The organism is Mycobacterium sp. SM1, from assembly GCF_018361265.1.
GTDB lineage: Bacteria > Actinomycetota > Actinomycetes > Mycobacteriales > Mycobacteriaceae > Mycobacterium.
Genome location: NZ_JAFLNH010000003.1, coordinates 461,374 through 576,716, shown reverse-complemented (window position 1 = coordinate 576,716; position 115,343 = coordinate 461,374). Strand labels below are relative to the sequence as shown.

The 115,343-nt window shown below is 66.8% G+C and carries 100 protein-coding genes, 1 tRNA gene, 3 rRNA genes and 3 pseudogenes (2 of these 107 only partly in view); 38 read left to right on the top strand and 69 right to left on the bottom strand.

Annotated elements, in window-relative coordinates; all coding sequences use genetic code 11:
• A protein-coding gene (gene eccB / locus MSM1_RS15720; protein ID WP_213444158.1) for a type VII secretion protein EccB crosses the window boundary here: on the bottom strand, positions 1–538 show its 5' portion. Its footprint begins 989 nt before the window's first position; only the first 538 of its 1,527 coding nucleotides appear in the window; the start codon lies at positions 536–538; its stop codon lies beyond the left edge, outside the window.
• A 232-nt stretch (positions 539–770) separates the two neighbouring features.
• On the opposite strand from eccB, the gene malQ reads away from it, so the two are divergent.
• The gene (malQ, locus tag MSM1_RS15715; RefSeq protein ID WP_213444156.1) at positions 771–2,936 is read left to right on the top strand and encodes a 4-alpha-glucanotransferase; all 2,166 of its coding nucleotides are present in this window, start codon (positions 771–773) and stop codon (positions 2,934–2,936) included.
• Positions 2,937–3,537: 601 nt separating this feature from the next.
• Here the strand turns inward: malQ and MSM1_RS15710 are convergent.
• Entirely contained in the window at positions 3,538–4,101 is a 564-nt protein-coding gene (locus tag MSM1_RS15710; RefSeq protein ID WP_213444533.1) for a hypothetical protein, read from the bottom strand.
• Between the two features lie 275 nt (positions 4,102–4,376).
• Here MSM1_RS15710 and MSM1_RS15705 point away from each other — a divergent pair, with 275 nt between their 5' ends.
• On the top strand, positions 4,377–6,143 hold the full coding sequence (locus tag MSM1_RS15705; protein ID WP_213444154.1) for a DUF4407 domain-containing protein: 1,767 nt from the start codon (positions 4,377–4,379) through the stop codon (positions 6,141–6,143).
• Between the two features lie 82 nt (positions 6,144–6,225).
• Here the strand turns inward: MSM1_RS15705 and MSM1_RS15700 are convergent, their stop codons facing one another.
• On the bottom strand, positions 6,226–6,882 hold the full coding sequence (locus MSM1_RS15700) for a glycoside hydrolase (protein WP_213444152.1): 657 nt from the start codon (positions 6,880–6,882) through the stop codon (positions 6,226–6,228).
• Between the two features lie 276 nt (positions 6,883–7,158).
• Here MSM1_RS15700 and MSM1_RS15695 point away from each other — a divergent pair, with 276 nt between their 5' ends.
• The 4 genes from MSM1_RS15695 to MSM1_RS15680 all read left to right on the top strand — a co-directional run bounded on the left by MSM1_RS15695 (position 7,159) and on the right by MSM1_RS15680 (position 8,766).
• Complete coding sequence (locus MSM1_RS15695; RefSeq protein WP_213444150.1) at positions 7,159–7,410, top strand: hypothetical protein; 252 nt, start codon at positions 7,159–7,161, stop codon at positions 7,408–7,410.
• A gap of 446 nt (positions 7,411–7,856) precedes the next feature.
• A complete protein-coding gene (locus tag MSM1_RS15690; RefSeq protein ID WP_213444148.1) occupies positions 7,857–8,027 on the top strand; it encodes a hypothetical protein in 171 nt (56 codons plus the stop codon).
• Between the two features lie 87 nt (positions 8,028–8,114).
• Positions 8,115–8,555, top strand: coding sequence for a DUF2637 domain-containing protein (locus MSM1_RS22760; protein ID WP_307857409.1), 441 nt, complete (start codon positions 8,115–8,117; stop codon positions 8,553–8,555).
• Positions 8,545–8,766, top strand: coding sequence for a hypothetical protein (locus MSM1_RS15680; protein WP_213444146.1), 222 nt, complete (start codon positions 8,545–8,547; stop codon positions 8,764–8,766). The genes MSM1_RS22760 and MSM1_RS15680 overlap by 11 nt, the downstream gene beginning before the upstream one ends.
• Before the next feature lie 324 nt (positions 8,767–9,090).
• Here the strand turns inward: MSM1_RS15680 and MSM1_RS15675 are convergent, their stop codons facing one another.
• Positions 9,091–9,234 carry a hypothetical protein gene (locus MSM1_RS15675; RefSeq protein ID WP_213444141.1) on the bottom strand — a complete coding sequence of 48 codons (144 nt, stop codon included), beginning with the start codon at positions 9,232–9,234 and terminating at the stop codon, positions 9,091–9,093.
• Positions 9,235–9,284: 50 nt separating this feature from the next.
• Between MSM1_RS15675 and MSM1_RS15670 the strand changes: the two genes are divergently transcribed.
• Positions 9,285–9,449, top strand: a complete 165-nt coding sequence (locus MSM1_RS15670; RefSeq protein ID WP_213444136.1) for a hypothetical protein — start codon at positions 9,285–9,287, stop codon at positions 9,447–9,449.
• Between the two features lie 275 nt (positions 9,450–9,724).
• Complete coding sequence (locus MSM1_RS21965; RefSeq protein ID WP_236056434.1) at positions 9,725–9,901, top strand: hypothetical protein; 177 nt, start codon at positions 9,725–9,727, stop codon at positions 9,899–9,901.
• A 236-nt stretch (positions 9,902–10,137) separates the two neighbouring features.
• Here MSM1_RS21965 and MSM1_RS22755 read toward each other — a convergent pair whose 3' ends face one another.
• Complete coding sequence (locus MSM1_RS22755; RefSeq protein ID WP_307857408.1) at positions 10,138–10,959, bottom strand: reverse transcriptase domain-containing protein; 822 nt, start codon at positions 10,957–10,959, stop codon at positions 10,138–10,140.
• A gap of 120 nt (positions 10,960–11,079) precedes the next feature.
• On the opposite strand from MSM1_RS22755, the gene MSM1_RS15655 reads away from it, so the two are divergent.
• Complete coding sequence (locus MSM1_RS15655) at positions 11,080–12,402, top strand: ISL3 family transposase (RefSeq protein ID WP_213444119.1); 1,323 nt, start codon at positions 11,080–11,082, stop codon at positions 12,400–12,402.
• Positions 12,403–12,626: 224 nt separating this feature from the next.
• Here MSM1_RS15655 and MSM1_RS22750 read toward each other — a convergent pair whose 3' ends face one another.
• The 6 genes from MSM1_RS22750 to MSM1_RS15625 form a co-directional block, all read right to left on the bottom strand.
• Positions 12,627–13,205 carry a reverse transcriptase domain-containing protein gene (locus MSM1_RS22750; RefSeq protein WP_213444131.1) on the bottom strand — a complete coding sequence of 193 codons (579 nt, stop codon included), beginning with the start codon at positions 13,203–13,205 and terminating at the stop codon, positions 12,627–12,629.
• 618 nt (positions 13,206–13,823) lie between these two features.
• Positions 13,824–14,510, bottom strand: coding sequence for a hypothetical protein (locus tag MSM1_RS15645; RefSeq protein ID WP_213444127.1), 687 nt, complete (start codon positions 14,508–14,510; stop codon positions 13,824–13,826).
• 203 nt (positions 14,511–14,713) lie between these two features.
• A complete protein-coding gene (locus MSM1_RS15640) occupies positions 14,714–14,899 on the bottom strand; it encodes a hypothetical protein (RefSeq protein WP_213444124.1) in 186 nt (61 codons plus the stop codon).
• 294 nt (positions 14,900–15,193) lie between these two features.
• Positions 15,194–16,516, bottom strand: coding sequence for an ISL3 family transposase (locus MSM1_RS15635; protein WP_213444119.1), 1,323 nt, complete (start codon positions 16,514–16,516; stop codon positions 15,194–15,196).
• Between the two features lie 133 nt (positions 16,517–16,649).
• Positions 16,650–17,231, bottom strand: coding sequence for a hypothetical protein (locus MSM1_RS15630; RefSeq protein ID WP_213444113.1), 582 nt, complete (start codon positions 17,229–17,231; stop codon positions 16,650–16,652).
• Complete coding sequence (locus MSM1_RS15625; protein ID WP_213444109.1) at positions 17,149–19,323, bottom strand: phage tail tape measure protein; 2,175 nt, start codon at positions 19,321–19,323, stop codon at positions 17,149–17,151. Before MSM1_RS15625 ends, MSM1_RS15630 begins: the two co-directional genes overlap by 83 nt.
• Before the next feature lie 600 nt (positions 19,324–19,923).
• Between MSM1_RS15625 and MSM1_RS15620 the strand changes: the two genes are divergently transcribed.
• From MSM1_RS15620 to MSM1_RS15610, 3 genes are all read left to right on the top strand, one after another.
• Entirely contained in the window at positions 19,924–20,184 is a 261-nt protein-coding gene (locus MSM1_RS15620) for a hypothetical protein (RefSeq protein WP_213444103.1), read from the top strand.
• A 544-nt stretch (positions 20,185–20,728) separates the two neighbouring features.
• Positions 20,729–20,878 carry a hypothetical protein gene (locus MSM1_RS15615; protein ID WP_213444098.1) on the top strand — a complete coding sequence of 50 codons (150 nt, stop codon included), beginning with the start codon at positions 20,729–20,731 and terminating at the stop codon, positions 20,876–20,878.
• A 76-nt stretch (positions 20,879–20,954) separates the two neighbouring features.
• Positions 20,955–21,503, top strand: a complete 549-nt coding sequence (locus MSM1_RS15610; RefSeq protein ID WP_213444092.1) for a hypothetical protein — start codon at positions 20,955–20,957, stop codon at positions 21,501–21,503.
• Between the two features lie 6 nt (positions 21,504–21,509).
• On the opposite strand, the gene MSM1_RS15605 is transcribed toward MSM1_RS15610, so the two are convergent.
• Together MSM1_RS15605 and MSM1_RS15600 are read right to left on the bottom strand one after the other, a co-directional pair.
• Positions 21,510–21,806, bottom strand: coding sequence for a HigA family addiction module antitoxin (locus MSM1_RS15605; protein ID WP_374101728.1), 297 nt, complete (start codon positions 21,804–21,806; stop codon positions 21,510–21,512).
• A gap of 13 nt (positions 21,807–21,819) precedes the next feature.
• On the bottom strand, positions 21,820–22,101 hold the full coding sequence (locus tag MSM1_RS15600; protein WP_213444080.1) for a type II toxin-antitoxin system RelE/ParE family toxin: 282 nt from the start codon (positions 22,099–22,101) through the stop codon (positions 21,820–21,822).
• 216 nt (positions 22,102–22,317) lie between these two features.
• Here MSM1_RS15600 and MSM1_RS15595 point away from each other — a divergent pair, with 216 nt between their 5' ends.
• The 3 genes from MSM1_RS15595 (at position 22,318) to MSM1_RS15585 (ending at position 24,954) form a co-directional block, all read left to right on the top strand.
• A complete protein-coding gene (locus tag MSM1_RS15595) occupies positions 22,318–23,664 on the top strand; it encodes an IS256 family transposase (RefSeq protein WP_213444066.1) in 1,347 nt (448 codons plus the stop codon).
• A 673-nt stretch (positions 23,665–24,337) separates the two neighbouring features.
• Positions 24,338–24,634: a hypothetical protein gene (locus MSM1_RS15590; protein WP_213444061.1), complete on the top strand. Its 297-nt coding sequence runs from the start codon at positions 24,338–24,340 to the stop codon at positions 24,632–24,634.
• A 17-nt stretch (positions 24,635–24,651) separates the two neighbouring features.
• Positions 24,652–24,954: a CopG family transcriptional regulator gene (locus MSM1_RS15585; RefSeq protein WP_213444057.1), complete on the top strand. Its 303-nt coding sequence runs from the start codon at positions 24,652–24,654 to the stop codon at positions 24,952–24,954.
• Between the two features lie 803 nt (positions 24,955–25,757).
• Here MSM1_RS15585 and MSM1_RS15580 read toward each other — a convergent pair.
• The gene (locus tag MSM1_RS15580; RefSeq protein ID WP_213444053.1) at positions 25,758–26,237 is read right to left on the bottom strand and encodes a hypothetical protein; all 480 of its coding nucleotides are present in this window, start codon (positions 26,235–26,237) and stop codon (positions 25,758–25,760) included.
• Positions 26,238–26,386: 149 nt separating this feature from the next.
• Positions 26,387–26,983, bottom strand: a complete 597-nt coding sequence (locus tag MSM1_RS15575) for a hypothetical protein (RefSeq protein WP_213444047.1) — start codon at positions 26,981–26,983, stop codon at positions 26,387–26,389.
• Here MSM1_RS15575 and MSM1_RS15570 point away from each other — a divergent pair.
• From MSM1_RS15570 to MSM1_RS15545, 7 genes and pseudogenes are all read left to right on the top strand, one after another.
• A pseudogene (locus tag MSM1_RS15570) lies at positions 26,919–27,452 on the top strand (helix-turn-helix domain-containing protein); the annotation flags it as partial. The gene MSM1_RS15575 and the pseudogene MSM1_RS15570 sit on opposite strands and share 65 nt — an antisense overlap.
• A 108-nt stretch (positions 27,453–27,560) precedes the next feature.
• Positions 27,561–28,622 (top strand): site-specific integrase, encoded by a 1,062-nt coding sequence (locus tag MSM1_RS15565; RefSeq protein ID WP_307857407.1) that lies wholly within the window; start codon positions 27,561–27,563, stop codon positions 28,620–28,622.
• Entirely contained in the window at positions 28,619–29,152 is a 534-nt protein-coding gene (locus tag MSM1_RS21955; protein WP_236056432.1) for a hypothetical protein, read from the top strand. Before MSM1_RS15565 ends, MSM1_RS21955 begins: the two co-directional genes overlap by 4 nt.
• A complete protein-coding gene (locus MSM1_RS15560; RefSeq protein ID WP_236056429.1) occupies positions 29,088–30,950 on the top strand; it encodes a site-specific integrase in 1,863 nt (620 codons plus the stop codon). Before MSM1_RS21955 ends, MSM1_RS15560 begins: the two co-directional genes overlap by 65 nt.
• A 69-nt stretch (positions 30,951–31,019) precedes the next feature.
• Positions 31,020–31,805: pseudogene (locus tag MSM1_RS15555) on the top strand (transposase); the annotation flags it as partial.
• Positions 31,806–32,307: 502 nt separating this feature from the next.
• The gene (locus tag MSM1_RS15550) at positions 32,308–33,495 is read left to right on the top strand and encodes a site-specific integrase (RefSeq protein WP_213444043.1); all 1,188 of its coding nucleotides are present in this window, start codon (positions 32,308–32,310) and stop codon (positions 33,493–33,495) included.
• A 17-nt stretch (positions 33,496–33,512) separates the two neighbouring features.
• Positions 33,513–34,013 (top strand): restriction endonuclease, encoded by a 501-nt coding sequence (locus tag MSM1_RS15545; RefSeq protein ID WP_213444039.1) that lies wholly within the window; start codon positions 33,513–33,515, stop codon positions 34,011–34,013.
• A gap of 104 nt (positions 34,014–34,117) precedes the next feature.
• Here MSM1_RS15545 and MSM1_RS15540 read toward each other — a convergent pair.
• Positions 34,118–34,194: transfer RNA gene (locus tag MSM1_RS15540), tRNA-Pro, on the bottom strand.
• 206 nt (positions 34,195–34,400) lie between these two features.
• On the opposite strand from MSM1_RS15540, the gene MSM1_RS15535 reads away from it, so the two are divergent.
• On the top strand, positions 34,401–35,807 hold the full coding sequence (locus MSM1_RS15535; protein WP_213444036.1) for an HNH endonuclease signature motif containing protein: 1,407 nt from the start codon (positions 34,401–34,403) through the stop codon (positions 35,805–35,807).
• A gap of 83 nt (positions 35,808–35,890) precedes the next feature.
• Here MSM1_RS15535 and MSM1_RS15530 read toward each other — a convergent pair whose 3' ends face one another.
• From MSM1_RS15530 to MSM1_RS15495, 8 genes are all read right to left on the bottom strand, one after another.
• Positions 35,891–37,549: an NRAMP family divalent metal transporter gene (locus MSM1_RS15530; protein WP_213444031.1), complete on the bottom strand. Its 1,659-nt coding sequence runs from the start codon at positions 37,547–37,549 to the stop codon at positions 35,891–35,893.
• Between the two features lie 2 nt (positions 37,550–37,551).
• A complete protein-coding gene (locus tag MSM1_RS15525) occupies positions 37,552–38,868 on the bottom strand; it encodes a magnesium transporter MgtE N-terminal domain-containing protein (RefSeq protein ID WP_236056700.1) in 1,317 nt (438 codons plus the stop codon).
• Positions 38,869–39,196: 328 nt separating this feature from the next.
• The gene (gene der / locus MSM1_RS15520) at positions 39,197–40,591 is read right to left on the bottom strand and encodes a ribosome biogenesis GTPase Der (protein ID WP_213444026.1); all 1,395 of its coding nucleotides are present in this window, start codon (positions 40,589–40,591) and stop codon (positions 39,197–39,199) included.
• The gene (gene cmk / locus MSM1_RS15515; protein ID WP_213444021.1) at positions 40,588–41,271 is read right to left on the bottom strand and encodes a (d)CMP kinase; all 684 of its coding nucleotides are present in this window, start codon (positions 41,269–41,271) and stop codon (positions 40,588–40,590) included. The genes der and cmk overlap by 4 nt, the downstream gene beginning before the upstream one ends.
• Positions 41,268–42,011 carry a pseudouridine synthase gene (locus tag MSM1_RS15510; RefSeq protein WP_213444019.1) on the bottom strand — a complete coding sequence of 248 codons (744 nt, stop codon included), beginning with the start codon at positions 42,009–42,011 and terminating at the stop codon, positions 41,268–41,270. Before MSM1_RS15510 ends, cmk begins: the two co-directional genes overlap by 4 nt.
• Positions 42,011–42,700, bottom strand: a complete 690-nt coding sequence (scpB, locus tag MSM1_RS15505) for an SMC-Scp complex subunit ScpB (RefSeq protein ID WP_213444014.1) — start codon at positions 42,698–42,700, stop codon at positions 42,011–42,013. Before scpB ends, MSM1_RS15510 begins: the two co-directional genes overlap by 1 nt.
• A 158-nt stretch (positions 42,701–42,858) precedes the next feature.
• Positions 42,859–43,773, bottom strand: a complete 915-nt coding sequence (locus MSM1_RS15500) for a segregation/condensation protein A (RefSeq protein ID WP_374101735.1) — start codon at positions 43,771–43,773, stop codon at positions 42,859–42,861.
• Positions 43,737–44,600, bottom strand: a complete 864-nt coding sequence (locus MSM1_RS15495) for a ParA family protein (RefSeq protein ID WP_213444008.1) — start codon at positions 44,598–44,600, stop codon at positions 43,737–43,739. The genes MSM1_RS15500 and MSM1_RS15495 overlap by 37 nt, the downstream gene beginning before the upstream one ends.
• Before the next feature lie 404 nt (positions 44,601–45,004).
• Here MSM1_RS15495 and MSM1_RS15490 point away from each other — a divergent pair, with 404 nt between their 5' ends.
• Positions 45,005–45,739, top strand: coding sequence for an O-methyltransferase (locus MSM1_RS15490; protein WP_236056693.1), 735 nt, complete (start codon positions 45,005–45,007; stop codon positions 45,737–45,739).
• Between the two features lie 128 nt (positions 45,740–45,867).
• Here MSM1_RS15490 and xerD read toward each other — a convergent pair whose 3' ends face one another.
• From xerD to MSM1_RS15410, 16 genes are all read right to left on the bottom strand, one after another.
• On the bottom strand, positions 45,868–46,794 hold the full coding sequence (xerD, locus tag MSM1_RS15485) for a site-specific tyrosine recombinase XerD (RefSeq protein WP_236056690.1): 927 nt from the start codon (positions 46,792–46,794) through the stop codon (positions 45,868–45,870).
• A 71-nt stretch (positions 46,795–46,865) separates the two neighbouring features.
• Positions 46,866–47,489 carry an NUDIX hydrolase gene (locus MSM1_RS15480; protein WP_213444000.1) on the bottom strand — a complete coding sequence of 208 codons (624 nt, stop codon included), beginning with the start codon at positions 47,487–47,489 and terminating at the stop codon, positions 46,866–46,868.
• Positions 47,482–49,233, bottom strand: a complete 1,752-nt coding sequence (locus tag MSM1_RS15475) for a CTP synthase (protein WP_213444522.1) — start codon at positions 49,231–49,233, stop codon at positions 47,482–47,484. The genes MSM1_RS15480 and MSM1_RS15475 overlap by 8 nt, the downstream gene beginning before the upstream one ends.
• Before the next feature lie 147 nt (positions 49,234–49,380).
• Entirely contained in the window at positions 49,381–50,322 is a 942-nt protein-coding gene (locus MSM1_RS15470; RefSeq protein WP_213443996.1) for a copper transporter, read from the bottom strand.
• 4 nt (positions 50,323–50,326) lie between these two features.
• Entirely contained in the window at positions 50,327–51,508 is a 1,182-nt protein-coding gene (gene steA, locus MSM1_RS15465) for a putative cytokinetic ring protein SteA (protein ID WP_213443989.1), read from the bottom strand.
• A gap of 125 nt (positions 51,509–51,633) precedes the next feature.
• The gene (recN, locus tag MSM1_RS15460; protein WP_213444521.1) at positions 51,634–53,403 is read right to left on the bottom strand and encodes a DNA repair protein RecN; all 1,770 of its coding nucleotides are present in this window, start codon (positions 53,401–53,403) and stop codon (positions 51,634–51,636) included.
• Position 53,404: 1 nt separating this feature from the next.
• The gene (locus tag MSM1_RS15455; protein ID WP_213443983.1) at positions 53,405–54,328 is read right to left on the bottom strand and encodes an NAD kinase; all 924 of its coding nucleotides are present in this window, start codon (positions 54,326–54,328) and stop codon (positions 53,405–53,407) included.
• Complete coding sequence (locus tag MSM1_RS15450) at positions 54,325–55,134, bottom strand: TlyA family RNA methyltransferase (RefSeq protein ID WP_213444520.1); 810 nt, start codon at positions 55,132–55,134, stop codon at positions 54,325–54,327. The genes MSM1_RS15455 and MSM1_RS15450 overlap by 4 nt, the downstream gene beginning before the upstream one ends.
• A 7-nt stretch (positions 55,135–55,141) precedes the next feature.
• Entirely contained in the window at positions 55,142–55,306 is a 165-nt protein-coding gene (locus MSM1_RS15445; protein WP_213443978.1) for a hypothetical protein, read from the bottom strand.
• A 13-nt stretch (positions 55,307–55,319) separates the two neighbouring features.
• Complete coding sequence (locus MSM1_RS15440; RefSeq protein ID WP_213443976.1) at positions 55,320–56,330, bottom strand: HAD hydrolase-like protein; 1,011 nt, start codon at positions 56,328–56,330, stop codon at positions 55,320–55,322.
• A 1-nt stretch (position 56,331) separates the two neighbouring features.
• Entirely contained in the window at positions 56,332–57,165 is an 834-nt protein-coding gene (locus tag MSM1_RS15435; RefSeq protein WP_213443973.1) for a tetratricopeptide repeat protein, read from the bottom strand.
• Positions 57,166–57,430: 265 nt separating this feature from the next.
• A 5S ribosomal RNA gene (rrf, locus tag MSM1_RS15430) occupies positions 57,431–57,545 on the bottom strand.
• A gap of 84 nt (positions 57,546–57,629) precedes the next feature.
• Positions 57,630–60,769 (bottom strand): 23S ribosomal RNA (locus tag MSM1_RS15425).
• Between the two features lie 262 nt (positions 60,770–61,031).
• A 16S ribosomal RNA gene (locus MSM1_RS15420) occupies positions 61,032–62,569 on the bottom strand.
• Together the 16S, 23S and 5S rRNA genes form the textbook arrangement of a ribosomal RNA operon.
• Before the next feature lie 352 nt (positions 62,570–62,921).
• Positions 62,922–64,196: a tyrosine--tRNA ligase gene (gene tyrS / locus MSM1_RS15415; RefSeq protein WP_213443969.1), complete on the bottom strand. Its 1,275-nt coding sequence runs from the start codon at positions 64,194–64,196 to the stop codon at positions 62,922–62,924.
• 66 nt (positions 64,197–64,262) lie between these two features.
• Positions 64,263–64,874: a DNA-3-methyladenine glycosylase gene (locus MSM1_RS15410; protein ID WP_213443964.1), complete on the bottom strand. Its 612-nt coding sequence runs from the start codon at positions 64,872–64,874 to the stop codon at positions 64,263–64,265.
• A gap of 58 nt (positions 64,875–64,932) precedes the next feature.
• Between MSM1_RS15410 and MSM1_RS15405 the strand changes: the two genes are divergently transcribed.
• The 3 genes from MSM1_RS15405 to MSM1_RS15395 are packed head-to-tail and all read left to right on the top strand — an operon-like array spanning position 64,933 to position 67,068.
• Positions 64,933–65,694: an ABC transporter ATP-binding protein gene (locus MSM1_RS15405; RefSeq protein WP_213444519.1), complete on the top strand. Its 762-nt coding sequence runs from the start codon at positions 64,933–64,935 to the stop codon at positions 65,692–65,694.
• Entirely contained in the window at positions 65,631–66,446 is an 816-nt protein-coding gene (locus MSM1_RS15400; protein WP_213443959.1) for an ABC transporter permease, read from the top strand. The genes MSM1_RS15405 and MSM1_RS15400 overlap by 64 nt, the downstream gene beginning before the upstream one ends.
• A gap of 1 nt (position 66,447) precedes the next feature.
• Entirely contained in the window at positions 66,448–67,068 is a 621-nt protein-coding gene (locus MSM1_RS15395; protein ID WP_213443953.1) for a TetR/AcrR family transcriptional regulator, read from the top strand.
• On the opposite strand, the gene MSM1_RS15390 is transcribed toward MSM1_RS15395, so the two are convergent.
• From MSM1_RS15390 to MSM1_RS15330, 13 genes are all read right to left on the bottom strand, one after another.
• Positions 67,034–67,246, bottom strand: coding sequence for a Trm112 family protein (locus MSM1_RS15390; protein WP_213443948.1), 213 nt, complete (start codon positions 67,244–67,246; stop codon positions 67,034–67,036). The genes MSM1_RS15395 and MSM1_RS15390 overlap by 35 nt on opposite strands.
• A gap of 20 nt (positions 67,247–67,266) precedes the next feature.
• On the bottom strand, positions 67,267–70,236 hold the full coding sequence (locus MSM1_RS15385) for an acyl-CoA synthetase (protein WP_213443942.1): 2,970 nt from the start codon (positions 70,234–70,236) through the stop codon (positions 67,267–67,269).
• A 135-nt stretch (positions 70,237–70,371) separates the two neighbouring features.
• Positions 70,372–71,784, bottom strand: a complete 1,413-nt coding sequence (argH, locus tag MSM1_RS15380) for an argininosuccinate lyase (protein ID WP_213443938.1) — start codon at positions 71,782–71,784, stop codon at positions 70,372–70,374.
• Entirely contained in the window at positions 71,781–73,001 is a 1,221-nt protein-coding gene (locus MSM1_RS15375; RefSeq protein ID WP_213443933.1) for an argininosuccinate synthase, read from the bottom strand. Before MSM1_RS15375 ends, argH begins: the two co-directional genes overlap by 4 nt.
• Before the next feature lie 17 nt (positions 73,002–73,018).
• Positions 73,019–73,513, bottom strand: coding sequence for an arginine repressor (locus MSM1_RS15370; RefSeq protein WP_213443928.1), 495 nt, complete (start codon positions 73,511–73,513; stop codon positions 73,019–73,021).
• The gene (gene argF, locus MSM1_RS15365; protein ID WP_213443922.1) at positions 73,510–74,436 is read right to left on the bottom strand and encodes an ornithine carbamoyltransferase; all 927 of its coding nucleotides are present in this window, start codon (positions 74,434–74,436) and stop codon (positions 73,510–73,512) included. The genes MSM1_RS15370 and argF overlap by 4 nt, the downstream gene beginning before the upstream one ends.
• On the bottom strand, positions 74,433–75,641 hold the full coding sequence (locus tag MSM1_RS15360; protein ID WP_307857406.1) for an acetylornithine transaminase: 1,209 nt from the start codon (positions 75,639–75,641) through the stop codon (positions 74,433–74,435). Before MSM1_RS15360 ends, argF begins: the two co-directional genes overlap by 4 nt.
• Positions 75,638–76,519 carry an acetylglutamate kinase gene (gene argB / locus MSM1_RS15355; RefSeq protein WP_213443916.1) on the bottom strand — a complete coding sequence of 294 codons (882 nt, stop codon included), beginning with the start codon at positions 76,517–76,519 and terminating at the stop codon, positions 75,638–75,640. Before argB ends, MSM1_RS15360 begins: the two co-directional genes overlap by 4 nt.
• Positions 76,520–76,571: 52 nt before the next feature.
• A complete protein-coding gene (argJ, locus tag MSM1_RS15350) occupies positions 76,572–77,786 on the bottom strand; it encodes a bifunctional glutamate N-acetyltransferase/amino-acid acetyltransferase ArgJ (RefSeq protein WP_213443910.1) in 1,215 nt (404 codons plus the stop codon).
• The gene (gene argC, locus MSM1_RS15345) at positions 77,783–78,841 is read right to left on the bottom strand and encodes an N-acetyl-gamma-glutamyl-phosphate reductase (protein WP_213443905.1); all 1,059 of its coding nucleotides are present in this window, start codon (positions 78,839–78,841) and stop codon (positions 77,783–77,785) included. The genes argJ and argC overlap by 4 nt, the downstream gene beginning before the upstream one ends.
• A gap of 81 nt (positions 78,842–78,922) precedes the next feature.
• Positions 78,923–81,421, bottom strand: a complete 2,499-nt coding sequence (pheT, locus tag MSM1_RS15340) for a phenylalanine--tRNA ligase subunit beta (RefSeq protein ID WP_213443900.1) — start codon at positions 81,419–81,421, stop codon at positions 78,923–78,925.
• Positions 81,421–82,473, bottom strand: coding sequence for a phenylalanine--tRNA ligase subunit alpha (gene pheS / locus MSM1_RS15335; protein ID WP_213443894.1), 1,053 nt, complete (start codon positions 82,471–82,473; stop codon positions 81,421–81,423). Before pheS ends, pheT begins: the two co-directional genes overlap by 1 nt.
• Positions 82,474–82,647: 174 nt before the next feature.
• Positions 82,648–83,451 (bottom strand): rhomboid-like protein, encoded by an 804-nt coding sequence (locus tag MSM1_RS15330; RefSeq protein WP_213443881.1) that lies wholly within the window; start codon positions 83,449–83,451, stop codon positions 82,648–82,650.
• 191 nt (positions 83,452–83,642) lie between these two features.
• Between MSM1_RS15330 and MSM1_RS15325 the strand changes: the two genes are divergently transcribed.
• The gene (locus tag MSM1_RS15325) at positions 83,643–84,716 is read left to right on the top strand and encodes an oxygenase MpaB family protein (protein ID WP_213443876.1); all 1,074 of its coding nucleotides are present in this window, start codon (positions 83,643–83,645) and stop codon (positions 84,714–84,716) included.
• Positions 84,717–84,736: 20 nt separating this feature from the next.
• On the opposite strand, the gene MSM1_RS15320 is transcribed toward MSM1_RS15325, so the two are convergent.
• The 4 genes from MSM1_RS15320 to infC all read right to left on the bottom strand — a co-directional run bounded on the left by MSM1_RS15320 (position 84,737) and on the right by infC (position 86,963).
• The gene (locus tag MSM1_RS15320; RefSeq protein WP_213443871.1) at positions 84,737–85,552 is read right to left on the bottom strand and encodes an RNA methyltransferase; all 816 of its coding nucleotides are present in this window, start codon (positions 85,550–85,552) and stop codon (positions 84,737–84,739) included.
• A gap of 89 nt (positions 85,553–85,641) precedes the next feature.
• On the bottom strand, positions 85,642–86,031 hold the full coding sequence (gene rplT, locus MSM1_RS15315) for a 50S ribosomal protein L20 (RefSeq protein WP_213443866.1): 390 nt from the start codon (positions 86,029–86,031) through the stop codon (positions 85,642–85,644).
• A gap of 118 nt (positions 86,032–86,149) precedes the next feature.
• On the bottom strand, positions 86,150–86,344 hold the full coding sequence (rpmI, locus tag MSM1_RS15310; RefSeq protein ID WP_213443861.1) for a 50S ribosomal protein L35: 195 nt from the start codon (positions 86,342–86,344) through the stop codon (positions 86,150–86,152).
• 16 nt (positions 86,345–86,360) lie between these two features.
• On the bottom strand, positions 86,361–86,963 hold the full coding sequence (gene infC / locus MSM1_RS15305; RefSeq protein WP_213444517.1) for a translation initiation factor IF-3: 603 nt from the start codon (positions 86,961–86,963) through the stop codon (positions 86,361–86,363).
• A 296-nt stretch (positions 86,964–87,259) separates the two neighbouring features.
• Here infC and lysX point away from each other — a divergent pair, with 296 nt between their 5' ends.
• Together lysX and MSM1_RS15295 are read left to right on the top strand one after the other, a co-directional pair.
• Entirely contained in the window at positions 87,260–90,661 is a 3,402-nt protein-coding gene (gene lysX / locus MSM1_RS15300) for a bifunctional lysylphosphatidylglycerol synthetase/lysine--tRNA ligase LysX (protein WP_213443856.1), read from the top strand.
• A gap of 112 nt (positions 90,662–90,773) precedes the next feature.
• Positions 90,774–92,432: a hypothetical protein gene (locus MSM1_RS15295; RefSeq protein ID WP_213443852.1), complete on the top strand. Its 1,659-nt coding sequence runs from the start codon at positions 90,774–90,776 to the stop codon at positions 92,430–92,432.
• A gap of 130 nt (positions 92,433–92,562) precedes the next feature.
• Here the strand turns inward: MSM1_RS15295 and uvrA are convergent, their stop codons facing one another.
• Entirely contained in the window at positions 92,563–95,481 is a 2,919-nt protein-coding gene (gene uvrA / locus MSM1_RS15290) for an excinuclease ABC subunit UvrA (RefSeq protein WP_213443847.1), read from the bottom strand.
• Positions 95,482–95,731: 250 nt separating this feature from the next.
• Between uvrA and MSM1_RS15285 the strand changes: the two genes are divergently transcribed.
• From MSM1_RS15285 to MSM1_RS15270, 4 genes are all read left to right on the top strand, one after another.
• Positions 95,732–96,409, top strand: coding sequence for an MBL fold metallo-hydrolase (locus tag MSM1_RS15285; protein WP_213443834.1), 678 nt, complete (start codon positions 95,732–95,734; stop codon positions 96,407–96,409).
• Positions 96,410–96,487: 78 nt separating this feature from the next.
• Positions 96,488–96,715, top strand: coding sequence for a hypothetical protein (locus MSM1_RS15280; RefSeq protein WP_213443831.1), 228 nt, complete (start codon positions 96,488–96,490; stop codon positions 96,713–96,715).
• Positions 96,716–97,155: 440 nt separating this feature from the next.
• On the top strand, positions 97,156–98,421 hold the full coding sequence (sat, locus tag MSM1_RS15275; RefSeq protein WP_213444515.1) for a sulfate adenylyltransferase: 1,266 nt from the start codon (positions 97,156–97,158) through the stop codon (positions 98,419–98,421).
• Positions 98,418–98,735, top strand: a complete 318-nt coding sequence (locus MSM1_RS15270) for a hypothetical protein (RefSeq protein ID WP_213443830.1) — start codon at positions 98,418–98,420, stop codon at positions 98,733–98,735. Before sat ends, MSM1_RS15270 begins: the two co-directional genes overlap by 4 nt.
• Positions 98,736–98,853: 118 nt before the next feature.
• Here MSM1_RS15270 and MSM1_RS15265 read toward each other — a convergent pair whose 3' ends face one another.
• Entirely contained in the window at positions 98,854–99,297 is a 444-nt protein-coding gene (locus MSM1_RS15265; protein ID WP_213443827.1) for a universal stress protein, read from the bottom strand.
• Positions 99,298–99,474: 177 nt separating this feature from the next.
• Between MSM1_RS15265 and MSM1_RS15260 the strand changes: the two genes are divergently transcribed.
• Positions 99,475–101,040, top strand: coding sequence for a glycosyltransferase family 39 protein (locus tag MSM1_RS15260; protein WP_213443822.1), 1,566 nt, complete (start codon positions 99,475–99,477; stop codon positions 101,038–101,040).
• 57 nt (positions 101,041–101,097) lie between these two features.
• Here the strand turns inward: MSM1_RS15260 and uvrB are convergent, their stop codons facing one another.
• Positions 101,098–103,263 (bottom strand): excinuclease ABC subunit UvrB, encoded by a 2,166-nt coding sequence (gene uvrB / locus MSM1_RS15255; protein ID WP_213443816.1) that lies wholly within the window; start codon positions 103,261–103,263, stop codon positions 101,098–101,100.
• Positions 103,264–103,510: 247 nt separating this feature from the next.
• Between uvrB and MSM1_RS15250 the strand changes: the two genes are divergently transcribed.
• A complete protein-coding gene (locus MSM1_RS15250) occupies positions 103,511–103,951 on the top strand; it encodes a DUF402 domain-containing protein (RefSeq protein WP_213444513.1) in 441 nt (146 codons plus the stop codon).
• A gap of 227 nt (positions 103,952–104,178) precedes the next feature.
• On the opposite strand, the gene MSM1_RS15245 is transcribed toward MSM1_RS15250, so the two are convergent.
• The 7 genes from MSM1_RS15245 to MSM1_RS15215 all read right to left on the bottom strand — a co-directional run bounded on the left by MSM1_RS15245 (position 104,179) and on the right by MSM1_RS15215 (position 111,738).
• The gene (locus tag MSM1_RS15245) at positions 104,179–105,684 is read right to left on the bottom strand and encodes an NADH-quinone oxidoreductase subunit C (RefSeq protein ID WP_213443813.1); all 1,506 of its coding nucleotides are present in this window, start codon (positions 105,682–105,684) and stop codon (positions 104,179–104,181) included.
• A 1-nt stretch (position 105,685) separates the two neighbouring features.
• A complete protein-coding gene (locus MSM1_RS15240; RefSeq protein WP_213443809.1) occupies positions 105,686–107,173 on the bottom strand; it encodes a proton-conducting transporter membrane subunit in 1,488 nt (495 codons plus the stop codon).
• Positions 107,173–107,832: a hypothetical protein gene (locus MSM1_RS15235; RefSeq protein WP_213443804.1), complete on the bottom strand. Its 660-nt coding sequence runs from the start codon at positions 107,830–107,832 to the stop codon at positions 107,173–107,175. Before MSM1_RS15235 ends, MSM1_RS15240 begins: the two co-directional genes overlap by 1 nt.
• A gap of 7 nt (positions 107,833–107,839) precedes the next feature.
• Complete coding sequence (locus MSM1_RS15230; protein WP_307857404.1) at positions 107,840–108,787, bottom strand: NADH-quinone oxidoreductase subunit H; 948 nt, start codon at positions 108,785–108,787, stop codon at positions 107,840–107,842.
• Complete coding sequence (locus MSM1_RS15225) at positions 108,784–110,754, bottom strand: proton-conducting transporter membrane subunit (protein WP_374101734.1); 1,971 nt, start codon at positions 110,752–110,754, stop codon at positions 108,784–108,786. Before MSM1_RS15225 ends, MSM1_RS15230 begins: the two co-directional genes overlap by 4 nt.
• 127 nt (positions 110,755–110,881) lie before the next feature.
• Positions 110,882–111,364: an NADH-quinone oxidoreductase subunit NuoB gene (locus MSM1_RS15220; protein WP_213444507.1), complete on the bottom strand. Its 483-nt coding sequence runs from the start codon at positions 111,362–111,364 to the stop codon at positions 110,882–110,884.
• Positions 111,364–111,738 carry a metalloregulator ArsR/SmtB family transcription factor gene (locus MSM1_RS15215; RefSeq protein ID WP_307857402.1) on the bottom strand — a complete coding sequence of 125 codons (375 nt, stop codon included), beginning with the start codon at positions 111,736–111,738 and terminating at the stop codon, positions 111,364–111,366. Before MSM1_RS15215 ends, MSM1_RS15220 begins: the two co-directional genes overlap by 1 nt.
• Before the next feature lie 318 nt (positions 111,739–112,056).
• Between MSM1_RS15215 and ligD the strand changes: the two genes are divergently transcribed.
• Positions 112,057–112,956, top strand: coding sequence for a non-homologous end-joining DNA ligase (gene ligD, locus MSM1_RS15210; protein ID WP_213443800.1), 900 nt, complete (start codon positions 112,057–112,059; stop codon positions 112,954–112,956).
• Positions 112,957–113,016: 60 nt separating this feature from the next.
• Here the strand turns inward: ligD and tnpB are convergent.
• Positions 113,017–114,321 (bottom strand): annotated as a pseudogene (gene tnpB / locus MSM1_RS15205) (IS607 family element RNA-guided endonuclease TnpB).
• Between the two features lies 1 nt (position 114,322).
• Complete coding sequence (locus MSM1_RS15200) at positions 114,323–114,907, bottom strand: IS607 family transposase (protein WP_213443796.1); 585 nt, start codon at positions 114,905–114,907, stop codon at positions 114,323–114,325.
• A gap of 114 nt (positions 114,908–115,021) precedes the next feature.
• Here MSM1_RS15200 and MSM1_RS15195 point away from each other — a divergent pair, with 114 nt between their 5' ends.
• On the top strand, positions 115,022–115,343 hold the 5' portion of the coding sequence (locus tag MSM1_RS15195) for a hypothetical protein (RefSeq protein ID WP_213443792.1). It continues 98 nt past the right edge of the window; only the first 322 of its 420 coding nucleotides appear in the window; it begins with the start codon at positions 115,022–115,024; its stop codon lies beyond the right edge, outside the window.

The following is a 115,343-nucleotide window of genomic DNA, read 5'->3' as shown; positions in this document are numbered from 1 at the left end:
GCTGGGCGGCCGGCACACCGGTGCCAACACCTACGGTCGGGGCCACCGCATCGCACACCAGCCAGGACGACGTCGCCGGGCTAGTCGGGGAAATCTCTGACGGCGCTCCCGGGATACCCACCAGCGGTCCGTGCGGCTGCTGGGCGATCTGACTGGACCGCACCTTGTGCGGGTCGTCCGCCCGTCCCGCGATCAACCGCGCCGAAGCCAGATTCAGCGCCGGGTACAGCGTGTCACCCACGCGGACGTACAGCGCCCCGGAATTACGGTCCGCGATGATGGGCGAGTCGCCGAGGGCACCGGCCGGGCTGATAAACGACCACAGCAACGCCCCCAGGCAAATCACCACCGCCGCGGACACGGACGCGACCACCGCCAGCACCTGCCGCCGGCCCGGTTCCACCTCCATGCGCACCCGCCAGCGGGTCAAGGCCATCGCCATCCGGCGGGCCAGGAATTGATGGCCGGTCACCTGGGTGCGTGTCGACAACCCCAGGCCGTAGCCCGAACCCCGCTGCCCGCGCTCCTCAGCCGGCATGGGAGATCACCCCCCGATCGGAAAAACATGCTTTGATGCTGCTCATGGCGCCACTCACAGCGATAACCGTAAAGCACCCACGCCGCCCCCGCCAGGCGAAGGCCGTGTTTGCCGACAGCCGGGTGGACCTGGTAACCCACGGTTCTGAACCCCGCCACCGCGGTGTCACCCGTCGTTTGGCTCCGCCCGTCCGAGCTGGGTGTTTGCGGGTCGCCCGCGGCGGAGCGCTTGGGTGACCGACCTGTCGCCCTCGTTGGCCGACCTCGCTGGCCGATTCGGAATCGCCACCGAATACCAGGACTGGACGGGTCGGCGTTCCGTCGTCGGTGAGGCCACCCTGGTCGCCGTCCTGGGTGCCTTCGGTGTGGCCGCCGGGACCGAGTCGGAGCGCACCGCGGCGCTGATCGCCCACGACCGGGGGTATTGGTCGCGTCCCCTGCCCGTCACCATCGTCGCCCGCGCCGGCGCCGAGACCCGGTTTTGGGCCCATGTGACCCACGGCCACCCCGCCGAGGTGTGGCTGCGCCTCGAGGACGGGACGGTGCGGACCGGGCTGCGGCAGGTCGACAATTTCAGCCCCCCGTTCGACCTCGACGGACGCTGGATCGGCGAAGCCAGCTTTGTGCTGCCGCCCGATCTGCCGCTGGGATATCACCGGGCGCACCTGCGTTCCGGCGATGACGAACACAACACCCTGCTCATCGTCACGCCAAGCTGGCTAGGTCTACCCGAGCGGCTCACGGCCCGCCGGGCTTGGGGCTTGGCGGCGCAGATCTATAGCGTGCGTTCCCGGCGGTCGTGGGGTGTCGGGGACCTCACCGATCTCACGGACTTGGCGGTGTGGTCGGCCGCCCGCCACGGCGCCGGCTATCTGCTGGTCAATCCGCTGCACGCGGCCGCGCCGACGACACCGATGGAGCCGTCGCCTTACCTGCCGACGTCGCGACGCTTCGTCAACCCGCTGTATCTGCGCGTCGAGGCCGTCCCCGAATACGCCGAGCTGCGCAAGCGCGGCCGGGTGCGACGGCTGCGCCAGCAGGTCCAGGAGCGCAGCGCCGCGTTGGACACCATCGACCGCGACACCGCCTGGGTGGCAAAGCGCGCCGCGCTGCAGCTGCTCTACCGCGTGGCGCGCTCGGCGGGCCGGGAACTGGCCTACGCGGCATTTCGCGCCCGCGAGGGCCGGGCCCTCGACGATTTCGCCACCTGGTGCGCCCTGGCCGAGAAGTATGGTGGCGACTGGCATCGCTGGCCGGAATCGCTGCGGCATCCCACCGGCCCGGGTGTTGCCGATTTCGTGGCTAAGCATCCGGATGCCGTCGATTTCCACCGCTGGCTGCAATGGTTGCTCGACGAGCAACTCGCCGCCGCGCAGTCGGGGGCCGTGCGGGCCGGAATGGCGCTGGGCATCATGCACGACCTCGCCGTGGGCGTGCACCCCAACGGTGCCGATGCCTGGGCCCTGCAGGATGTGCTCGCCCCCGGCGTGACCGCGGGGGCACCGCCGGATGAGTTCAACCAACTCGGCCAGGACTGGTCACAACCGCCGTGGCGGCCCGACCGGCTCGCCGAGGCTGAGTATCAACCGTTTCGCGCACTGATCCGGGCCATGATGCGCCACGGCGGCGCCGTGCGCATCGACCACATCATCGGGTTGTTTCGGCTGTGGTGGATCCCCGACGGCGTATCGCCCCCGCAAGGCACCTATGTGCGCTACGACCACGAGGCCATGATCGGCATCCTCGCCCTGGAGGCGCACCGGGCCGGTGCGCTCGTGGTGGGCGAGGATCTTGGCACCGTCGAGCCATGGGTGCGGGACTATCTGCGATCCCGCGGCATACTCGGCACGTCGATTCTGTGGTTCGAGCTGGATCGCGACGGCGGTGGGGGTCCGCTGCCGGCCGAACGCTGGCGGGAGTACTGCTTGGCCTCGGTGACCACCCACGACCTACCGCCGACCGCCGGCTATCTGGCCGGAGATCGTGTGCGCCTGCGTGCCTCCCTGGGTTTGCTCTCGCGGCCCACCCAGGAGGAGCTGCAAGCGGACCAGAGCGAGCGGGCGGCCTGGATTGCCGAGCTGCGCCGAGTCGGCCTGCTCACCGACGACGCCGACGACGCCGACGAAGAGCAAACCATCCTTGCGCTATATAAGTACCTCGGCCGGACACCGGCGCGGCTGCTGGGGGTGTCCCTGGCCGACGCGGTCGGCGATAAGCGCACCCAGAACCAGCCCGGCACCAGCGACGAGTACCCCAACTGGCGGGTGCCACTGGCCGGCCCGCACGGTCGGCCGGTGCTGCTCGAGGACGTCTTCGGTGATCGACGAGCGGCCGCCCTGGCCGAGACGATGCGCGCCCAAATCGCCACCGATGCCGATTCGCCGGTTTCTCCGCCCTGAGAGCGGTAACGGCAAAGCCGAACCGCGTGATCTCCGGCATCTCCTGCACGCTTGTAGGCGGTTGGGGAGAAGTTGGGGAGAAACCGCACCGTGGCCGCGCGCCGGTACGCCGGTAGGCGCCTATAGGCTTGGTCCACCGGGATTGACCCGGGGCAATCGAGGTCAGACGAGGCTAGACGTGCATGATCGGGCCATCCGGCGATGGGCTCTGCCCGCCGCGGTCGCCGCCATTGCCATCGGCGTGGTGGCCTGTGGTGGGGGCGGCAAAGCCGGTCATGCCACCACGACGACAACCACAACCACGACCACGACGGCGCCGCCGACCACGCCCAGCTGCCCCTGCACCTGTGCCCCTCCCCCGGCGTGCGGCAATCCTGGCCCGCCCGCCTACCGGCTGCCGCCCGGTGTTCCGGTGCCGCCCGCCATTCCGGCTCCACCGCCGATCCCGTCACCCCCGCCCATCCCACCGATTCCGCCCATTCCGCCGATTCCGCCCATTCCCCCAATCCCCTCGCCACCCCCGATTCCCTATCCATGAAGGTCGGCCAGGGCAATCACGCCCCGGGCCCCGGCCGTTAGCGGCGGCAGCGGGCGGCAGCGCTTAGATGCCGGTCCAGGCGACGTCGAGCTGCTCGGCCACGTCGATGACTTGCGCTGCCTGCGATTGCGGTGAGTCGATCTCGTTGGCGACATGCTGGGCGATGAAGCGCCGGATCTCGGCGTCCACGCCGGCCAAGATGCGCAGCACCTCGCCACGAATGGACTTCGATGAAACCTGGACGGTGATGTCGGCGGGCCGTGGCTTCGCCACCTCGACGATCACCAGCAACGGTTTGGCGGCCCGGGCGGTGGCGCGCAACGCGATGTCGCCGGCAACCGTGAACCGCTGCTTGTCCAGCCGTAGATCCACCAGCAGATCGATGGCAAGCGGAATGTGAATGGTGAACGTGATGGGGTCGCCGAGGTGGCGCGTGACCCGGGGTTTGTGGATCTTGACCTTGGCGCTGACCTTGGCGATCCTGCCTGGTCCCTGACCGATTGGGCCCAGGGCAAACTCCTCCCCCGCGAACTGGGCGAACGCGGCGGCGACGCGCTGCTCGGTGACGGCGACCTCAAAGAATCTGCGCCCGAAGGCTTCGTAGGTCAGGTAGTCGTGGGTGTGCATAGGTTCATACCGTCTCACGTCGGCTTCCCCGACAGCCGCAGATCCGGTTACGCCGCGAGTTTTTTCGGGCCGCCGCAGTGGGGAGACCGGCCGCGGCGATCGACGCCGCCGCGCGCGTGTGCGAGGATGCAGGTATCGCACTGGCGCGAGGGGGCGGCGGCGCCCCGCTCTGGTCGCTGTGAGCCCACCCAGGGAAAACCCGGCGATTCACCATGTCGGGTAGCGGTTCGCCAGGGTTGGGCAAATCCGACAAATCCGGAGGTAGGTAACGTCAGATGGCTGTCCACGATTCTCCCCGGGATGCTCCCGGGCCCCGATCGGCCGCAGCCCGGATCGAGGCGGTGTTCGCCTGGCTCGGCGGTGGGCAGTGGTGTGAAGTCGGTGAGGCTCACGAGCGGTCGACCTACGCGATCACCGGTGTGGTGGTGGCGCTTGACGCGGCACTGGCCTGGCTTGCCGCGACCCTGGCCGTCGGGCAGGCGGTGAGCTGGCCGCCGGCCATCCTGCCGATGACCCTGGCTTTCGGCCTGCTGGCCGGCGCGCTGACCCGTGCCATCGCCAGCGGCCCGGCCCGCGGAGTGACCGGCATCGCCGGGCGGGCCGCCGTCGCGGTGGGCCTCGGCGCGGTGGTGGGTGAGCTTGCCGTGCTCGTTGTGTTCAGCGGTGCGATCGATCGCCGTCTTGAGGCTCAGGCCGCCCGCACCGCCGACGTCACGCCGGCCGTCGCCCTGGCGTCGACGGCCCTTGAGCAGAGCCGTAACGCCCGCAGCGCACTGGACAACGCCGTCGAACGAGCCCGCGAGCACCGCGACCAAGCGCTGGTCGTGGCGCGCTGCGAATACCACCCCACACCGGCCTGCCCGCAGACCCGTATCACCGGAGTACCCGGAGCCGGGCCCGAAACACAAACGGCCAACGCAATTCTCGCGGATGCTCAGCGGGAGTTGGACACGGCGGTGGCCTCCCGCGATAGCCGGGCGCCCGAATTGGACGCCCAGATCGCCAGGGCTGAGCAAGCTCTCGCGAGGGCGCGCGAAACCGTGATAGCTGCTGCGGATCATGGGCTCGGCGCACGCTGGGTCGCGATGAACGACCTCACGCTCGCCAGCGCCGGCACGCTGCTGCTGCGGCTGCTCACGATCGGGTTCTGCGCCCTGCTGTACCTGCTGCCGTTGATTCTGCGGCTGTGGCGCGGCGAGACGACCGCTGACCGCCGCGCAGCCGCTCGCGCGGAACGCGACCGCGCCGAGCTGGACGCCGCCACTGCGATCGCCGTCAAGCGTGCCGAGGTTCGCCGGGAGACTGAAACCCTTTGGGCCGAAAAGCAACTCGCTGCCGTACGGGCCGCCGTCGCGGCCGACGGTGAAATCAACCGCGTGCAGCAGCGCCGCCGGGTCGCCGAGGCTCTCGGCGACCCGGCCCTGGTGTCGTCGCAGCGCGAAGCGCAGCCGGACGATGTTCGTGCGGCGATTGCCGCCGAAGCGCAGGCAACGAGCCCGACGGCTACCCGATTGCCGGCCGCCGAGCCGGAACCCGTAGCGGGCAAAAACCTGCCTGCGGCCCTGGCCGATGCGGTGGAGCCGCGCTGGCGGCGCGGGACACCGGTGATTCCCGACGTCACCAAGGCGGCCGCGCGCTGGGTTCGTCCGCTCATACCGTCGTTCGTGGCCCGCGCCGTCGACACCGCCACCCAACCGGTTCGTGCCGCGCGCCAAGTGCTCGAAGAGGTTGAGGAGATCACGTTCTCGCTTAAGCGCACTCGCAAGGTGACCGTCAACACCGAGGCCCCGCCCTCCGCATCGACAAGCACCGACACGCGCGAGCCGTTAAACCCCATCCCGTCACATCGCCGAAGCGACTTCGCGCGACACGGGGGGCCCGGCGCCGGGACCGGACGCTCGTCGCTGGGCTGCCCGCCTGCGCAAGACGCAGGAGTGTCCCTTGAAACGGCCGATGGCCGGCGGCCCGAGTTAATCGGCTCCGGCGAGCCTCGTGAACTGCCCGCACCCGAGGGCCCGCGACAACTGCCGCCCGCGGAGTAGCCGCGCCGGATCGTCTCAGCCAACCGACTCGACCGGCGAGCGCCGAAACTCGAACGTGGCGGGCGAGCCCCGGCGGTTCATGTCAGGGGCTCATGGAGTCGATGTAATAGGTCTCGTGTCCGGTCGGGTAGCCGCCGCCGTCGGTGGCGATGTGAACGTGGTCGAAGTGGTTGGCGGTCTCTGAGCCGTAGTCCGCCGTCCAACTCGGCGCGCCGATGCCCGGATAGAAGCCCCGTCGCCAAATCACATGGACCACTCCCCAGCGGTGCGCATTCGCCAGGGCGTACCCGGCAATCTGGTTGCCCAGCTCAATTCCCTCCGCGCTGCGGTAGTTCGGGATCATCACGTCGATCGCCAGCCCGTTGGGATGCCACTTCAGCGGATCCTGGCGGTACCCGCCGATGGTGGTGATCTGCGGAAACAACACGCTGATTGCGCGGGCGGCCCAAATAGTGTGGACCTGCAGTCCCTGCTCCGGTGCGACGCCCGGGGGTAACGCGTAGGGGATCACCCGGTTTGCGACCGGCGCGCTTGCCGCAACCAGTTGCGCCGCCCCGGGGGTGGCGAGGTGCGGACCGCCGCCCGGCGCAGGCCGGTGATCCGCCGGGCTCGCGGCCGGATGCTCGGCGCAGCACGCCGGTTTTGCGTTCTGGGCGTGAAGGATGGCGGCAGAGACGGCGACCGAGGCCGCGAACGCCAGCCAGCGGCCCCGGCCTCTGGTCGGCAATTCTCTGCGCACGGTCAGCACCTTACCGTGGTCCCCGTACCGCGCGGCGCCTTTCCGCGGGTCGTGGTGGGCCGCGGCGGCGCGGTGTGGTCGACCTTGCGCCAGCGCCGCGCCGCGCCCAAACCTGGGCAACTCATCGTCGGCGAGCCCGCGCGCCTCCGAAATACCGTGGCCAGCTCGGAGTGCCTTGGATCCTTGTGGGTGCGGCCCTGATAGCGAACCCAGCCGAACGGATTACCCGTCAGGAGCAGCGCAGGGCGCGCCAGGCCAACCGCGCTGTTAGACAACATGTCTCGCTCATCGACTGAATTCGGTGTAATCGTTTCCGCGCGGCACCTGGCGGTGCGGGTGCGGGAGCTGCACGAGTTCTCCGTGCAGATAACTCGCATGAGCCCACCAGCCTCGATCACCCACGGGCGGGCCGTCAAGCTGATGGAGTCGGTTATCCGATTTTCCGTCGCCTCAACCACGGCCGAGCTGATGCTGGCCGCCGTTGCGACATGTCCGCGCTTCCAGCGCTTCTACAGGCCAAACCGGTAGGCCGCGGTCCTCGAGGCTAGCCGCGCTCTGTCCGGCTTGTCACTCGGTCGGGCTGACAGGATTTGAACCTGCGACCACTTGACCCCCAGCTTCATTAATGGCATTCGCGGGCGTACGTGGGCGACCAGTTTTTGCAGGTAGAGCCGATTTCGGGACATTGGCGAACAGTCCCGAACACCCCAGAAATCGGGCGCGTTGCTGTACCCGTTGCTGTACGGCAAGCAGCCAAACATCAAGAGAGACAAAGGACCCCGGCGACGGCTGCGACCGCCCCGGGGAATGGCCGAACTGGATAGGAGCTCGACAATGCAAGAGATTACGCCCGCCAACCACCCCGATGTTGCCCCGCCGCCCGACGCTACCACGGTCGACGAGTGGGATCGCATCTTCGACCGCGAGGAGCTGCATCGTTCTTCTGGGGCACCCAGCGCGGTGAGAAGGTGTCGGTGGAGATCAACGGCTTCCAGAATCCGGACGGCAGCGTTCGGCAGCGTTGGATATCGGTTGCGGGCCTCGAGCTTGACGCGGCTGCCGCGCGAGAGGTTGCCTACGATCTGCTGGCTGCGGCCGACGAGCTCGAGCAGATGAACGGTCAGGATCCGGCGGTCACCCGATGATCGTCATCAATCCGGTCGCGGACGGCGTGCGCAGGCGCCGCCGTCCGGTTCTTTTGGTTCACGTTGATTGCGGCGACCGGCGCATCGGTGGCTGGGAACGTTGCGCACGCGCTGTTGGCCGTACAGGGGCACGCGCCGATCGCGGCCACGGCTGCGGTCGTTCCGCCGGCCGTGTTGCTTGGTTCAACGCATGGTGTTGCGCTGCTGGTGCGTACCCGCACCGTTGGCGCGACGTACTGGTGTGCGCTGGCTATGACCGCGATGCTCGCGGTGTGCGCGTTCGTGCTCAGCTTCGATGCGCTGCGCACGTTGGCGCTGACCTGGGCCGGGTTCTCGCCTGCGACGGCGTGGCTATGGCCACTGGCGATCGACCTGAGCATCGCGCAGTCCACGCTCGCGTTGTTGGCGCTGTCCGGGACACCACGGCGCACCGCCAGTGCGCGCAATGGTGCGGGGGTGTTGCACAACGGTGTGCCGCTGCACAGCCTCGGCGCCGCCGGATGCACGGCATTGGACGGTGGCGGCTGATGAGCTGATCGGCGCGGGCGTAACGCGCATCAATCGCGACAAGGCAGCCCTGGTGCTGTCCGAGCTGGCCGCCGGGACAGCGCCGTCCACTTTGGCGCGCAAGGTCGGCGTGGGTTATGCGACGGTGGCGCGAATCGCTGAAACGACAAGGACGGCGCCCAGCGAGGTCGTACGATGCGCCGCAGCAGGACAATCAGGAGAACAATCGTGACCGCCAGTGATGACGATCAACCGACCGCCGTTGCTGCCAGCGACAGCGACGAGACCGCTGATGTGCCGGGCAGCCCGCGGACCGCTGCGGCCGAGCTGCATCCTGAAGCGCCGACCGCCATCGTTGCTGATGCGGGAATAACTCAAGTCGCCGCGTTGGCATGGTCGTCCGAGGCTGAGACGGAGGAGCTTGCCGATCGTTCTCACGGGTGGCGTGGGCGGCTCTTGTGGCTGCCGCTGGTGGCGTTGTTATGTGTGAGCGTCGCAGTCGTCGTTTGGTTCTCGGTGACGTTGTACCGTCAGGAGCGGCCTGGCGCCGCTGCGCCTACCGCGCCAGTGTCCGCGCCGGTGGCTGCACCGCCAGTTCACGCTGCGCCGCCGCCTCCCGTGGCTCCGGTTGCGCCGCCTCAAGCTGTCGCGCCCGCACCGGCACCGCCGCCGCCATCCCCCGCGCCGGCTCTACCACCACCGGCTGCACAGTCCAACATCACTCAACAGCAGGCCAACACGATATGCCGCATGTTGCGTGATCCGGCGTGGACCATGCCGCAGATCGAGTCGTCGACCGGCGACATGCTGGCCGACGACAACCCCAGTTTTAGGGGTACACCCGACGTTTTCAAAGCCATCGCGGCAGCCATGTCGAGCACCTGCCCAGAGGTCGCCAATCAGCGACCGTTTTGACGGCGCATTCGCGGGCCTATCAGGAACGGCGCGAGAAGCGAAGTCGGACAGCACGTAACACGCTTGGGCCGATGGGAGATAGGGGTACAGCGGCGGGACGGACACTGCTCATCATGGATCCGCTTCCCTTCCCGCGCTTACCGGCCCGTTCGGCTGCACCCACGGTGACGATACGCTGCGCGAAATAGGACGGTCCCGCGAGGACGCTGCAGTCGGCGAGTACCGAGGACGGATCGGTTGTTGGTCGCACCTATTCACTGGCTGAGGTCGCAGCGATGGTGTTGCCGCCCGAACTGCAAGATCCCGAACGCTGGTTGCGTAACCGGCTGCGTAGCCGCCGGATCCGCGGCTACAGGGTCGGCCGAACTTGGCGCATGACCGAGGCCGACGTGATAGACATGATCGCCCGCCATCGCAATGAGCCCGCGCCGTCCAAACCTGCTCCTGCCTGAGGTCAATTCGATCATCGATGGTTTGTGGGCGCGATCGCGACGACGACTCATAAATCGCGCCGGTATGGAGAGTTGGGTCGGGAACTGGAGAAGTAATGAGCACTGACGGTAGGACCCAGGGCCTTGGTGCCGCCGGTTTCCCGGTCGGTTGTCCGTCCCCTGGTGCCCCTGGTCAGGTCGGTGCCGCTCCAGCTCCCGCCACCTCGAACCGTGCATGCGGTTCTCCCGCACACGGCTCACCGACGCCGTTCACCGCCGGCATTCGGTTTCTCCCGCCAGGGCTTGTTAGCCCTGGGTGCGATGACGGTTCCGTTCAGGCTGTACAACCCGCAGTAATCGGTGGACTGGTAGGCAAGCACGGACAGGCCAAAGCCGCGCCCGCGCTGCCTACCGATAAACAGCGCCAACCGGTCTTGGGCGTGCTGCTGGATCTTGTGGAAGCGGATCGCGGAGTGGCCGTAGCGAAAATAGTTCGCCCAGCCACGCAGGAACCTGTTCAGGTCCTCCACCACCACCTCGACCGGCAGCAGCAGCCGAGACCGGATCGTCAACTGCCTGATCCGATCGCGTGCACGGTGCATCGCCCGATCACTGGGCCAGCGGGCCAAGAACGCCACACCACGTCTGCCGTGCACACCCCGCGAGCGCACCATCCGATGATGAAAGCCGAGAAAGTCGAAACCTTCTCCGCCCACCACCAATTCGACGATGCGGGTCTTGGCCTCCTTGGGCACCAAGCCCAACTCGGCCAGCAGCGCCCGCAGCCGCGCGAGCGCGGCGTGGGCTTGCTGTTCGGATTCGCGCATCACCAGCAGATCGTCGGCGAAGCGCACCAGCACCCCGAAAGCGCGGGTGTCCCAGGACCGGTCGAGCCGGTGCAGGTACACGTTGCACAGCAAGGGGCTGATCACAGCACCTTGCGGGGTTCCGGTGTCTGGATGACGGACGACGCCGGATTCCATCACTCCCGCACGCAGCATCGCGCGCAGCAGCTTAAGCACCGACTGGTCGCACACCCGTTCCTCGACCGCTGCCATCACCCGGTCATGCGGTATCACCGAAAAACAAGGCTCTTCTGACGCTTCCGTGGGCCGGTTGTTGATGTAAGGGGCGCACGTCGTTGTGGCTTAAGGTTTCTGGCTTGTGGAAGGTCAGGAACCAAAGGAGCCAACAACGACGTGCGCAATGTGAGGCTATGGCGTGCGCTGCTGGGTGTCGAGCAGCGCACCGTGATCGAAGACATCGAGTTCGAGGAGTTCGGGGAGGAAGACGCCGACGGCGACACGCTGGTGGTGGCGCGGGTGCGGCCGCGAAGTGGTGTTTCGCGCCGTTGTGGCCGCTGCGGTCGCAGGGCGCCCTGGTATGACCGGGGTGAGGGTCGGCGCCGGTGGCGGGGCCTGGATTGGGGCACGATGCAGGTGGTGCTGGAGGCCGATGCGCCGCGGGTGAACTGCCCCGCCCATGGGCCTACGGTGGTGGCGGTGCCGTGGGCGCGCCACCATGCCGGGCACACTTTGGCCTTTGATGACACGGTGGCCTGGCTGGCGGTGGCGTGTTCGAAAACCGCGGTGTGCGAGTTGATGCGGGTCGCCTGGCGCACCGTAGGGGCGATCGTGGCGAGGGTGTGGGCCGACACGGAGAAGAGGATCGACCGGTTTGCGGGTCTGCGTCGGATCGGCATCGATGAGATCTCCTACAAGCGTCACCACAAGTACCTCACGGTGGTGGTTGACCACGACAGCGGCCGGCTGGTGTGGGCCGCCCCGGGCCGCGACACCAAGACGCTGCGGCGGTTTTTCGACGCTCTGGGCGCCCAGCGGTGCGCGCAGATCACCCATGTGTCCGCCGATGCGGCGGAGTGGATTGCCGATGTGGTCGCCGAGCGCTGCCCGGGCGCGATCCGCTGCGCAGATCCGTTTCATGTGGTGGCCTGGGCCACCGAGGCGCTGGATGCCGAGCGGCGCCGGGCCTGGAACGACGCGCGAGCGATCGCGCGCGGCGAGGCCAAATGGGGCCGTGGTCGGCCCAGCAGGAACACCGCGCCGCGGCCGGGTCATGAACGAGCACGGCGGCTCAAAGCCGCCCGCTATGCACTGTGGAAAAACCCCGAAGACCTCACCGAACGCCAAACCGCCAAACTGGCCTGGATCGCCAAGACCGACACCCGGCTCTACCGCGCGTACCTGCTCAAAGAGGGCCTGCGGCATGTGTTTTCGGTCAAAGGCCAGGACGGCAAAGACGCCCTCGACAAGTGGATCTCCTGGGCGCGGCGCTGCCGCATCCCGGTCTTCGTCGAGCTGGCCCGCCGCATCAAACGCCACCGCGAGGCCATCGACGCCGCCCTCGACCACGGCCTGTCCCAAGGATTGATCGAATCCACCAACACCAAGATCCGCCTGCTCACCCGCATCGCATTCGGATTCCACAACCCCGCCGCGCTGATCGCCCTGGCCATGCTCGCCCTCGGCGGCCACCGCCCCACCCTGCCCGGCCGCGGCTAACACCCCTCCACCAGGGCACCCCTCGGGTTTCCCCTCTCAGACGTCGCCGATTCTGCGCTACCCGCTCGTCGGTGTCCATGTCGTTCCGCCTCGCTGCGCTCGGGGGCTCCACATGGACACCTCCCACCCGGGCAGCGCTACAGGCAACTATCGCGGAAGCGAGCACAAACGAATTCAACCATCAGATCACGGTCCCGAATCGGCCCCACCCACCCACGGATACGTCAGGAGGGCCAAAAACAATCGGCGATATCGGTCTCCACCACCCACCGCCTGCCCCGAAAGTTCTCGTCGACGAGCACCTGCAGGGCATCGTGCTGACCCCGCTTCGGGCGAAACCCGAAACCGCACGGGGCAAAACCCGCTTCGAAGATCGGCTCGAGCACGATCTTGGTGGCGGCCTGCACGATGCGGTCACGCACAGCAGGAATCGACAGCGGCCGCTGCTCGGTCGTTCCCGGCTTGGGGATATAGACCCGCCGCGCCGGAAGCGGCCGATACGACCCATCCCGCAGTTCGGAGAACAGTTCCTCAAGGAGCCGGTCGATGCCGTACTCCTTTTCGATCCAGTCCAAGGTGGTCCGGTCAATGCCCGGTGCGCCGTTGTTGGTGCGCACCGCGACCCAGCCGCGCCACAGGACATCTCTGCGCAAGATTTTGTCCCACAACGCATGAAACCGTCGCCCGGGATCGGCCTTGGCCGTCCGGTACAGCGTGTGTTGCAGGGCACGCACCTTGTCCAACGGAACCTTGTCAGCGACAACAGTTCCGCTGTCGGCGGGACTAGCCGAAACGGCACTCACCGGGCACCTCCACAGTCACCCACACGCATCGACGAAGCAGTGGCCCTTCCCTCACCGGCGGTTGTGTTGTCCGCTCGGCTCAACCGGTACTACGACCACCTCCGACGCCCCCCCGGCTGGCTTCCACTTCCCGGCTCGTCGCCGGTTATAGGTCGCCGCGCTCCAACCGCTCTACGCAGTCGGTTGGGCCGGGGAGGGCCTCTCCAGTTCCCGTCACCACTATCCGAACGTTCCGAGCCCCTTACGCCGGGGAGTCCTTCACGGCTGCACTTCCAGGATCTTCACCGCTTCCATGGCCTTCGCCCTTCTCCTCCGGGCTCGGCACTCCCTGATCGCTTAACGACGCGGCAGGCTTCACTTCACGTTACGGACCGTTCGGTTGCACACCCCGATAACCGGGGCGTTCGACGCTGGGCTTCGACCCCGCCCGTTTCCAGACGACACCGCCAGCCTGCTACCGGGCCTCCTGACAGCTACCCGGACCGGACTTTCACCGGCAAGCGACGACGAGCTTACGAATCAGCCGCCAACCATTTACATGATCAACCACCTTTCACTACTGGACGCACAGGAGTGGACGCGATGAACCATCGGTTCGGCGGTGGACGGCGGTCGGTGTCAGACGTACCAGTCGGCGCGGCGATCGTCCATGACGCGTGCCGCTATCCAGCGTTGCGCGTCCAACGGATGCAGAGCTATATTTTTCGATGCGATCGTTATCGGAGTGCCATAGCCCGGGAAGCTGGACATAGCACCGGGCGGCTCTACCTCCTGCCATTGCCTTCCGTGCTGAACGATCATTTGCGGATCAGCCATGCGCGCGGTCCAGCAGGTGTCCATGGTCTGCGCTATCGCGGCGACCAATTGGGTTGTTGAATCGACCAATCCGTCGAGAACATCTTCGCTGGCCGCAGGAATGAACGCATCCCAAAATGATGTTGCAGGCGGCCAGGAGCCGTAGACGAACGATTGGACCTCACTCCACAGCGGCTCGCGATACAGCAGACGGACGAACCGGTTGTCGGACGTCGGCACTACCATCTTTCTGCCGACGGCCCGATGCGTCGCACCGTTCCGGGTTTTGCGAAGCCAGTCGAGCCAGTCCGGTGGGCCATATTGCTGCCAGTCCCTCACCGGTACCACGAGTGCCTCTTGGGCGGCGCGGCCTTTGCTTCCGGGCAGCTGATACCGCTCCCTGGTCGAATTGGCGTGAAGTTCCGCCGCAGCCTTCTCGAGCTCGCCCCAGTCAACTTTCACGATGTTGTTGACCTCGAAGCCGCCGACGATGTACACCGCGGCTGACAAGCGGTCGAGCGTCTGGCCGAGGTGGAAGAAACATGCCTCAGCCGAGTGGGTGATGGACAGCGCCCGTCGCCGTCCCGCCGCGTCGAGGGGATAGGGGTTCCCGTGCGTCTTGATTGCTTGCTTGAACGCGTAGTCTTGGGAAAACGCTGCTTCGCGATGGTTTTTCGCGGCGAGAGATGCAGAAAGAAGCGCCTCGCCGACGCCTAGATTGTTTGGATCAAGTAGTCGGCGACGATTGCCAGGGTCTTCCAGTCGCTGTGTCCGACCCAGCAGGAGAATCCGCCATCTTTCTCGTCGAGCTCGCCGATAAGCCGAGCAGCGAACACGTCCAGGGCGTCGGTTGCGGCTGCGACGCGCTTTTCGTAGTTCTCAGCATCTGCGGGTAACACGAGACGCCATCGTACGACTGACGACGTCGCCGCCGCACCCCAATTTTGGGCCCTTTTCCGGCCCTCCTGACGTATCCGTGGGTGGGTGGGGCCGATTCGGGACCGTGATCTGATGGTTGAATTCGTTTGTGCTCGCTTCCGCGATAGTTGCCTGTAGCGCTGCCCGGGTGGGAGGTGTCCATGTGGAGCCCCCGAGCGCAGCGAGGCGGAACGACATGGACACCGACGAGCGGGTAGCGCAGAATCGGCGACGTCTGAGAGGGGAAACCCGAGGGGTGCCCTGGTGGAGGGGTGTTAGCCGCGGCCGGGCAGGGTGGGGCGGTGGCCGCCGAGGGCGAGCATGGCCAGGGCGATCAGCGCGGCGGGGTTGTGGAATCCGAATGCGATGCGGGTGAGCAGGCGGATCTTGGTGTTGGTGGATTCGATCAATCCTTGGGACAGGCCGTGGTCGAGGGCGGCGTCGATGGCCTCGCGGTGGCGTTTGATGCGGCGGGCCAGCTCGACGAAGACCGGGATGCGGCAGCGCCGCGCCCAGGAGATCCACTTGTCGAGGGCGTCTTTGCCGTCCTGGCCTTTGACCGAAAACACATGCCGCAGGCCCTCTTTGAGCAGGTACGCGCGGTAGAGCCGGGTGTCGGTCTTGGCGATCCAGGCCAGTTTGGCGGTTTGGCGTTCGGTGAGGTCCTCGGGGTTTTTCCACAGTGCATAGCGGGCGGCTTTGAGCCGCCGTGCTCGTTCATGACCCGGCCGCGGCGCGGTGTTCCTGCTGGGCCGACCACGGCCCCATTTGGCCTCGCCGCGCGCGATCGCTCGCGCGTCGTTCCAGGCCCGGCGCCGCTCGGCATCCAGCGCCTCGGTGGCCCAGGCCACCACATGAAACGGATCTGCGCAGCGGATCGCGCCCGGGCAGCGCTCGGCGACCACATCGGCAATCCACTCCGCCGCATCGGCGGACACATGGGTGATCTGCGCGCACCGCTGGGCGCCCAGAGCGTCGAAAAACCGCCGCAGCGTCTTGGTGTCGCGGCCCGGGGCGGCCCACACCAGCCGGCCGCTGTCGTGGTCAACCACCACCGTGAGGTACTTATGGTGACGCTTATAGGAGATCTCATCGATGCCGATCCGACGCAGACCCGCAAACCGGTCGATCCTCTTCTCCGTGTCGGCCCACACCCTCGCCACGATCGCCCCTACGGTGCGCCAGGCGACCCGCATCAACTCGCACACCGCGGTTTTCGAACACGCCACCGCCAGCCAGGCCACCGTGTCATCAAAGGCCAAAGTGTGCCCGGCATGGTGGCGCGCCCACGGCACCGCCACCACCGTAGGCCCATGGGCGGGGCAGTTCACCCGCGGCGCATCGGCCTCCAGCACCACCTGCATCGTGCCCCAATCCAGGCCCCGCCACCGGCGCCGACCCTCACCCCGGTCATACCAGGGCGCCCTGCGACCGCAGCGGCCACAACGGCGCGAAACACCACTTCGCGGCCGCACCCGCGCCACCACCAGCGTGTCGCCGTCGGCGTCTTCCTCCCCGAACTCCTCGAACTCGATGTCTTCGATCACGGTGCGCTGCTCGACACCCAGCAGCGCACGCCATAGCCTCACATTGCGCACGTCGTTGTTGGCTCCTTTGGTTCCTGACCTTCCACAAGCCAGAAACCTTAAGCCACAACGACGTGCGCCCCTTACATCAACAACCGGCCCACGGAAGCGTCAGAAGAGCCCCTTTTCCGAAGCGACCCGCTGGTCACCGCGGTAGCCTGTTCATCGGAGCCTGCAGCCGAGCCATGTTGTATTGCTGCTGCATCTGCTGCATCTGCTGCATCGACCACTTGAACTGATCAACGTTGTTCGCCTGCACCGTTACTCCGTTGATCTGCATCCCAACACCGGGGTGCTGCGGCGCCTTGCCTTCGTCGCGGCTGCCGGGCGCGTTCTTCAGCGGCGGTTGCGTGTTGCCGGCGGTGACCGGCCGCGCCGGCTTGGCTCCGGCGATGCCGGCCTCTTGGCCGGCGTAGGCGAGGGTGCGGTTCGCCAGCTGCGACAGCACCTGCACGGCGGCACCGGAGCCGGGCGCGAAAAAGTCAGCGCCAGCGGCGGCGGCGCCTTCAGCGGCGCCGATCGCACCTCCGCTGATGCCCAGTCCCTTCGACGACTGGGAACTCGACGATCCGATACCGCCGCCGGGAATCTGCTGCTGCTGCTGTTTACCTTCTGGGTCTTCCGGCGCGCCCTTGGCCGCTGCGCTAACCGGCAGCGGCGGCGGCGCGGCCGCGGATTCCTCGGCGATCGGGCCTCGGCTGCCGCCGGCGAAGTATTGCGCTGCCACAGCGCCGCCGGCGGCAAAGTGCTGGGCGTTCATGAACGCCAGGGCGGGCCCGAATTGCTTGACCGCGTCGACGTTCATGACCTCTTCGCCGGGCGTAAGCCACGCGGGCACAGTGTCGGTGCCGACGGGGCCGCCGGTGGCGAAATGATCGGGAACGTCGGTGGGCGCGATTGTTGGCGCACCTACACGCGGTGGACCTTGGCGGGGCGCCGGGAACGGTATCGGAGATCGGCTGCCGCCGTATTCGTTGTATCCGTTGTCGCCGAGAACATCGCTCAGATCGAGCTGCTGGCGGTTTGGCGGCGCGCCCGGCAAGCCGAACAGGTCCGGCAGTGTGGATGGTCCGCCAGTGATGCCGCCTTGGCCGGTCAGTGCGCCTCGCAGGATCTCCATTTCGGGTGTTGTCGCGACGCATGGCACTGGCTGGCCCTGCAAGTGCGGGATCAGCTCGGGCGGTATTGGGAACGACCCGAATTGGCCACCTCCTTGCATCGTGTAGAGGCGCGAGTTGTTCGGTCCAGAACCGACATAGTCGGTGAAGGCCGGGCCCACACCAGGCGCGGGAGGCTGGAAGATCGGCGGCGCTGCCGGATGCGGTTCCGACGCCAGGGATGACGGAGGCGACTCCCGCGCCCAGCGCCGCGCCGGTCGCGGCGTCAGTGCCGACAACCGATGCGCCATGCAGAAAGCTGTTTCCTGCGGTCGCGTTCTGCAGCGCGTTGCCGCCGAGCTGCGCGCCGATCGCCAAACCGCCGAACTTCGCCAGCCCAGACAGCGCCGTGCCGAGCCGGCCAGCTCCTGACGCTGCGGCATCTTCCTCGGCGACCATCGTCGCCAGGCCGCGGTTGATGCCGGTCAGGGTTTCGATGACGTTGATTGCCTTGAATGTCAGCCACGCGGTGCCCATCAGTCCGAGTGCATCGATGACGGCGTGCATGACGGCGGGGTGTTTGGCGAACTCGTCGCCGACGTTCTTGGCGAGGTTCGCGACGTTGGTCATCATCGGAACGAACGCGGAACCGATCTCGATCGCCGCGGCGCCGAACGCGGCTTTGGCGTCGGCCATCTTCGCGTTGAGCGTTTCCTGAGTTTCGTTAAAGCCCTTGACCGTTCCATCAGCTTCCGCGGTCGTGTTTTTGACGGCCTTGATCTTGTCGTTGGTGTCTTTGGCGTTGGGGCCGACCAGCTGCAAAACGGTGCGCAGCGACTCCTGGCCGCCGGTCATCAACGCCAACGCCTGCTCGTACGTTTGAATGTCGCCTTGGCCGTTTTTCAGCACGGTCGAGAAGCCAGAAACCTTGTTGTTCAGGTTGTTCCACTGCTGAATGAGGTTGGCGCCCTCAGCGCTCAGGCCGCCGCGCGACTTGCGGAACTCTTTGAACGACAGCGTGCCGTCTTTGATGGACTGCGCGACAGCCTTCGCTGCGGGCGTCAGGTTGTTGAACATCTGGTTGGCGGCGTCGGTGGCCTGCTGGCTTTTGAACATGGTGTCGATGACGACCTGCTGCGCCGGATTCATGTGCTGGCGGATCGTGTCGGACAGCATCTGGACGGTGCCGGCATAGCCGCGCTCGCCGAGGTGCTCTTGCACGTCGCGTGCGTCGACGCCGAGTGCGGCCATCTCGTCACGCATCTGCTGGGTCGGTTTCATCAGCTGCGAGATCGAGTGCGCCATGTTCTGCGCGCCCTGCTCCGCCGAGGTTCCCGACTGGGTGATCTGGGCAAGCGACCCGTAGACGTCGTCGAGCCTCAAACCGGCCGCCGCGGCGATCGGCTCCACGGCGTGCAGCGAACCCGAGAACTCCTGGAAGTTCGTCTTAGCCAGACCGACCGCGGTGACCATCTTCGACATGACCTCAGCGGCCTGCTGCGGCTTGTAGTTGAAGTCGTTCATCGACGTTGTCAGACCGGACAGCACCTCTTTGAGGTCGGAGTCAGCAGCCTTCTTGGTGGTGTCCACTAACGCGAACCCGAACCCTGCCAGCGATGCGGCACCAACAGCGTTGAACACCTGCCCGGCGCGGGTCACCGAATCGGACGCTGTCGCGGTCGTGCTGGACAGCCTCGCCGCCGCACCTTCGGCCCCAACCATCGCGTCGACATGGTCGCGCTGCGCTTTCGCTGCCCGGGCGTGCGAATCAGCAAGCGCTACATTCGCTGCAGCCGCCCTCGACGCTGCTGCTGTTTCGGGTAGGAGCTATCCGTCCCGTACTTGTCGCTGAGTTCGTTCAGCCGTTTCTGCGCGACCTCCACCTGGCCCATCGCGCTGACCATCCGCCGCGCCGCGGCTTCCTCTACCTCAGCGGTCCGCGCATACTCGGCCTGAAAGCCTGCAACTCGCGGCGCGCCGCGCTGCCGTCCAGGACGCCGAACGCCTTCGACATCGACGCACCGAGCCCGCGGCCGATGTCTTCACCCGCGCGGGCGAAAATCTGGACAGCTTCACGGGCAGCCAGCTGCGCGGCCGCAACATCAAGTCGGCTTTTTACATCTAGGAAGACAGGAATCTCGGTTACCGCCTTTCGCTCGAGCGGCCACGCCCGACCGCCAAGCTCGTGTTAGGCCGCCGGCGCGGCCAGCTCAACCGTAAAAGCCAAGCGCCCCAACCACGGACACACTCGCGCCGACGCGAGCGATTGGATCCGGCGGGTCGCAGCCGCGAATACCGAACGTAGCGAGGCAGACTGACAGCTTGATGGACGTGTTCGCCTGCCAGCACTGCGCCGCGATGCCCGAGATGATCATCGACGGCCGCGCACAATTGTCGATCGTCCGACACTCACTCGGCTGCCCAACACTGCTGACCCAGGTCCGTACCCGCTGGCCCATCGAGGCGGAAAAGTTGCCAGAGACGCCCGGACAGGTGCCGTTTGCCAAGCGCGCAGACTTCGGGCGCTTCCGCAAGGCAGTGCTGGCGCGCGAACGTAAACGGCAACCAGCCGCAGCGCGGTAGCCGCGGCAACGTGGCAGGTCAGATGGGTTCAGCCCCGGTTTTTGAAGGGGTTCACCCTCGATTTTTGCCCTCGTGTAAAAAAATCGGCGACTGGCAGGCGGTCGATGCGTGGGGGGGTGGGTGCTGATTTTTTGGCGGGGGTGGCAAGGGGGCTAGCCGCGGTCGATGGTGCGCCGTGAGTATCTGCGGATCGCGCCGAGCTGGCGCTTCACTGCAGCGGGGTCTTTCTTTGATCGGCCGTTGCCGCGACGCTTGTGCTGCTTGCACATTGCGCAGCCGCGCCAGGAACGGGATGGGTGGTGGTTGGGCATGTGGGCTGATCGCCTATCGGGGACTCCGCTTTTGGGCGAAGTGGGTAGCTTATCGTGGTATCTAGGATCATGGGGGCGGTGTGCAAGGGATCCGGGTGAAGCTGGTGGCAAGCGCCGCGCCACTGATGAGGACTACGCAGAGATGGCCGCCAGCTACGCGGCCGAACCGCTGCGCCGCGATGAGGTCCGGTGGATCGAGATCGGTCCTGGACTGCCACATGGAGACAGGGACGATGGATCCGAAGGACTACGAGATTGACCCGGCCGACGATATCGATCTCGACAAGGAGGTCGTCTACCTGGCTAACGGCGAGCGGATGACCAACGCCAAGGCGCAGGAGATGGCTGACGAAGCCGAGCGACGGGCGAAGTCGCAGGAGTGATTGCTGAGCGGCGGCTGTCCCGGGTGTGCCTAGTGTTCTGGCGCGGGCCCATGCCGGACAGTCGATAGGGTGGTCGATGATGGCCGTTGCCACCTTCGTTCTAGCCGTCATCGGGGCTGCCACTGGTGTGGGTTCGTTGGCGTGGAATGTCGTGTCCTTCATGTGGCAAGGCGGCCGGCCCCACCTCACCCCGATCATTGGCATCCTGGACCTGCGGGGCGGACTGGCCTCCGCTGACGCCAGTCGCGATATTCGGCAATCGCTGGCCAGCAACGCCGCCGAGCTGCCTCCGGGATCCCCGCTCGTGGTCGGAGTGTCGGTCGTCAACGCCGGGCGAGCACCGTTCCACGTCGCCAGATGGGAGCTGCGCAGCGACCCGGGCGCGACGTCGTTCACTTCACTCGAGAACATGCCCGGGTCGCAGACGGTCCCGTGCGATATAGCGCCGGGTGCGTCCGCCACGTTTTTCACGGCGTTGAACAATGCTTATGCGTTGGAGGCGGCCGCCAGATCGATCAACGGGAAGCCGCAACGGATTACCGTCCGGGTCGAAAGCGGCGGACGGGTTTACGAAACCGATCCGATAGCGTCAGGAAACATCGCACTTGGCGCACCTCGTGGCTAGGCGCTGTTACGCCTTTGCCGCGACCTTATGGATGTGCTCGAGTTCGTCGCCGAGTTCGACGCGCGCCAGGTCGAGGTCGTAGCGGGCCTGCATGTTGACCCAGAACGCATCGGTAAGCCCGAACGCCCGCGACAACCGCAGCCCTGTGTCAGCCGTGATGCTGCGCTGCCCGTGAACAATCTGGTTGATCCGCGGCAGCGGAACACCGATCGCCTTCGCGAGCGCGTACTGGCTGATACCCAGCGGCTCCATGAACTCGCGCAACAGGATCTCGCCCGGGTGTGTCGGCAGAAAGTCGGCCATCGTCATCCCTCCTTCAGTGGTAGTCGGTCAGTTCGACGTCATCTGCGCCGCCGTTCGTCCACGCGAAGCAGATGCGCCATTGGTCGTTGACGCGGACGCTGTATTGGCCATCGCGGTCGCCGGACAGCTTCTCTAGCCGGTTGCCTGGCGGAACGCGCAGGTCGTCGATGCTGCCAGCCGCGTCGATCAGCTGCATCTTTTCCCGCGCCCTCTTGGCGAGGTTGCGGCCGATCCGCTTGGTGTAGCGCAAGTCCCACACCGCTTCCGTGGCGCTGTCGCGGAACGACCGGATCACAACACCAAACCTAACGCGAGACGATACTAACGTCAAGCGTTAGGGTTTGAGGCATAGCATCGTGCAGCACAACCCGCCCGAATGGATCTCGCTAGAACGGACAAGTCATGAAATCACGCTGGTCGCCCTGGCGGTCGTGTCCCTGCGGCGGTGTAAAAGGGTTCGGACGTAGGTTCCCTCCAAGACGGGGAAGTCTGAGGAAAGGAGCCTACGTCCGTGTCGACGAGGATATCGCCTGCGCAGCGGTTGCAGGCAGAGATTGATGGGGTGTTCGCCGGTGGTGAGGATTTGTCGCGTGCAGTCGAGCGGGTGGCCCAGTTGGGCGCGCAGCTACTGCTGCAGTGCGCGTTGGAGGCCGAGGTGAGCGCGTTTTTGGGCCGGGATCGCTACCAGCGGGCCGCTACCAGCGAGGATCCGCGGGCTGGGATGCGTAACGGGTATTGCCCGACCACGGTCAAAACGACCGCCGGCCCGATCACGCTGCAGCGGCCGAAGGTGCGCGGCACCACCGAGCGGTTCGCCAGCCAGTTGTTCGGCACGGGGGTGACCAAGACCAACGCGCTGGAGTCGCTGGTGATCGCCGGGTTCGTGCGCGGGTTGTCGACCCGCGACGTGGAGGCCACCTTGGTCGAGGCGCTCGGCGAGGGCGCGGCGGTGTCGAAGTCGACGGTGTCGCGGGTCTGCGAAGACATCAAGACCCAGTTCGAGTCCTGGAGCCGTCGGCGCCTCGACGAGGTGGAGCTGGACTACCTGTTTTTGGACGGCAGCCATTTCACGTACCACGCCAACGCCTCGGCCGAGCCGGTGCTGGCCGCGTGGGGCATCGACACCGACGGCAAACCGGTGTTCGTCGGGCTGGAGGCCGCCGCGAGCGAGTCCGGGGATGCCTGGGAGGGGTTTTTGACCGGGCTCGGCGAGCGCGGGCTGGCCTGCCCGCTGCTGGTGATCAGCGACGGCGCACCGGGGTTGATCGGCGCGGTGGAGCGCACCATGGGTGCCGCGCTGCGCCAGCGGTGTCTGGTGCATCGCGCCAGAAACATCCTTGCCAAAGTGCCCAAAAACGCCCAAGCCGAGGTGAAGGCCGACTACTGGGCGATCTTCGATGTGCCCGAGAACATCGCGCCTGGCCGCGACGCGGTCACCTACGTGCACAACAGGATCGACGCGTTCGCCAAGCGTTGGCGCGACTCGTATCCGGCGGCGGTGCGGTGTCTTCTTGATGACCGTGACTCGCTGACGGTCTACCTGCGGTTCCCACGGGAGCACTGGGCCCGGGTGCGCCACTCCAATTTCATCGAGCGCACCTTCGGGGAGACCCGCCGCCGAGTCAAGGTCATCGGCCGACTGCCCGGCGAGCACTCCTGCCTGAAGCTGGTGTGGGCCGTGCTCGACCGCGCCTCGGCCGGCTGGCGCGGGTTCACCATGACACCGGCCGAGCTACGGCTACTACAGGACCTGCGAAGGTCGTTGCATGACCCACCGACCCAACTGCCGCAACGAAATTCGGAAGTACGCGCCGAAACCGGAGCGGCGCCGGCCGATGCTGTCGGCGCCATCGCATAAAATCACAATCGCAAGTGAGCGGAATCTATGCCCGAACTTTTACACCGCGATTGGGACGCCACCGCCCTGGCCCGACCACGCCTGATGGGCCTGCCGGAATGGACCCGCCCACAACTGAGAGCGATACTGACCGACCCGAACGCGCACCCGAGTGCTCGCCATTGCCCAACAAGGAGGGAAGGGATTCGGACAGTTCCAATATCCGACGTCACCATTGCATACGTCCGACGACACGGCCCGCGCCGCGGTCGAACGCTTGAGCGGGACGCTCGGACTATGAAACGGCTGTTCGAGGGGAAACGCGAGCGGGTTGCTGTATCCGTTGCTGTACATACCCCTAGCGGGTACTGCTTTGTGCATGTCCGCGGGCCACCGATATGGCGTCTACCTGCGGAAACTTTGGTCGGGCTGACAGGATTTGAACCTGCGACCACTTGACCTCCAGTCCGGGACCGGTGCTGTCGAGTCACCTCACATCGTCTCTGTAACCCCGTTCAGCTGGGAGAACACTCCCCGGGTGTCCTACCTGGTGCCAGCGTGTTTCGTCGGTCGTGTGACAACGGTGTGACAACGACGTCCAAGCGCTGTCACCTCGGCAGCGCATCCGTTGGGCCGCCGTACCTTGCGAAAATGTGTTGCACCTCCTCGCTAAAATGTATTACGCTTTCTATGTGTGCGGATCAGCATCAGGCCAAGCGCCCGTGCTCATCTGATCCTCGACACCGAGATCCGCGCCTTGGTGAGTTTTCCCGCGCTGCGCCTGTCGCTCGAAGCTCGCCGTCCCGGCGCGCAGCCGGTGCTGTTCATCGGGCCTGCGGTGACCGGCCAGCCGTGGATCGAGGTCATTGCCGATCTGGCTGACCCACTCGTGGTCGATGTGTTTCACGCAATGATGCTCCGCCGCAGCCTCATCGAGTCACTGGGGCTCGACGAACTGATCGATCCCGAATACGGTCCGCAGCGGACCTGAAGATGCAAAGGATAACCATGAGCCGCAAGCGCCGATTTTCCGACGAAGACTACGCGGAGATGGCCGCGGATTACGAGGCGCATCCGCCCACCGCGGACGAAGTTCTTTCCGTCGATGTCAATCCTGCGTTTCTGCGCAGGGGCCGGCCGCGCAAGGGCGTTGCGGCGCCCGGGGAGACGCCGTTGACGACGGTGCGGTTACCTGATGCCATCCGTGAGGAGTTGGTGCGTCGTGCTAGGGCGGAGGGTTCTTCTGCGTCAGAGTTGATCCGGCGGGCCGTGGTTGAGTACTTCGGTCGTCATCCTGTGGGATCGGACTAAGGGTTCGCCACGCCGCCGCGAGCCTGGTCGCCGGACAGACCAGAGATGTTAAGCGATGCCGGCAGCCCGTGATAAGGCTCTAGGCAGTGGTCGCAGCTGACAGGCATGCCCGCATGAAAAGCCGTCCCGAGAAGTTCGCGAAGGTGGTTGGTGTTGATGGACAAGTTCGTTTGACGCGCCAGTGGGTCGGCCGGCACGTCGACAAAGCTAGCTTCCTCCAGCACACGTCCTTGTTGACCCCGATGACGGGGGCCCGGTAAAGCTCGCTCGGCTCATGTTCGCACTCGCCTTCTCGGCACACCCGGCAAGGTCCGAAGGCCGTTGGTCCGCCTCGCACCCAGTACAGTCGACTCCGACGATGGGAGCACTCGGACAGGTTCTCGCCGCAGATCGAGCACACCACCCTGGCCACGATCCCGACTGAGAGACCAACCCGCTTATCAGCCAGCATGACCGGACACGATGTGCTGTAACTCGTTCCCTTGCAGTCGAGTTGACAGTCGAAGTTCTCACTGGTCCATCGTCCAATCTCGTGAAGATACTGGTGCTCAGCGGCTGCACGAACCGTTCCTTCCGCGAACCAGTATGTTTCAGCGGCTGCCCGCAAAGCCTGCCGCGCGAAATCTTCCGCCTCGTCCGGTGAGGAGTTGAGGGCATCGTATGCGGCGTCGGCCAGCCTGCTGGCACGGTTGTGTGCGGCCTGAATCCGCTCACGCTTCCGATCCTCCCAATATTGTTCGGCGGGACCGGCATCGGCTCCCTCGATGGGCTGCTCGGATTCTCCGGAGTGGGCGGTCACGGTTTCACACCTCCGATGACTTGGATTGAAGCGCAGTCGGCGGGTCGGCCTGCATCAATTCGGCGACTTCCGCCCCGGTGCCTTCGTATGTCATCCATTCGCGCGTAGTGGTGCCATCGGGGTGGCTCTTCTCCCGGAGGACCTCCACTCGGACGCGGCCCGTGCTTTGAGGGCTTCGCCCGAACCACCGAACAAGTGCCGCCCAGGTGGCGGCTGACAGCACGCCGCCGGGCACTCCGAGGGCAGCCCCCCAGATGACCTCAGCCGCTGAGCGCTTTTCGATGAAAGCACGCCGCTCCGGTGCATCCGCCCACGCGACCGTGATGCCTTCGGCCCGTAGATCCTTCACGAAGTCGATCAAGCCTTTTTCGTAAACGCCACTGCCGTCGTCAAGGCGTCGCCGTTCCGGCAGAACCACAAGTCCTGAAGAGCGGTCGGACGCGGCGAATACTCGCTCCGCTTCGTCTCGGTCTTCGTCCAGCACGTAAACGAGTGTATCTGCGCCCAGCCCGTGCAATCCAGATACCAAACTCGCCAGGAAATCGGGGCATAGTCGGCGCCGACGCCCGAGGGGCATTCTCCGTGCCGGTGTCGGACGACCCAGCCCAGAATGAGCGCCGATCCGGCAGGCGTTCACAACGCCGTTGAGCGGCTAATGAAATGGCCAAGACTATCGATTTGCCGCAGCAGATTGGCCGGTGACATCGCCAAATCTATTGCATGGCAATATATCACGACACCATTGGTTTGAACGGTGTGCCGTTCCATCGATTCGTTTCCTTTGGCGTACACCAGGTGTACTTCTGGAAGGCCCAGAACTGTGCAGTAGGCCAGCATTTGGTAGAGATCGACGTTGGGGAAGCCGTCGGGCCGCTCGGCTTTGTATTTGGCGTCGATGACGGCCCGCGCTATTCCGTCCCGGTACCACAGCAGATCGGGCCGCATGTCGACCCTCTTCGCCACGTCCAAATGAAAGCGCGCTTGGGTGACACTGTTTCCGCCGAGTCGCCGCAGCGCTTCGCCCAGGGCGACGGTGACGAAGTCCTCAAAGATGCGGCTCTTCTGACGCTTCCGTGGGCCGGTTGTTGATGTAAGGGGCGCACGTCGTTGTGGCTTAAGGTTTCTGGCTTGTGGAAGGTCAGGAACCAAAGGAGCCAACAACGACGTGCGCAATGTGAGGCTATGGCGTGCGCTGCTGGGTGTCGACCAGCGCACCGTGATCGAAGACATCGAGTTCGAGGAGTTCGGGGAGGAAGACGCCGACGGCGACACGCTGGTGGTGGCGCGGGTGCGGCCGCGAAGTGGTGTTTCGCGCCGTTGTGGCCGCTGCGGTCGCAGGGCGCCCTGGTATGACCGGGGTGAGGGTCGGCGCCGGTGGCGGGGCCTGGATTGGGGCACGATGCAGGTGGTGCTGGAGGCCGATGCGCCGCGGGTGAACTGCCCCGCCCATGGGCCTACGGTGGTGGCGGTGCCGTGGGCGCGCCACCATGCCGGGCACACCTACGCCTTCGATGACACGGTGGCGTGGCTGGCGGTGGCGTGCTCGAAAACCGCGGTGTGCGAGTTGATGCGGGTCGCCTGGCGCACCGTAGGGGCGATCGTGGCCCACGTGTGGGCCGACACCGAAAAGACCGCTGATCGGTTTGCGGGTCTGCGTCGGATCGGCATCGATGAGATCTCCTATAAGCGTCACCACAAGTAGCTATAAGTTACGTGGAATTAGACCAGCGTGTCGATCGGCGGGGACCACGGCGCGGCCCAGTAACGTCACGGATCAGCGTGATTGGGCGACGGGGTGGTCTGCGGCGTGCCTGAGGCTATGGAGACGAAGTGGCCGGTACTGGCTCGGCATGAGCGGGCCATGGAGTGGCTGCGGATTTGGATCGATTTGGGGCGCGCGCCGCGGACCATCGATGCATATACGCGGGGATTGGCCGAGTACCTGGAAGTCTGCGAACGGGAGGAGATCGACCCGCTGACCGCGACCCGAGCGCACGTGGCGGTGTTCGTGCGGGAGCTGAAGAGCCGGCCGAGTCGGCGCGGCGTCAACGTGGTGGCCTTGGACTCGGGGTCAGGGCTGGCAAACGCGACCTTGCAGCAGCGTCTGGTGCCGGTTCGGCTGTTCTACGACTTCCTGGTCGAAGAAGGCGTCCGGGAGTCGAATCCTGTTGGCCGGGGCCGTTATACGCCTGGCGCACGATCCGGTGCAGGGGTGGGCTCGCTGGTGCCGCGGATGGTGAAATTGCCGTGGATACCCAGCGAGGCCGACTGGCTGAAACTGCTGGGCGTGGTCGCTGATGAGCCGATCCGCAACCGGGTAATGCTCGCACTGGCCTACGACGCGGCGCTGCGGCGCGAGGAACTGTGCTCGCTGCGCAGCGACGATCTCGACCCGGCGCATCGCACTGTGCGGGTGCGCGCGGAGACAACCAAGACCCGCCGTGAGCGGGTGGTGCCGTACTCGGCGCCCACAGGCGTGCTGCTGTCGGCCTACCTGCAGCACCGGGCGACAGTGAGCCGGGCGCGGGGAGCGTTGTTTTTGTCGGAGTCGCGTCGCAACCGCGCCGAACCTATCACGTTGTGGACCTGGTCGAAGGTGGTGCGGCGACTCGCTTTGGCGGCCAACCTTCCTCGATTCTCTGCTCATACCACGCGGCATTTGTGTCTAACGGACCTGGCGCGGATGGGCTGGGAGCTGTACGCGATCGCCACGTTCGCCGGGCACCGCAGCACCGACTCCACGCTGCAGTACATCCACCTGTCCGGGCGGGAGTTGTCGGCGAAGCTGAGCTCCTCTATGGCGCAGATCCACGCGTGGCGGATCGGCATGCTCACCGGACCCGACGCGCACGGGCAGGACTCGCCGTGACCGCCGTGACGCCGGCGTTGCCGGCCGGGATGCGCCCGGACCAGCGGCCGTCTGGGCAGCTTCGGCGGGATGGTCGCTGGGATGACCGGGTCGCTTTGGGCGAGGACGAATCCGCGGCGCTGGCCGCGCTGGGTTGGGTAGGGCTGCGGCGCCGGGTGGCCGGCATTCCACGACGAACCGCAGGACACTGGGATGCGCTGGCGCGGCTGACCACGCCGCTCGATGAGACCCTGGCCGGGCTGCATCATGGCGATCACGTCCGTTTCCGGCGTGCCGGTACCCAGGCTGCGGCGATTGTGTTGCAGCGCTGCGCCGACACCGGCCAGTCCTGGTGGGGCTGGACGCCGTGGGAGTGGGCACGGCTGTGCGGCCCCAGCGTGCGGGAGTTCATCACCTGCCAGCCGCTGTCAACCGAGTCGACGCTTCGCCCGTTCGTGGTGGCGCTGGCCTACCTGCTGGGCGGGTTTGAGCGACTTTCACCGGCTGGGCATGTTCAACCGGCTTCACTTGGCCTGCTTGATCTTTGGTGAACCCGCCGTCGAGGAGTCGCTGCGGCGGGCCAGCGAGGTGCTCGACCGGTGGGGATACCGCGATAGCTTGGGCGCCAAGCACCGGTGCCGGGGCGTGTTCAGCCAGGCCCTGCTGCTCAACCGCAGTCCCCGGCTCGACGATTTGAGCGCCGAGGCGTTCGCCGCGTTGCGTGCCCATCCGGCCACCGACGGGCACCAGGGCTCGATGCTGTATGCGCTGCAGCGGGCGGTCGCCGCGCTGGGCTACTGTGATCCGCCGGTGCGCACCGGAAACAACCACTTCACCCACATCGAAGGCGCCGATCCGGCGTGGACCGCCTGGATCCAGCGCTGGCAGGCAACCTCGACACTGACCCCAAAGGTGCGCGCCACGGTCCGCACCATCATGGCCAAGGCCGGGCGGTGGATGGCCGCCGAGCACCCCGAGATCACCGAGCCTGCTCAGTGGACCAGGGCGACCTGCGCGGCCTGGGTCGCCGCAGTCGACCGAATGAGCGTCGGCGACTGGGTTCAGCGTCACGACGGGCTCGGCGACCGCGTCGGACAACCGATCTCGCCGCGCACCAAAGCGCACAACCTCGTGGCCACGCGCATGTTCTTCCACGACTGCCAGGAATGGGAATGGATCCCGCGCCGGTTCGACCCGAATCGCGCGCTGGCCCTTCCGCGTAGCATCGCCGCCCTGATCGGCGCCAATCCACGCGTGATCGCCGACCAGGTGTGGGCCAAGTTGCTGTGGGCGGGGTTGAACCTGAATTCTGCTGATCTGCCCGGTAGCTCCGCCGAAACCTACTATCCGATGGAGTTGATCCGCGCGGTCACATTGACCTGGCTGTTTTCCGGGCTGCGCAGCGACGAGATCTCACGACTGCGGGTCGGATGCATCCGCTGGCAGCACGCAGGGCAACCCATTTGCGGCGACTCGCGTGAGATTCTCGCCGAGGACTCAGTCTGCCTGCTCGACGTGCCCGTGCACAAGACCGGCACCGCCTTCACCAAGCCCGTCGACCCGATCGTCGGGCAGGCCATCGAGGCCTGGCAGGCGCTGCGCCCCAACCAGCCCAAACGGCTGGACCGCAAGACCGGCGAACACGTCGACATACTTTTCTGCGTGCGCGCCCAGCCCGTCGCCAAGGCCTACATCAACCACACGATCATCCCGGCGTTGTGCGCTAAAGCCGGTGTCCCCACCTCCGACGTCCGCGGCAACATCACCAGCCACCGCGCCCGCTCCACCATCGCCAGCCAGCTCTACAACGCCAAGGAGCCGATGACGCTGTTCGAGCTGCAGGCCTGGCTCGGGCATCGCAGTCCCACCACCACCCAGCACGACGCCAAGATCACCCCGAACACGCTGTCGAAGGCCTACGCCGAGGCCGGATACTTCGCCCGCAACGTCCGCGCTATCGAGGTCCTCGTCGACCGCGACGCCGTCATCGCCGGCGCGGCCGCCGCGGGAGAACCCTGGCAGCACTATGACCTCGGCCACGGCTGGTGCGCCTACAGCTTCTTCGAACAATGTCCGCACCGAATGGCTTGCGCCCGTTGCGATTTCTACACCCCAAAAGGCTCGACCAAGGCCCAGCTGCTTGAAGCCAAGGACAACCTACAGCGTATGCGCGCCACCATCCCGCTCTCCGGCGAAGAACGCGCCGCCGTCGACGACGGTCACGCCGCCCTCGACGCCCTCCTCGACCGGCTCGCCGACGTCCCCACCCCGGCCGGACCAACACCCCACCACATCGGAGCCCGCCCGACCCCGACCATGCTGCCCATCGTCGAGATCAGCCACAAATAAGCCCCCGCCTGAAACCGGATTCGATCGAAAAATCCGCCCGGGGTTTGACGCCGGATCAGATTCCACATAATCACGGTGGTGGTTGACCACGACAGCGGCCGGCTGGTGTGGGCCGCCCCGGGCCGCGACACCAAGACGCTGCGGCGGTTTTTCGACGCTCTGGGCGCCCAGCGGTGCGCGCAGATCACCCATGTGTCCGCCGATGCGGCGGAGTGGATTGCCGATGTGGTCGCCGAGCGCTGCCCGGGCGCGATCCGCTGCGCAGATCCGTTTCATGTGGTGGCCTGGGCCACCGAGGCGCTGGATGCCGAGCGGCGCCGGGCCTGGAACGACGCGCGAGCGATCGCGCGCGGCGAGCCCAAGTGGGGCCGTGGTCGGCCCAGCAGGAACACCGCGCCGCGGCCGGGTCATGAGCGGGCACGGCGGCTCAAAGCCGCCCGCTACGCGCTGTGGAAAAACCCCGAGGACCTCACCGAACGCCAGAGCGCCAAGCTGGCCTGGATCGCCAAGACCGACACCCGGCTCTACCGCGCGTACCTGCTCAAAGATGGCCTGCGGCATGTGTTTTCGGTCAAAGGCCAGGACGGCAAAGACGCCCTCGACAAGTGGATCTCCTGGGCGCGGCGCTGCCGCATCCCGGTCTTCGTCGAGCTGGCCCGCCGCATCAAACGCCACCGCGAGGCCATCGACGCCGCCCTCGACCACGGCCTGCCCCAAGGATTGATCGAATCCACCAACACCAAGATCCGACTCCTGACCCGGATTGCGTTCGGATTCCACAACCCCGCCGCGCTGATCGCCCTGGCCATGCTCGCCCTCGGCGGCCACCGCCCCACCCTGCCCGGCCGCGGCTAACACCCCTCCACCAGGGCACCCCTCGGGTTTCCCCTCTCAGACGTCGCCGATTCTGCGCTACCCGCTCGTCGGTGTCCATGTCGTTCCGCCTCGCTGCGCTCGGGGGCTCCACATGGACACCTCCCACCCGGGCAGCGCTACAGGCAACTATCGCGGAAACGAGCACAAACGAAATCAACCATCAGATCACGGCCCCGAATCGGCCCCACCCACCCACGGAAACGTCAGGAGGGCCGTAAATCTTCGTGACGCCAATGCCGCCGAGCCGCCGCCTCGCATCGGTTACCGACAAGAGGAGCGGCTGATGGTCGCTGTTGTCCTTGTTCATGTGCTTCTGTCCCTTGTCTCGCGGTGTGATTCGCCGGTTTTCGCGAACTTGCTTGAAGCTATGGCGACACGTGTCGTCAGCGCCTTGAGTCATGCTGAGTGCCATCTCGTGTACGGTGCGGATACGCGACGACCACTTATCCCAGGTGACGCAGATCGCAATGAAAGGGCGGCGATGGCGCGGAACGCGAACGGCGAGGGCTCGATCTACAAGCGCATGAGGAACGGCCGCCCGGTGGGATACGTGGGCGCGCTCCCTTACAAGGACGACAACGGCGAGACCAAGCGCGTGCGCGTTTATGCGCCCACGCGGGCCGAGGTCCGCGACAAACTGCGCAAGGTGCGCGAACGCATCGAGTCCGGTGCACCGGCCCGCGACGCCAAGATGCCCGTCGGCGCGTGGCTGGCGCACTGGCGCGCAACGACATTGGCGGCCAGCGACCGCAAACAGGCGACGCGCGAGCTGTACTCGAATCTGTCACGGCGGCACCTTGAGCCTGAGCCGTTTGGCGCGATCCGACTCGACAAGCTCAAGCCCAGCGACGTCGAGGCGCTCGTGCTGGCGATGCGCGCCAAGACAAAGCCTCCGCGCACTGAGGGTGAGGACGTGCGGCGTGCGCTGTCCGACTCGACGATCCGCCAGACGTATACAGTTCTGCGAGCCGGGCTCGACGGCGCAGTGCGCGACGGCCTGCTCGCCAAGAATCCAGCCGCCGCGGTGAAGCGGCCCGGCGTCGCACGCACCGAGGCGAGGCACCTCGACCCCGACGCCGCTGCCGCGGTGCTCAAGCACGCGGCCGAGTCGCGCTATCACATGGCGCTGGTGTTGATCGCGGCGACGGGGCTGCGGCGCGGCGAGGTGCTGGCGCTGACTTGGGACCGGGTCGACCTCGACGCCGGGCTGCTCAAGGTGGCGGCGACGATCGGGCGCATTGGCGGCCAGCTCGTCGTGAGCGAGCCCAAGACGGCCCGGTCACGCCGCACGGTGCCGCTCGCCCCGGCCGTCGTCGAGCTGCTCCGCGCGCACAAGACGGCACAGGCGGACGAGCGCCTTCGCGCGGCGAATCAGTGGCGCGATAGCGGCCTAGTGTTCACGACCGAGCTGGGCGGGCCGGTCGACCCGCGGAACCTGCTGCGCGTCGTCGAGGTCGCCGCCAAGGCGGCCAAGGTCGAGGGTGTCGGTGTGCACACGCTGCGACACTCCGCGGCGGTGGCGTGGCTTGAGGCCGGGGTGCACATCAAGGCGGTGGCCGACCTGCTCGGGCACTCCTCGATCGCGGTCACCGGCGACGTGTACGGACACACGAGCGACGACGCGGCGCGAGCCGCCGTGGATAGGCTCAGTGCGGCACTCGGTATCTAATCAAGAGGCGGCACACGGTGACCACAGACGAGTCGACGACCTGGAAAAGCTACGAGGAGGTTGCTCGCCATCTCCTTGAGACAGTGGGCCACCTGCTCGGACTAAAGCTGGAACGGGTAGAGGGAAAGCAGACCCTTGTCGGTGAGTCCGGTGCAAATTGGGAAATCGACGCCAAAGGTGTAAAGGCTCAGTCGGGGGCGATTGTGGTAATCGAGTGCCGGAGGTACACGGATTCCAGGGTCAAGCAGAGCGCGGTCGCGTCCCTTGCATGGACTATCAGCGATGTTGGCGCGTCCGGCGGCATTATCGTCACTCCGATCGGTGTCCAAAAGGGTGGCCAGATCGTTGCGCAGAGCGCTGATATTGAGATCGTTCACCTAGATGCGAACGCGACCCCTACAGATTTCAGGATCAAGTTCCTGGAAAAGGTGGTTGTCGGCGCGTCTGCGAATCTCCACGTGACAGTCACCCTCACCGCCGAGGCCGAAGTGGTGAAAGCCGACACGTCAGAGCAGTGAAACCCAAACCGCCGTTGCCATCCGCGTTGCCATCCATACCCCGCCAGGGTACGAAAAAAGCGGCTTTGCAATTTCGCAAAATCGCCTCTCACCTGCGGAAACTTTGGTCGGGCTGACAGGATTTGAACCTGCGACCACTTGACCCCCAGTCAAGTGCGCTACCAAACTGCGCCACAGCCCGTATGCTGCCGTGCATCACCGGCGGCAGGTCGAAGCCTACCGGAGACGGCCCGGGTAGCCGCAAGCGAACGCGAGCTCGCGGCCCGGGCGCCATGGCGACATCGCAAGGCAGGTTGTCAAACCGCAATTCGGCACCCTGTTGACGGCTCCCACGCTTGTGGATAAACGACTCGTGAGTTGTCACACCTGTCCGGTAATATCTCGAACATGAGCTCGACTGGCGTGCTCGCACCACCGGAGGTGGGCGCCGCCTTCGACGCGCTGGATGCCGCGGTGGCCCGGATCGGCGAGTTGAACCTCGATGCGTGTGACCCCGTTGTTCGGCTGCGGGCACTCGAACGGATGGAGACCTCTCGGCGCGAACAAGCCGTAACCGGCCACGACCTGATCGCGGGGCTGGCCAAAGAAGACCCGGCCGACATCGGCGGTGCCGTGCACAAGGTGATCGCCGACTGGCTGCGCATCAGCTACACCGAAGCCCGGCGGCGGGTCCGCGACGCCGAGCAGCTCGCGCCGCGCATAACACTGACCGGCCAAACCCTGCCACCCGAGCTGCCCGCCACCGCCCGGGCGTGGCGCGCCGGGCTGCTCGACGGACAGCATCTCCGGGTGATCCAGAGCTTTGTGCGCGACCTGCCCGAAAGCACACCACCCGACACCGTCGAGCGCGCCGAGCGATTCCTGGCCGAACAGGCCGCCACGCTGCGCCCCGACCAACTGGAGAAGGTGGCCAATCGCTGTGCGGTGCTGATCAACCCCGACGGCAAGTTCTCCGATGCCGATCGGGCCCGCCAGCGCGGGTTCACCTGGTGCGCGCAACGCCCCGACGGGATGAGCCTCGGCAAGCTCATCGCCTCCCCGGAGCTGCGCGCCAACCTGGATGCCTGGCTGGCCCGCTTCGCCGCGCCCGGCATGTGCAACCCCGACGACCCTACCCCCTGCGTAACCGGTCAACCCGGCGAGGACGCCGTGCACAAGGATCTACGCAGCCATACCCAGCGTCAACACGACGCGCTCAACGCCTTGGTGCGTGGCCAACTGGGCGACCCCCGACTCGGGGCGCACAACGGGTTGCCGGTTGCCGTGATCGTCTCCACCACACTGAAAGAGCTCACGACCGGCGCCGGGCACGCGCTCACCGGCGGCGGCACCCTGCTGCCGATGCGTGATCTGATCCGCATGGCCTGCCACGCCTACCACTACCTGGCGGTGTTCGACGAGCACGACAACCGCCCGCTGTATCTGGGCCGCTCCAAACGCATCGCCTCAGCCGATCAACGCGTGGTGCTCTATGCCAAAGACCGCGGCTGCACCCGCCCCGGCTGTGATGTGCCCGGCTACTGGTGTGAAGTCCACCACCTCGACAACTGGGCCCGCGGCGGGCAAACCGACATCGACAAGCTGACCTTCACCTGCAAACCCGACCACAACCTCACCGAACAGGGTTGGCGCACAACCAAACTCGCCAATGGCGCTACCCAATGGATCCCACCAGCGAAGCTCGACCACGGCCAACCCCGGACCAACGACTACCACCACCCGGAACGGCTGTTCACCGACGACGACCCTGAGCCAGGGTCGAAACCGCGAGACGTACCACGGTCGCCGCCCTGACCGCCGCGACCAGCTGTGGGATCAGCAGCCGGTACCGCCCGATGAGCCAGACCACAATGATCGCGCGCAGAGAGCCACCGCGGCTAGACGCGCCCCAGTTGGATGACTTTTATCACCAGCACGACCGCCGAGACGAGGAGATAGCCGCGCAGCGCCAGCATGCCCAGTCGCGTCCAGCCCGTCCAGGTGACCGGTTCCAGCAAGGCCAGCGGTGGCATCCGCCACGTGGACCGATCCCTCCGATCGCGAGAAAGTTCTTGCGCTGCTGACGGTTCCGGCTTGCGGTGCGCAGACCACCGCACCACGCCAACAGCGACAGCGGCCGACACGACGAAAGTCACGGCCAGATAGACCGTGACCAAACGGACATCTAGATTCGGAAACACCGTGTTGACCATCAGGATCGCCGATAACAGCAGCAGCACGCCCACAATGAAGCCAGTCACCACGTTGAGCCACGGCCGGTTCACCCAGGGGCCCAGGACTTCCCGGTCGTTGCACAGCAACAGCAGAAAGACCGTGGCGCTGGGCAGCAGTAACCCGGCCAGGGCCTGCACAGCCAGGGTGATCAGCCCCAGCGGTGCGCCCGGGATGAGCACGATCGCCGCGGCCAGCGCCACCATCGCGGTGTAGGACAGGTAAAACGGCTTGGCGTCGGCAAAGCCCCGGTGCAGCGAATGCTTGATCCCGAACACGTCACCGAAAGCGTAGCTAGTGGCCAGGGTGACCGCGGCGGCGCCGATGATGGCCGCATCCAAAAGCACGATCGCAAACAGCGAGCCTAGGAGCCTGTTGTGTTGACCCAGCAGGCTCGCCACCACACCGGCGTTGATGAAATGCGCGTGGCTGTGGGTGGCGCGAACAGCCCAAGCGCCGGTCATCATCAATGCCGCCGCGCCGATGTTGGTGACGAAGGCGCCCACCGTGGTATCGATACGCTCATGGCCGATGAAGCGCGGGGTGATGCGCTTGTCCACGACGTTGGACTGCTGAAAAAACAGCTGCCACGGGGCCACCGTGGTGCCAACAAGTCCGACGATCAGCAGCACCCCATTGGAGCTGACTCCGCCCGCTATGCTGGGCACCACAAGGGATTTCGCTGCGTGTCCCCAGTCCGGGTGCGACATCAACAGCATCGGGATTTCCAGCAGCGAGATAGCGATGAACACGAACATCGCGCGTTCCCAGCGCCGGAAGCTGCCGGTGGCCGTGATCACGATCAACGCGACCGCGGCCAGCGGGACGACCACATAGCGAGAAATGCCGAAGTACTCGGACGCCAACACCACACCGATGAATTCGGTGACAATCGTCAAAAAGTTCAGCACAAACAGGTCACCGACGGAAAACCAGCCCCAAAACCGGCCGAAGCGCTCATTGATCAACCGCGCGTGACCCACCCCGGTGACCGCCCCCAGGCGCACCACCATCTCCTGGCTGACGATCAGCACCGGGATCAGCAACAACAGCACCCACAACAGGCTGTAGCCGTGGTCTTGCCCGGCTTGCGCGTAGGTGGCCACACCGCCGGCGTCGTTGTCGCCGACCATCACGATCAACCCGGGACCCATGATCGCCAGCAGGGTCACCAGCCGCGTCTTGAGCGTGCGCGGCCGCTCGGTGTCGCTGATGCTGATGCGGCCCAGCGCGCCCTCGATGTCACCAAGATGCGCGCTATCGAGCACCGCGCTGCGCCGCCGCGCCCCCACCGACACCACATCGGTGCGCTGCTGAACGGTCATCGCTACTCACCCCCTTGGCCGTGCTGGGCTGTCAGATCGCGGGTGGCGAGAGGCCCCCCGGCGTCCCGCGTCGGGCGCGGACCCGGCTCACGCCGGCGCCAGTCATCGGGAACGCTGAAATCCAAAACATCGTCAATGGTGACCACACCCAGCACCGTGTCCCGCTCGTCGACCACCGGGATAAGGTGCAAGTTGTAGTCCGACATCAGCACCGCGACATCGGTTAGATCCGCCTCGGGTCGTACCCGAATGGGATCGGAATCCATCAACCGGGCAACCCCATCGGCGGGATCGGCCTGCAGCAGCGCGATCACCGGCACCGTGCCGGCCAGCTGCCCGCGCTCGTTGAGCACATGCATCTGCAGCAGCGCCTCCGGCTGCAGGGCATGCGCGCCGGCGATAAGGGCCAGCGCCTCACCGGCGGTCGCGGCGCTACCGCAGCTCACAAAATCAAGGCTCATCAAACCGCCCGCACTGTCGGGATGAAACCCCAGCAACGTGATCACCTTGGCGCGCTGCGGGGCGGGCATCAGCTCCAAAACCCGCCGCCGGCGAGACTGGCGCAAATCCACGACCGTGTCCGCGGCGTCATCGGCGCGCATCCGCCCCAGCAGGGCAGCCACCTCCCCATCGGGCATGTCATCCAGCAGCCGGCTGGCTTTGCCGGGGTCAAGCTCCTCAAACACATCGGCCTCCAGCTCGGGGTCATGGCGCACCCGCTCGAGGATCTCCCCGCTTTCGGCCCTATCGGCCTCCTCCAGCAAGTCGGCGATCTGCGCCGGCTTTAGCGCCCCCACCCGCCCGAACACCCGCCGCACGGCCATCGACTGGCCATGCCCAATCAACGGCTCAAAGGCCTTCCAGTCCCGAGCCGCATGACCACCGGGTGCTTTCAGCAACCCAAACAACCGCGGCGGGCGGCGGGTATCCACCCGCGCGAGCACCCAACCATCCGGGGTGTCCTCCAACTCCACGTCATAGGCGCGCACCAACTCCCCGGCAGCCACATCAATGAGCCGATACCCCAGCACATCAGCACGCAGCAACACCTCCCCGAGGCGGCGCTCGAACTGGCGCAGATCGACCTTGCTTTTCGCCAGCCGCACCCGCTCCGGCTCGTAGCACTGAATCGATTTACCCCCCACAAACACCCGCCGATCACCCACCGCGGCCACGATCCCGCTCACCCGCGGATAGGCCGACACCCCCCGCAACCGCACAATAACGTCATCAACCCGGCCCACCGCCTCACCCGACGGCGTCACCACCGGCGCCCGCAACACCTCCGAGAGATGCATCACCTTCGCCCCGGCACCCATGGTGCCCGGCCCGACGGATGACTCAGCCATCGAAACCTCCCCTCGGCGCGCGATGAAACCTGCCGGATGGCCTCCCGCAGGTAGTGAGCGCAATCTTTGTGCTGTGGTGGGCCGCGGTCCATACGCTGGCAACACGTCGACCTGGTCCAACGAACCCTTGAAGTATGACAGCACCCGCGGGCACTGCTACCGGCTCAGGGAAAACAGCGCATGACGAGTAGGCGAACAGACGGCAGGGCACAACGGCCAGCAAACACCGAAGCCGCGATCGCTGAGGCATCGCCTTCCCGACCGCCTCGACCGCGTCGGCGCAATCGCGTCGGTAGCCTCAGCGCGACCTCGCGTCCTGCTGCTCGCGCACTCGTACGTTGATGCGGATCGGGCTGCCCTGGAAGCCGAACGTCTCCCGCAGCCGCCGCTCCAGAAATCGCCGATATCCCGCCTCCAGGAAGCCGGTCGTAAACAGCACGAACGTCGGCGGCCGGGCCGTGGCTTGGGTCGCGAACAGCACACGAGGCTGCCGGCCGCCGCGCGCCGGCGGGGGCGTCGCGGCGATCACTTCCCGAATCCAGGTGTTCAGCCGCGCGGTCGGAACCCTGGTATCCCACGACGCCAGAGCGGTTTTTAGCGCCGGCACCAATTTCTGCACGCCGCGGCCGGTCTTGGCGGAGATGTTGACTCGCGGCGCCCATTGAAGCTGGACCAGTTCGCGTTGGACCTCACGCTCCAGCAGAGCGCGGCGGTCCTCGTCGACCAGATCCCACTTGTTGAAGGCCAGCACCAGCGCGCGGCCCGCATCGATCACCATCGACAGCACCCGCTGGTCCTGCTCGGTCAGCGGCTCCGAGGCGTCGACCAGCACGATCACCACCTCGGCGGCATCGATGGCACTGTGGGTGCGCACCGACGCGTAGTACTCCTGCCCACTGGCCTGGCGGACCTTGCGCCGCAGCCCCGCGGTGTCGACGAATCGCCAGACGCTGCCGCCCATTTCGATCAGCGAGTCCACCGGATCGACGGTCGTGCCCGCGACTTCGTGGACCACCGCACGCTGATCACCGGCCAGCCGGTTCAGCAGCGAACTTTTGCCGACGTTGGGTTTGCCGACGAGCGCCACCCGTCGCGGCCCCCCTTCCGCGGACGGCGATTCTGCCGCGTGCGGCAGCGCGGCCAGCACATCGTCGAGCAACTCGGCGACGCCACGTCCGTGCATCGCGCTGACCGCGTAGGGTTGCCCGAGCCCCAACGACCACAGCGCTGCCGCGTCCGCTTCCCCCGTGTCACTGTCAACTTTGTTGGCGGCCAGGAATACTGGTTTGCCGCTGCGTCGCAGGATTCGCGCTGCCGCCTCATCGCCGGTGGTCGCTCCGACGGATGCGTCCACCACCAAGATCACCGCGTCCGCGGCGCGCATGGCCACCGACGCCTGCTCTGCCACCAGCTGCGCCAGTCCCTTGGCGTCGGGCTCCCAGCCCCCCGTGTCCTGCACGACGAACCGGCGCCCGGTCCAGAGCGCGTCGTAGGAGACCCGATCGCGGGTCACGCCGGGCACGTCCTGTACCACTGCCTCCCGTCGGCCCAGGATCCGATTCACCAGCGTCGACTTGCCGACATTGGGCCGGCCCACAACCGCTACCACCGGCGGTCGCGCGTCCGCTACGTCCGACGTGAACCCCTCAGCTTCCCAGTTGTTTTCGTTGCTACACGCGCCATCCTTTGTCACCGCTGAGCCTCGCTTCGATGCCTCACCAGCTGCAGCAGGTAATCGATCACCTCGGCCTCCGTCATGTCGCTGGTGTCGACGATCACCGCATCCTCGGCTGGCCGCAGCGGCGCCACCGCTCGCGTGGAATCCAGATGGTCGCGGCGGCGAACATCGGCCAGCACACCCTGGTAGTCGTCGACCAGGCCCACAGCGACATTTTGATCGTTGCGCCGGCGCGCCCGGGTTTCCGCCGAGGCGGTCAAGAAGATCTTCACCGAAGCGCCGGGCAGGACCACGGTGCCGATATCGCGGCCTTCCACCACGATGCTGCCCGGGCCCGAGGCCATCGCGCGCTGCAACGGCACTAGCCGATCCCGCACCGCGGGAACCAGCGATACGGCCGATACCGCCCTGGTGACGGCATCGCCACGGATCTCCATCGAAACATTCTCTCCGGCAAGGTAACACCGATCCTCGCCTGGATCATCACCCACCGACAACTGCACCGTCTCAGCAATGGCGCCGACGGCGGGCTCATCCGCAGGGTCGATTCCGGCGCGCAGCACCGCCAGCGTCACGATCCGGTACATCGCACCGGTATCCAGATACCGCGCCCCCAACGCGCGTGCCAACGCTCGTGAGACCGAGGATTTTCCGGTTCCCGCCGGCCCGTCCACCGCGACGACCAGGTCATTCACAGACCCACCGCTTTGTACAGTTGCCCCACCTCGTCGCGGCCCAGAGCACGAATGCTGCCGGGGCGTTGCGTTCCCAGCGATATTGGGCCGATGTCGGTGCGGACCAGTGCCTGCACCGGGAAACCCACGGCCGCCAACAGCCGGCGCACCAGGCGTTTGCGCCCCTCGTGCAACGTCACTCGCACCAGGGTCTTACCCGGGATGGCGTCGATCACCGCGAAATCGTCGACACGTGCCGGGCCGTCGTCCAGCTGGATTCCGGCGCGCAGCTTCGCGCCGAGCCCGCGTGGCACCGATCCTGCCAGCGTTGCCAAGTACACCTTGGGCACCTGATACGAAGGATGCATCAGCCGGTGGGCCAGCTCACCGTCATTGGTCAGCAGGATCAGCCCTTCGGTGTCGGCATCCAGGCGCCCAACGTGAAAAAGCTTTTTGTCGCCCCGCACCCGATGCTCGACAACGTCGCCGATGCAGGGCCGGCCGCGTTCATCGGACATGGTCGAGTGCATACCGCGCGGCTTATTCAGCGCCAGGTACACCAGCGACTCGTCGAGGACCACCCTGACCCCGTCGACGCGAATCACCGCTGAATCCGGGTCGACCCGAGTGCCCAGCTCGGTGACCAGCTGACCGTTCACGTCCACACGGCCGGCGGCGATCATCTTTTCGGCCGCCCTCCTCGATGCAATCCCCGCGTGCGACAACACTTTTTGCAGGCGGACACCCACGGATTTGGCCATCACTCCTGGTCCACGTCGAACGGCATCGGTTGCTCGGGCGCCGGGGCGCGGCCGATTTTGGCGAAACGGCGCTCACTGTCTAAGGATTCACTCACCTCGTCGATCGTGTCGACGTCGGGTAGCAGCGGCGCGATATCGGGTAGCTCCGCCAACGAGGACAATCCCAGCCGCTCCAGGAAAAGCTCCGTGGTGGCAAACGCGGCCGCGCCGGTGTCCGGATCGGTGCCGGCCTCGGTGATCAGGCCACGCGCCAAAAGCGAGCGCATGACAGCGTCTGAATTAACACCTCGCACAGCGCTCACCCGGGCACGCGTCACCGGCTGGCGGTATGCAACAACGGCCAGCGTTTCCAATGCCGCGCGGGTGAGCTTCGAGCGGGACCCGTCCAGCAACAGCCGCTCCACATACGGCGCGAAGCGGGCGCGGGTGTACAGACGCCAACCGCCGCCGTCCTCCCGCAGATCGATGCCACTGTCGCGCGCGGTGAGCTCATCGGCCATCAACCGCAGCTTGGCGGCAACCCGGTAGACAGGTTGCCCGACGGCCGCGGCCAGCGCCGCCACGCTCACCGGAGTGTCCGCCACCAAAAGCAGCGCCTCCAGCACCCTGGCCAGCTCGTCGTCGGAGAGCTCGGTCACCTCCGAAATACCGAGGTCGGCTCCCAGATCGGGCGGGGGTAGGTCGCTCATCAGCGCCGCTCCTCCTCATCGCTTCGCTCTGCATCGTCGCCGGCGCACCTCATCAGCGCCGCTCCTCCTCATCGCTTCGCTCTGCATCGTCGCCGGCGCACCTCATCAGCGCCGCTCCTCCTCATCGCTTCGCTCTGCATCGTCGCCGGCGCACCTCATCAGCGCCGCTCCTCCTCATCGCTTCGCTCTGCATCGTCGCCGGCGCACCTCACCGGCTGATCTTGCGCTTCTTGAGCTGCCGGCGATTCCGCTGTCACCGCGTCTTCGCTGGCCGGACACCGACCGGTCCACGAGACCCGGAGTACACCAAGTGGTTCTACCTGGTCAAATGCTACTGCTCCGACGCGGTACAGTTCGAGCAGCGCCAGGAAGCGCCCGACGATCTCGATTGGGGCCTGGCAATCGGCGACCAGCTCGGAAAACGACGCCCACCGGCCGCTTCCCCGCGTCCGCAGGAGCCCCAGCAGCCGCTGAGCCTGCTGGGGCACCGAAACCCTCAGCTCGTGCAGGTGCTCGGTAGCTACCGTCGGCACCGAACGGGGTGCGAACACCATCGCCCCGATCTGGGCGAATTGCGCCGCATCGACCCCTAGCATCACCTCGGGTAGCAACCCCGCGTAGCGGTCCTCCAGTGACACCACCCTCGGATAGCTGCGTAGCGCCGCGGTTTCCAACTCGGCGAACATCTGCGCAACCTGTTTAAACGCCCGGTACTGCAGCAGCCGGGCGAACAACAGGTCGCGGACCTCTAGCAGTGCCAAGTCTTCGTCGTCGTCGACTTGGCCTGCTGGCAGCAGCCGGGCGGCTTTGAGATCGAGCAACGTCGCGGCGATCACCAAAAACGACGTGGCCTCCTCCAGGCCCCGCTCCATCCCGATTTGCCGGGTATAGGCGATGAACTCATCGGTGACCTGGTGCAGAGCCACCTCGGTGACATCGAGACGGTGACCGAAGATGAGCTGTAGCAGCAGATCGAACGGCCCTTCGAAATTGGCTAGCCGGACCTGAAAGCCGTTCTGCGCTGTTCCCTCGAAATTCACGCGTTGAATCGGTCGATGACCTCGCGGGCCAATGAGCGGTAGGCCTCTGCGGCCCCGGACTTGGGCGCCCATGTGGTAATCGGCTCGCCCGCCACGCTGGTCTCCGGGAAGCGGACCGTTCGGGTGATAACCGTGTCGAACACCAAGTCACCGAACCTCTCCACAACGCGAGCCATGACCTCGCGCGCATTGACGGTCCGCGGGTCGTAACGCGTGACCAGGATGCCGCTGATCTCTAGCTTCGGGTTGAGTCGGTCGCGCACCTTGTCGACGGTGTCGGTGAGTAGAGCCAGCCCGCGCAGCGCGAAGTATTCGCACTCGGTTGGGATGATAACGCCGTCCGAGCAGGCCAGCCCGTTAACGGTGAGGAGGCCTAGCGATGGCTGACAATCGATCAGCACGTAGTCATAGTGATCCAGCACCGGGCGCAGCGCACGGGCCAGGGTCTGTTCCCGAGCCACCTCGTTAACCAGCTGGATCTCGGCGGCCGACAAATCGATGTTGCTGGGCACCAGATCCAGGTGCTTGACCCGGGTGTGGATCAATACCTCATCCACCGACACGCGCGGTTCCACCAGCATGTTGTGGATGGTGTGCTCCAGTTCGTAGTGCGGCACACCCAGCCCCGCCGACAGGGCTCCCTGCGGATCCATGTCGACCAGCAACACCCGTCGTCCGTAATCGGCTAATGCGGCGCCCAGGTTGATTGCCGAGGTAGTTTTCCCGACACCGCCTTTCTGGTTACACATCGCGACGACCTTGGCCGGACCGTGCGAGGTCCGCGGCTTGGGCTCGGGGATCGGCCGCGGGGGTCGCCCGGTCAGACCGGCCCCGGCACCATCGTCGTCGGCGGATGTCACCAGCGCCACTCCTCGATCCCGGCTACGCCGGCACCATCGTCGTCGGCGGAAATCATGGCCGCCACTCCTCGATCCCGGCTACGCCGGCACCATCGTCGTCGGCGGAAATCATGGCCGCCACTCCTCGATCCCGGCTACGCCGGCACCATCGTCGTCGGCGGAAATCATGGCCGCCACTCCTCGATCCCGGCTACGCCGGCACCATCGTCGTCGGCGGATATCATGGCCGACTGCGACTCGCCGGGCAATGCTTCAGCGTTCGGATGCTGCCGAAGTTCAGGGAGCACATCGCAGGAAAGTCTAACGGGTGCATGTTGCTGCGCCGGGAGACGCGCGGGCAAACGCTGCCACCCGACAGTCAGCACAGCCCGATTAGGGTGGATCTTGTGAGCCTCAAACGGCGTATGCCTTTTCTGCGGTGGTCGGTCTGGCGGATGGCCGTCGGGGCTCGCAACATCACCACCACCGGGCAGATAGGCGACGGGCGCGAGGCTGCTGCCGTCGCCTACGTGCTGCAGAACTCCCGTGCCGGCGACGTTGAGGACGTGCTGGCGGCCATGGACCGCTTCGCCTACGAGAAGGCGATCCTGATCAACGTCGGCGACGAGAAGGGGGCACTGCTCGATGCCGCCGTACGGCGGGCCCATCCGAAAACGGCTCTCGAGTTAGGAACCTACTGTGGCTACAGCGCGCTGCGAATCGCCAGAGCCGCACCGGCCGCCAAGGTGTACTCCGTCGAGCTGGCCGAAGCCAATGCCGTCAACGCACGCCGGATCTGGGCACACGCCGGGCTCGCCGAACGAGTGACCTGCGTGGTTGGCACCGTCGGCGACGGTGGCCGCACCCTGGACGTGTTGGCCCAGGAGCATGGCTTTGCGGCCGGCACGCTCGACTTTCTGTTCCTCGACCATGACAAGAACGCTTACCTGCCCGATCTGCAGAGCATCCTCGACCGCGGCTGGCTGCACCCGGGTTCCATCGTGGTCGCCGACAACGTCAAGGTTCCGGGGGCGCCGGAGTACCGCGAGTACATGCGTCGACAGCAGGGCAAGTTGTGGAACACCAGCGAGCACAAGGCGCACGTCGAATATCAGACGCTGATCGGCGACCTGGTCCTGGAATCGGAGTATTTGGGTTAGCCGGCGGCTAGCTGGGCCTCGCCGTGACCGGTCCTGCCCCGCCCGCCCCGCGCCGAGAGCCCCGGAGCGACGCAAGAGGCGGCTGAGTCTGCTGAGCTCTGGTCGGACCCAGCCCGGTGCGACGGCCCCTACCGCGCGCGCGGGTGGGCTTCGGCCCACACTTCGCGAAGCGCGCGCACGGTGACCAGGGTGTAGATCTGGGTGGTGGTCACCGACGCGTGACCCAGCAATTCCTGCACCACCCGGACGTCGGCGCCACCGTCGAGCAGATGGGTGGCAAAGGAATGCCGCAGCATGTGCGGTGACACACCGGACGTGATACCCGCGCGCTTCGCCGCATCCCGCAGGACCTGCCACGCGCTTTGGCGCGACAACCGTCCACCGCGCGCGTTGAGAAAAAGCCCCGGCGTTCCCCGTCCCCGACGTGCCAACTCCGGGCGTCCCCGCACCAGATACCCATCCAGCGCGCGCACGGCGGGGCGCCCGACAGGGACCAGCCGCTGTTTACCGCCCTTGCCACGCAACAGCACCGACCTAGCATGGGTATCAAGATCGTCGACATCCAGGCCAACCGCCTCGGAAATCCGCGCTCCGCTGGAATACAGCAATTCCAGCAGCGCCCGGTTACGCAGCGTGAGCGGGCCGTCGGACGGGCGGTCCCCGCCGGCGCCCTCCAGCAGCGCCACCACCTCGTCGACCGTCAAGCTCTTGGGCAACCGGCGCCCCGGTGTCGGCGGCTTCACGGCACGTGCCACATCCAGCTCTGCCAGTCCCTCGGCGGCGGCGAACCGATGCAGTCCACGCACCGCGATCAACGCCCGCGCGGCCGACACCGCCGACAGCACCGGCACCCCGGCATCGGGGTCCCCGCGGCGCAGTGCGACCAGAAATGCGCTGACGTCGTCCTCGCTGACCTTGGCCAGATCGTCGATCCCGCGGGCGGCCAGATGCTGGCAGTAACGCCGCAGGTCCCGTCGGTAGGAGCTCAACGTGTTTGCCGCCACACCGCGCTCGATCGTCAGATGGTCCAAATAGCCCTGCAGCTGGGTTTCCAATGCCAATTGCCCGCCTCCTCTTCGGGCCGTTCCGGCCCGCGTGGTCACCGGGCGCTGCAATGCCAGCGTCGTCATCGGTGGGCCTGTCGCGCGGCGAAGGCAGTCGGCTTGTCGATCCAGGCGGCATCCACCGCGCGTGGCTGCGCGACACCCTTCGTGACGGCGAATGCCGCTAAAATCCCTGCTACTGCAATAGAATTAACAATCTCACCGCTGAACACACGGTGCACTGCTTCCGCAATCGGGTACCACCGCAACGTCATGTCCGCCTCTTCGTCATGGGCCTGCGGTCGGCCCACGTCGCTCAGCCCGGTGGCCAGATAGACCCGCACCGATTCGTCGCTGAAACCCGGGCTGGTGTCCAGATCGACGAGCAGGCGCCAGGTGCGCGCCTGCAGGCCGGCTTCCTCCCGCAACTCGCGAGCCGCTGTCACGTGCGGCGCCTCGCCGCCGATGTCTAGCAGCCCGGCAGGCAACTCCCAGAGCCGTCGGCCGAAGGGATGGCGATACTGGTAGACCATCGGGATGTTGTCGTGGTCATCCATCGCCACCACAGCCACCGCGCCGAAGTGCTCGACAACTTCTCGGGTCGCGGTTTGTCCGCCCGGCATCCGCACATGGTCGACGCGAAGCGCGGAAATCTTTCCACAGTACAGGGTTTCGGACGATACCGTCTCGAAAACGTGCTCAGCCACGGGCCGCAGGCTGGGCGAGCGGCGGCACGGCGCTGCCCAGGTGCTCGTTACCGTTCGGATGCTGTGCGGGGATTTCGACCGGCAACCGCTCGGCCGCCTTGTAGTCGATGGCGGCCCCGACAAACGCCACGAACAGCGGATGCGGCCGGGTCGGCCGGCTCTTCAGCTCGGGATGCGCTTGAGTGCCGACGACGAACGGGTGAATGTTTGCGGGGTATTCAACGAACTCCACCAGATGGCCGTCGGGTGAGGTCCCGGAGAAACGCAGGCCGCTTTCCGCGATCTTGTCGCGATAGGCGTTGTTGACCTCGTAGCGATGCCGATGACGCTCCGACACGTGTGTCGTCTGATATGCTTTAGCGACAATGGAATCCGGTTCTAGAACCGCTGGATAGGCACCGAGCCGCATGGTGCCGCCCATATCGGCTTCGCCGGCGACGATATCTTTTTGATCGGCCATGGTGGAGATGACGGGGTCCGGCGTCGTCGGGTCGAACTCGACCGAGTTGGCCCGGGTGAGCCCAACCGATCGAGCCGCCTCGATGACGATGCACTGCAGCCCGAGGCATAGCCCCAGCAGCGGCAGCCCTCGTTCCCGCGCGTAGCGGACGGCGCCGATTTTGCCCTCGATTCCGCGGATGCCGAATCCGCCCGGGATCAGCACGCCGTGCACGTCGCCGAGCGCCATCGCGGGATCACTGTCGGATTCGCAGTCGTCGGATGGCACCCAGCGAATCTCCACCTTCGCGTGGTGTTTGAAGCCACCGGCACGCAACGCCTCAACGACCGACAAGTAGGCGTCAGACAGATCAACATACTTGCCTACCAGGGCAATTCGCACCGACTCGCGCGGCTCGTGAACACGGCGCAGCAGATCGTCCCATTCGGTCCAATCGACGTCCCTAAACGGCAGGTTGAGCCGGCGCACCACAAACGCGTCGAGCTCCTCCCGATGCAGCACCTTGGGGATGTCGTAAATCGACGGCGCATCGGGTGTGGAGATAACACCATCGATGTCGACGTCGCACATCATCGCGATCTTGTTCTTCAGCGGTTCGGGAACGTCCCGGTCGCAGCGCAGGATCAGCGCGTCCGGCGTGATACCGATGCTGCGCAGCGCTGCCACCGAGTGTTGGGTCGGCTTGGTCTTGAGTTCTCCCGACGGCGCCAGGTACGGCACCAGCGACACGTGCAGAAAAAACACGTTCTCCCGGCCCAGGTCATGGCGGACTTGGCGCGCCGCCTCCAGAAAGGGTTGCGACTCGATATCCCCGACGGTGCCGCCGATTTCGGTGATGACCACGTCCGGGCGGTTGCCCTGGGCGTCCGGCTGGGCCATGGCCAGGATACGCCTTTTGATCTCATCGGTGATGTGCGGAATTACTTGGACGGTGTCACCGAGATATTCGCCACGGCGTTCCTTGGCTATGACCGATGAATACACTTGTCCGGTAGTCACATTGGCCGAACCGGGTAGGTCGCGGTCGAGGAACCGCTCATAGTGGCCGATGTCGAGGTCGGTCTCGGCGCCATCCTCGGTAACAAACACCTCGCCGTGCTGGAACGGATTCATAGTGCCGGGGTCGACGTTGAGGTACGGATCGAGCTTTTGCATCGTCACCTGCAGCCCACGGGCCGTCAGTAACTGTCCGAGGCTACTGGCGGTCAGGCCCTTACCGAGTGAGGAAACGACACCGCCGCTGACGAAGAGGTGCTTGGTGGCGGTTTGCGGGTGCTTCCGCAGTGCTGGCAACGCAACCTCCGTGAAGACGGCGCAGGGCTAGCCTTTTGCGCGCCGGCTAGCTGGGCCTGCCGACCCACGGAAACCCACCCTAACACCGATGCCACCGTGATTTCGGTCACCACGCCCGGGGCCGCGGTTACGGCGGCGTTACGGGGCGACGGTGATCGATGTGGCGCCGTGACCGGTCCCGTATCGGCCGGGGTGACCGCCGTTGATGAGATCGTGGACGGCCAGGACCACGGTGATCCGCCCGGGCTCGGTGTCCGTGTCGTCAACGGTGCTGATCGCGGCGGCCATGGCGGTGTCGGCGCGGGCCACGGCGACGGCGGCGGTTCCGCCGGCCGATCCCTCGCGGCCCGCCAGCACGACACCCGAGCCGTGCGGCGCCAGCGTCGCGGCGAAACGGGCCACGGTGACACCCTGGTTGCCGGCGTCCTCGGGCAGCGCGCCGCCGGTGATCACCACGGCGGCGTTGGCCGCGCCGACGTGCGTATCCGGCAGGGTGATAAACCCGGTGTCGCGCAGTGCCGCCAGCACGGTGTCGCGCTGCGCGTCATCAACCGGTGGCGCCCCGGCGTTCGCGCTGATCAGCAACGCAATACCAAGCAGATCGCCGGCCTGCGAGCCTTGGTCGACCCGTTCGGTGCGCAACTGCGCCCCGGCGGGCAGGATCGACGAGTTCACCACCGAGCGCAGCTTCTCCGCAGAGTTGGCGTCGACGAACTCCTGGGTCAGCGCCACCGTTGCGCTGATCGCACCGCCGGCCTGGCCCACGAGTTTGGACACCGCTGTGACGTCGTCGTCTTTCGCGTCCGGGGTGCGGAAAACGATCACCGACTTGCCCGCCAGCGCGCCATGCACCACGCGGCCTGCCAACTGGGAATCAAAGTCATAGGCGGCACTGAGTTTTTCGTTCAGCATGCTCTTCTGGTCGTTGAGTGTGTCGATCTGCGAGCGCAAGTCGCGCTTCTCGGCGCGCAGCCCGGCTAACAGGGTGTCGGAGAGCAGGCCCGAACCCAACAGCACCCCAGCTGCCAGCGCGAAGAACACCGCAGCAAGTGAAATCGCATGGTGGCGTAGCGATATCACGACTTTACGTGATCCAGCCCTGCACCCAGAGCGAAAACCGGTTCCAGGACTCGACCACCCAGCGCATCACCACTGCGTCGGCGCGTGACACGTATAGCACGACGGCGGCGGCGACCAGCATGGCCAGCACCATCAGCGCCACGGTCGCACCGGAGACGTGGTTTCGGTACAACGTGGCGACCGCCTTGGCGTCCACCAGCTTCTCACCGACCTTCAGCCGGGTGAGGAAGGTCGACGGGTTGCTCTGCTGGCGCGTGCGATCGAAAAACGTCTCGATGTTGGCAGTATGGCCGGCGGTGACCAGCAACGAGGCCCCGTGGTGATCGGCCAGCAGCAGCGCCAGGTCGATGGGCGAGCCCGCTGCCGGGAACGTCATCGCCCCCACACCGAGATCCTGAATGCGCTCCAGTCCGGGCGCATGACCGTCGGCGTCGGCCGGCAACACCACTTGCGCCCCGCACTTGAGGGTTTCGGCTGTGATCTGCTCGGGATCGCCGACGATGATCTGCGGACGATAACCCGCCTTGCGCAGCACATCCGCGCCCGTGCCCACCCCGATGAGCACGGGTTGATATTCCTTGATGAACGGCTTGAGCTGTTTCAGCTCGTCGGCGGCGCTGGGCTCGTCTGCCACCACCACCACGTGACGGCGACGCAGGTCGACGTCGATGTCGGGGATCCCGATCCCGTCGATCAACAGCGGGCTCTCGCTTCGGATGAATTCAATGGTGTTGCCGGCGAACGCCTCCAGATGCGCGACCAATCCGGCCTTGGCTTCGCGCATCAGGTCGGCGATGTCGTGGTCGGTGCGCTCGGTGCCGCGGACCAGCCGACGGTCACCGGAGTACACCCCGCCGTTGTAGAGCCGGACCTTGGCGCCGTCTTTGACTTTTTTGAAGACCTCCGGCCCGGCCTCGTCGATGAGGGTGACCCCGTTGGCCACCAAAACCTCCGGACCCAGATTGGGGTAACGGCCCGACACCGAGGGGGAGGCGTTGACGACACCGGCGATATCGGCATCCACCAGCGCATCGGCGGTGATGCGGTCCAAATCCAGTACGTCGAGGACCACGATGTCACCCGGGCCCACCCGTCGCAGCAACCGGTCGATATCGCGGTCGACCCGGGCGGTGCCGACGACCCCGGGACGCGAGGCATTACGGGACAAAAGCGTTGGCATCCTCATGCGCCGATTGTGTCGGTGGAGCGTACACAAGGCGGGGAGGCGCGCCGTAACATAAGGATCAGAAGATATATTCTGTCACTTTTGTCACAGCCTATTCGGCTGCTCAAGAATGCGTCTCAGGAGGTTTAAATCCGATCGCTTCGCGCGGCCGCCAACAGTTCCCGGGCGTGCGCCCGGCCGCTGTCGGACTCGCCCAAGCCCGCCAGCATCCGCGCGAGTTCGGCCACGCGCTGGTCGTCGTCGAGGCGTCGGACACTGCTGGCGCCGTCGCGTCCGGTGTTGTCCACCATCAGGTGCACGTCGGCGTAGGCCGCCACCTGCGGCAGGTGGGTCACCACGATGACCTGGTGGGTCCGGGCCAGCCGGGCGAGCCGCCGCCCGATCTGCACCGCCGCGCGGCCCCCCACGCCGGAGTCGATCTCATCGAACACCATGGTTTTGCCCACCGCCTGGTTCCGGGAAGTGGCCAGCACCACCTCCAACGCCAGCATCACCCGGGATAACTCGCCGCCGGACGCGCCTTTGGACAACGGCAGGACCGTCATCCCGCGGTGCGCGGCAAAGCCGAACTCGACCTGGTCGATGCCATCCGGGCCGGCGTGCGCGAGCGTGGCCGACGGCAGCCTTAGGGCGGCCGGATCGCCGGGATCAGCGGGCGCGGTGGTCACCCGGATGCTGAATTGGGCGTCGGCCATGGCCAGCGCGGAGAGCTCCGCGGTGACCGCCGTGGCCAGTCGTTCGGCCGCCCGGATGCGTAGGTCGCTGAGATCGACTGCCGCTCGGGCTAATTCGCCTGCCAGGTTATCGGCATGGCGCTCCAGCGCCGCCAGGGTCTCCTCGGAAGCATCCAGTTGCGCCAGCCGCTCGCGGGCCTCGGCGGCCCAGGCCAGCACTCCGTCGATGTCGGCGGCGTACTTGCGGGTCAAGGTGCGCAGCTGGGTTTGGCGGGCAAGCTTGGCATCCAGCGCGCTGGCGTCGGCGGGTAGCTCCTCCAGGTAGTCTCCGAGCTCGCTGGCGGCGTCCGCGACCACGGTCAACGCCTCGCCGAGCTGCCCGGCCAGCGCCCGCAGGCTGGGGTCATCGATCGATTCCAGGGAAGCCTTGGCCCGTGCCAGGCTTTCGGAAGCCGACGTCGCATCCGGGAGCTCGCCGGCATCATCGTCCGCGCCAACCAGCGCCGTGCGCGCGGTCGCCGCCGCCGCACGCAGCGCGTCCAGTTCGGAGAGCCGACGAATGTCGGCAATCAGCGCCTCATCCTCGCCGGGCTGCGGATCAATGGTCTCGATCTCCTGTAGCGCGAATTTCAGCCGGTCGGCCTCCTGGGCCAGTTCCCGTGCCCGGCCGGCTCGCTCGCGCAACTCACGCCGGGCCGCCTGCCAGGCGTCGCGCAGCGTGCGGTAGCGCTCCAGTGCAGCTGCCGCGCCGGAAAACCGGTCCAACGCAGCGCGTTGTTCGTCGGGGCGCATTAAGCGCAATTGGTCGTTTTGCCCATGCACGGTGAGCAGCTCGCCGGTGAACGCGGTCAGCGATTTGGCGGGCACGCTGCGACCGCCGAGGTAGGCGCGCGAGGGTCCGTCGCGGCTGACCGACCGCAGCGCGATCACGCTGCCGTCCTCGTCACGCTGCGCCCCGGAGGCGCTCAGGATCTCGTCGACCTGTTCGGCCGCGGCCCGCTCGAGATCGCCGGTGAGGAACCGACCCTCCACGACCGCTCGATCAGCGCCCGACCGGACGCGGGTGGCCTCGGCGCGCGCGCCACCCAGCAGGTGCAGGCCGGTGACCACCATGGTCTTGCCGGTGCCGGTTTCGCCGGTCAGCACGGTCAGGCCGCGGCCGAACTCCGCGGCCGCGACACTGATGGCGCCCAGCGACTCGATTCGCAGCTCGGCCAGCACCTTACCGCCCACGCCAGCCGGCAACCGGCAACTGGAACTTACGCACCAGCCGGTCGGCGAACGGGGCGCCATCCAGCCGAGCCCATTTCACCGGCGTGTCGCAGCGGGTCACCTCGAGCCGCCCGCCGGCCGGCACCACCATCTGGCGCCGGCCGTCACAGAGCACCAGCGCGTCGTGACCGCTGGCTTCGACTTCGATCGCGATGGCGGCGTCGGGACTGGTCACCATCGGCCGGGCAAACAGCGCATGAGCGTTGTTGGGCACCACCAGGATCGCCTCGACATCGGGCCACATCACCGGACCACCGGCGGAGAACGCGTAGGCGGTCGATCCGCTCGGCGTCGACACCAGCACGCCGTCGCAGCCGAATGTCGACACCGGACGCCCATCGACTTCCAGCACCACGCCAAGCACCCCGGGTCGCGGACATTTTTCCAGGCTGGCTTCGTTCATTGCCCAGCCCCGCTCGACGATCTGCCCACCGGAGCGCACCGCGACGTCCAGCGTCATCCGGTGCTCGACCCGATAGTCCCGGGCGATGACGTGCTCCAAGACGGTGTCAATGGCGCCCGCTTCGGCCTCGGCCAGAAAGCCGATCCGGCCCAAGTTGACCCCCAGCACCGGGACACTCGCGCTCCGGGCGAGTTCGGCTGCCCGCAAAAAGGTCCCGTCGCCGCCGAGAACCAGCACCAGCTCGCATCCCTGGGCGGCGTGCGGACCGGCGTCGACCACTTCGATGTCGACTCCCAGCACACGCATATCGTCTGGTGATAAGTGCAACGGTCCCCGGTCAACGGCCTCGGCGGACAACGCTCTTATCCCTATGCCGTTGTCGCCCAGTACTTTTTCCACTCGGCGTGCGGTCTCGTTCGCCTCGTCGCGGCCGGTGTGAACCACCAGCAGAACGGTACGCTCACGGGTCATTGCGGGCCCTCGACAACGGCGTTTCGGGCCGCGCGCGTCAACGCGTCACCGCTCAGCGGCCGATCGGTCTGCGCGCGCAGCCCCAGGAAGTATTCGACGTTGCCCGCCGGACCCGGTAGCGGGCTGGCCGTGACACCCACCGTGTGCCAACCCAGTTCAGCGGCCCGCCGGGCGACGGCGAGCACCGAGGCCACGCGCAACTCGGGATCCCGCACCACCCCACCGGGCCCGACCTGGCCCCTGCCCACCTCGAACTGCGGCTTCACCAGGGGAACGATATCGCCGCCCGGTGACGCACATCCAGTTAACGCGGGCAACACCGCGGTTAACGAGATGAACGCCAGGTCAGCCACCACCAGCTCGACGGGACCGCCGATGGTCGCCGGTGACAGGTCTCGGGCGTGGGTCCGCTCACGCACGATCACCCTCGGATCGCGGCGCAGCGACCAGGCCAGCTGCCCGTAGCCGACATCCGCGGCGATCACCTCGGCCGCCCCGCGATCCAGCAGGACCTCGGTGAATCCCCCGGTCGACGCACCGGCGTCGAGGCAGCGACGGCCTACGACGGTGATCCCGAAGGTGTCCAGGGCGCCGATGAGCTTGAGCGCCCCGCGTGACACCCAGGTGCGATCGGAACCATCGACGACGCTTAAGGTCGCAGTGACGGTCATAGCCGTGCTCGGCTTGACCGCCGGCATGCCGTCGATGCTGACCTTGCCGGCGGCGATCAGCTCAGCGGCCTGCTGCCGGGACCGGGCGAGCCCGCGCCGGACAAGCTCGGCATCAACGCGGGCACGCCGCGCCATCACGCGCTCAGCCCTTCTCCGCCGACTCCAGGGCCTGCACCAGCACGTCGTGCGCCGCTGAAAGGCGGCGCACGATCTCTTCGAGATCAGCGCCTTCGGCGTCACCGAGGTCCGGCAACTTGGCGAGCACCGCGGCGATCTGGGCACGAATCTGGTCGGGTTCCACACGCATTGCGCCTCTTACGCTAGTCGATGCCGAGCAGCGACCAGTGCTGCAGGGCGTCGCGGGCCCGATCGTCGCCGGGCGTGATGGTGAGCCGCTCGGCGCACCCGGCGCGCCAGATCGCGCTGGCGACCGCACGAACGATCGACAAGCCGTCGCCGGCCCGCTCGTCGCCGTTCGCACTGACCACGGCCAGGCCATCCCGTAGCCACACCCGCCAGGCTGGTTGCGGCCCCACCGCGAGCAGGTCCGCGTCCTGGTGCAGCGCCCTCAGGTCCCGGCCGATGTAGGTGGGCCGGTGCGTGGGCGGGGCATACACCGCGTCGCGCACGGTGTGCACCCCGGTGAGCACCATGAGGCTGGGCAGGTGCGCCGCGTTCGCGCCGGCGATATCGGTATCCAGTCGATCGCCGACCACCAGGGGCGTGCGGTAATCACCCCGGGCCACGGCGTCTGCCATCAACCGCGGCGACGGCTTGCCGGCGACCTGGGGCTCGGCGCCGGTAGCCGCGCGCAGTGCCGCGACCATGGCTCCATTACCCGGCACCAAGCCGCGTTCGGAGGGCAGGGTGGGGTCGACGTTGGCCGCCACCCACAAGACGCCCGCTCGGATGGCCAGCGCGGCCTCGGCGAGATCGCGCCAGCCGGTGGTGGTGGAGTGCCCCTGGACCACGGCGACGGGCCGGTCGTGCCATCGCCGTACCGGACGCATTCCCGCCGCGGCGATTTCAGCGGCCAGCGACTCGGTGCCGACGATCAGCACCGGTGAACCGGATGGCAGCTGCTCGGCCAGCAAATGAGCGGCGCTTTGGGCGCTGGTGACGACATCGGTTCCGGCAGCCGCGAAGCCCAGATCCCGCAGGTGCGCGGCGACTTCCCCGGCACCGCGAGAAGCGTTGTTGGTGATGAACAGGGTGCGGCTTTGCACCTGGGTCAGCGACTCCACCGAGCCGTCGATGGCCTGATGGCCGCAATACACCGTCCCGTCCAGATCAATCAGCAAGCAGTCATGCTGCTGGGCCAGCGTTTTCATGTCAGCCCAGCTCGTTGACCCGATCTTCGGCGTCGGTGACGCCGTCGACATCCGCGGCGGCGGAGCGTAAAAACCACTGCAACGCCTCATCCGTGCGGCCCAGCGCCAACAGCGTGTCAGCGTAGGCATAAAACAGCCGCGCCGCGGTTGCGCCGGCGCGACCCGGATCGAGTTGCGGCGTGGATAACACGGTCAGGGCCTGCTCAAGCTGACCGAGATCGCTGCGAGCCCCGGCGGCCACGATGCGCAACTCGTCGGCGTCGTCGCCGCTGAGCCGGGCCGCCTCAGCTCCCCGGGCCAGCTCGAGTGCCCGCTCCGGGCGCCCCAGGGCGCGTTCGCAATCGGCAATCAGCGCAAGCAACGCAGACTTGCTGCCCAGCCGGCGCGCAGCGCGCAATTCGGCAAGCGCCTGCGCCCACTCGCCGCAGCGGTAGGCCGCGATACCCACGGCTTCGCGGACCGCCGCGATCCTCCCGGACCGGGCCCGGGCGGCGCGCGCATGGCCCAGGGCGCCTTGGGGATCATCGTCGATCAGCTCTCCCGCAGCAACCAGGTGACGAGCCACGAGGTCGGCGGTGGTGCGGTCCAAGGTGTTTAGCTCACGGCGGATCTCGGGTGCCAGCTGCCTCGCCTCGACGTCGGGCGGTATGGGGGGCACCTCGCATCCGGGTGGCTCATTGCTAGGTGCGCGGTGTGGCGCCCGGACGGGGCGGGCATGGCCGGGACCACTTTCCCCGGATAATCGGCACTCCGCCTTTGACGCAGCCTTTGACGCGGCCCGCGATTCGGGCGGCGATCGCCGCCGACCACGACCGCGATGCGTGTTATCGCCCACTCGTGCCGATCGCCTCCTGCCTCGCCGTCATCCCCCTAGGCACAGGATACGGGCGCGCCGACCCCCGGCGGATAAGCAAGGCCGCCGCGGAGATCCCCGCCGGTAGGTAATTGCGCCGAAATTGCGCGAAATTGCTCCGGCCGCCGTAAAGAACACCGGCTCGCCTTCGGCGAGCCTCGCAATAACTCGCACTGATTAATTGATCCCGCAATGCCGATGAAAACACCCCCGCACGCCGTGTGTGGGGTGGGGGGTGTTGTGGGGTGTTCGGCGGTGTCCTACTTTTCCACCCGTGCTGGGTAGTATCATCGGCGCTGGCTGGCTTAGCTTCCGGGTTCGGGATGGGTCCGGGCGTTTCCCAGCCGCTATGGACCGCCGTAACTTTTTGTGTTCTTTTCTTTTTGTTGTGGTGGTGTGGTGGGTGTGTGGTGGGGTGTGGGTTGTGCTGGTGTGGTTGGGTGTGTGTGGGTAAGTTTTCGGCCGGTTAGTGCCAGTTCCCTAAGCCCCTTGCGGGGTGTGCAGGTCTGGTCTATTGATCCCGTGGTCTGCGGGGGGCCTTATCCCTGTGTGGGTGAGAAGCCTGGTCTTGGAGGGGGTTTCCCGCTTAGATGCTTTCAGCGGTTATCCTTGCCGAACGTGGCTATCCAGCGGTGCCCCTGGCGGGACAACTGGTGCACCAGAGGTTCGTCCGTCCCGGTCCTCTCGTACTAGGGACAGGTTTCCTCAGGCTTCTAACGCGCGCGGCGGATAGAGACCGAACTGTCTCACGACGTTCTAAACCCAGCTCGCGTGCCGCTTTAATGGGCGAACAGCCCAACCCTTGGGACCTGCTCCAGCCCCAGGATGCGACGAGCCGACATCGAGGTGCCAAACCATCCCGTCGATATGGACTCTTGGGGAAGATCAGCCTGTTATCCCCGGGGTACCTTTTATCCGTTGAGCGACACCCCTTCCACTCGGGGGTGCCGGATCACTAGTCCCGACTTTCGTCCCTGCTTGACGTGTGGGTCTTGCAGTCAAGCTCCCTTGTGCACTTGCACTCGCCACCTGATTGCCGTCCAGGTTGAGGGAACCTTTGGGCGCCTCCGTTACGTTTTGGGAGGCAACCGCCCCAGTTAAACTACCCGCCAGGCACTGTCCCTGAACCCGATGCCAGGGTTCGAGGTTAGATGCCCAATACGATCAGAGTGGTATTTCAACGACGACTCCACACAAACTGGCGTTTGTGCTTCACAGTCTCCCACCTATCCTACACAAACCGTATCGAACGCCAATACCAAGTTGTAGTAAAGGTCCCGGGGTCTTTTCGTCCTGCCGCGCGTAACGAGCATCTTTACTCGTAGTGCAATTTCGCCGAGTCTATGGTTGAGACAGTGGAGAAGTCGTTACGCCATTCGTGCAGGTCGGAACTTACCCGACAAGGAATTTCGCTACCTTAGGATGGTTATAGTTACCACCGCCGTTTACTGGGGCTTGAATTCTCCGCTTCACCCCCCGAGGGGGGTTGACGGGTCCTCTTAACCTTCCAGCACCGGGCAGGCGTCAGTCCGTATACCTCGTCTTGCGACTTCGCACGGACCTGTGTTTTTAGTAAACAGTCGCTTCTCCCTGGTTTGTGCCACCCCCTGCCGCTGCCCCCAGCGGGTGGGTTCACGGTGTGGGGTCCCCCTTCTCCCGAGGTTACGGGGGCATTTTGCCGAGTTCCTTAACCATAGTTGACTCGCACGCCTTGGTATTCTCTACCTGACCACCTGTGTCGGTTTGGGGTACGGGCCGTGTGTGCGCTCGCTAGAGGCTTTTCTTGGCAGTAGAGGGTCACCGAATTCGCCTCGACGGCTATGCATCACCTCTCGGGAGTGCTGGCGCCCGGATTTGCCTGGGCGCCTCCCCGCGGGTTTACCCCAGTGTTACCACTGACTGGTACGGCTACCTTGCTGCGTCACCCCATCGCTTACCTACTAGCAGAGCGGGTCCCACGCAGCGGGCGGCCCCCAGCGCCCCGAAAGGCGCCGGTGAGCCACCGTTTGGGTGGTTAGCGGATCTGATTCGGTATGGGCGCGCGCACACGGGTACGGGAATATCAACCCGTTGTCCATCGACTACGCCTGTCGGCCTCGCCTTAGGTCCCGACTCACCCTGGGCGGACTGGCCTGGCCCAGGAACCCTTGGTCTTTCGGCGGGCAAGGTTCTCACTTGCCTTATCGCTACTCATGCCTGCATTCGCACTCCCCTGACCTTCACACACGATCACTCCTGTGCTTCCCCGGTCAGGGGACGCTCCCCTACCCAGACCCACGCGTAACGCGTGGGTCTGCCGCGGCTTCGGCGGTGTGCTTGAGCCCCGCTACATTATCGGCGCGCAATCACTTGACCAGTGAGCTATTACGCACTCTTTCAAGGGTGGCTGCTTCTAAGCCAACCTCCTGGTTGTCTTTGCGATCACACATCCTTTCCCACTTAGCACACGCTTGGGGGCCTTAGCCGGCGATCTGGGCTGTTTCCCTTTCGACGCGCGAAGCTTATCCCTCGCCGTCTTACTGCCACGCTTGACACCGCGGCATTCGGAGTTTGGCTGACGTCAGTAACCTGGTCGGGCCCATCGGCCATCCAGTAGCTCTACCTCCGCGGTGAACCACGCGACGCTGCACCTAAATGCATTTCGGGGAGAACCAGCTATCACGGAGTTTGATTGGCCTTTCACCCCTACCCACAGCTCATCCCCTCAGTCTTCAACCTAAGTGGGTTCGGGCCTTCACGCGGTCTTACCCGCGCTTCACCCTGGCCATGGGTAGATCACCCCGCTTCGGGTCCACGACATGCCACTGCACACGCCTACGCGTGATACGCCCTGTTTAGACTCGCTTTCGCTGCGGCTTCCCCACCCGGGTTAACCTCGCGACATGTCGGTGACTCGCAGGCTCATTCTTCAAAAGGCACGCCATCACCCGTCCTGACCCTTGCGGGCGGACTGTGGGCTTTGACGGATTGTAGGCACACGGTTTCAGGTACTTTTTCACTCCCCTCCCGGGGTGCTTTTCACCATTCCCTCACGGTACTTGTCCGCTATCGGTCATTGGGAAGTATTTAGGCTTACCGGGTGGTCCCGGCCGATTCGCAGCGGATTCCACGGGCCCGCTGCTACTCGGGAACGCCTCCTCGGAAGCCGTGATGTTTTCGCCTACCGGGCTCTCACCGTCTACGGCGGGCCATCCCAGGCCACTTCGGCTAACACCACGGTTTTTCACTCCCGCCCGGGCCGGCGGACCCGAGACGGACAACGCCCCACAACACCGCGCGCACAACCCCCGCCGGGTATCACATGCGCACGGTTTAGCCTCCTCCGCGTTCGCTCGCCACTACTGACGGAATCACCTGTTGTTTTCTTTTCCTGCGGGTACTGAGATGTTTCACTTCCCCGCGTTTCCCCCCGCACCCTATAGATTCAGATGCGGGTGACACGACATCACTCGTGCCGGGTTACCCCATTCGGACATCCTCGGATCCCTGCTCGGTTGACAGCTCCCCGAGGCTTATCGCAGCCTCCCACGTCCTTCATCGGCTCCCAATGCCAAGGCATCCACCATGTGCCCTTACACACTTACATTCACACACAACACCAAGGCACAAAACACGCTTTCGCGCCTTATAGATGCTCGCAACCACTATCCAGCTATCAAACACCACACCCCACCACCACGGTGAGGCGACAACACCGGCGGGTGTTGCCTCAAAACCCAACAGTGTGCCGATGGGTAAGCCCGCCACGCCCCGCAGCGGCTCACGTGCTTGTCGCGCATCCGCCCCGGCGCCCCCCAGCGCACCGGGTGCTTCCCGGCCCCCCAGGGGGGCCGGGCGGCGCTCCTTAGAAAGGAGGTGATCCAGCCGCACCTTCCGGTACGGCTACCTTGTTACGACTTCGTCCCAATCGCCGATCCCACCTTCGACGCCTCCCTCCCCAACCGGGGTTAGGCCAGCGGCTTCGGGTGTTACCGACTTTCATGACGTGACGGGCGGTGTGTACAAGGCCCGGGAACGTATTCACCGCAGCATTGCTGATCTGCGATTACTAGCGACTCCGACTTCACGGGGTCGAGTTGCAGACCCCGATCCGAACTGAGACCGGCTTTAAAGGATTCGCTGAGCCTTACGGCATCGCCACCCTTTGTACCGGCCATTGTAGCATGTGTGAAGCCCTGGGCATAAGGGGCATGATGACTTGACGTCATCCCCACCTTCCTCCGAGTTGACCCCGGCAGTCTCCCATGAGTCCCCACCATCACGTGCTGGCAACATGGGACGAGGGTTGCGCTCGTTGCGGGACTTAACCCAACATCTCACGACACGAGCTGACGACAGCCATGCACCACCTGCACACAGGCCACAAGGGAAGCGCTATCTCTAGCGCCGTCCTGCGCATGTCAAACCCAGGTAAGGTTCTTCGCGTTGCATCGAATTAATCCACATGCTCCGCCGCTTGTGCGGGCCCCCGTCAATTCCTTTGAGTTTTAGCCTTGCGGCCGTACTCCCCAGGCGGGGTACTTAATGCGTTAGCTACGGCACGGATCCTTCAGGAAAGAACCCACACCTAGTACCCACCGTTTACGGCGTGGACTACCAGGGTATCTAATCCTGTTCGCTCCCCACGCTTTCGCTCCTCAGCGTCAGTTACTGCCCAGAGACCCGCCTTCGCCACCGGTGTTCCTCCTGATATCTGCGCATTCCACCGCTACACCAGGAATTCCAGTCTCCCCTGCAGCACTCCAGTCTGCCCGTATCGCCCGCACGCCCACAGTTAAGCTGTGGAATTCCACGAACAACGCGACAGACCGCCTACGAGCTCTTTACGCCCAGTAATTCCGGACAACGCTTGCACCCTACGTATTACCGCGGCTGCTGGCACGTAGTTGGCCGGTGCTTCTTCTGCCCCTACCGTCACCACGGGACACCCCGCGGCTTCGTCGAGGCTGAAAGAGGTTTACAACCCGAAGGCCGTCATCCCCCACGCGGCGTCGCTGCATCAGGCTTGCGCCCATTGTGCAATATTCCCCACTGCTGCCTCCCGTAGGAGTCTGGGCCGTATCTCAGTCCCAGTGTGGCCGGACACCCTCTCAGGCCGGCTACCCGTCGTCGCCTTGGTAGGCCATCACCCCACCAACAAGCTGATAGGCCGCGGGCCCATCCCACACCGCTACCTCGCGCTTTCCACCACAGCACATGCATGCCATGGTCCTATCCGGTATTAGACCCAGTTTCCCGGGCTTATCCCAAAGTGCGGGGCAGGTCACCCACGTGTTACTCACCCGTTCGCCACTCGAGTGCCTCCGAAAAGGCCTTTCCGTTCGACTTGCATGTGTTAAGCACGCCGCCAGCGTTCGTCCTGAGCCAGGATCAAACTCTCCACACAAAACCCCACTCCCTTTACACAAGGAAGCCAAATACGAGGTACTGATCAGGAGAAATCCCGACAAAAACACCACACCCCAACACGGGGCCATCAGGATGCGGCAAAAACAACAACAAACAACACCATCAACACACTATTGAGTTCTCAAACAACACCCACCCCGGCCGCGCAACCAGCCGCGGCGCTCTGCCGCGGACGGTAGTGCGGGCGGTGACGGACCCACCGTAGTGGGATTTCTCTCAGGTGACGCCGCCGCGGCGGATGAGCCGGCTCGCGACGACTCCACCAAGTTACGCTGCGCCTTACACAGAGTCAAACAACCTGGTAGGTGCTGTCTTTCGCGTAATCCAGATTACCCAACCCGCTGGACACCGGCAATATTCCGCTTACCGCGGCGCAGCACCAACCACCGTCCGTGCAGGAAGTCGGAGCGCTGCGGCACCCACTCGTCGCTGTCGATTCGGGTGTTGTTGACCGACACCCCGCCCTCCGCGATCGTGCGCCGGGCCGCCCCCTTGCTGGCTGCCAGCCCGGTAGCGACCAACAGGTCCACGATAGAGTCCGGGCCGCCGGGTTTCAGCTCGGCGAGCGGCGTCTCCCGCAAGGCGGCCGCGAGGGTTGCCTCGTCGATGCGGGCTAATTCGCCATGGCCAAAGAGGGCTCGACTGGCGTGCTCGACCGCGGCCGTCGCGGCCTCACCATGGACCAGCACGGTGAGCTCGCGCGCCAGCCGGCGTTGCGCGGCGCGATCCTGTGGGCGGCTAGCCGTCGCCTGCTCCAGCTCGGCCAGCTCCTCGGCCGACAAGAAGGTGAACCAGCGCAGGTAGCGGATGACATCGGCGTCGGCGGTGTTGATGAAATACTGGTACCAGGCGTAGGGGCTGGTCATCTCCGGATCCAGCCACAAGTTGCCACCACCGGTGGATTTGCCGAACTTGGTGCCGTCGGCAGCCGTCACCAGCGGAACCGTCAGGGCATGCACCGTCGCACCCAGCTTCTGCCGGACCAGACGTACCCCGGCGATGATGTTGCCCCACTGATCCGAGCCACCGATCTGCAGCGTGCACCCGTAGCGGCGGTGCAATTCGACGTAGTCGTTGGCCTGCAGCAGCAGGTAGCTGAACTCGGTGTAGGAGATTCCCTCCCCACTCAGCCGTCGCCGGATGGTGTCCCGATCCAGCATCACGTTGACCGAGAAGTGCTTTCCCACGTCGCGCAAAAACTCGATGACCGACATCCCGCGCGTCCACTCGTCGTTGTTCTCGATGATCGCGCCCGTCGGTGAATCGTCGAAGACGACGAACCGCTCCAACTGCGCGCGAATCCGCTCGGTCCACTCGCGCACGGTATCGGCGGCAGTCAGGGTTCGTTCGGCGGTATCCCGCGGGTCGCCGATCAAACCGGTCGCGCCGCCGGCAAGCACGATCGGGCGATGGCCGGCGCGTTGAAAGCGCCGCAGCGCCAGCAGCGGCACCAGATGTCCGGCGTGCAGGCTGGGCGCGGTGGGATCGAAGCCGGCATAGACGGTGATCGGTCCATGCGCTACCTCGGCGGCCAACGCGTCAAGATCGGTGGACTGCGCAATCAGCCCGCGCCAGCCCAGCTCGTCGAGGATCGTCGCACCCATGACGCAGATTCTCCAGGATCATCCGGGTCGTCCCGCATGCGACCACAGCGCTGGCGGCGATTCGGGTCAGTCGCTGGCCCCGGGCGCCGGCGCTCGCGGGCTGCGCCGATACGCCGACACCTCCGGTCGGCCTGGCACCCAAAATCGCCAGGCCCGGTCGGCGGCAACGCTGATGCCAACGCGAGGACCACACACAGCGGCAAGGGTTTGGCCCAGCCTCAGCCGCACCGGGCTGTCAGGATCGAACAAATCAACCCCGTTATCGGCCATGGTGATTCCCAGCGCACAACACAGGTTGCCGGGCCCACGTGCCAGCGCGGCGGTGCGGACCGACTGGCCGCGCCGAGCCCGGGCGGTATCGATGCCGCTCACGATCGCCCCGGCCCGCAGCAGCACGGCTGCCGCAATCCCGGCGGGGCCGCAGGACACGTTGGCGCACACATGAATCCCGTGGCTACGGTAGGTGTAAAGGCGCCCGGCGGGTCCGAACATCACCGCGTTGCGGCCGTTGAGGCCGCGGTACGAGTGCGCCGCCGCGTCCGGCCACGGGCCGTCGGGAACCCCGCCATACGCTTCGACTTCCAGGATTGTGAGGCTGACCCCCCGTCCGATCAGGGTGGCGCCGAGTAAGCGTTGGGCGGCCGCCAGCGGGTCCACCGCAAGTTGCTCAGCGCTCACCGGACCGATTCTGCCCACGACCCTTGACATCCGGGCACCAAGGGCACATATTCATCGTATAATGACTTCATCGTATGATGAATTAGGTCGCAACGGTGTCAGAGCGGCTGTCGTCATCGACCATCTGCGCGTCATTCGCGGTAAACGTCCAGCCCTGCTCGATGTCTCGGTCCGCATCGGGCGTGGCACCATCACCGGGCTGCTGGGGCCGTCGGGCTGCGGCAAGACCACCCTGATGCGCTGCATCGTCGGAACGCAGATCGTTGCCTCGGGCTCGGTCACCGTCCTCGGCCACCCCGCCGGCTCGGCCGCGTTGCGCCGGCGCGTCGGCTACCTGCCCCAAGACCCGACCATCTACAACGACCTGCGGGTAATCGACAACGTCCGCTACTTCGCGTCGCTGTACGGCATGGCTGGGCGGGTCGCCGAAGAGGCGATCAACGAGGTCGACCTGCAGGACCAACGCACCGCCTACTGCGCTGACTTGTCGGGAGGGCAGCGCGCCCGGGTCTCGTTGGCCTGCGCCCTGGTCTGTCATCCGGACGTTCTGGTGCTCGACGAGCCGACCATCGGCGTCGACCCGGTGCTGCGCGCCGACCTCTGGGCAAAGTTCGCCGCGCTGGCACGGGCCGGCGTCACGCTGCTGGTCTCCAGCCACGTGATGGACGAGGCCGACCACTGCGGTGACCTACTGCTGATGCGTGACGGTCAATTGATCGCCCACACCACCCCGAGCCAACTAAGAAAGGACACCGGATGTGCGTCACTGGAGGCGGCGTTTTTATCCATCATCCGGCGCACCGCGCCCGCCGCCGGCTGACGCTGCAGGGCTACACGGCCACCACGGCGCGGATCCTGCGCCAGCTGGCGGCCGATCGCCGCAGCGTCGCCATGATCCTGCTGGTGCCGGTCGTGGTGCTGACGCTGATGTACTTCATGTTCGAAAATGCCCCGCCTCGCCCCGGCACGCCGTCGCCGTTCAATAACGCGTGCCTGATCCTGCTGGGCCTTTTCCCGCTTTTCGTGATGTTCATCATCACGTCGATAACGATGCAACGCGAACGGTCCTCGGGAACGCTGGAGCGGATCTTGACCACCCCGCTGCGCCGGCTCGACCTGCTGATCGCTTATGGCACCGCGTTTTCGATCGCCGCCGCGGTTCAGGCCACGCTGGCCTGCATCGTGGCGTTCCGGTTTCTCGGGTTCACCACCGCCGGCAGCCCGGTGTGGGTGTTCGTCATCGCCGTCATCAACGCGGTGCTCGGTGTCGGTCTGGGACTGTTGTGTAGCGCGTTCGCCCGCACGGAGTTTCAGGCCGTGCAGTTCATCCCGTTGGTGTTGGCGCCGCAGCTGCTACTGGCCGGGATCATCGTCCCGCGGGCGCTGATGGCGACCTGGCTGCAGTGGATCAGCAACATCTTGCCCGCAAGCTACGCGCTGGAAGCGCTGCAGCAAGTCGCTGCGCACGCCGAGCTGACCGGCATTGCGCTACGCGATCTCATCGTCGTGCTGGGCTTCGCCATCGCGGCGCTGTGCCTGGCGGCGGCAACCCTGCGACGCCGGACGCCCTGAATTGACCGCAGCACCACAACGCCGGCGGCCCGGGCGTCCACCAGGAGCATCTGACACCCGGGAACGGATCCTGGCTAGCGCACGGGAGTTGTTCGCGCGTAATGGGATTGACAAGACATCGATTAGGGCGGTGGCCGCGGCGGCCGGTGTGGACTCCGCACTGGTGCACCACTACTACGGCACCAAACAGCAATTGTTCGGCGCGGCAATCCGCATCCCGATCGACCCGATGGAGATTATCGGGCCGCTACGCGAAGTGCCGGTGGAGGAACTGGGCTACCAGCTGCCGTCGCTGTTGTTGCCGCTGTGGGACTCCGACATAGGGGCGGGGATCATTGCCGCGCTGCGGTCCGTCCTGGCCGGGTCGCAGGTGGGCCTGGTCCGCTCGTTCATCCAAGAGCTGATCGCAGCCGAGGTGGGACCTCGCGTCGACAATCCCGCGGGCAGCGGAGTCATCCGCATCCAGTTTGTCGCGTCGCAGCTGGTGGGCGTGGTCATAGCCCGCCATATCCTGGGATTGGAGCCGTTCAAGTCGCTTCCGGCGCAACAGATCGCGCAGACGATCGCGCCGAACCTGCAACGATATCTCACCGGGGATCTGCCGGCCGTGCGCGCGCCATAAGGCGGGCATGCTCCTCCTCGTCGACCTCACGCGCCTCGTCGATCAGCAGCACCGGGATGCCGTCTTCGATCCGGTAGGCCCGTCGCAGCCGTGGGTTGTACAGCATCTCATCGACCAGCAGCAGCGGGCCCCGGTCGAGGGGGCAGACCAGGATGCTCAACAGCGTTTCGTCGATCATGGCACCACCTTGTCGTCTCGTCAGCGCGCCCCGCACAGTTGGGCCCGTACCGCTGGTGTCAACCGCCGGAACTGCTTGGCGGCGGGCTCGAAATACCAGGCGAGCCGGCCCGCGGCGGGAATGCCGGCCGCTCGCAGGGCGCTGACGGTCGGGCGGTAGTTGGCGCTTAGGGTCATCGCCGGCACGACGTGCACGATATCGGGGCCGAGCCCGACCGGTAGGCCCGCCGCGGCCTCGGTCAGGTCGGCCGCGGTGATGCTGGCACCCGGTCGCAGCGTCACGGCCGAGACCGCCACCTCTCGGTCGCGCACCGGCACCGGGTAGGTCACCGCGAGATCTACCCCATTGACCAGGCCGAGCGCGTCATTGACCGCCTCGGGGTAGACGGTGCCGCGCGTGGAGCGGATCACCGCGGCGCGCCGGCCCAGCAACCAGTAGTCGCCGTCCTCGTCGCGCCGGAACAGGTACTCGGTGGAGATCCAGGTGTCCGCCGGCGCGAAGACGCCGCGTTTGATCGAGGCCGTGGGGTCGATCGGTCCGCGCGGCGAAGCCAGCAGCACCCCCACCTGGTTAACGTCCGCAACCTGCACGAACCCCCGCGCGTCCTCGAGGATCAGGTCACGCTCGGCGTCGTAGGCACCGAGCTCGACCCGGCTCGCGCCGGGCAGGGGACGGCCCTTGCTCCCGATTTTGGCTCCGGACACATTGGCCAGCACCGCCTGCCCGTCGGTGGTGGCGAAGAATTCCACGACACGAGCGGGCGCGAAGACCTCATCGACCCGCCGCCACAAGCCGGTTGGCATGCCCGAGCCGATGAACAGCCGCACCGGGTGATGCCCGCGCAGCTCGAACCGCCGGTCATCGATGACATCGCGCAGCATCGCCCACGTGTAAGACACCACCGAGACCCCGTATTGGCGTATCTCCGCGACAAACCGCTCCGGGTGTAGCCCGCGCGACAGCGCGATGCGGGCCCCCCCGGCAACCGCGCCGCCGAGGCTGACCAGCAGCCCCGACTCGTGGTGCAGCGCCGTCAGACAGTACACGGTGTCGCCCCGGCCCAAGGCCGCCGTCGAGGCGGTCCCGAAGGCCGACAACGCCCAGCGGTAGTTGGTGATCTGCTTGGCGACCAGCTCCCCCCCGGCCACCGTGAACCCGATGAATGCCAGATCGCGCGCCAGCCCCGGGTTGGGCCGGTACCACGCGGGCAGCTCGACGGTGTGCGGGTCGACCTTTTCCATGTCGATGACGTCGGCGTCCTGGGGCAGGTGCAAATCCCGCGACTCGCCACCGCCCAGGATCAGGACCCGGCCGGGCAATTGGCGTGCGGTGTCGAGATTGGGCGGGTCGGTGATGATCTCGGACACCCCCCCGATCCGGGCCGCGGCGGCCAGGTCGGCGTCGGGGCGCATCAGCACGGCGACCGCGCCGAGGCGGGACAGCGCGGCGATCGCGACCAGCGCGCTGGGGCGCGTCTCCATCAGCACACCCACGTGCTCGCCCTGGCGCACCCCGACGGCGATGAGGCCGCGCACGACGTTGTCGATTCGCCGGTTCACCGCCTCGTAGGTGTGCATGCGTCCGTCGAACAAGAGGAATTCGCCCCGCGGCGCGTCGTGGGCCTGCTCGGCGATGACCCTGCCCAGCGAGATCCGGGTGTGGTCGTTGATCTGTCCCAGCCGGGCCAGCCGAGGGAGCGTGCGGATGGTCTCCACGGCCAGGGCGCGCGCCGATTTGTTGGCCGCGACCACGGTGTCGGCCGCGCCGCGAGCCAGCGCCAGCGCCATCTCCGATGCCTCTCCCACCCCGTGCAGCACGCGATTGCCGAACGTGACACCGGTGTCGGTGTGTTCGGCCGGCTGCTCGACCATGGGCGCGATGGCCGCCGGCTTGTCTCCCTGCCCGGCGAGCCACAGCACCCACTCGGCCACCGTCGGCCAGCTCTGCTGCGCCGCCTTGGATCCGACGACCAGACCGAAATGACCTGATCGGACCGTGCATTCGTAGACCTCGGCATTCGGCGCGGCCCGCCGGATGCCGCGCACCGAGGCCGGTTGCCCGATGTCGTCGACCTCGCCAACGAATGCCAGCACCGGGCAGGTGATGTCGGTCAGCGTGACCAGCTGCCCCCTGATCGCGAAACCGCCGGTCATCATCCGGTTATGCACGACGAACTGTTTGAGCAGCTCGGAGATGGCCGGGCCCGACCATGCGATCCAGCCTTCGGATTCGAGGAATCGGCGCTGCTGCTCGCGCGGCAACAGCGCGTCGCGGTCATGGAGCTGGCGCAGGAAATCGAGCCGAGCTTTCGCCGTCTTGAGCGGATCGCGCATATGAAATCCCATGCGTGCCAACCAGCTTGGGATCGCCACTCGGCTGAAGACGTGATCGGCCATGAAGTTGGCGCCAGCGGCGGCCAAGTTGGGTGGGATCCCCAGCGGCAATGCGGCCAGGGTGTCGACCGGGGAACCGAACGTCACGATGCTGGCAATGCTTTTGGAGCGCCGGTACGCCGCCGCTTGATAGCAGAACATTCCGCCCTGGGAATACCCAACCAGGTGCACCTCGTGACCGGTGACGTCCTTCACCGTGTCGACGGCCTGGCTGAGCGCGACGATGTGGTCGGCCAGGTTGCGCCGCATGCCGCCCTCGACCTTGTCCGGGGAGCCGAAGTCGATGACCCAGGCATCCAGTCCCGCCGCGTGCAGGATGCTCACTGCGCCGCTCGCCCGGCTGACATCCCACATGTCGGCGGACATCATCATCGGGTGCACCATCAACACGGGCGGGCCCGCCGACGGCTGCCCCGGCCGGCTGTCCGGCGGGAAATACCGGCGCAGCTTGTACATCGGGACGGCCTCGACGATCTGGAAGGGTGACGGGGCGGCGCCGGTCTCCAGGCCTCCCAGGCGCAGCACTTCAAGACCGTTCTGCGCTGTGGCCATCAGGCGCTCGAGCGGTCGCGTGATCGCCGAAACCTTCAATTCCACCCGGTGCTCCCCTACAAAAGTACTGCGGTTTCAGGCAGGCCCACAGGGTGCACATCATGGCACACCGGGGCTGTCGCCCTTGCTGCTTTCGCGGTTTGCGCCCGGTGGGCCGCGAGCGCGCCCGCGGTGAGCCGGCTAGCGGCGCAACCGCTGCCGCAGCCGCCTCGCCGTCGCGCGGACCGCGTCGAGTTGCTTGGCGACCCGGGCCGGTGCGGTGCCGCCGCGAGCGCTCCGTGCGCATACCGAGCCCTGCGGGGTCAGCACCTCGCGGACCTTGCCGGTGAGGCGCGGATGGATGGCCTGCAACTCCTCATCGGTCAACTCATCCAGTCCGGCCCCGCGCCGCTCCGCGGCGCGCACCGCCGCGCCCGCCGCCTCGTGCGCCTCTCGAAACGGAATTCCTTGGCGCACCAGCCATTCAGCAATATCGGTAGCCAAAGTGTAACCGGCCGGGGCCAATTCCGCCATCCGCTCGATGTTGAACGTCAGGCTGCGCACCAGGCCCGCCATCGCCGGCAGCAGCAGCTCGAGTTGGGCCACCGAGTCGAACACCGGCTCCTTGTCTTCCTGCAGATCCCGGTTATAGGCCAGCGGCTGGGCTTTCAGGGTGGCCATCAGCCCGGCGAGATTGCCGATCAGCCGCCCTGCCTTACCCCGGGCCAGCTCGGCGATGTCGGGGTTTTTCTTTTGCGGCATGATCGAGCTGCCGGTCGACCATGAGTCGTGCAGCGCGACGTAGCCGAATTCCGTTGAACTCCAAATGACGATGTCCTCACCGAGACGCGATAGGTCGACTGCGATCATGGCGAGCACAAATGCGGCTTCGGCCGCGAAATCCCGTGCCGAGGTCGCATCGACCGAATTATCCGCCGCCGCTGAAAAACCCAGCTCTTCGGCGATCGCGTCGGGGTCGAGTCCCAGCGACGAGCCGGCCAATGCGCCCGAGCCGTACGGGGATATCGCGGTGCGCTTGTCCAGATCGACGATCCGCTCGACATCGCGCAACAGCGCGTGGGCGTGTGCGAGCAAATGGTGTGCCAGCAAAATTGGCTGCGCGGACTGCAGGTGCGTCTTGCCGGGCATGATCGCGCTTCGGTGGGCGGCCGCCTGGGTAGACAGCGCGTCGACGACGTCGAGCACCCCGGCGGCGACCCGGCGCGCGCCGTCGCGCAGCCACATCCGGAACAGGGTGACCACCTGGTCGTTGCGTGATCTACCGGCCCGCAGCCGCCCGCCCAGATCCGGCCCGACTCGTTCGATCAGTCCGCGCTCCAGCGCGGCGTGCACGTCCTCGTCGGTGGGCAGCGGCGTAAAGCTGCCGTCGGCGACGTCATGCGCCAGGCCGTCCAAACCCGCCAGCAGCCGGTCGCGCTGCCCCTCGGTGAGCAGCCCCGCCCGGTACAGCACCCGGGTGTGCGCTTTCGAGGCGGTGATGTCGTATGGCGCCAGCACCCAGTCGAAGTGGGTTGACCGGCTCAACGCCACCAGGGCGTCGGCGGGGCCTTCGCTGAACCGCCCGCCCCACAGCGTTCCCGGGTGGGTGCTCATGTCTGCTCGCCGGCCGATTCCTTGGCCCGCAGGTCCCTGCGGGCCGCCAGGCTGGTCGACAACCCGTAAATGTGGACGAACCCGCGCGCGGCCGACTGGTCGAACGTGTCGCCCTCGTCGTAGGTGGCCAGGTGGACGTCATACAACGACTGCGCACTGCGGCGGCCGTTGACCGCGATGTGCCCGCCGTGCAACACCATGCGCACCTCGCCGGAGACGTGCTCTTGGGTGTTGGCGACGAAGCACTCCAGGGCGTTCTTCAGCGGCGAATACCATAAGCCGTCGTACACCAGCTCGGCCCAGCGCTGATCGGTCAACCGTTTGAAACGCCGCAGCTCGCGCTCCAGGGTGACGTGCTCGAGCTCGGTGTGCGCGGTGATGAGCACCATTGCCCCCGGCGCCTCATAGATTTCGCGGCTCTTTATGCCCACCAGCCGGTCTTCGACGACATCCAGGCGCCCGATCCCCTGAGCGCCGGCACGGCGGTTGAGCTCCTCGATGGCGCCCAGCACCGACACCGCCCGGCCGTCGATCGACACCGGGACACCGCGCTCGAAGCCGACAACCACCTCGTCGGGTGTGCTCCAGTTCACGGTGGGGTCTTCGGTATAGGCGTAGACGTCCTTGGTGGGCGCGTTCCACAGGTGTTCCAGGAAACCGGTTTCCACCGCGCGCCCCCACACGTTCTGGTCTATCGAGAACGGGGAGCGTTTGGTGACATTGATGGGGATCGCGTTCTCCTCGGCGAACGCGATCGCCTTCTCGCGGGTCCAGGCGTAGTCGCGGACCGGTGCAAGCACCTGCAAATCCGGTGCCAGCGAGGCGAATCCCACTTCGAAGCGGACCTGGTCATTGCCTTTCCCGGTGCAGCCGTGGGCGACGATGCTCCCGCCGTGCTCCCGGGCGGCGGCCACCAGGTGCTTGACGATCAGCGGCCGGCTGATCGCCGACACCAGCGGGTAGCGGTCCATATACAGCCCGTTGGCCATGATGGTGGGCACGCAGTAGTCATTGGCGAACTCCTCGCGCGCGTCGATGACGATCGCCTCCACCGCGCCGCAATCCAGGGCGCGGCGGCGCACGACTTCCATGTCCTCGCCCTGGCCAAGGTCGATCGCGACGGCGACGACCTCCCTGCCGGTCTCCTTGCCGATCCAGCTGATCGCCACAGAGGTGTCCAGACCACCGGAATATGCCAGGATGACCCGCTCGGACATGAATCAAACTCCTTGTGCTACTTGAGTTTTTCGAGAACAGCGACGAGTTCGGCCCCGGTCATCGGTTCGCGGGCCGCCACGAAGACGGTGTCGTCGCCGGCGATGGTGCCCACCACGTACGGCAACGCCGCCCGGTCGATCGCGCTGGCCAGATAGTCGGCGGCCCCGGGCGGGGTGCGCAGCACCGCGAGGTTTCCGCTGGCGTCGCTGCCAACCAGCAGCTCACCCAGCAGCCGGGCCAGCCGGGCGGTGCCGCCGGACACCCCGCGCACCGGGCTGCCGTCCTCGGGAACGACGTAGACCCCGACTCCGCCGTCGGCGCCACGCAGCTTCACCGCGCCGAGTTCTTCCAGATCCCGTGACAGCGTGGCCTGGGTAACCTCGATGCCCTCGTCGGCCAGCAGCGCCGCCAGCTCGGTCTGGCTGCGCACCGAGGCCGACGACAGGATCTCCACGATGCGGGCCTGCCGCCCGGCACGGGTGATTTCCGGCGATGTCTTCGAGCGTGTCATCGCGATCCCTCCAGCAGCCATACCAGCAACGCCTTTTGCGCATGCAGCCGATTTTCGGCCTCGTCCCACACCGCGCTGCGCGGTCCGTCCAGCACCTCGTCGGTGATCTCGTGGCCACGGTGTGCCGGAAGACAATGCAGCACGATGGCTTCCGGGTCAGCCAACGCCAGCAGCCCGGCGTTGAGCTGAAACGGCCGAAAGGGCGCCACCCGGTTTAGCCCGTCGGCCTCCTGGCCCATCGACGTCCAGGTGTCGGTCACCAGGACATCGGCCCCGGTCGCGGCCGCCCGCGGGTCGTCGGTCACCCTCACCGACCCGCCGGTGGCGGCGGCGCGTTTTTGGGCGGCGATCACCACCGACGGGTCGGGGGCGAAGCCGGCAGGTGCGGCGATGGTGACGTGCAGGCCCGCGGTGACACCGCCGAGCAGCAACGAGTGGGCCATGTTGTTGGCGCCGTCACCGAAATAGGACATTCGCACGCCACGAAGCCGGCCCTTGCGCTCGGCGATGGTCTGCAGGTCGGCGAGCACCTGGCAGGGATGAAACGCGTCGGAGAGCGCATTGACCACCGGCACCGTCGCGGCGGCCGCCATGGCGGTCAGCCGCTCCTGCGCGAAGGTTCGCCAGACGATCGCGTCGACGTAACGCGACAACGCACGTGCGGTGTCCGCTAACGTCTCGGCGCGCTCTAGCTGGGTGCTGCGGCTATCGACGACAACGGCGTGCCCGCCGAGCTGCGCGACACCCAGCTCGAAGGAGAAGCGGGTGCGCGTGGAGTGCTTGTCGAAGATCACCGCGACCCCGCGGGGACCTTCCAGGGGACGCCGGCTCCACGGAGCCTTCTTGAGTTCGGCGGCCAGCTCGAGGATTTCGGTTTGCTCTCCCGGCGACAGGTCGTCATCACGCAGAAAATGCCGCGTCATCCCGGGCCCTCCGCACTGTCCGTGCCCTCCGCACCGTCCAGGATGCCCGGCAGGGCGGCGACGAAGGCGCCGATCTGGCCTTCGGTGATGATCAGCGGCGGCGCCAGCCGGATGACCTGGGGCGTAGCCGCGTTGACCAGGAAGCCCGCGGCCCGGGCCGCGGTTTCCACCTCTTTGGCTTTCGGCGCCGTCAGCACCACGCCACACAACAACCCGCGCCCGCGAACCTGGTCGACCAGCGGGTGGCCCAGTGATTCGATGCGGTGGCGCAACCACTTTCCGAGCGTGTCGGCGCGGCGCACCAGGTCGTCGGCGGCCAGCACCCGCAGCACCGCCAGCGCCGCGGCGGCGCAGATCGGATTGCCCCCGAAGGTGCTGCCGTGCAGGCCCGGGGTGAGCAGGTCGGCGGCGGGCCCAACGGCCAGACACGCCCCGATCGGCAGGCCGCCGCCGAGTCCCTTGGCCAGGGTCACCACATCCGGGGTGATGCCCTCGTGCTGGTGGGCGAAAAAGGCACCGGTGCGGCCCATTCCGGTCTGCACCTCGTCGAGCACCAGCAGCGCGCCGTGGCGGGCGGTGATGTCGCGGGCGGCGGCCAGATAGCCGTCGGGCGGGACGACGACACCGCACTCCCCCATGATCGGTTCCAAAAACACCGCGGCGGTGTCATCGCGGACCGCGGCCGCCAGCGCATCGCTGTCGCCGTAGGGAACGTGGGCGACCTCGCCGGGCAGCGGCGCGAACGGCGCCTGCTTGGCCGGCTGCCCGGTCAGCGCCAGCGAGCCCATCGTCCGGCCGTGGAAAGCATCCTGTGCGGCAACAAGTTTGGTACGACCGGTGAGCCGGGACAGTTTGAACGCCAGCTCGACGGCCTCGGTGCCGGAGTTGCAGAAAAACACCCTTGCCGGTGTTTGGGCGCCCAGCAGGCCGACCAGCTCCTCGGCCAGCGCGATTGCCGGTTCGGTGGCATACAGGTTAGAGGTGTGGCACAGCCTGGACAGCTGGCGGGTGACCGCCTCGATGACGGCGGGGTGGCAGTGGCCCAGGACATTGACCGCGATGCCGCCGAGCAGATCCAGGTAGGACTTGCCATCCACGTCGGTGACCACCGCGCCTTCACCGCTGGCGAGGGCCACCGGCGGGGTGCCGTAGGCGTTCATCATCACCGCCGCCCAGCGCCGCCGCATAACCTCCGTGTGGGTCACGCGCTCACCACCTTGGTGCCGGTGCCCGCATCGGTGAACAGCTCGACCAGAACGCAATGTTCGACGCGCCCATCGATCAGGTGCGCGCTGGGCACCCCGCCGGTCACCGCGCGCAGGCACGCTTCCACCTTGGGGGCCATCCCCGCCCGCAGGGTGGGCAACAGCTGCGCCAGGGCCGTGCTGCCGATTTCGCTGACCAGCGAATCCCGGTCCGGCCATTGCGTGTACAGCCCCTCGACATCGGTGAGTATCAACAGCTTTTCGGCCTCCAGTGCTTCTGCCAGGGCCGCCGCGGCGGTATCGGCGTTGATGTTGTGCACCACACCCTCGGTGTCGGGCGCCAGCGTGGAAACCACCGGGATGCGCCGTGCCGCGATGAGGTCGAGCACCGCTGGGGTGTTGACCTTGGCGACGTCGCCGACCAGGCCGAGGTCGGTGGCGACGCCGTCGACGGTGACGCTGCGGCGCACCGCGGTGAACAGTTGCGCGTCCTCGCCGGTGATGCCGACGGCGTAGGGGCCGTGCGCGTTGATCAGGTTGACCAATTCCCGCCCCACCTGACCGAAGAGCACCATCCGCGCGATGTCGAGCACTTCGGGTGTGGTGACCCGGAAGCCGCCCTTGAAGTCGCCGGCGACGCCGAGCCGCTCCAGCATGGCGCTGATCTGCGGGCCCCCGCCGTGCACCACCACGGGGTGGATGCCGCAGTTACGCAGGAAAGCCATGTCGGCGGCGAACGCGCGTTTCAGGGTGTCGTCGGTCATCGCGTTGCCGCCGTATTTGATGACGACGATTTTGCCGTGCAGCTGCTTGAGCCAAGGCAGCGCCTCCGCCAATACCTGCGCCTTGACGTGGGTGGGCAGCGCGCTGGTCGTCATGGCCGCCGCCGATGATGCGCCGCGGCGCGACGAGGAGCAGACGGCGGCGCGGTCATGAGCTGTAGGCCGAGTTCTCTTCGACGTAGCCGTGGGACAAATCGGTGGTACGGATCGCCGCCTTACCGCTGCCCAAGCCGAGATCGACGGTGACGTCGATATCGATGCCCGAAAGATCGACCTGGCGCGCCCCGGGTACCCCGACGCCGTCGACACACACCGGAAAACCGTTGAACGACACCGCAATGCGATCGGGGTCGAGGGCGATTGGCGCCATGCCGACAGCGGCAACCACCCGGCCCCAGTTGGGATCCGAGCCGAACAGCGCGGTCTTGACCAGGCTGTCGCGGGCGATCCCCCGGGCGGCGGCGAGGGCGTCGTCCTCGCTGGCGGCCCCGGTCACGGTGACGGTGACCCGCTTGGTGACGCCTTCGGCATCGGCCTGCAGCTGCGCGCACAGGTCGTCGCAGACCCGCAGCACCGCCTCGTCGAGATCGGCCTGGGGCGGGGTGATCTCGCTGGCCCCCGACGCCAACAGCAGCACGGTGTCGTTGGTGGAGCAGCTGCCGTCGACATCGAGGCGATCGAAGGTGGCCGCGGCGGCTCGCCGCAGCGCCGCATCGAGCGCCGCTGCCCCGACCGCCGCGTCGGTGGTCAGCACACACAGCATGGTGGCCAGCGATGGTGCCAGCATGCCGGCCCCTTTGGCCATCCCACCGACCACCCACTTGCCGGGATGGTGCAGCGCGACCTGCTTGGGCACCGTGTCGGTGGTCATGATGGCCCGGGCCGCATCCTCGCCGCCGCCCAGGCCACCGGCCAACTCGCGCACCACCTCCCGCACGCCGGCGAGCACCTTCTCCATCGGCAACCGATCCCCGATCAGCCCGGTGGAGCAGACCGCGACCTCGATCGCTCCGGTCTCGGTACCCCAGTCCGACAACGCCGCGGCGAGCGCCTCCGCGGTGGCGTGGGTGTCCTGAAAACCCGCCGAACCGGTACAGGCGTTTGCTCCGCCGGAGTTGAGGATCACCGCCCGCAGCCGGCCGGTCGTCAGCACCTGCCGGGTCCACAGCACCGGCGCGGCCTTAACCTGATTGCGGGTGAACACCCCCGCGGCCGCGTAGTCGGGGCCCTCGTTGAACACCAGCGCGAGGTCCAATCCGCCCGACGGCTTGATCCCCGCGGCGATGCCCGCGGCCCGAAAACCGGCCGGCGCCGTGACACCCTGGGTACGCAGCAGCCGCGCCGCATCGGCAAGACCGGTCACGGCGCCACCCCGATCACCGAAAGGCCTTCGGTTTCCCCCCACCCCAGCGCCAGGTTCATCGCCTGCACCGCGGTGCCCGCGGCGCCCTTGACCAGATTGTCGATCGCGCAGATCGCCACGAAGGTGGCGGCCTCCGCGTCTACCGCGACCGCGAGGTGGGCGGCGTTGCTGCCGATCACGGCGCCGGTGCGGGGCAGCTGGCCTTCGGGCAGGAGATGGACGAAAGGTTCAACGTGGTAAGCCTTTTCGTAGACGGCCCGGAGCTGTGACGGCGGCACGGCGGTGCGCGCGGCGCAGGTCGCCAGGATGCCCCGCGAGGTCGGGATCAGCACCGGGGTGAACGACACGGTGACGTCGCGGTCGGTGACCGCTCGCAGGCCCTGCGCGATCTCGGGGGTGTGGCGGTGGGTGCCGGCGATGTGGTAGGCGCGTGCCGACCCGATGACCTCCGACCCGAGCAAGTCAGCCGTTGCGGCACGGCCGGCGCCGGAGGTGCCGCTGACCGCGACCACCGTGACCGCGGGCTCGATGAGGTCTTCGGCCATCGCGGGCACCAGCGCCAGCAGCGCCGCGGTCGGATAGCAGCCCGGTACCGCGATCCGGGTCGCTTCCCGTAGCCGCTCCCGGCTGCCTGGCAGTTCAGGGAGCCCGTATGGCCAGCTGCCGGCGTGCGCCGACCCGTAGAACCGCTCCCAGGCGGCGGCGTCGGTCAGCCGGAAATCCGCGCCGCAGTCCACAATTAACGTCTGCGTGTCGACCTGCTGGGCCAGCGTCGCCGAATTCCCGTGTGGGAGAGCCAAAAACACGACATCGTGACTGCCGAGCACGTCGGGTTCGGTCGGTTCGAGCACCCGCCGCGCCAGCGGTAGCAGGTGGGGATGGTGCTCGCCCAGGGTGTCACCGGCATGGGCGGCAGCGGTCAGCGTCCCAATCATCAGCCGGCCATCGGAGTACGCCGGATGGCCGAGCAGCAGCCGCAGGATCTCACCGCCCACATAACCGCTGGCTCCCGCTACCGCCACCCGCGTTATCCCGGTCACCCGCCCATTCTGCATTGTTATGCACTCTGTTGCAAAAAATTAATACCCACTGCCGGACCGGCTCGGGACGCGCGACGGCGGTGTCTGCGCTCGCCCTCACCCGCGCAGCACCGCGCCCGTACGTTCGGCGGCGCACCGCAGCGCGGCGTCACGGGCCGCGCTGGCCTCCTCTTCGGTCAGGGTGCGATCCGGCGCACGAAACCGCAGCGCGAATGTCAGCGACTTGCGATGCTCTCCGATTTGCGGGCCGGTATACAGGTCGAACAGCCGGACATCCTCCAACAGTTCGCCCGCCCCGTCTCGGATGGCCTCTTCGACGGCCTGCGCTGCGATATCACCGTCCACCACGAGGCTGAGATCCTGAAATACCGCCGGGAACGGCGAGATCCTGGGTGCCGGCAGCCTCTCGACAATCGGCAGGGCATCGAGGTCTAACTCCACCGCGCAGACACCCTTCGGCAGGCCCATTCTCTCGATCACCGCCGGATGCAGTGCTCCCGCGTGGCCGAGCACGGCTTGTTCCGCGCCCTCCCCGACCACTACCTCGGCGCACCGGCCGGGGTGCCACGGGGGATATTGGGCGGCCCGCAGCCGCACATCGATCCCGCCGGCCCGCGCGATGATGCGCACCGCCTCGAAAGCGTCGGCGGCCTCCACGGGTCGGCCGGGGCCCCATGGGCCACGCTGTTCACGCATACCGGTCAGTACCGCGGCGACGTGCTGCGGTTGGCGCGGCAGCGATGCGTCCAGCATCGCGATCTCGGCGTCGGTGGGCCGGCGATGCACCGGGATGCGATCCACCCCGCGAGTCTGTGCGGTCGGCCGTACCACCTGCGCGATGGCGAACAGAGCGACATCGATGATGCCCCGGGACACATTGCGCGCCAACGCTTCCAGCAGCGCGGGCAGCAGCGTGGTGGCCAGATGCGGGCGGTCGGCCTCGAGTGGGTTGAGGACCTGGGTGGTGACCCGGCGGGGATCGTCGGGCGCAAGCCCCCACAGGTCGAACACGCGGGCCGAAAGAAACGGGGTGGGCACGATTTCGACATACCCCGACAGCGCCAGTGACTTGCCGATGGCCCGGCGCCGCTTCTGCGTCGCGGTGAGTCCCCTACCGGCCGGCGCCGCCGGCAGCGCCGACGGGATGACGTCGTAGCCCTCCAGCCGCGCGACCTCCTCGATCAGGTCCGCGGGCTGCCGCAGATCGGGCCGCCAACTGGGCGGTCTCACGGTTAGGGTGGCACCCTCGTCGGTGACCGCGGCGCCGATTTGGGTCAGACGCCGCACCGTCGCTCCGCGGGGGTAGCTGACGCCGATGACCCGGTCGGGCAGGTCGGCGGGCATCCGGATGGCGGGCGGCGACCAGTCCCGGCACGGCGGGTCGCCGCGCCAGTCGGTGAGCGCGGGCGAGACCGCTCCCCCGGCGATCTCGGCGAGCAGCACCGCGCACCGGTCCAGGGCGGCCACCGTGATCGCCGGGTCGACCGCCCGCTCGTAGCGGCGGGCGGCCTCGCTGGGCAGGTGCAGTCGCCGCTGGGTGCGCGACACCGCCGCCGGGTCCCACACCGCGGCCTCCAGCAACACGTCGGTGGAGTCCGCCCGCACCTCGGTGCTGGTTGCCCCCATCACGCCACCGATCGCAGCGGTCGTTACGTCGTCGACAATCACGACGTCGGCCGGATCCAGCCGGCGCTCGACGTTATCGAGGGTGACCACCGTTTCGCCGGGCCGGGCAAAACGCACCGTAAAGCCACCGGTGATGCGCTTGCGGTCGTGCGCGTGCATCGGGTGGCCGAGTTCGAGCATGACGTAGTTGGTCGCGTCAACCGCGGGTGAGGCCGGCCGGATGCCCGATAGCAGCAGCCGCCGCTGCAACCACCAGGGGGACACCGCGCCCGGGTCGATGCCGGTCACCGCGCGCAATGCGATGCGGCGCACCCCCGTGCCGGGGTGCACCGTCAACGGCCACCCGCCCGTTTCACCGGGCAACGGCGGCACCTGGGCCGGATCGACGAACGTCAGGTCGTAGGCGCACGCGATCTCACGAGCCAAACCACGCACCGACATGCAGTAACCGCGGTCCGGCGTGATGGCCAGATGAAAGACCGTGTCGTCCAGCCCGAGGACGCTCACGCCATCGGCTCCCGGCTCGGCGGTTCCGGGTGGCAGCACCAAGATGCCGGAATGGTCCGCGCTCAAACCCAGCTCAGCCGCCGAGCAAATCATGCCTGCGGAGCTGCGCCCGTAGATCGTGCGCGCCGCGATGGTGAAATCCCCCGGTAGGCGCGCGCCGGGCAGCGCCACCACAACTAGATCGCTGACATCGAAATTTGTTGCGCCACAGATAATCTCACGCTTCTGACGGTCGCCGACGTCAACGACGCAGGCCCGCACCGGCTTCTTGAAGCCACGGAGTTCCTCGATACCGATCACCCGTCCCACGGTCACCGGGCCGCTGATCGGGCCGGGCCTGATCGCCTCTTCAACCTCGTGACCGATGCGAAGCAGCGTCTGCTCGAGATCACCCGGGGCAACGTCCCAGCCCGGCGCCCCGGTCGCCACCACCTCGCGCAGCCAGCTGTAGGGGACGCGCATCAGGCCCCCACCCCGAACGGCAGCGAAAACCGGACGTCCCCCTCGACCATGTCACGCATGTCGGAGATGCCGTTGCGAAACTGCAGGGTGCGTTCCAGCCCCATACCGAAGGCAAAGCCGGTGTAGTCGTCCGGGTCGATACCGGCCGCGCGCAACACGTTCGGGTTTACCATTCCGCAGCCGCCCCATTCCACCCAGCCGGCACCGCCCCTCTTGTGCCCGAACCAGACATCGACCTCGGCCGACGGCTCGGTAAACGGGAAGTAGTGTGGCCGGAACCGGGTACGTGCGGCCGGCCCGAACTCGGCGCGGGCGAACGCGTCGAGCGTCCCGCGCAGATGTGCCATCGAAAGACCCCGATCCACCGCCAGCCCTTCGACCTGATGGAACACGGGGGTATGCGTGGCGTCGATCTCATCGGTGCGAAAGGCGCGCCCGATGGAGATGACGTAGACCGGCGGCCGGCGCTCGAGCAGCGTCCGCACCTGCACCGGCGAGGTGTGGGTGCGCAACACCTGTCGTGAATTCTCCGGCGCGATGTAGAAGGTGTCTTGCTCGCTGCGGGCGGGATGATCGGGAGGGAAGTTCAGCGCATCGAAGTTGAACTGCTCGGTCTCCACCTCCGGCCCCTCGACCAGTTCCCATCCCATCGCGATGAAGGTGTCCGCGATGTGTTCGGCCAAAATCGTGATCGGATGCCGCGCGCCGACCGGCTGGCGCGTCGACGGCAGTGTCACGTCGATCCGCTCGGCGAGCAGCACGGCCGCATCCCGCTCAGCACGCAGCGTCGCCAGTCGTTCCTCGTAGCTGCGTTGGGCTTCCCCACGGGCCGCGTTGACCCGCCGGCCGGCGTCGGCGCGCTCACTCTTGGGCAATGTGCCCAGCGCCTGGCGTGCCAACGCCAGCGGTGAGCGGTCCCCGAGGTGCTCGGTCTTGGCACGTGCCAGGGTCTCGAGGTCGGCCGCGCACGCGAACGCCTGGCGCGCCGCGTCGACCGCTTCGGTTAGCGACTCCGGCGAGAGCAGCGTCAGGTCGAGGGGGTGATCACTCACGCAATGACACTCTCCTTGTCGGCAAGGCCGCGATGCGGGCAGGATCGACGGCCCGGGCCGTGAGCAGTTAGCAATGTAGCTGGCCGCCGCTGGTCACGCGACCACCGGGTGGGCCGATGCCCGTGTTGGCCGCAGCCACGCCGGGGCGGGCGATGAGATGGTCGGCCGGGTCACTCAACCGCTCGTTGCGGGCTGCGGGGCGGCCAGCGCCGTCGGCGCCGATGATCTGCGCGCCCCGCGGAATCGGGTGAGCCCGTCGGCCAGCAAAGCGCCCAGCGCACCCAGAAAGACCCCGGTCAGCACCGACCACCCGGTATGAGCCAGCACCATGAAGCCGAAGACCACCGCTACCACCAGCAGCCGATACCGGGCCGGTGTCCATCGGTCCGGCCGGCCCCACACGGCGCTCAGCAGCATTCCGAGCACCAGCGCGATCGCGTGCCCGGCTCCGGTGAAGTCGGCCCCGACGACGGCGCCCGCCAGACCCACCGGGACCCACCACCCGATCCACGCGGGCCGCCAGCGGGCGGGGATTGCCGTGGTCAGCGCTCCCAGCACGGCGAGGGCGCCGTAGCTCATCCCGACGTCGCTGGCCCGGGTGATCGAGAACGGCAGCCAGCCGAGTTCAACCGCCGCGGCCAGCCCGGCCGCCACCACCAGTGTCGTGCCGATGTGGCCGACCACGAACGCGATGAGCAGCCGGCCGCTGCGCCAGAGCAGCTCCGCCAGTGCGAGCAGGCAGATCAAACCGGGCAGCCAGGCATAGATCGAACCGGTGTCAGCGATCAGCGCGCTGCCAAGCAGTGATTCCAGGTTCCCGTGCGCCAGATTGTGCAGGTTCGTGCTGGCCTGCTGGACGGCCTGGGCCCGAACCCGGGGCCCGAGGATCACCAGCGTGGTGCTCACCGAGACCAGCGCAGCCACATAGCCCGCGGTGAACCGGACACGACCCAACGCGCACCATAAGCCGTAAATCATCGACATCTACTATGCCAGCTCCGGGCCGGCGTTTTGCCGCCCGCGCCGCGCTTGGCGCGACTGCACCGCCTCGATGACGCGGCCCGTGCCGACGCCGGACCTCCGGCGCCCACCTCGGCCACCCCGGGCGAAATGATAGACAATGCACGTTGTCAACGTTATGGTGGGGCCGTCAGGACCAGGAGGCCGTGATGACTGCCACGTCGGCAACGTCCGCCCCACCCGGGTCGCGCGCATCGGATGCTCCGCCGGCGGCCAAGGCCGAGCCGCTCGGGCCGGACTCGTTGACCTGGAAGTATTTCGGTGACCGGCGCACCGGACTGCTGGGGATGTGGATCGGTGCGCTCCAGAACATGTACCCGGAGCTCGGCGCCGGTGTCGAGGAGCACTCAATCCTGCTGCGCGAACCGCTGCAGCGGGTCGCTCGCTCGGTGTACCCCATCATGGGGGTGGTCTACGACGGCGACCGGGCGGCCCAAACCGCCGAGCAGATCAAGAGGTACCACGCCACCGTTAAGGGCGTCGACGCCGCCGGTCGTCGCTATCACGCGCTGGACCCGGACACCTTCTACTGGGCGCACGCAACGTTCTTCATGCTGGTGATCAAGGTGGCGGAATACTTCTGCGGCGGGCTGACCGAAGCCGAAAAGCGCCGGCTATTCGAAGAGCATGTGCAGTGGTACCGGATGTACGGGATGAGCATGCGGCCGGTGCCCCGCTCGTGGGAGGAGTTCCAGCAGTACTGGGAGCGGGTGTGCCGCGATAAGCTGGAGATCAACCGCGCCGCATTGGACATTCTGCGCATTCGCATCCCCAAGCCGAGGTTTGTTCTGCTGCCCACACCGGTTTGGGACCAGCTATTCACGCCGTTGGTGGCTGGCCAGCGCTGGATCGCGGCGGGCGTTTTCGATCCACCCGTTCGGGAAAAGGCCGGACTGCGCTGGACGCCGGGAGACGAGATAGTGCTGCGACTGTTCGGCAAAGTCATCGAGATGATGTTTCTGGCGGTTCCCGACGAAGTCCGGCTACACCCCCGGGCGCTGGCCGCATACCGGCGGGCAGCGGGACGGATTCCGGCCGACGCCCCATTGGTTGAGGCACCGGGATTCGTGGCACCGCCGCGCGACCGCCGCGGATCGTCGATGCATTATTTCCCGCCCCGCCGAACGCTCATGGAGCGGGCCGGATCGCTGGTGCACACCACGTTGTCGCTGACCGGTCTGCGGCCCACTCGCGGTCGGCGCACGGCGCGAACGCGAAATTAACGACGCACAGTGCGCCGGACTCAACGGCTGGCCTGCGCTCTCCGGGCTCGCGCACTTTGGTAAAGGCAAATGGCCGCGGCGGCCGCCACATTCAGGCTGTCGGCGCCGCCGGACATCGGGATGCGCACGCGATGGTCAGCCGCGTCGGCTACCTGTGCTGAAAGCCCCTGCGATTCCGTCCCGAACAGCCACGCCGTCGGCTCACCGAGCAGTGTCTCGGCTTCATCGAGTGACATTTCGCCGTCCACCGTGGTGGCCAACACCTGCATCCCGCCGGCGCGCAGCGCCGTGATGGCTGCGTGGGCATCCGGTGCGATGACGACCGGGATCGACAAGATGCTGCCGGCGGAGGCGCGCAGGCACTTGCCGTTGTACGGGTCGACGCCGTGCCCGACGAGCATCACGGCCGCGGCACCCATGGCGTTCGCGATGCGGATCAACGTGCCCGCATTGCCGGGGTCGCGGACCTCGACCGCGGCCGCGATCAACCCGGGTGAGCGGGCGAGTACCTCGTCTAGGCGAGCCGCCGGTGTGTCGCACACCGCGATCAATCCCGTCGGCGTGACCGTGTCGGACAGCACTCTGGCGGCGCGCTCGGTCACCAGGTGGATCGGGAACTCGTATCCAGCCAGCAACGCCGCATATCGTCGCGCCGCAACCGCGGTGACAAAGACATCCCGGACCAGCCCGCGGGTGACCGCAGCCTCGACGAGGTGCGGGCCTTCCACAAGAAAACGGCCTGCGCGGTGGCGGCCGATATGGCGATGCAATTTGGCGGCCGCGACCACCCGGGCCGAGCGTTCGCCAAGGACATGCCGGTTTGCGACCCGTTCCATTCCGGGGTCACCTACCCGGGTGCCGTCGCGAGTGAGTGATCGTTAGGCGCCAGCTGATTGGCGCCGCATGACCCGTAACGGGCCAACCCTTAGGCAGCCTCTCCCGAGGGGGCGTTGACGTCGTCGGGCAGCGCCGATCGAGCGGCGTCGACCAGCGAAGTGAACACTGCCGGGTCGGTTACCGCGATGTCGGCCAGGTTCTTGCGGTCAACCTCGACGCCGGCAGCCTTCAGGCCTTGGATCAGCCGGTTGTAGGTGATGCCGTTGGCACGTGCTGCGGCGTTGATCCGCGAGATCCACAACCTGCGGAATTCCCCCTTGCGCGCGCGCCGGTCACGGTAGGCGTAGTTCAGTGAATGCAGTTGCTGTTCCTTGGCCTTGCGGTAGAGCCGGGATCGCTGGCCTCGATAGCCCCGGGACGCCGTCAAAATGGTGCGCCGCTTCTTGTGGGCGTTGACCGCCCGCTTCACGCGTGCCATGGGTGGGGTTCCTATCCTGTCGCTATTCCTGTCGCTATCCTGCTGGGAGAATGCGTGTCCGGAACACGGGAAGACCGGGAAGACGATCGCCCCGCGCCGGGCATGATCCGGGCGCCGATCAGCCGTTCAGCATCTTCTTGACTCGCTTGGTGTCCTCGACCGACACACCGACGCGACCCTCCAACCGCCGGGTGCGGGTGCTTGGCTTGTGCTCGAACAGATGCCGGCGGTTGGCCTGCTGGCGCACAATTTTGCCGGTTCCGGTGCGCCGGAACCTTTTCGAGGCCCCGCTGTGAGTCTTGGTCTTAGGCATATGTCCTCCCGTTTGTTCAATTCGGGGACGGCGATGGCGCGGTGCCGCCGCCCAGCGACCCGGACACGGATGCACGGGCCTGCTGCGCCGCCCGGGCGCGTGTCTTTGCCCCGCGGTGCGGCGCCAGCACCATCGTCATGTTGCGGCCGTCCTGCTTGGGAGCCGACTCGATGAATCCGTAATCGGCGACGTCGGCGCCCAGGCGTTGCAGCAGTCGGTAGCCCAACTCGGGCCGCGACTGCTCACGTCCACGGAACATGATGGTGACCTTGACCTTTGACCCCGCCTCTAAGAACCGAATCACGTGACCCTTTTTGGTCTCGTAGTCGTGGTCGTCGATCTTGGGTCTGAGCTTTTGCTCCTTGACAACGGTCTGCTGCTGATGCCTGCGAGACTCGCGCGCCTTCTGCGCCGCCTCGTATTTGTACTTGCCGTAGTCCATGATCTTGCAGACCGGTGGCCTGGCGTTGGGGGCGACTTCGACAAGGTCGAGGTCGGCGTCCGCGGCGACGCGGAGAGCATCTTCGATGCGCACGATGCCTACCTGTTCTCCTCCCGGGCCGATCAATCGGACTTCAGGTACGCGGATGCGCTCGTTGACGCGGGTCTCAGTGCTGATGGGGCCTCCCTTGGTCGTTTGCCGGTTGGCGACCGGCTCCCGATCTGTCGGTAGTCAGCGCTCAGAGCACCACCCCATCAGCAAAAAAGCCCTGCAAAAGCAGGGCCCTATGCCGACCGATCGCGGCCGGAGCCGCCTGCGCCACGCGCAGAGCGGGCATCGGGTAGATGCCCGTGACCGGACCGCTAAGCCTGGGAGAATATCCTGTGAGGACATCCGTGGCCAGCGGTGGGAGTGGGACTCCACTTGCTGTCCCCGCCTTCGCCGGGACGGTCGCGACTATCAGTTTAGCAGCCATGAGAGGTCTTCCGAGTGCAGCGGCAGGACATCGTCATCCGGCGGCGCCGGACCAGAGCGGCGTTTCCCGGTCCGAACGAATATCCTCGCGATCTGTGACCCTGACCACGAGTCGGCCGGCCTCCCGGTATCACTGGGTTCCGGCGGCCGCGGGCTGGACGGTTGGCGTCATCGCCACCGTGTCGCTGATGGCGAGCGTGTCACCGTTGATCCGCTGGATCATCAAGATTCCCCGAGAGTTCATCAACGATTACCTGTTCAACTTTCCCGACACCAGTTTCGCGTGGTCATTCGTGCTGGCATTGCTGGCGGCGGCCCTCAGCGCGCGCAAACGCATCGCCTGGTGGGTGCTGGTCGGCAACTTGTTTTTCGCCGCCATATTGAATGTCGCGGATCTGGTGGGCGGCGACAACACCGGGCCGGAAATCTTTGGGGAGAACTTCGGGCTCATTTTGCACGCGGCGGCGATCGCCCTTCTGATCATGGCCTACCGGGAGTTCTCGGCCAAGGTGCGCCGCGGCGCGCTGTACAAGGCCACCGCGGTGCTGGCCGTCGGGTGGGCGTTGGGAATTCTGCTGTCCTGGGGACTGGTCGAGCTGTTTCCCGGGTCGCTGGCGCGGTCCGACCGGCTGCCCTATGTGGTGGACCGGGTGATCGGCTTCGCCCTCGCCGACCCCGATTTGTTCACCGGCAAACCGCACGTGTTCCTCAATACGCTGTTCGGGCTGTTCGGCGCGCTGGCCCTGATCGCCGCCGCGATCGTGTTGTTTCAGTCGCAGCGCGCCGAGAACGCGCTGACCGGAGAGGACGAGTCGGCGATCCGCGGGCTGCTCGAGTTGTACGGAAAAAACGACTCCCTGGGCTACTTCGCCACCCGCCGTGACAAGTCGGTGGTGTTCGCGCCCAGCGGCCGGGCCGCCATCACCTATCGCGTCGAGGTAGGTGTGTGCCTGGCCAGCGGCGATCCCGTGGGTGACCCCAGGGCATGGCCGCAGGCCATCGACGCATGGTTGCGGCTGTGTCAGTCCTACGGCTGGGCGCCCGCCGTCATGGGGGCCAGCGCGCGCGGCGCCCAGGCGTTCCGAGAAGCCGGCCTGTCCGCCCTGGCGCTGGGCGATGAGGCGATCCTGCACGCCGCCGAGTTCAAACTGTCGGGGCCGGAGATGCGCGCCGTCCGCCAGGCGGTTACCCGCGCCCGTAGAGCCGGGCTGACGGTGCGCATCCGTCGGCATCGGGACATCCCGCCGGACGAGATGGCGCGGGTGATCGAGCGCGCGGACGCCTGGCGGGACACCGAATCCGAGCGTGGTTTTTCGATGGCGTTGGGTCGGCTCGGCGACCCCGCAGACGGTGACTGCCTGCTGGTCGAGGCGGTCGACCCGGGCAACCGCGTGGTGGCGATGCTGTCGCTGGTGCCCTGGGGACATAACGGCGTTTCCCTGGATTTGATGCGCCGGTCCCCGCAATCGCCCAACGGCACCATCGAACTGATGGTGAGCGAGCTTGCGCTGCATGCTGAACGTCTCGGTATCAGCCGTATCTCGTTGAACTTCGCCATGTTCCGGTCGGCATTCGAACAAGGTGCGCAACTGGGCGCCGGACCGATAGCGCGGTTGTGGCGCGGGTTGTTGGTGTTCTTCTCCCGGTGGTGGCAGCTGGAAACGCTGTACCGCTCGAACATGAAATACCAACCCGAATGGGTGCCGCGCTACGCCTGCTACGAGGACGCCCGACTGATTCCCCGGGTCGGGGTCGCCTCGGTGATCGCCGAAGGCTTTCTGGTGCTGCCGTTCTCCCGCCGCACCAAGCAGCACACGGGCCATCATCCGGCGGTGCCGCCTCCACTGGCGGCGACGGGACTTTTGCACCATGACGGCACCGCGCCGGACATCACCGGGTTGCGGCAGGCGGCCCTTCCGGACCTCCTCGAGGCTCGGCCCCGGTTGCCCGAGCAGGTGCGGGTCCGGATGACGAAACTACAGACGCTGCGGCACAGCGGCGTCGACCCCTACCCGGTGGGACGTCCCCCGAGTCACACGGTTGCCCAGGCGCTGGACGCCGCCGAGCAGACCGGCGTCTCGGTGTCCGGACGCGTCTTGCGCATCCGCGACTTCGGCGGCGTGCTGTTTGCCCAGTTGCGCGACTGGTCGGGGGAAATGCAGCTGCTGCTGGACAACTCGGTTCTCGAAAACACCCGCACCGCGGATTTCACCAGGGCCATTGACCTGGGCGACTTGATCGAAGTTGCCGGGCAGATGGGCTTCAGCAAGACCGGAACCCGATCGCTGATCGTGAGAAGCTGGCGGCTCATCGGCAAGTGCCTGCGGCCGCTTCCCAATAAGTGGAAAGGGCTGACCGATCCGGAGACCCGGGTGCGGGCCCGCTATGTCGACCTGGCGGTCAACACCGAGTCCCGCGAGCTGATCACCGCCCGCAGTGGTGTGTTGCGCGCTATCCGCCAAACACTGTTCGACAAGGGGTTCGTCGAGGTCGAGACGCCGGTGTTGCAGCAGGTCCACGGCGGAGCCACCGCCCGCCCGTTCGTTACCCACATCAACAGCTTCGACATGGACCTATACCTGCGCATCGCACCGGAGCTATATCTCAAACGACTCTGCGTCGGCGGCGTCGAGCGGGTCTTCGAGTTGGGCCGGGCCTTTCGCAACGAGGGTGTGGATTTCAGCCACAACCCCGAGTTCACCCTGCTGGAGGCCTATCAGGCGCACGCGGATTATCTGGTGTGGATCGGCGGGTGCCGTGAGCTGATTCAAAACGCGGCCGAAACCGTCAACGGCGCCCCAATCGTGATGCGGCCCTGTCCCCACAGTGAGAGCCTCGAACCGGTCGACATCTCCGGGACGTGGCCGGTGAAGACGGTGCATGAGGCGGTATCCGAGGCGCTGGGAGAACAGGTCGACGCCGACACCGAACTACCCCGGCTCCGCAAGCTCTGCGCGGCCGCGGGGATTCCTTGTCTGCCGCGCTGGGATGCCGGGGCGGTGCTGCTGGAGCTCTATGAGCATCTGGTGGAGAGCCGCACCACGCAGCCCACGTTTTACATCGACTTTCCCTCCTCGGTGTCGCCGTTGACCCGGCCGCACCGCAGCAAGCGCGGCGTTGCCGAACGTTGGGATTTGGTGGCGTGGGGAATCGAATTAGGCACCGCCTACAGCGAACTCACCGATCCGGTGGAACAGCGGCGCAGGCTAGAGGAGCAGTCCCTACGAGCGGCCGGAGGTGATCCGGAGGCGATGGAGCTTGACGAGGACTTCCTGCAGGCCATGGAGTACGCGATGCCGCCCACCGGTGGCCTCGGGCTGGGCGTCGACCGGGTTGTCATGCTGATCACCGGGCGCAGTATCCGCGAGACACTGCCCTTCCCCCTGGCAAAACCGCGCTAGGCCATGCGCCAGGACGCTAAGACTCTACGCCGCAGCCGGGACTTCGCCCGGCAGCGGTGGCCCCTTCGGGGCAGCTCTGGTCACCGATGGCCGGTGAGCCTACGTTTGGTAGATGATCGATAAGTTCAGCGGGCGCTACGGTGATCTGCTGACCGGCGGCTATGACTGCGTGGACCGGGTCGTGCTTAACGCGTTCTTCCCGCTGGGGTACAGCCCGGGCGGGTTGCGGGTGTGGTGGCGGCGGTGGCACGACGACAGCGATGCCGAGTTGGACAACACCCATTTGATGCGGATGGCGGGCCGGTTCGCCCGGCGGGTCAAGGCCTGGAGCGCCGCCAACGCGGTGCCGGTGATCTTCTGCAAGCCCGGGGAACGCAAGCACCGCATCGCCGAGGACTATCTGGCCACCCATGAGGTGGGCACCGGGGTGTTTTTGGTGCTGGTGGCCAAGGCGCCAGCACCGGTGTGGAAGGTGGCGCGCTCGACCAAGACCGGCGCGATCGTCAACCTCGAAAGGAGGCGCGAATACGTCAACCACTATTCGTTTCACCTCATCGACCCCGAGTGGGGGCATGTGACGATCAAGATGAGCGGGCATCCGCCGTTCGGGGCGCAGATCATGCTCAACGGGCATGAGTTTGTGGCCCGGCAAGCCGAACGGGCGGGGATAGCATTTGACAAGGTCGGCAACTGTTTCACCATGATCGCCGACCCGGCGGGCCTGGCCCGGATCGCAGATGCCTTGTCGCAGGATGCGGCTGTAGGGCGACTGGGCCAGGTCTGCCAACGATGGATCTATTCGGCGTGTCTGTGTTTCGGGCTGGATCTCGAGGAGCAGCAGCGCAGCGGATTCGCCTACGGGTTTGCGGTCTATCAGCTCGAATACAGCCGCAACCTGATCTTCGCCGACGGGCATCGGATGCAGCAGATCTTCGACACGGTGGTCGATCGCACCCGCTCCCGGTTGGACGTGCCCAAGGTGCGCACCATCTTCGGGACCGCACAACGGCCACGCCGCACCCGCAAACGCTCCTCGGTGATCGAGGCCGCGATCGAGACACCTACGTTTGACCTGACCGTGTTCAAGCTGCACTTCGGGCGGCTGACCGGTAAGGCCTATACCAAAGGCGAACGCGTGCTTCGTTTTGAGGCGATCGCGCATAACACCGCCGAGTTGCGGTGCGGGCGGATGATCGAGAAGTTTCCCGAGATCGTCACTCGGCTGGCCGGCATCGCCGAGCGGTTCGCCACCGCCCTAGACTGCGTGGACACCGGATTCCTCGCTGATGGCATCCTCGACGAGCTGCCCGCCGGCTCTCGGCTCGGTGCCACCCGCATCGGCGGTGTCGACCTCAACAAACCCCGCATGCGCGACGCGCTTTGCGCCGCCCTGGCGCTGGCGCCGGCCCCCAACGGGTTCACCGTCGCCGAGTTCACCGCCAAGCTGCACGCCCTCACAGGGCACGACCACACCAGCTACACCGTGCGTCAGGCCGCCTACGACCTACGTAAACTTCGCGGCAAACAGCTCGTCGACAAGCCCGCACGGACCCGCCACTACCTGGTGCCCACCCAAGCCGCACGCACCATCGCCGCGCTGCTCACCCTGCGAGACCAGGTCATCGCGCCGATCCTCGCCGGGATACGCAGCCCCCGCATGGGACGCAAACCCGCGCACTGGACACGCGTCGACCGCGACTACGAACAGATCCGCATCAACATCCAGACCCTCTTCAACGACCTGGCCATCGAAACACCGCTAGCCGCTTAAGGATTCACAACCAACCCAGCCACTTCACATCGACAACAAATTGTCGAAAGTCGATCCTCAAGCGGCTAGAGGGCCCGGCCGCCTGGTGAGGCGCCCTCAGGGACGCGCGGGTCCAAGGGACCAAGGATCCCTAGGCGCTGACCCGGCGCGGGCGGTTTGCCTGCCGTGATGCGCCGACCGGTGTGCCGGTGCCGAGAACCTCGGCGAGAAATTTACCGGTGTAGCTCTCCGGCACCGCCGCGATGTCCTCTGGAGTCCCCTGGGCGACGATTGTGCCGCCCCCGCCGCCGCCCTCGGGTCCGAGGTCGATTACCCAGTCCGACGTCTTGATCACGTCCAGGTTGTGTTCGATGACGATTACCGTATTACCTTTGTCGACAAGGCCGCCCAGTACGTTGAGCAGCTTGCGGATGTCGTCGAAATGCAACCCGGTGGTGGGCTCGTCGAGAATGTAGACGGTGCGCCCGGTGGCGCGCTTCTGCAGCTCGGAAGCCAGTTTCACCCGCTGGGCCTCACCACCGGAGAGCGTGGGGGCCGGCTGGCCGAGCCGGACATATCCCAGACCGACGTCCACCAGTGTCTGCAGATAACGGTGGATACCGGTAATCGGCTCGAAGAACTTCGCGGCATCCTCGATCGACATGTCGAGCACGTCGGCGATGGTCTTGCCCTTGTAGTGCACCTCCAGGGTTTCCCGGTTGTAGCGGGCCCCGTGGCACACTTCGCACGTGACGTACACGTCGGGGAGGAAGTTCATCTCGATCTTGATGGTGCCGTCGCCCGAACACGCTTCGCAGCGGCCGCCTTTGACGTTGAACGAGAACCGGCCGGGTCGATAGCCGCGGACCTTGGCCTCGGTGGTGGCGGCGAACAACGCCCGAATTTTGTCAAACACTCCGGTGTAGGTCGCCGGGTTGGACCGTGGTGTGCGACCGATCGGCGACTGGTCGACCTGCACCAGCTTGTCGACGTGCTCCAACCCGGTGACCCGCGTGTGCCGGCCGGGGATCTGTCGCGCGCCGTTGAGCCTCTTGGCCAGCGCCGCGGCCAGGATGTCGTTGACCAGTGTCGACTTGCCGGAGCCCGACACCCCGGTGACAGCGGTGAGCACGCCGAGCGGAAACGACACGTCGATTCCGCGCAGATTGTGCTCGCGCGCACCGACGACCGTGAGCAGCCGACGGCGGTCGACGGGGCGCCGGACCGCGGGAACCTCGATGCTTTCCCTACCCGAGAGATAGGCGCCGGTGATCGAGTCCGGGTTGCGCAGCAGCTCGTCGTAGGGCCCGCTGTGCACGATCTGCCCGCCGTGCTCTCCGGCACCGGGTCCGATGTCCACAATCCAGTCGGCGTGCGCGATGGTGTCCAGGTCGTGCTCGACGACGATCAGAGTATTACCCAAATCCCGCAGCCGCGTAAGGGTTTCGATCAGGCGACGATTGTCTCGCTGGTGCAGCCCGATCGAGGGCTCATCGAGGACGTAGAGCACACCGACGAGTCCCGAGCCGATCTGGGTGGCCAGCCGGATCCGTTGCGCTTCACCACCGGCCAGCGTCGCCGCCGGCCGTGACAACGTCAGGTAATCCAGCCCCACGTCGAGCAGAAATCCGAGCCGTGCCTGTATTTCCTTGAGCACCTGCCCAGCGATCGCCTGCTCGCGCGGCCCGAGCGTGAGCGCGCCCAGAAAGTCCGCGCACTCGGTGATGGACAGGTCGCACACCTCGGCGATGGACTTCGCGCCGCGCTCACCCGCGGACAGCGTCACCGCCAGGATCTCCGGGCGCAGCCGGGTGCCCCTACACACCGGACACGGCACGTCACGCATGAAGCCTTCGTAGCGTTCCTTCATCAGGTCGGACTCGGTCTGGGCCAACTTGCGGTGCAAAAACGCGATCACGCCCTCGAAGTCCGCGTAATATGACCGGACCCGGCCGTAGCGGTTGCGGTAATGAACGTGCACCTGCTCGTCGGCGCCTTCCAGAATCGCCTTGCGGGCCTTGGCCGGCAGCTTGCGCCATGGGGTGTCGACGTCAAAGCCCAGCACCTCGCCGAGCCCGGCCATCATCCGGGTGAAGTAGTCCGCGGCGTGCCCCATCGACCACGGCGCCACCGCGCCCTGGGCCAGGGTGAGATCGGGGTCGGGCACCACCAGATCGGGATCGACTTCCTTGCGGATCCCCAGGCCAGCGCATTCCGGGCAGGCGCCATACGGCGAATTGAACGAGAACGACCGCGGTTCCAGGTCATCGACGCCTAGCGCGTGGCCGTTGGGGCAGGCCAGCTTCTCGGAGAACCGCTGCTCGCGGGGACGGTCGTGCTCGTGCGCGCGATCATCGGGGAACTCCAAGACCACGATGCCATCAGCCAAATCCAGCGCAGTCTCCACCGACTCGGTGAGTCGTTGCTTGGCGGTGGCCTTGACGGTCAGCCGATCGACCACGACCTCGATATCGTGCTTCTCCTGTTTCTTCAGCTTCGGCGGGTCGGTCAGCGAATGCACCACGCCGTCAACACGCACCCGGCTGTAGCCCTGGCTGTTGAGCTTTTCAAAGAGGTCGGCGAACTCTCCTTTGCGGGTGCGCACCACCGGGGCCAGCACCTGGAACCGGGTGCCTTCGGGCAGCGCCAGCACCTGGTCGACGATTTGCTGCGGGGTCTGCCGGGCGATCCGGTGACCGCAGGCCGGGCAGTGCGGGGTGCCCGCCCGGGCGTACAACAGCCGCAGGTAGTCATATATCTCGGTGATGGTGCCGACGGTTGATCGGGGGTTGCGGTTGGTCGATTTCTGGTCGATGGACACCGCAGGGGACAACCCTTCGATGAAGTCGACATCCGGTTTATCCATCTGCCCCAGGAATTGGCGGGCATAGGCCGACAGGGACTCGACGTAGCGCCGCTGCCCCTCGGCGAAGATCGTGTCGAACGCCAGCGAGGACTTACCCGATCCGGACAGGCCGGTGAAGACGATCAGCGCGTCACGGGGCAAGTCGAGATCGACGCTGCGCAGATTGTGCTCACGCGCACCCTTGACAATCAGCCGCTCACCCACGCTTACCCTTTCAGCGCCGCAGTACCAACCCATGCTATGTGTCGCGTCCGGCAGCTGGGTCAGCTAGGCATCGGGCGGTAACGTGGCGCACATGACCCGCGCCGGCGACGACGCAGAGCGCAGCGATGCGAAGAAGTGGCGCACATGACCCGCGCCAGCGACGACGCAGAGCGCAGCGATGCGAAGAAGTGGCGCAGATCACTCGCGCCGGCGACGACGCAGAGCGCAGCGATGAGAAGGAGTGGCGCAGATGACCCGCATCGACGACACCTACACGGGGCATGTACAGCCGGGCACCGCAGCCCGGCGCACCCTGCCGGGCGCGGTGATCCTGAAGGCTTCGGTGGGGCCGATGGACAACAACGCCTACCTGGTGACCTGCTCGCAGACCGGCGAAACGCTGCTGATCGATGCCGCCAATGACGCCGACATCCTTATCGACCTGGTGCGCCGCTACGCGCCGAGGCTCTCGCTGATCGTGACCAGCCACCAGCACTGGGATCACTGGCAGGCGCTGGAAGCGGTGGCGCGGGCCACCGGTGCGCCGACGGCCGCGCATAAGATCGACGCCGGCCCGCTCCCGGTGAAACCCGACCGGCTGCTGGATGAGGGCGACACTGTGCCGATCGGCAAGCTGACATTCGACGTCATCCATCTGCGCGGCCACACCCCCGGATCGATCACGCTGGCGCTCGACGGGCCCGCCACAGGGAATGTCGCGCAGTTGTTCACCGGTGACTGCCTGTTCCCCGGCGGTGTCGGGCGGACAACAAAGCCCGCCGACTTCAACTCGTTGTTCGAGGGCGTGAAAACAAAACTCTTCGACCGCTTCGACGACGACACGGTTGTCTACCCTGGGCACGGTGATGACACCACCTTGGGCGCGGAGCGTCCGCACCTGGACGAGTGGCGCGCGCGGGGCTGGTGACGCGCGAGGCCGCCCGCTTCCCGGCTGGCGCCGCCGGGCCCGAAGCACCCCTTGCCGTCGGGCCTTAGGCTCGCCGATGTGGATCAATTTGCGAAGTTCACCGTTGAGTTCGCGGACGGCAAAAAAGTATCGTTCGACGCGGTCCAGATACTGCCCAACGGGGTTTTGAAATGTGGCACCGAGCACTTGGTCCGGCCTCCCGCGGGGAAACCCGGCCCGACCGTTCGCGAAATGGAGGAAAAGTTCTACGCGCCGCACACCTGGGTATGCGTAGTTCCGTCACAACGGCGACCCGTGTTCGAATGACCGGCCCGATGGGCCCGACGGGCATGGTTGACCGCGGTCCACGTCGGGAGCGCCCACCACGCCCGGCCCGGTGTCACCCGCCGGGACCCGGACGAGCGACGCGGACCCCGGGGACGTGATTGCCCCGCACATCGAGCGCCGGCGTCGGCCCGCGATGACCGGTGCACCCACGGCCCGCTGGGCTATCGACACATGCGGGCGCACGCGGTCCGTCAGGTGCCGCAGCCCCGGTAACGCCCGCCTCTGTTGTGGGTCCGCGCTCCGCTGACTGGCGTTCGTGCCGCCACGCCGGCCTGGGTGGCGCCCCCGACCCCTGCGCGGCGTCCCACCAGCGGCGCGACAACAGCATGGCGCCGGTGGCCCCTTTCCGTTTTCCCCGCCGCAACCAGAGCAGTCTCGATTTGAGAATGGAATCCATACCTCGGGAAGAGAGCGACGATATGAATTACCTAGGCCACAACGGAAAACCGCTGGTAGATAGGGTGTCAACCGTCCAGGCTGCCGGCAAGGTAGACGGCCTGCAGAAGATTGCGATAACGAGGGGAATCGCATACGAAATAATCGGAATTTCCTATGGTTTCTTTACCCCTCTTACAGGATTCATGTGCCGGCACGAGGTCGACCGCGTCTTGGAAAGCATGGAACTTCCAGATGGAACATTATGGAGCATACCCATTGTATTTGACCTATCGGCCGAAAAAATTAGACACTACAATATTCACGAGGGCGACAGCGTTGTTCTGGAATACCGCGGTGCCCCCATGGCAATCTTCGACATTATGGAGATATACGACTATGACCTGGAGCGCATGGCCGAAAAGACTTACGGTACGACGGACATCAAGCATCCCGGGGTGAAGAGGACGAGATCCTACGCGGATCGGTTTATTGGAGGTACGATCACGCTCATAAACGAACCCGTTTTCAATGAGCCATACAAGCATTACTGGCGCACCCCGAAACAACATATGGATGCGTTTCGCCGGAACGGATGGAAGCATGTCGTCGCGCATCAGTCAAGAAATGTCCCACATACCGGTCATGAGGCGCTCATGAAACAGGCCTGGTTTGCGGCGCATGAAGATATGCCGATTGACCAGCCAAACACTGGGATACTCGTCAATGCGATCATCGGCGAGAAGAGAATCGGGGACTATATCGACGAGTCAATACTTTTGGCGCACCGGGCCCTGAGAGACAACGGGTATTTTCGGCACGATGTTCACATGGTGAGCTTCACGCTATGGGACATGCGGTATGCGGGACCTCGCGAGGCGATCTTCCATGCGATCCTAAGGACGAACCTTGGATGCACACATCACATGTTCGGGCGAGATCACGCGGGAGTCGGTGACTTCTACAAGCCATACGAAGCGCAGAGCCTTCTCGAGCAGTATAGAAGTAGGCAATGGATAAAACCAATATTTCTGCGGGAAAACTGGTATTGTCCCGAATGCGCAGAGATTACCAGCTCGGCTCTGTGCGGCCATGACTCCAAATCCCAGAGCTTTAGTGGCAATCTCATTAGAAGCATAGTGGTCGATGGAGTGAAGCCGACTCGCAAGGTCATGAGACCAGAGGTGTTCGACGTCGTGATGGACAGTGCGGTCCGCTACGGGCAGGGCTCACCGTTCGTAAACGAAAATTATCTGCGCTCCAGGACACCAGTCTTTTCCCTGCGACAAGTCGAGGTGCGCCAGCCATGAGCGGAAACGAGCGCGATATTCGGATCAATGTGTGGATCAACGAGGAGCGGCTGGACATATTGAAACGTGCCGGACTGCTAGAAATGGCGAAGTATAAATTTGCCGATATGATGGTCCTGGAGATCTCCGCGACCGAGGAGCAAAAGGACCGTATTTTGCAGCGGTATCCATCGGCTCAGTATGATTCGTCCACGACTCATTCTATCGAGTTGCTTCCCAAGCTGGCCAAGGACCGACTATTCGATCTCGCCGTTCAGATGCGCGCGACGGGCCCCGAGGTCATAGATCGATTTCTTGAAGACGGCCAAGCGTGAACACGTCATGCTCGGCTGATACGAGCCGGATTACGCAACCGGCCAAGACGCCCACCGGGGCCCGCGTCCGCCGCACCGCCAAGCTAGTCGCTGCGGGCGCCGGGTTGCCGGTCGCCGCTCACGAGGTGGTGTGCACGATGAGCACATCGGTTTTCGCACGGCGTGCCACGTTGGCCGGCACCGATCCCAGCAGCCGGCCGGCGATCGTGCTCAAGCCGACATTCCCGACCACCAGGAGGTCGGCGTCGACCTCCTCAGCGAGGCCGACGAGGGCGTCGACGGGTGCGCCGACGATCGCTCGTTCCTCGATGGCCTGCGCCCCGGCGGCCTTGGCCCGATCCTTCGCGTCGCGCAGGATCGAGTAGATGGGGGCCGTGCCCGACACCTTGTAGCTTTCGTCTTTCAGGACGTCAGCGGCGCGCGCGTCCTCGGGCTGGGGCAGGTAGGCGGTCGCGATGATCAGCTTTGCGTCCGCCCCCGCGATGGCGCCGGCGCGGTCCACCGCGCGCAACGACGAATCCGAGCCGTCGGTTCCCACCACCACGGTCCGATAGGCGCTCATTTACCCTCCCAGGTGTCGGTTGCCACGCCAACCCAAGACAGTATCGCGTTCGCGGTTCCCGGGGGTGTGATTTGCCAGACGCCACTTCGGTGCCGCCAACCCGGGGCGCCCGGTGACGGTGCGGCGACCGGCGGTGTTGAGCAACCACATCGGCGCCGCGCTTAAAGTACAGTCATCATGCCCACGTCGATCATCGAGCAGCCCACAGCGGCGTTGTCTGCCCCGGTGGCCGCTCGGCGCCGTCGTGGCACGCTGCTGGACCCCGCGGCGGTCGCGGTGCTCGCCGCTATCGTCAGCGGAACGGCCGCCGGGCGGCCGTCGCTGTGGTTTGACGAGGGCGCGACGATCTCGGCTTCGGCGAGCCGGTCGCTGCCGCAACTGTGGCGACTGCTCGGCCATATCGACGCGGTGCACGGTTTGTATTACCTGCTGATGCACGGCTGGTTCACGCTTTTTCCCCCAACGGAATTCTGGTCACGCCTGCCAAGCTGTTTGGCGGTTGCGGCGGCGGCTGCCGGTGTGGTGGTTTTCGTCAAGCAGTTTTCGTCGAGAACGCTCGCCGGGTGCGCTGGGGTGCTCTTCGCCATCCTGCCGCGAACCACATGGGCGGGTGTCGAGGCTCGCCCGTATGCCTTGTCGGCGGCCGCGGCGGTGTGGCTGACCGTGCTGCTGGTTGCCGCGCTGCGGCGTAACCGGGCGTGGCTGTGGCTGGGCTACGCCGTGGCGCTGATACTGGCGGTTTTGCTCAACATCAACCTCGTGCTCTTGGTCCCGGTATACGGCGCGACCCTGCCCGTGGTCGCGCGCGGAAAATCCGCCGTCATCCGGTGGGCGGCGACCTCGGCGGCCGCGGTGGCGACGCTGATCCCGTTCCTGGCGTTCGCCCATGGCCAGATCCGGCAGGTCGGGTGGATCTCTCCGCTGAGCTGGCACACCGTCATCGACATCGTCCAGCAGCAATATTTCGATCGCAGTGTTCCGTTCGCGGTTTTCGCCGGCGTCCTCATCGTGGTCGCGGTCGTGGCGGTGCGGCGCGGCGCGCGAGGCTTGAGCGGCCAGATGCGCAGCCTCCTGCTGGTCTGCGCGGCGTGGATCGTCGTGCCGACCGCGGCCAGCCTGATCTATTCGGCGCTCGGCGAGCCGATCTACTATCCGCGCTATTTGGCGTTCACCGCGCCGGCCATGGCTGTCGCGCTGGCGGTGTGCGTCGTCACGGTGGCACCAAAGCGATGGGCCGTCGTCGCCGTGCTGATCTTGTTCGCCGGCGCGGCTTTCCCGAACTACCTGTGGACGCAACGCGGACCGTACGCCAAAGAAAAGGGCTGGGACTACAGCCAGGTAGCCGATGTTGTCAGCGCTCACGCGCGCCCAGGGGATTGCCTATTGGTCGACAACACCGTGCGCTGGGCTCCGGGGCCGATCCGCGCGCTGCTAGCGACGCGCCCGGCCGCCTTCCGGCCGCTGGTCGACGTCGGGCGCGGTGCCCAAGGGCCGGAGCGCGGCACCCTGTGGGACGGCCACGTCGCCGTTTGGCTGGTGCTCAACCGGCTCAACAAGTGCACCACGGTGTGGACGATTTCCAGCCGCGATAAGACTTTGCCGGACCATCAAAGCGGCCAATCGTTGCCGCCGGGACCCCTTCTCGGGCATGCGCCCGCATATCAATTCGCCGGAGAGCTCGGGTTTCACATTGTCGAGCGGTGGCAATTTCATTTCGCCCAAGTCACAAAGTCTACTCGCTGAATTTGCCTCTGCGCCAACGGTTTTACTGCGAGCAGACGCGAACACGCCTGGCGGGCCTCACTTCAAGCCCGCAGCGTCCATGGCGCGCAGTTCCTTCTTCAGGTCCGCGATCTCGTCGCGCAACCGCGCCGCCAGCTCGAACTGCAGCTCCCGAGCCGCCGCCATCATCTGCTCGGTAAGGTCCTTGATCAGGTCCGCCAGCTCGGCGCGTGGCATGTTGGCGGTGTCGCGGCCTTCGAACACACCGGCGCTCACCGCGCGGCCCGGCTCCCCCTGCGCCCGGCGACCGCGAGAGATGCTGCGCCCGGAGCCGATCTCGACGGTGGCGCTGGCTTCGGTATCAGCGGCCTCGGTATAGACCCGGTCGAGGATGTCGGCGATCTTCTTGCGCAGCGGTTGCGGGTCAATCCCGTGCTCCTCGTTGTAGGCGATCTGCTTGGCCCGCCGCCGTTCGGTCTCGTCGATGGCCTGCTTCATGGAGTCGGTCATGGTGTCGGCGTACAGGTGCACCTCGCCGGAGACGTTGCGGGCCGCCCGGCCGATGGTCTGGATGAGGCTGCGTGTCGAGCGCAGAAAGCCTTCCTTGTCCGCATCCAGGATCGACACCAGCGACACCTCCGGCAGGTCGAGACCCTCGCGCAGCAGGTTGATCCCCACCAGGACATCGAACTCGCCGAGCCGCAGCTGGCGCAGCAGTTCCACGCGACGCAGCGTGTCAACCTCCGAGTGCAGGTAGCGCACCCGGATCCCCATCTCCAGGAGATAGTCGGTGAGGTCCTCGGCCATCTTCTTGGTCAGCGTCGTCACCAGCACCCGCTCGTCGGCCGCGGCCCGCTTGCGGATCTCCGCGATCAGGTCATCGATCTGGCCCTTGGTCGGCTTGACCACGACTTTCGGATCCACTAGCCCAGTGGGCCGGATCACCTGTTCGACGAACTCACCGCCGGTACGGCTGAGCTCATAGGGGCCCGGGGTCGCTGACATGTACACCGTCTGCCCGATCCGGGAGGCGAACTCCTCCCAGGTCAGCGGCCGGTTGTCGCAGGCGGAGGGCAAGCGAAAACCGTACTCCACCAGGTTGCGCTTGCGGGAGATGTCGCCCTCATACATGCCACCGATCTGCGGCACGGTGACGTGCGACTCATCGATGATCAGCAGAAAGTCTTCGGGAAAATAGTCCAGCAGCGTCGCCGGCGGCGAGCCGGGCCCGCGACCGTCGATGTGCCGCGAGTAGTTCTCGATCCCCGAGCAGAACCCGACCTGGCGCATCATTTCGATGTCGTAGTTGGTGCGCATGCGCAGCCGCTGCGCCTCCAGCAACTTGCCTTGGCTTTCCAGTTCGGCCAACCGCTGCGCCAACTCCTCCTCGATGGTGGAAATGGCCTGCGCCATCCGCTCCGGGCCCGCCACGTAGTGCGTCGCCGGGAAGATCCGCAGCGAGTCGACCTTGCGGATCACCTCACCGGTGAGCGGATGCAGGTAGTACAGCTCCTCTATCTCGTCGCCGAAGAATTCGATGCGAACGGCCAGTTCCTCGTAGGAGGGGATGATCTCGACGGTGTCACCGCGCACCCGAAAAGAGCCGCGGGTGAACGAGAGGTCGTTGCGGGTGTATTGCACGTCGACCAGCAGCCGCAGCAGCGCATCCCTCGGCACTTCGTCGCCGACCTTCAGCTGCACCGACCGGTCCAGGTAAGACTGCGGCGTACCCAGGCCGTAGATGCAGGACACCGACGCCACCACCACCACGTCGCGGCGCGACAACAGGCTCGAAGTCGCCGAGTGGCGCAGCCGTTCCACATCGTCGTTGATGGAGCTGTCTTTTTCGATATAGGTGTCGGTCTGCGCGATGTACGCCTCGGGCTGATAGTAGTCGTAGTAGGAGACGAAGTACTCGACCGCGTTGTGCGGCAACATCTGCCGGAGCTCGTTGGCGATCTGGGCGGCCAGCGTCTTGTTGGGCTCCATCACCAGGGTAGGGCGCTGCAGCCGCTCGATCAGCCACGCCGCGGTGGCCGACTTGCCGGTTCCGGTGGCGCCCAGCAACACCACGTCTTTCTCCCCCGCTTTAAGCCGGCGCTCGAGCTCGTCAATTGCGGCCGGCTGGTCTCCAGCCGGTGCATGCGGGCTGACCACCTGGAATCGCCCGCCGGTACGCGCCATGTCCTCGACGGCGCGGTATTCCGAGTGCGCGACCACGGGGTGTTTGGTAGCGAACGCCATGCCCACCAGGGTAGGACGATGCCGACGCGGGCCGCAGGCCCAGTCGCTCCCGGCACCACCACCGGGCCGCCTGACCCGGGGATGTCGTCGGCCGGTCGTCGTGCTGGACCGCCCACGTCCCGGGACCGTCCGGCGCGGCCGCGAAGTGAGCCGACGCGCCGCCGAGAAGTAACCTGACGATATCCATCCGCCAAAGCATGAAACGTTCGATCTGGTGGCGCGCACCAACACCGATCCGAAGGGCGTCGTGCGCGCCGTCGACGAGTACATCGTCCGCCCCTGGGGGCTCTACCTGGCCCGCCCGACTCCCGGCCGCGCCCAGTTTCACTACCTGGAGTCGTGGCTATTGCCGTCGTTAGGCTTGCGCGCCAACATCTTTCACTTCAACCCCGGCTACGACCCGGGCCACGACTACTACCTCGACATCGGCGAATACACACCCGGCCCGACCGTGTGGCGCTCCGAAGATCACTACCTCGACCTCGAGGTCCGCACCGGCGCCGGGGCTCACCTGACGGATGTCGCCGAGCTGCTGGACGCCGTTCGGCACGGCTTGCTGGCCCCCGAGGTCGCAGAGCAGGCGGTGCGACGCGCCGTCGACGCGGTGGACGGCCTGTCCCGCCATGGCTATGACCTGCAGAGCTGGCTGGCCGCCCTCGGCATGGACATCAGCTGGCGCGCCGCCTGAAGCGGTGGCGACGGTGACGGCGCCACGCCGGCCGGCCTCGGCGACTCGGCATGGACATCAGCTGGCGCGCCGCCTGAAGCGAGCCGCACCAGCCGGGCGGCCGGTGTAACGGCGATGGCGAGCCCGCCGCCAGGTGAAGCGCCCCAAGTCGAGGGCGGCGCCGGTAAGGGGATCGCCGCGGGGCTGGCGCCGCGATCAGCCGCGGCAGCGATTCCCGGCAGCGATTCCTATAAGTCGTTGCCGGCGTAGGACAGGTTGAAGCTTTTGTTGACGAGGGGGAAGTCGGGGACGATGGCTCCGCTGAGGGCGATGGGCAGCGCGGGCCAGTTGAAAAAGGATGGGTCGACGATCTTGGCGCGGGTGAGGGTGCGGTCGGGGGCGAGCTCGACCCGGTGGGTGATGGTGCCGCGCCATCCTTCGACGATGCCGACGCCGGAGGCGGCGCGGGCCGTTGTCCCGGTTGGCGGTTCGCTGCGGGTGGTGCCGGCGGTGACGGTGGGTATCAGCGCCGTGATCAGCGCGGCGGAGGCGGCGATTTCGTCGGCGCGGACGACGAATCGAGCCAGGACGTCGCCGGTGTCGCGGGTGACGGGGGTGAACGCCCCGCCGCCATCGTGGAACGGGTGTTGGTGGCGGGCGTCGACGGCCAGGCCGCTGGCGCGGGCGACATAGCCCAGCGCGCCGAGGTCGCGGGCGGCGTCGCGGCTGAGGACGGCGGTGTCGGTGAAGCGGTCGGCGACGACGCTGTGACCGAGGGCGAGGTGGATGATCTCGGCAATGTCGGCGGCGATGGCGTGCAGGTGGGCGGTGTCGGGCAGGGCGCTCAGGCGGGCGCCGCCGGGGATGACGCCGCCGCGCAGCAGCCGGTGGCCGGTCACCTCGGCGTTGAGGCGGAGCAGTTGCTCGCGAATGCGCAGGGCGTGGGCATGCAGTATGCCGTGGCCGACGTCGTTGCAGAGTGCGCCGATGTCGGTGATGTGGTTGTAGAGCCGTTCGAGTTCGAGCAGGATCGCGCGTTTGCGCTGGGCGGGTGCGGGTACGGGCCAGCCGGTGGCGTCTTCGACGGCGAGGCAGTAGGCGAGCGCATGGCCGACGGCGGTGTCGCCGCTGACCCGTTCGGCCAGGGGCAGCGCGTCGGCGAGGTCGCGGCCTTGGAAGAGCTTCTCGAGTCCCTTGTGGACGAACCAGAGGCGGGCCTTGAGTTTGAGGATGGTTTCGCCGACGACGGAGAAGCGGAAATGACCGGGTTCGATGAGGCCGGCGTGCACGGGTCCGACGGGGATTTCATAGACGCCGGGGCCTTCCACGGTGAGGAAGGGATAGGGGCCTTCGGGGTCGCCGAACTCGGGTGGCGGGCCGGTGTCGGCGCGCATCGGGTACCAGCCGCGGGGCCAGTGGTGGTGGCGGACGAGCCGGCGGGGTTGCGGGTGGTCGAGCGGGATGACGCCGTACAGGTCGTGCATTTCGCGTTCGAACCTGCTGGCGGGGAAGGACAGCGCGGCGAGGCTGGGCAGTTGTGGCCGGTGTGGGTCGAGACGGATGCGCAGTTCGACGCGTGAGTCGGGGGGGCCGCTGGTAAGCAGGTACACCGCGCGCAGCGCGTCGCCGTCGTCGTGCTGCGCGGCGACCAGGGCGAGGCGGTAGCCGCGGGCCAGCAGCTGCCCGGCGGTGGCAGGCAGCTCCTCGGGCCCGAGTTCGATCACGCTGCGTTGGGCGCCGGCGATCGTGGTCATGTCAGGTTCCTCCGACGGCGAGGGCGGCGGCGTGCAGCAATGCCCGCAACGGCCACGCGGTTATTCCCAGGACGGCGCACGCGCCCAGCCCGGCGATCAGCGCGGTCGCGGCGGTGCCGGGAAGCCGCAGGGATACCGCGGTCGCGGCCGGGGCCGCAGGCTGGTCGTGCGAGCCGAGCAGCATGTCGCCGGCGTGCGCGGCGACCGCGGCGAAGATCACCAGCATGGATGCCAACGCGAGGCTAACCGCCCAGCCCAAGCCGGCGGCGAAGCCGGCGCGGAACATGCCCAGCTCGCTGGCGAACAGGCTAAACGGGGGTAGGCCGAGCAGCGCGAGCAGGCCGACGCCAAGGGTGCCGGCGAGCAGCGGCGCCCGCCCGGCCAAGTCGCGCACGGCATGGATCTGGCTGCTGCCCAGGGCCTGGTGCAGGTGCCCGGAGCTGAGGAACAGCACCGCCTTAGCGAGTCCGTGGCCGAGAATGTGCAGCAGCACGGCAGCGATCGCGAGCTGGCTCCCGGCCGCGGCGCCGAGGGCGATCAGGCCCATGTGCTCGATGCTGTGGTAGGCCAGCATGCGTTTGTAGTCACGTTGGGCCACCAGCAACGCCGCGGCGAGGGTGATCGAGGTGAGCGCGACGATGAGCAGCAGGCTGCGGGCGAAGCCGCCGCCGAGCGTGGCGTCGGAGATGACCTTGACCCGCAAGATGGCGTAGAAAGCCACCGACAGCAGCACCCCGGACATCAGCGCGGAGACCGGGGCGGGCGCCTGGCTGTGCGCATCGGGAAGCCAGGCGTGCATCGGGGCCAGCCCGGTCTTGGTGCCGAAACCGAGCACGAGCACGGCGACCGCGATGCGGGTCACGCCGGGATCGAGCGCGTGCGCATTGGCGGTCAGGCTGGTCCAGTCCATCGCGTGGGCGGGGGGCAGCCCGGTGTGCACGGCGGCGTAGTTGAGCAGCACGATGCCGAGGAAGGCCAGCGCGATGCCGACCGAGCAGACCACCACGTATTTCCACGCCGCCTCGACCGAGCCGCGGGTGTGCCGGTGCCCAACCAGGAACGCCGTGAGGATGGTGGTGGCCTCGATCGCGGCCCACAGCACGCCCAGGCTGGCGGCGAGCACGGCGGTGTTCATCGTTGCGATGAAGGCCTGGGTGAGGATCCCGTAGCGGCGGGCGGCGCCGGCGTCGGTATGCCCGGAGGCGAGCTCGCCGGCCAGGTAGGCGGGGCTGGCGGCCATCGCCAGCACGGCGATGGCACCGATCACGATGAGCATGTAGGCCGACAGCGCGTCGGCGCGCAGCAGCCCACCGAGCCCGGTGCGCGGCTGGGTCCGGGTGACCACGATGGCCAGCGCGATGCCGCTGGCGAGCGCGCCCGACGCGGCGAGCACGCCCAGCCACGCGGTGCGTCGCTGCCAGCCGATGGCCGCGTACGCCAGCCCGGCCAGCGCGGGCAGCACGATCGGCGCCAGAACAAGGATGGTCATCAGTCGTGCAACTCCCGCAGTTCGTCCAGGTCGGTGCTGTCGAACACGGCACGCATCCGGCCGGTGAGCACCTGCAGCACGAGCACGGCCAGCAACACGTCGAAGGAGACGCCGAGCTCGACGAGCACTGGAACCCCGGCGGTGGTGAGGAACGCGGCCGCGGTGATGCCGTTGTCCAGCAGCAAGAACCCCGCCAGCTGCGAGAGCGCGCGGCGGCGGGTGACCAGCACGAAGAAGCCGAGCAGCGCCACGGTCACCGCGACCGGCACCGCGTGGGTGGCCGGTGACGGCGAGAGCCGCACCACCGGCTGGGTGACGGCGTAGGCGAGCAGCGCGAGCACCGCGGCGGTGAGCAGCGATGCCGCGACGTTGACCAGCGGCTGAGTCTCCCGCGCCTCCCCGGAGGCCTCCAGAGCGCGTCGGACGAGCAAGGGCAGCAGCACCGCGCGCAGCAGGAGGATCCAGACCGCGACGGCTGCGAGCCCGGTGTCGTGTTGGTGCACGGCGAGCACCGCGATCAGCCCGGCCAGCGCCGTGGCCTGGATCGCGATCAGCCGCACTATCGCGGACAGCCCCCGCCGCCACAGGATCAGCACCGCGGCGAGCAGGAACACCCCGCACGCCAGGTCGAGCAGCTGCACGTAGGTCGTCTCACTCATATCCGTCTCAGCCCAGGAAGAAGGATGCGGCCACGGCCAGCAGCGCGAGTAGGAACGAGCCGGCCAGCAGCTCCGGGACCCGGAATAGCCGCAGCTTTGCCAGGAACACCTCACCGGCGGCGAGGGCGACGCCGAGCGTGACCACCTTGGCCGCGAACACGACCAGCGCCAACGGGATCGCGGCGAGCCCGGCCCCGGTCACGATGCCCCACGGTGCAAACAGGCTGGCCAGCAACCCGAGCAGCACGCCCAGGCGCATCGCCGACGCCCACTCCACCAACGCGAGATCGGGGCCGGCGTACTCGAGAATCATCGCCTCGTGGATCATCGTCAGCTCGAGGTGGGTGGACGGGTTGTCCACCGGCAGGCGCCCGGCTTCGGCGATGGTCACGACCGCCAGCGCGACCGCGGCGAGCAGGCTGGCCGGTGAGATTACCGCGCGTGGGTCGTGCACGGTTGCGCCGACGATGGCGGCGAGGTTGGTCGAGCCGACCCGCACCGACAGCGCGAACACCGACAGCAGGATCGTCGGCTCCACCAGCGACATCACGGTCATCTCGCGGCTGGCGCCCATGCCACCGAACGCGGTGCCGGTGTCCAGCCCGGCCAGCGCGAGCGACACCGTGCCCAGCGCCAGCAGCGCGGCCACCGCGATCAGGTCCGCGACCGGGTCCAGTGGCGAGGAGGTGGTGGCGAATGGAACCACCGCGGCTACGACCAGAACGGTCGCGGTCAGCACCACCGGCGCGGCGCGGAAGACCCATCCGGTGCCGCCCGGGGTGATCGGCTCCTTGCGCAGCAGTTTGCGCAGGTCGCGCCAGGGCTGCGCCACGCCGGCCCCGGCGCGTCCCTCCAAGCGGGCGCGCACCTGACGCATCAGCCCGACCAGCAGCGGCGACCCGCCGCCGACGAGGGCAACCTGCGCGGCCGCGCCGAGCGCACCGGCCGCGGTCACCGGATCACCGCGAGCACGATCAGCAGCCCGGTGAACGCGAAGAACCCGTAGCCGAGGTAACGGTGCACGCTGCCGTTGGCCAGGCCACGGGCAGCCTCACCGACCGCGCGGGACGCGCACAGCACCGGCTCATAGAGGCGGTGCTCGATCCGGTCCGGCACCCTGGCCTGGAACTGGACGCGCTCGACCAGGTATGCCGACTCGGTGGTCGGGGTGACGTCGACGTCGGTCTCCGGCGCGAGCACGTTGTCAAAGACGCGCAGCAGCGGCTCGGCGAATGAGGTGGCGGTGTACTCCATCCGCGCCGACATCGGGCCGGCGCCGCAGTCCCACAGCCTGGCCACCCGCCGGGCCCGCCGCGCCGCGAGCACCCGCACACCGGCCAGCGCAGCGGCGGCCGCGGCGAGCAGCGCGACCGTGATCAGCAGCGGCGACATGCTGCCCGCATAACCGGTCAGCCGCAGCGTCACCGTTCCGCGCACGGCGTCCACGGCGCTGAACCCGGACGCCGTGGACGCCGCCCGGGACAGCCCCGGGAGCACCGTCGCCGGCGCGATCGCCAGCACGACGCATCCGGCCGCCGCCAGGCCGGCCCCGGCCAGCATCGACGAAGGACTCTCCACAGCCTGTTCGGCGGCGGCGCTGCGCGGGCGCGCCAGAAAGCCCACCCCGAAAGCCTTCACGAACGTCGCCACCGCAAGCCCCGCGGTCAACGCCACCACCGCCACCGCGAGCGGCATCGCCACCGCGGTGGCGGTCGCGCTCGTCGGCAGCGCATGGATCAGGCTTTGCAGCAGCAGCCACTCGCTGACGAAGCCGTTGCCCGGCGGCAGTGCCGACGCCCCCAGGGCGCCGACCGCGAACAGCGCCGTGGTCACCGGCATCCGCGACCGCAGCCCGCCGAGTACGTCCAGGTTGCGGCTGCCAGTGGCGCGCAGCACCGACCCGGCCGAGCAGAACAGCACCGTCTTGAACGCCGCGTGATTGACCAGATGCAACAGTCCGGTGGTCAGCGCGAGCCCCGCCAGCAGCTGGCTTCCGGCCGCGCCGAAGTATCCGCTTGCACCGACACCGATCAAGACCAGGCCCATGTTCTCGGTGGTCGAGTACGCGAGCAGCCGTTTGAGGTCGACGGCCACCACGGCCTGCAAGATCCCGTAAAGCGCGGAGAGCGCGCCGGCGGTCAGCACCGCCAGCCACCACCACCGCGACCCGCCACGCAGCAGATCCAGGCCCACCCGCAACACCCCGTACACCCCGAGGTTCACCATCGCCGCGCTCATCAACGCCGAGACATGACTGGGCGCCTCCGGATGCGCCCGGGGCAGCCACACGTGCAGCGGCACCACCCCGGCCTTGGACGCGAACCCGAGCAGCGTCGCCACGAACACCGCGCCCTTCACGGCCGGTGACATCCCGCCTGCCGCGGCCCGCAACTGCGTGAACGACTCGCCGTGCGCGACCGCCGCGAAACCCACCAGCCCGGCCAGGATCGCAAGCAGCCCCAGATGCGTCATCACCGCGTACCAGCGCCCAGCCTCGCCGACCGCGGCCCGACGGCGATGCTCGGCCAGCACGAGTAGCAGCGAGGTCAGCGCCATCAGCTCCCACGACACCAGCAGCGCGCTCACACTCGCCGCCGCCGGCACCAGCAGCATCGCGGCCACGAACAGTGGCAGCATTGCCTGCATCACCCGCCCGGCCCCGTGCCCGCCGTGTCCGCTCGGGCGTACGTAGCCCACCCCGTACACCGCCGCACACGCCGCTACCGCGCCGGTCACCGCCACGAACAGCCCGCCAAGCGGATCCAACGCCAGCCGCACCCCGGCCAGCGGCAGCAGATCCGGTAACCAGGCACTGAACGACGACCCACCCATCGCGGCCACCCCGGCCACCACGGCAGCCAGCCCGGTGCCCGCAGTCCCGATGCCCACCAGCGTCACCCGGCGGCGGCTCGGCGCCGCCACCGCAGCTGCCGCCGCGAGCACGCTCAGCCCCAGCGCCGTGCCATACGCCGACCCGGCAACGCTCACCGCCCACGCCCCCCGGTGGTGCGAGACATAACCGTGGTGCGAGGCATAACAGGGTGACGCGTCATCGGCCGGTCAGCCCGCGCAGCGCTGCGACGATCGCCTCCGGCGGTGGTGGGCAACCCGGCACCTGCACGTCCACCGGCACGACGTCGGAGACCGCACCGACCACCCCGTACCCACCGGCGAACACTCCACAGTTAAGTGCGCAGTCCCCGCAGGCCACCACCAGCCGCGGCTCGGGCACCGCCTCGTGCGTGCGGCGCAACGCCACCTCCATGTTGCGGGTCACCGGGCCGGTCACCAGCAGCGCATCGGCGTGCCGTGGCGAGGCCACCAACCGGGCACCATAGCGTTCGGCGTCATAGACCGGCCCGAACGCGGACGCGATCTCGATCTCGCAGCCGTTGCATGAGCCGGCGTCCACATGCCGTAGCTGCAGCGATCCGGCCAGCTCGCCCACCCGCTCCGGGCCGGCCCCTGCAGGCCGCGGCGGAGCCGGCTCGGCCACTCGACCCGTAGCACGGATCTTGCGCCACAGCCCGATCACAACGCCGCCGCGCTACGGCTGACCCCAGCGCCGCTCACGTCGGGCTGCTCAGCCCGCAACTCGGCGAGCAGCTCATGCTGCCCGGCCAGCAGCTCGGTCAGGATCCGCCGGGCCACGCCCATCAGCTCCGCCACCTCGCCGCAGGCCAGCGCGTACATCACCGTGCCGCCCGTGCGCGTCGCGGTGACGATCCCCGAGCGGCGCAACACCCCCAACTGCTGCGACAGGCTCGACGGCTCAATCTCGATCACGGCCAGCATGTCCCGCACCGATCGCGGCCCGTTGGCCAGCAGCTCCAGCACCCGGATCCGGGCCGGATGCCCCAGCATCCGGAAGAACTCCGCCTTCGCCTGATACAGCGGGACCGACACCGCCACCCTCCGCTCGCAACGTTGGCGATACAAGATACATAAAATAATATATATCAAAATTGATAAACTTTGAAACTCACGTAGAGCGCAGGTGAGCGTCATCGATCCGATCGGGCGGGGCACACCTGTCGGTGGTCGGGGCGCCGCGGGCGGGCACACGTGTCGGTGGTCGGGGCGCCGCGGGCGGGCACACGTGTCGGTGGCGGGGCGCATGCCGCATACTGGGGCGGTACCGAGCGCGGCGCTGCGGGTGATGGCCGATCCGGCCAGCGCAACACGGACCGACACCGGAGGCGGCGTGATCCAGGAAGCGTCCTGATGCCCCACGTCACAGTCGACATCACCCACCGGGAGCGGGTGCTGTTTCCCGCCGACGGGATCACCAAGGGCGACCTTGTCGACTACTACGCCGAGGTGGCCGACGTGATGCTGCCGCACCTGAAGGGCAGACCACTGACAGCACAGCGGTTTCCCCGCGGAATCGGCGAGCAGGGCTTCCTGCAGCAGGATTTCGCGAACACGTTGCCCGACTGGCTGAGCCGCGCCCAGGTTGCCAAGGAGGGCGGCGCCGTGGTGCATCCGGTGGCCGACCGGCGCGAGGCGCTGCTGTGGCTGGCCAACCAGGACTGCATCACGCTGCACGCATGGCTGTCGCGGCAGGATTGGCCCGACAGGCCGGACCGACTGGTCTTCGACCTGGATCCGTCCGGACGCGAGTTCCCGGCCGTACGCGCCACTGCTCGCGCGCTGGCCGACGTGCTCACCGGACTCGGCCTGGCGTGTTACGTGCAGACCACCGGCTCGCGCGGGTTGCATGTCGTGGTGCCCCTTGCCCGCGAGTCCGACTTCGACACCGCCCGGCAGTTCGCCCGTGGCGTCGCCGGCGTGGTCGCGGCCGAGGATCCCGCGCACCGCACCACCGAGATCCGTAAGAGCCTCCGGGGCGATCGGGTGTATATCGACATCATGCGCAACGCCTACGCGCAGACCGCGGTCGCGCCCTACGCGGTGCGGGCCCGCCACGGCGCGCCGGTGGCCACCCCGCTGGAATGGGACGAGCTGGACGAGCCGGGCATGCGCGCCGATCGGTTCAGCATTCGGGATCTGCCCAAACGACTCGCCGCCCAACGCGATCCATGGTCCGAAATGAGCAGTCACGCCCGCTCACTGTCCGGCCCGCGCCGGCGGTTGGGCAACGGGCGAACTGACGGCTTTTAACTCGCCGGCGCGCGCTCTACCGCGCGGCGGATGCCGTTGCAAGTGAGTGATCGTTAGTGATCACGCGACTCGCACCCCGTCTCGGGGTTGTTCGGCGGCCTTGCGGCCGCGTCCCTTCCGCGCTTCACGGCCACCTGCCCGGCCAGGCCGGGTCTTACGGTCGGCTCCACGCTTGACGGCGGCCCCAACTGGGCCGACGACGCTAATGGTTTCCGCGTAGCGCGCGAGGTTGATCGCGGCGTTGTCATCGCGCTGATGGACCGCCAAACACGTGGCACATTGCCACTTTTCGTCCCATCCGATGTCCTGGACATGCCCACAAAGGTGGCAGGTTTTGCTCGACGGGAACCAGCGGTCAGCGACCACCAGCCGTGACCCGTACCAGCCAGCCTTGTAGGACAGGTGCCGCCGCGGTGTGCCCAGGGCGGCATCGGAGTGCCCGCGCCGTCTGGCGCGAGCCCCCGGGCAGCCCTCTTTGCCGCAGCATCCCGGCAGCGTCCAAACCTTCAACGACGATGCGGCCGTGGGTTTTCGCCAATCGTGTTGTCAGGACGTGCAGGTGATGGGTGCGGGCATCGTTGAGCCGGCGATACAGCCGGGAAATCTCGGTGGTGCGCTCACGGTAGCGCCGTGAGCCTTTCACACAGCGTGAACGGGCCCGCGACACACGCCGTAATTCGCGCAGCGCGGCGTCGAGCGGGCGCGGGTTAGCCACCTGTTCGATCACGAGACCCTCAGCGCTGGCGACCGTCGCCAAACGACGCACACCCACATCGACACCCACCCGCGAACCTGGTCGCGCGACCCCGGGTTGCAGCGGGCGCTGCACCAGCACCCGAGCACTCGCATCCAGGCGAGTGCCGTTGCGGCGCAAGCTGATCGCCAGCACCCGCGCGCGGCCCTTGGCGATGAGTCGCTCGATGCGGCGGGTGCTCTCATGAGTGCGGACGGTGCCGATCACCGGCAAGGCGACATGCCGGCGGTCGGGCTCGAGGCGCATCGCCCCGGTGGTGAACGTCACCCGCTCGGCGTCGCGTCCTTTCTTCTTCAACCGGGGGAAGCCCATCGGCTTGCCCTCGCGTTTGCCCGATCGGGAGCTCTGCCAGTTCCAGTAGGCGTCCACCGCGCCGGCGATGCCATCGGCATATGCCTCTTTCGAGCATTCGGGCCACCACACCGCGCCGGTCTGGCTGTTGACGCACACGTCGTCTTTGACCTGGTTCCAGCGTTTGCGCAACACCGGCAGCGATGGCCTCGCGGTCTTAACACCGGCGGCGTGCCACGCCCGGATATCGGCTTTCAGCGTGGCACACTGAACCGGAATGCCTGCACACACCAGCCGTCGGGCACCTCGAAACGCGGCATCTCAGGCCACCTCCACCTCGTCGGACGCCGCGGCCGCCAGCGCACGCTTGGCCCCGTTCTGCGCAGCGCGTTTGCCAGACAACCGAGCGCACATACTGGTGAGGATCTCGCTCATATCGCCCACCAGGTCCTCATCGACTTCAGCGGAATCGACCACCACCAGCTCACGGCCCTGGGCGCCAAGAGCGGCTTCGACGTACTCAGAGCCAAACCGGCAGAACCGATCCCGATGCTCCACCACGATCCGACTCGCCGTCGGGTCACGCAGCAGCGCAAGGAACTTGCGACGGTGCCCATTCAACGCAGAGCCAACCTCGACAACCACCTTGTCGACCGGGATCTGTTGGGCGGTGGCCCAGGCCGTCACCCGAGCCACCTGCCGATCCAGATCAGCCTTCTGATCGGCCGAGGACACCCGCGCGTAGACGGCCGTGCGCCCTCGTGAGCCAGCCTCGCCGGTCGGCTCGTCCACCAGAATCAGCCGACCCACTCGCCGGGCGGGCACCGGCAACAGCCCGGCGCTAAACCAGCGATACGCACTCACCCGCGCAACACCGTTGCGCTCAGCCCACGCCGCCAGATTCACACTTCTGTTCCTACAGCACACCACTGACAACTACCGACCACTCAACCCCCAAACAGTTGGCAGCCCCCGCATGGCGTGGTTCCGGCGGGGTCGCGTCGCGTAATGTCTTCGGTTATGAGCTCCACCAAGCGCAGATCGGTGACGGTTGCCGCAGTGACGGCCGGCGCGATGTGCGTACCGGTATCACCGGTGACCGCGCACGCCCAGAACGAGCTGCACAACGTCACCTACATCGCCCGGGTCGATGGAGTGGCCCCCGGCAGTCAGGCAACCTTCAGGATCAGTGACACCCAGGTCAACACCGCCACCTTGAGCGCGGTTCCCGGCAACCCGTTCGAGGCCAACACCGTGCTGGCGGATCCGGCGAAAGCGGGCATGCAGGTGGCGATCCACTGGCCGTATTCCGCCAACGTGCACTGCGAGATCGACGTGGACG

Bases quoted from the DNA above. Each gene is read 5' to 3' on its own strand.
- MSM1_RS15330 (WP_213443881.1), bottom strand. From the start codon at position 83,451: ATGATTTACGGCTTATGGTGCGCGTTGGGTCGTGTCCGGTTCACCGCG.
- MSM1_RS15235 (WP_213443804.1), bottom strand. From the start codon at position 107,832: ATGAGTGAGACGACCTACGTGCAGCTGCTCGACCTGGCGTGCGGGGTG.
- MSM1_RS15585 (WP_213444057.1), top strand. From the start codon at position 24,652: ATGAGCCGCAAGCGCCGATTTTCCGACGAAGACTACGCGGAGATGGCC.
- argC (WP_213443905.1), bottom strand. From the start codon at position 78,841: ATGCAGAATGGGCGGGTGACCGGGATAACGCGGGTGGCGGTAGCGGGA.
- lysX (WP_213443856.1), top strand. From the start codon at position 87,260: ATGAGAGGTCTTCCGAGTGCAGCGGCAGGACATCGTCATCCGGCGGCG.
- scpB (WP_213444014.1), bottom strand. From the start codon at position 42,700: ATGAGCGACCTACCCCCGCCCGATCTGGGAGCCGACCTCGGTATTTCG.
- rpmI (WP_213443861.1), bottom strand. From the start codon at position 86,344: ATGCCTAAGACCAAGACTCACAGCGGGGCCTCGAAAAGGTTCCGGCGC.
- MSM1_RS15445 (WP_213443978.1), bottom strand. From the start codon at position 55,306: ATGCGTGTGGAACCCGACCAGATTCGTGCCCAGATCGCCGCGGTGCTC.
- MSM1_RS15490 (WP_236056693.1), top strand. From the start codon at position 45,005: ATGCCTTTTCTGCGGTGGTCGGTCTGGCGGATGGCCGTCGGGGCTCGC.
- MSM1_RS21965 (WP_236056434.1), top strand. From the start codon at position 9,725: ATGGTGTTGCCGCCCGAACTGCAAGATCCCGAACGCTGGTTGCGTAAC.
- MSM1_RS15455 (WP_213443983.1), bottom strand. From the start codon at position 54,328: ATGACCCGTGAGCGTACCGTTCTGCTGGTGGTTCACACCGGCCGCGAC.
- MSM1_RS15440 (WP_213443976.1), bottom strand. From the start codon at position 56,330: ATGAAAACGCTGGCCCAGCAGCATGACTGCTTGCTGATTGATCTGGAC.
- MSM1_RS15240 (WP_213443809.1), bottom strand. From the start codon at position 107,173: ATGACCATCCTTGTTCTGGCGCCGATCGTGCTGCCCGCGCTGGCCGGG.
- MSM1_RS15510 (WP_213444019.1), bottom strand. From the start codon at position 42,011: ATGGCCAAATCCGTGGGTGTCCGCCTGCAAAAAGTGTTGTCGCACGCG.
- MSM1_RS15390 (WP_213443948.1), bottom strand. From the start codon at position 67,246: ATGATCGACGAAACGCTGTTGAGCATCCTGGTCTGCCCCCTCGACCGG.
- MSM1_RS15575 (WP_213444047.1), bottom strand. From the start codon at position 26,983: ATGTCTTCGATCACGGTGCGCTGGTCGACACCCAGCAGCGCACGCCAT.
- MSM1_RS15400 (WP_213443959.1), top strand. From the start codon at position 65,631: ATGTGCGTCACTGGAGGCGGCGTTTTTATCCATCATCCGGCGCACCGC.
- MSM1_RS15530 (WP_213444031.1), bottom strand. From the start codon at position 37,549: ATGACCGTTCAGCAGCGCACCGATGTGGTGTCGGTGGGGGCGCGGCGG.
- MSM1_RS15450 (WP_213444520.1), bottom strand. From the start codon at position 55,134: ATGGCGCGGCGTGCCCGCGTTGATGCCGAGCTTGTCCGGCGCGGGCTC.
- argF (WP_213443922.1), bottom strand. From the start codon at position 74,436: ATGACGCGGCATTTTCTGCGTGATGACGACCTGTCGCCGGGAGAGCAA.
- MSM1_RS15610 (WP_213444092.1), top strand. From the start codon at position 20,955: ATGATGGCCGTTGCCACCTTCGTTCTAGCCGTCATCGGGGCTGCCACT.
- MSM1_RS15705 (WP_213444154.1), top strand. From the start codon at position 4,377: ATGGCTGTCCACGATTCTCCCCGGGATGCTCCCGGGCCCCGATCGGCC.
- argH (WP_213443938.1), bottom strand. From the start codon at position 71,784: ATGAGCACCCACCCGGGAACGCTGTGGGGCGGGCGGTTCAGCGAAGGC.
- MSM1_RS15325 (WP_213443876.1), top strand. From the start codon at position 83,643: ATGACTGCCACGTCGGCAACGTCCGCCCCACCCGGGTCGCGCGCATCG.
- MSM1_RS15710 (WP_213444533.1), bottom strand. From the start codon at position 4,101: ATGCACACCCACGACTACCTGACCTACGAAGCCTTCGGGCGCAGATTC.
- MSM1_RS15265 (WP_213443827.1), bottom strand. From the start codon at position 99,297: ATGAGCGCCTATCGGACCGTGGTGGTGGGAACCGACGGCTCGGATTCG.
- pheT (WP_213443900.1), bottom strand. From the start codon at position 81,421: ATGCGCGTCCCCTACAGCTGGCTGCGCGAGGTGGTGGCGACCGGGGCG.
- MSM1_RS15625 (WP_213444109.1), bottom strand. From the start codon at position 19,323: ATGGTTGGGGCCGAAGGTGCGGCGGCGAGGCTGTCCAGCACGACCGCG.
- steA (WP_213443989.1), bottom strand. From the start codon at position 51,508: ATGAGGATGCCAACGCTTTTGTCCCGTAATGCCTCGCGTCCCGGGGTC.
- ligD (WP_213443800.1), top strand. From the start codon at position 112,057: ATGCCCCACGTCACAGTCGACATCACCCACCGGGAGCGGGTGCTGTTT.
- MSM1_RS15695 (WP_213444150.1), top strand. From the start codon at position 7,159: ATGTCTCGCTCATCGACTGAATTCGGTGTAATCGTTTCCGCGCGGCAC.
- MSM1_RS15370 (WP_213443928.1), bottom strand. From the start codon at position 73,513: ATGACACGCTCGAAGACATCGCCGGAAATCACCCGTGCCGGGCGGCAG.
- rplT (WP_213443866.1), bottom strand. From the start codon at position 86,031: ATGGCACGCGTGAAGCGGGCGGTCAACGCCCACAAGAAGCGGCGCACC.
- sat (WP_213444515.1), top strand. From the start codon at position 97,156: ATGAATTACCTAGGCCACAACGGAAAACCGCTGGTAGATAGGGTGTCA.
- MSM1_RS15295 (WP_213443852.1), top strand. From the start codon at position 90,774: ATGATCGATAAGTTCAGCGGGCGCTACGGTGATCTGCTGACCGGCGGC.
- MSM1_RS15375 (WP_213443933.1), bottom strand. From the start codon at position 73,001: ATGTCCGAGCGGGTCATCCTGGCATATTCCGGTGGTCTGGACACCTCT.
- MSM1_RS15320 (WP_213443871.1), bottom strand. From the start codon at position 85,552: ATGGAACGGGTCGCAAACCGGCATGTCCTTGGCGAACGCTCGGCCCGG.
- MSM1_RS15285 (WP_213443834.1), top strand. From the start codon at position 95,732: ATGACCCGCATCGACGACACCTACACGGGGCATGTACAGCCGGGCACC.
- argB (WP_213443916.1), bottom strand. From the start codon at position 76,519: ATGACGACCAGCGCGCTGCCCACCCACGTCAAGGCGCAGGTATTGGCG.
- uvrB (WP_213443816.1), bottom strand. From the start codon at position 103,263: ATGGCGTTCGCTACCAAACACCCCGTGGTCGCGCACTCGGAATACCGC.
- MSM1_RS15525 (WP_236056700.1), bottom strand. From the start codon at position 38,868: ATGGGTGCCGGGGCGAAGGTGATGCATCTCTCGGAGGTGTTGCGGGCG.
- MSM1_RS15270 (WP_213443830.1), top strand. From the start codon at position 98,418: ATGAGCGGAAACGAGCGCGATATTCGGATCAATGTGTGGATCAACGAG.
- MSM1_RS15550 (WP_213444043.1), top strand. From the start codon at position 32,308: ATGGCGCGGAACGCGAACGGCGAGGGCTCGATCTACAAGCGCATGAGG.
- MSM1_RS15605 (WP_374101728.1), bottom strand. From the start codon at position 21,806: ATGGCCGACTTTCTGCCGACACACCCGGGCGAGATCCTGTTGCGCGAG.
- MSM1_RS15535 (WP_213444036.1), top strand. From the start codon at position 34,401: ATGAGCTCGACTGGCGTGCTCGCACCACCGGAGGTGGGCGCCGCCTTC.
- MSM1_RS15670 (WP_213444136.1), top strand. From the start codon at position 9,285: ATGTTGCGTGATCCGGCGTGGACCATGCCGCAGATCGAGTCGTCGACC.
- tyrS (WP_213443969.1), bottom strand. From the start codon at position 64,196: ATGGGTGCGACGATCCTCGACGAGCTGGGCTGGCGCGGGCTGATTGCG.
- MSM1_RS15615 (WP_213444098.1), top strand. From the start codon at position 20,729: ATGGATCCGAAGGACTACGAGATTGACCCGGCCGACGATATCGATCTC.
- MSM1_RS15245 (WP_213443813.1), bottom strand. From the start codon at position 105,684: ATGACCACGATCGCCGGCGCCCAACGCAGCGTGATCGAACTCGGGCCC.
- MSM1_RS15260 (WP_213443822.1), top strand. From the start codon at position 99,475: ATGCCCACGTCGATCATCGAGCAGCCCACAGCGGCGTTGTCTGCCCCG.